Origin of the sequence: Mesorhizobium sp. M0437, from assembly GCF_040321335.1 — a bacterium.
Lineage (GTDB): Bacteria > Pseudomonadota > Alphaproteobacteria > Rhizobiales > Rhizobiaceae > Mesorhizobium.
Map to the genome: position 1 here is coordinate 1 of NZ_JAMYRK010000020.1, position 105,058 is coordinate 105,058.

The 105,058-nt window shown below is 62.7% G+C and carries 94 protein-coding genes, 1 tRNA gene and 2 pseudogenes; 41 read left to right on the top strand and 56 right to left on the bottom strand.

Annotation, left to right across the window (positions count from 1 at the left end; all coding sequences use genetic code 11):
- The 13 genes from NKI72_RS14910 to NKI72_RS14970 form a co-directional block, all read right to left on the bottom strand.
- A partial coding sequence (locus NKI72_RS14910) for a [protein-PII] uridylyltransferase family protein (RefSeq protein WP_502908952.1) occupies nt 1-1,132 on the bottom strand: 1,132 nt, incomplete at its 3' end.
- Nucleotides 1,132-2,601, bottom strand: coding sequence for a sensor histidine kinase (locus NKI72_RS14915; RefSeq protein WP_352501788.1), 1,470 nt, complete (start codon nt 2,599-2,601; stop codon nt 1,132-1,134). The genes NKI72_RS14910 and NKI72_RS14915, both read right to left, overlap by 1 nt.
- A 6-nt stretch (nt 2,602-2,607) precedes the next feature.
- Complete coding sequence (locus NKI72_RS14920; RefSeq protein WP_254819962.1) at nt 2,608-3,282, bottom strand: response regulator transcription factor; 675 nt, start codon at nt 3,280-3,282, stop codon at nt 2,608-2,610.
- A 399-nt stretch (nt 3,283-3,681) separates the two neighbouring features.
- Nucleotides 3,682-5,238, bottom strand: a complete 1,557-nt coding sequence (locus NKI72_RS14925) for a Do family serine endopeptidase (RefSeq protein ID WP_352471015.1) — start codon at nt 5,236-5,238, stop codon at nt 3,682-3,684.
- 116 nt (nt 5,239-5,354) lie between these two features.
- The gene (locus NKI72_RS14930) at nt 5,355-5,819 is read right to left on the bottom strand and encodes a cytochrome c-type biogenesis protein (RefSeq protein WP_084641257.1); all 465 of its coding nucleotides are present in this window, start codon (nt 5,817-5,819) and stop codon (nt 5,355-5,357) included.
- The gene (locus tag NKI72_RS14935) at nt 5,816-7,804 is read right to left on the bottom strand and encodes a heme lyase CcmF/NrfE family subunit (protein WP_352471013.1); all 1,989 of its coding nucleotides are present in this window, start codon (nt 7,802-7,804) and stop codon (nt 5,816-5,818) included. Before NKI72_RS14935 ends, NKI72_RS14930 begins: the two co-directional genes overlap by 4 nt.
- 14 nt (nt 7,805-7,818) lie before the next feature.
- Nucleotides 7,819-8,262, bottom strand: a complete 444-nt coding sequence (ccmE, locus tag NKI72_RS14940) for a cytochrome c maturation protein CcmE (RefSeq protein ID WP_352471012.1) — start codon at nt 8,260-8,262, stop codon at nt 7,819-7,821.
- Between the two features lie 3 nt (nt 8,263-8,265).
- Nucleotides 8,266-9,402, bottom strand: coding sequence for a c-type cytochrome biogenesis protein CcmI (gene ccmI, locus NKI72_RS14945; protein ID WP_352471011.1), 1,137 nt, complete (start codon nt 9,400-9,402; stop codon nt 8,266-8,268).
- A 276-nt stretch (nt 9,403-9,678) separates the two neighbouring features.
- Nucleotides 9,679-10,113: an RT0821/Lpp0805 family surface protein gene (locus NKI72_RS14950; protein ID WP_352471010.1), complete on the bottom strand. Its 435-nt coding sequence runs from the start codon at nt 10,111-10,113 to the stop codon at nt 9,679-9,681.
- 121 nt (nt 10,114-10,234) lie between these two features.
- A complete protein-coding gene (locus tag NKI72_RS14955) occupies nt 10,235-11,662 on the bottom strand; it encodes an ATP-binding protein (RefSeq protein ID WP_352471109.1) in 1,428 nt (475 codons plus the stop codon).
- Nucleotides 11,663-11,672: 10 nt separating this feature from the next.
- Nucleotides 11,673-12,338 (bottom strand): response regulator transcription factor, encoded by a 666-nt coding sequence (locus tag NKI72_RS14960; protein ID WP_023718390.1) that lies wholly within the window; start codon nt 12,336-12,338, stop codon nt 11,673-11,675.
- Between the two features lie 64 nt (nt 12,339-12,402).
- On the bottom strand, nt 12,403-12,702 hold the full coding sequence (locus tag NKI72_RS14965) for a hypothetical protein (protein ID WP_352850245.1): 300 nt from the start codon (nt 12,700-12,702) through the stop codon (nt 12,403-12,405).
- 380 nt (nt 12,703-13,082) lie between these two features.
- Complete coding sequence (locus tag NKI72_RS14970) at nt 13,083-13,493, bottom strand: DUF3168 domain-containing protein (protein ID WP_352471008.1); 411 nt, start codon at nt 13,491-13,493, stop codon at nt 13,083-13,085.
- A 276-nt stretch (nt 13,494-13,769) separates the two neighbouring features.
- On the opposite strand from NKI72_RS14970, the gene NKI72_RS14975 reads away from it, so the two are divergent.
- Nucleotides 13,770-13,985 (top strand): hypothetical protein, encoded by a 216-nt coding sequence (locus NKI72_RS14975; RefSeq protein WP_352471007.1) that lies wholly within the window; start codon nt 13,770-13,772, stop codon nt 13,983-13,985.
- 43 nt (nt 13,986-14,028) lie between these two features.
- Nucleotides 14,029-14,253 (top strand): hypothetical protein, encoded by a 225-nt coding sequence (locus tag NKI72_RS14980; protein ID WP_352850247.1) that lies wholly within the window; start codon nt 14,029-14,031, stop codon nt 14,251-14,253.
- Here NKI72_RS14980 and NKI72_RS14985 read toward each other — a convergent pair.
- Both NKI72_RS14985 and NKI72_RS14990 read right to left on the bottom strand, forming a co-directional pair.
- Nucleotides 14,250-14,516 (bottom strand): DUF1488 family protein, encoded by a 267-nt coding sequence (locus tag NKI72_RS14985; protein ID WP_254819951.1) that lies wholly within the window; start codon nt 14,514-14,516, stop codon nt 14,250-14,252. The two genes, NKI72_RS14980 and NKI72_RS14985, sit on opposite strands and share 4 nt — an antisense overlap.
- Nucleotides 14,513-14,785 (bottom strand): hypothetical protein, encoded by a 273-nt coding sequence (locus NKI72_RS14990; RefSeq protein WP_352471005.1) that lies wholly within the window; start codon nt 14,783-14,785, stop codon nt 14,513-14,515. Before NKI72_RS14990 ends, NKI72_RS14985 begins: the two co-directional genes overlap by 4 nt.
- Nucleotides 14,786-15,027: 242 nt before the next feature.
- Between NKI72_RS14990 and NKI72_RS14995 the strand changes: the two genes are divergently transcribed.
- The 7 genes from NKI72_RS14995 to NKI72_RS15025 all read left to right on the top strand — a co-directional run bounded on the left by NKI72_RS14995 (nt 15,028) and on the right by NKI72_RS15025 (nt 22,265).
- A complete protein-coding gene (locus NKI72_RS14995; protein ID WP_352471004.1) occupies nt 15,028-15,366 on the top strand; it encodes a co-chaperone GroES in 339 nt (112 codons plus the stop codon).
- 101 nt (nt 15,367-15,467) lie between these two features.
- Nucleotides 15,468-17,087, top strand: coding sequence for a chaperonin GroEL (gene groL, locus NKI72_RS15000; protein ID WP_352471003.1), 1,620 nt, complete (start codon nt 15,468-15,470; stop codon nt 17,085-17,087).
- Between the two features lie 82 nt (nt 17,088-17,169).
- Nucleotides 17,170-17,331 carry a hypothetical protein gene (locus NKI72_RS15005; RefSeq protein WP_352501782.1) on the top strand — a complete coding sequence of 54 codons (162 nt, stop codon included), beginning with the start codon at nt 17,170-17,172 and terminating at the stop codon, nt 17,329-17,331.
- A 154-nt stretch (nt 17,332-17,485) separates the two neighbouring features.
- Nucleotides 17,486-19,645, top strand: a complete 2,160-nt coding sequence (locus NKI72_RS15010; protein ID WP_352471002.1) for a transglycosylase domain-containing protein — start codon at nt 17,486-17,488, stop codon at nt 19,643-19,645.
- A gap of 96 nt (nt 19,646-19,741) precedes the next feature.
- A complete protein-coding gene (locus NKI72_RS15015; protein WP_352850249.1) occupies nt 19,742-20,326 on the top strand; it encodes a DUF1214 domain-containing protein in 585 nt (194 codons plus the stop codon).
- Entirely contained in the window at nt 20,319-20,867 is a 549-nt protein-coding gene (locus NKI72_RS15020) for a DUF1254 domain-containing protein (protein ID WP_352471000.1), read from the top strand. Before NKI72_RS15015 ends, NKI72_RS15020 begins: the two co-directional genes overlap by 8 nt.
- Before the next feature lie 387 nt (nt 20,868-21,254).
- A complete protein-coding gene (locus tag NKI72_RS15025; RefSeq protein ID WP_352833150.1) occupies nt 21,255-22,265 on the top strand; it encodes a DUF2336 domain-containing protein in 1,011 nt (336 codons plus the stop codon).
- 11 nt (nt 22,266-22,276) lie between these two features.
- Here the strand turns inward: NKI72_RS15025 and NKI72_RS15030 are convergent, their stop codons facing one another.
- From NKI72_RS15030 to NKI72_RS15045, 4 genes are all read right to left on the bottom strand, one after another.
- The gene (locus NKI72_RS15030) at nt 22,277-22,624 is read right to left on the bottom strand and encodes a DUF1491 family protein (RefSeq protein WP_352833147.1); all 348 of its coding nucleotides are present in this window, start codon (nt 22,622-22,624) and stop codon (nt 22,277-22,279) included.
- Nucleotides 22,625-22,718: 94 nt separating this feature from the next.
- Nucleotides 22,719-23,486, bottom strand: coding sequence for a peptidoglycan-binding domain-containing protein (locus NKI72_RS15035; RefSeq protein ID WP_352850250.1), 768 nt, complete (start codon nt 23,484-23,486; stop codon nt 22,719-22,721).
- The gene (locus tag NKI72_RS15040) at nt 23,461-25,209 is read right to left on the bottom strand and encodes a sensor histidine kinase (RefSeq protein WP_352833247.1); all 1,749 of its coding nucleotides are present in this window, start codon (nt 25,207-25,209) and stop codon (nt 23,461-23,463) included. Before NKI72_RS15040 ends, NKI72_RS15035 begins: the two co-directional genes overlap by 26 nt.
- Nucleotides 25,210-25,273: 64 nt before the next feature.
- A complete protein-coding gene (locus NKI72_RS15045; RefSeq protein ID WP_352833143.1) occupies nt 25,274-25,519 on the bottom strand; it encodes a hypothetical protein in 246 nt (81 codons plus the stop codon).
- Nucleotides 25,520-25,726: 207 nt separating this feature from the next.
- Between NKI72_RS15045 and NKI72_RS15050 the strand changes: the two genes are divergently transcribed.
- Entirely contained in the window at nt 25,727-26,095 is a 369-nt protein-coding gene (locus NKI72_RS15050; RefSeq protein WP_352771680.1) for a DUF5330 domain-containing protein, read from the top strand.
- Nucleotides 26,096-26,208: 113 nt separating this feature from the next.
- The gene (locus tag NKI72_RS15055; RefSeq protein WP_023677843.1) at nt 26,209-26,637 is read left to right on the top strand and encodes a SufE family protein; all 429 of its coding nucleotides are present in this window, start codon (nt 26,209-26,211) and stop codon (nt 26,635-26,637) included.
- 103 nt (nt 26,638-26,740) lie between these two features.
- Here NKI72_RS15055 and NKI72_RS15060 read toward each other — a convergent pair whose 3' ends face one another.
- A complete protein-coding gene (locus NKI72_RS15060; protein ID WP_023677844.1) occupies nt 26,741-27,166 on the bottom strand; it encodes a Ros/MucR family transcriptional regulator in 426 nt (141 codons plus the stop codon).
- A gap of 673 nt (nt 27,167-27,839) precedes the next feature.
- Here NKI72_RS15060 and NKI72_RS15065 point away from each other — a divergent pair.
- From NKI72_RS15065 to NKI72_RS15075, 3 genes are all read left to right on the top strand, one after another.
- Nucleotides 27,840-29,951 (top strand): S9 family peptidase, encoded by a 2,112-nt coding sequence (locus NKI72_RS15065; RefSeq protein ID WP_352850252.1) that lies wholly within the window; start codon nt 27,840-27,842, stop codon nt 29,949-29,951.
- Nucleotides 29,952-30,028: 77 nt separating this feature from the next.
- Nucleotides 30,029-30,655: a LysE family translocator gene (locus NKI72_RS15070; RefSeq protein WP_352614937.1), complete on the top strand. Its 627-nt coding sequence runs from the start codon at nt 30,029-30,031 to the stop codon at nt 30,653-30,655.
- Nucleotides 30,656-30,798: 143 nt separating this feature from the next.
- On the top strand, nt 30,799-31,182 hold the full coding sequence (locus NKI72_RS15075; protein ID WP_352470993.1) for an SET domain-containing protein: 384 nt from the start codon (nt 30,799-30,801) through the stop codon (nt 31,180-31,182).
- 11 nt (nt 31,183-31,193) lie between these two features.
- On the opposite strand, the gene NKI72_RS15080 is transcribed toward NKI72_RS15075, so the two are convergent.
- The 4 genes from NKI72_RS15080 to NKI72_RS15095 form a co-directional block, all read right to left on the bottom strand.
- The gene (locus tag NKI72_RS15080; RefSeq protein WP_352850255.1) at nt 31,194-32,144 is read right to left on the bottom strand and encodes a cytochrome c; all 951 of its coding nucleotides are present in this window, start codon (nt 32,142-32,144) and stop codon (nt 31,194-31,196) included.
- 9 nt (nt 32,145-32,153) lie between these two features.
- Entirely contained in the window at nt 32,154-32,597 is a 444-nt protein-coding gene (locus NKI72_RS15085; protein WP_352850256.1) for a c-type cytochrome, read from the bottom strand.
- Between the two features lie 176 nt (nt 32,598-32,773).
- Nucleotides 32,774-33,370 carry a superoxide dismutase gene (locus NKI72_RS15090; RefSeq protein ID WP_352850257.1) on the bottom strand — a complete coding sequence of 199 codons (597 nt, stop codon included), beginning with the start codon at nt 33,368-33,370 and terminating at the stop codon, nt 32,774-32,776.
- A gap of 107 nt (nt 33,371-33,477) precedes the next feature.
- Entirely contained in the window at nt 33,478-34,356 is an 879-nt protein-coding gene (locus NKI72_RS15095) for a branched-chain amino acid aminotransferase (protein ID WP_352470990.1), read from the bottom strand.
- Nucleotides 34,357-34,507: 151 nt separating this feature from the next.
- On the opposite strand from NKI72_RS15095, the gene NKI72_RS15100 reads away from it, so the two are divergent.
- Both NKI72_RS15100 and NKI72_RS15105 read left to right on the top strand, forming a co-directional pair.
- Nucleotides 34,508-35,170: a haloacid dehalogenase type II gene (locus NKI72_RS15100; RefSeq protein WP_352850258.1), complete on the top strand. Its 663-nt coding sequence runs from the start codon at nt 34,508-34,510 to the stop codon at nt 35,168-35,170.
- Nucleotides 35,171-35,343: 173 nt separating this feature from the next.
- Nucleotides 35,344-36,168, top strand: a complete 825-nt coding sequence (locus NKI72_RS15105) for a L,D-transpeptidase (protein ID WP_352850259.1) — start codon at nt 35,344-35,346, stop codon at nt 36,166-36,168.
- A gap of 355 nt (nt 36,169-36,523) precedes the next feature.
- Here the strand turns inward: NKI72_RS15105 and NKI72_RS15110 are convergent, their stop codons facing one another.
- The 7 genes and pseudogenes from NKI72_RS15110 to NKI72_RS15140 all read right to left on the bottom strand — a co-directional run bounded on the left by NKI72_RS15110 (nt 36,524) and on the right by NKI72_RS15140 (nt 42,511).
- Nucleotides 36,524-36,943 carry an Ohr family peroxiredoxin gene (locus NKI72_RS15110; protein ID WP_352470987.1) on the bottom strand — a complete coding sequence of 140 codons (420 nt, stop codon included), beginning with the start codon at nt 36,941-36,943 and terminating at the stop codon, nt 36,524-36,526.
- A gap of 55 nt (nt 36,944-36,998) precedes the next feature.
- Nucleotides 36,999-38,060, bottom strand: coding sequence for an alpha/beta fold hydrolase (locus NKI72_RS15115; RefSeq protein WP_352470986.1), 1,062 nt, complete (start codon nt 38,058-38,060; stop codon nt 36,999-37,001).
- A 46-nt stretch (nt 38,061-38,106) separates the two neighbouring features.
- Nucleotides 38,107-38,859: an SDR family oxidoreductase gene (locus NKI72_RS15120; protein WP_352470985.1), complete on the bottom strand. Its 753-nt coding sequence runs from the start codon at nt 38,857-38,859 to the stop codon at nt 38,107-38,109.
- 91 nt (nt 38,860-38,950) lie between these two features.
- Nucleotides 38,951-39,607, bottom strand: a complete 657-nt coding sequence (locus NKI72_RS15125) for a VOC family protein (protein WP_502896488.1) — start codon at nt 39,605-39,607, stop codon at nt 38,951-38,953.
- A 222-nt stretch (nt 39,608-39,829) separates the two neighbouring features.
- Complete coding sequence (locus NKI72_RS15130) at nt 39,830-40,477, bottom strand: cysteine hydrolase family protein (protein WP_352501766.1); 648 nt, start codon at nt 40,475-40,477, stop codon at nt 39,830-39,832.
- A gap of 47 nt (nt 40,478-40,524) precedes the next feature.
- Nucleotides 40,525-41,061: a hypothetical protein gene (locus NKI72_RS15135; protein WP_352471106.1), complete on the bottom strand. Its 537-nt coding sequence runs from the start codon at nt 41,059-41,061 to the stop codon at nt 40,525-40,527.
- 131 nt (nt 41,062-41,192) lie between these two features.
- Nucleotides 41,193-42,511 (bottom strand): annotated as a pseudogene (locus tag NKI72_RS15140) (epoxide hydrolase family protein).
- A gap of 207 nt (nt 42,512-42,718) precedes the next feature.
- Between NKI72_RS15140 and NKI72_RS15145 the strand changes: the two are divergent.
- The gene (locus NKI72_RS15145) at nt 42,719-45,580 is read left to right on the top strand and encodes an ATP-binding protein (RefSeq protein WP_352850261.1); all 2,862 of its coding nucleotides are present in this window, start codon (nt 42,719-42,721) and stop codon (nt 45,578-45,580) included.
- A gap of 154 nt (nt 45,581-45,734) precedes the next feature.
- Here NKI72_RS15145 and NKI72_RS15150 read toward each other — a convergent pair whose 3' ends face one another.
- On the bottom strand, nt 45,735-47,267 hold the full coding sequence (locus tag NKI72_RS15150; RefSeq protein WP_352540736.1) for a helicase HerA-like C-terminal domain-containing protein: 1,533 nt from the start codon (nt 47,265-47,267) through the stop codon (nt 45,735-45,737).
- 277 nt (nt 47,268-47,544) lie between these two features.
- Here NKI72_RS15150 and NKI72_RS15155 point away from each other — a divergent pair, with 277 nt between their 5' ends.
- The 4 genes from NKI72_RS15155 to NKI72_RS15170 all read left to right on the top strand — a co-directional run bounded on the left by NKI72_RS15155 (nt 47,545) and on the right by NKI72_RS15170 (nt 51,796).
- Complete coding sequence (locus NKI72_RS15155; protein WP_352614924.1) at nt 47,545-48,987, top strand: methylmalonyl-CoA mutase subunit beta; 1,443 nt, start codon at nt 47,545-47,547, stop codon at nt 48,985-48,987.
- Nucleotides 48,984-51,107 (top strand): methylmalonyl-CoA mutase, encoded by a 2,124-nt coding sequence (gene scpA / locus NKI72_RS15160; RefSeq protein WP_352850262.1) that lies wholly within the window; start codon nt 48,984-48,986, stop codon nt 51,105-51,107. Before NKI72_RS15155 ends, scpA begins: the two co-directional genes overlap by 4 nt.
- A 75-nt stretch (nt 51,108-51,182) precedes the next feature.
- On the top strand, nt 51,183-51,413 hold the full coding sequence (locus tag NKI72_RS15165; RefSeq protein WP_352501761.1) for an AbrB/MazE/SpoVT family DNA-binding domain-containing protein: 231 nt from the start codon (nt 51,183-51,185) through the stop codon (nt 51,411-51,413).
- A complete protein-coding gene (locus NKI72_RS15170) occupies nt 51,410-51,796 on the top strand; it encodes a type II toxin-antitoxin system death-on-curing family toxin (RefSeq protein WP_352501760.1) in 387 nt (128 codons plus the stop codon). Before NKI72_RS15165 ends, NKI72_RS15170 begins: the two co-directional genes overlap by 4 nt.
- Here NKI72_RS15170 and NKI72_RS15175 read toward each other — a convergent pair.
- Nucleotides 51,793-52,266 (bottom strand): GreA/GreB family elongation factor, encoded by a 474-nt coding sequence (locus NKI72_RS15175; protein ID WP_352501759.1) that lies wholly within the window; start codon nt 52,264-52,266, stop codon nt 51,793-51,795. The genes NKI72_RS15170 and NKI72_RS15175 overlap by 4 nt on opposite strands.
- Before the next feature lie 131 nt (nt 52,267-52,397).
- Here NKI72_RS15175 and NKI72_RS15180 point away from each other — a divergent pair, with 131 nt between their 5' ends.
- Nucleotides 52,398-53,774 (top strand): TIGR03808 family TAT-translocated repetitive protein, encoded by a 1,377-nt coding sequence (locus NKI72_RS15180; RefSeq protein WP_352832892.1) that lies wholly within the window; start codon nt 52,398-52,400, stop codon nt 53,772-53,774.
- Here the strand turns inward: NKI72_RS15180 and NKI72_RS15185 are convergent.
- Entirely contained in the window at nt 53,767-54,771 is a 1,005-nt protein-coding gene (locus tag NKI72_RS15185) for an asparaginase (protein WP_352832895.1), read from the bottom strand. The genes NKI72_RS15180 and NKI72_RS15185 overlap by 8 nt on opposite strands.
- Nucleotides 54,772-54,797: 26 nt before the next feature.
- Nucleotides 54,798-55,964 (bottom strand): acetyl-CoA acetyltransferase, encoded by a 1,167-nt coding sequence (locus NKI72_RS15190; protein WP_352850263.1) that lies wholly within the window; start codon nt 55,962-55,964, stop codon nt 54,798-54,800.
- Nucleotides 55,965-56,190: 226 nt separating this feature from the next.
- Between NKI72_RS15190 and betI the strand changes: the two genes are divergently transcribed.
- Genes betI through betB form a run of 5 tightly spaced genes read left to right on the top strand, consistent with a single transcriptional unit; the run spans nt 56,191 to nt 62,493 of the window.
- On the top strand, nt 56,191-56,781 hold the full coding sequence (gene betI / locus NKI72_RS15195; protein ID WP_352454288.1) for a transcriptional regulator BetI: 591 nt from the start codon (nt 56,191-56,193) through the stop codon (nt 56,779-56,781).
- Nucleotides 56,778-58,307 (top strand): choline-sulfatase, encoded by a 1,530-nt coding sequence (betC, locus tag NKI72_RS15200; protein ID WP_352850264.1) that lies wholly within the window; start codon nt 56,778-56,780, stop codon nt 58,305-58,307. The genes betI and betC overlap by 4 nt, the downstream gene beginning before the upstream one ends.
- Nucleotides 58,307-59,314, top strand: a complete 1,008-nt coding sequence (locus tag NKI72_RS15205) for a pyridoxal-phosphate dependent enzyme (protein WP_502908953.1) — start codon at nt 58,307-58,309, stop codon at nt 59,312-59,314. The genes betC and NKI72_RS15205 overlap by 1 nt, the downstream gene beginning before the upstream one ends.
- Before the next feature lie 3 nt (nt 59,315-59,317).
- Nucleotides 59,318-60,970 (top strand): choline dehydrogenase, encoded by a 1,653-nt coding sequence (gene betA / locus NKI72_RS15210; RefSeq protein WP_352832904.1) that lies wholly within the window; start codon nt 59,318-59,320, stop codon nt 60,968-60,970.
- Nucleotides 60,971-61,029: 59 nt separating this feature from the next.
- Nucleotides 61,030-62,493, top strand: coding sequence for a betaine-aldehyde dehydrogenase (gene betB, locus NKI72_RS15215; RefSeq protein WP_352832906.1), 1,464 nt, complete (start codon nt 61,030-61,032; stop codon nt 62,491-62,493).
- Here betB and NKI72_RS15220 read toward each other — a convergent pair.
- Both NKI72_RS15220 and NKI72_RS15225 read right to left on the bottom strand, forming a co-directional pair.
- Complete coding sequence (locus NKI72_RS15220; protein ID WP_352850267.1) at nt 62,457-64,727, bottom strand: AGE family epimerase/isomerase; 2,271 nt, start codon at nt 64,725-64,727, stop codon at nt 62,457-62,459. The genes betB and NKI72_RS15220 overlap by 37 nt on opposite strands.
- Before the next feature lie 17 nt (nt 64,728-64,744).
- Complete coding sequence (locus NKI72_RS15225) at nt 64,745-66,259, bottom strand: phosphomannomutase/phosphoglucomutase (RefSeq protein ID WP_502908954.1); 1,515 nt, start codon at nt 66,257-66,259, stop codon at nt 64,745-64,747.
- Nucleotides 66,260-66,464: 205 nt separating this feature from the next.
- Between NKI72_RS15225 and NKI72_RS15230 the strand changes: the two genes are divergently transcribed.
- Together NKI72_RS15230 and NKI72_RS15235 are read left to right on the top strand one after the other, a co-directional pair.
- Nucleotides 66,465-66,541, top strand: a tRNA-Pro gene (locus NKI72_RS15230).
- Nucleotides 66,542-67,042: 501 nt separating this feature from the next.
- Nucleotides 67,043-68,068, top strand: a complete 1,026-nt coding sequence (locus tag NKI72_RS15235; RefSeq protein ID WP_352850269.1) for a site-specific integrase — start codon at nt 67,043-67,045, stop codon at nt 68,066-68,068.
- Here the strand turns inward: NKI72_RS15235 and NKI72_RS15240 are convergent.
- The 4 genes from NKI72_RS15240 to NKI72_RS15255 all read right to left on the bottom strand — a co-directional run bounded on the left by NKI72_RS15240 (nt 68,043) and on the right by NKI72_RS15255 (nt 73,457).
- A complete protein-coding gene (locus NKI72_RS15240) occupies nt 68,043-69,662 on the bottom strand; it encodes an ABC transporter ATP-binding protein (RefSeq protein ID WP_352850270.1) in 1,620 nt (539 codons plus the stop codon). The genes NKI72_RS15235 and NKI72_RS15240 overlap by 26 nt on opposite strands.
- 1 nt (nt 69,663) lies before the next feature.
- The gene (locus NKI72_RS15245) at nt 69,664-70,782 is read right to left on the bottom strand and encodes an ABC transporter permease (protein ID WP_352449089.1); all 1,119 of its coding nucleotides are present in this window, start codon (nt 70,780-70,782) and stop codon (nt 69,664-69,666) included.
- Nucleotides 70,775-71,698: an ABC transporter permease subunit gene (locus NKI72_RS15250; RefSeq protein WP_352850271.1), complete on the bottom strand. Its 924-nt coding sequence runs from the start codon at nt 71,696-71,698 to the stop codon at nt 70,775-70,777. The genes NKI72_RS15245 and NKI72_RS15250 overlap by 8 nt, the downstream gene beginning before the upstream one ends.
- A gap of 166 nt (nt 71,699-71,864) precedes the next feature.
- Entirely contained in the window at nt 71,865-73,457 is a 1,593-nt protein-coding gene (locus NKI72_RS15255) for a peptide ABC transporter substrate-binding protein (RefSeq protein WP_352614906.1), read from the bottom strand.
- A gap of 381 nt (nt 73,458-73,838) precedes the next feature.
- Between NKI72_RS15255 and NKI72_RS15260 the strand changes: the two genes are divergently transcribed.
- Nucleotides 73,839-74,318 (top strand): TadE family protein, encoded by a 480-nt coding sequence (locus NKI72_RS15260; RefSeq protein WP_084641571.1) that lies wholly within the window; start codon nt 73,839-73,841, stop codon nt 74,316-74,318.
- A 1-nt stretch (nt 74,319) separates the two neighbouring features.
- Nucleotides 74,320-76,104: a pilus assembly protein TadG-related protein gene (locus NKI72_RS15265; protein WP_352850272.1), complete on the top strand. Its 1,785-nt coding sequence runs from the start codon at nt 74,320-74,322 to the stop codon at nt 76,102-76,104.
- A gap of 16 nt (nt 76,105-76,120) precedes the next feature.
- Here the strand turns inward: NKI72_RS15265 and bglA are convergent, their stop codons facing one another.
- From bglA to NKI72_RS15315, 10 genes are all read right to left on the bottom strand, one after another.
- A complete protein-coding gene (bglA, locus tag NKI72_RS15270; protein ID WP_352850273.1) occupies nt 76,121-77,746 on the bottom strand; it encodes a beta-galactosidase BglA in 1,626 nt (541 codons plus the stop codon).
- Nucleotides 77,739-79,772: a glycogen debranching protein GlgX gene (glgX, locus tag NKI72_RS15275; RefSeq protein WP_352850275.1), complete on the bottom strand. Its 2,034-nt coding sequence runs from the start codon at nt 79,770-79,772 to the stop codon at nt 77,739-77,741. The genes bglA and glgX overlap by 8 nt, the downstream gene beginning before the upstream one ends.
- Nucleotides 79,772-81,400: an alpha-D-glucose phosphate-specific phosphoglucomutase gene (locus NKI72_RS15280; protein WP_352850276.1), complete on the bottom strand. Its 1,629-nt coding sequence runs from the start codon at nt 81,398-81,400 to the stop codon at nt 79,772-79,774. Before NKI72_RS15280 ends, glgX begins: the two co-directional genes overlap by 1 nt.
- Nucleotides 81,401-81,403: 3 nt before the next feature.
- Nucleotides 81,404-82,849, bottom strand: coding sequence for a glycogen synthase GlgA (gene glgA / locus NKI72_RS15285; protein ID WP_352470956.1), 1,446 nt, complete (start codon nt 82,847-82,849; stop codon nt 81,404-81,406).
- Between the two features lie 3 nt (nt 82,850-82,852).
- On the bottom strand, nt 82,853-84,118 hold the full coding sequence (glgC, locus tag NKI72_RS15290) for a glucose-1-phosphate adenylyltransferase (protein ID WP_352490794.1): 1,266 nt from the start codon (nt 84,116-84,118) through the stop codon (nt 82,853-82,855).
- 35 nt (nt 84,119-84,153) lie between these two features.
- Nucleotides 84,154-86,367: a 1,4-alpha-glucan branching protein GlgB gene (glgB, locus tag NKI72_RS15295; RefSeq protein WP_352850277.1), complete on the bottom strand. Its 2,214-nt coding sequence runs from the start codon at nt 86,365-86,367 to the stop codon at nt 84,154-84,156.
- Between the two features lie 146 nt (nt 86,368-86,513).
- The gene (locus NKI72_RS15300; RefSeq protein WP_352850278.1) at nt 86,514-88,982 is read right to left on the bottom strand and encodes a glycogen/starch/alpha-glucan phosphorylase; all 2,469 of its coding nucleotides are present in this window, start codon (nt 88,980-88,982) and stop codon (nt 86,514-86,516) included.
- 175 nt (nt 88,983-89,157) lie between these two features.
- Nucleotides 89,158-89,940, bottom strand: coding sequence for an ATP-binding cassette domain-containing protein (locus tag NKI72_RS15305; protein WP_352470952.1), 783 nt, complete (start codon nt 89,938-89,940; stop codon nt 89,158-89,160).
- 2 nt (nt 89,941-89,942) lie between these two features.
- Complete coding sequence (locus tag NKI72_RS15310) at nt 89,943-91,004, bottom strand: ABC transporter permease (RefSeq protein WP_352503463.1); 1,062 nt, start codon at nt 91,002-91,004, stop codon at nt 89,943-89,945.
- Between the two features lie 154 nt (nt 91,005-91,158).
- On the bottom strand, nt 91,159-92,136 hold the full coding sequence (locus NKI72_RS15315; protein WP_502893787.1) for a sugar ABC transporter substrate-binding protein: 978 nt from the start codon (nt 92,134-92,136) through the stop codon (nt 91,159-91,161).
- Nucleotides 92,137-92,403: 267 nt separating this feature from the next.
- Between NKI72_RS15315 and NKI72_RS15320 the strand changes: the two genes are divergently transcribed.
- The 6 genes from NKI72_RS15320 to NKI72_RS15345 all read left to right on the top strand — a co-directional run bounded on the left by NKI72_RS15320 (nt 92,404) and on the right by NKI72_RS15345 (nt 97,805).
- Entirely contained in the window at nt 92,404-93,633 is a 1,230-nt protein-coding gene (locus NKI72_RS15320) for an ROK family transcriptional regulator (RefSeq protein ID WP_352850279.1), read from the top strand.
- Nucleotides 93,634-93,635: 2 nt separating this feature from the next.
- On the top strand, nt 93,636-94,082 hold the full coding sequence (locus NKI72_RS15325; RefSeq protein ID WP_352850280.1) for an RbsD/FucU family protein: 447 nt from the start codon (nt 93,636-93,638) through the stop codon (nt 94,080-94,082).
- Nucleotides 94,079-95,002, top strand: coding sequence for a carbohydrate kinase family protein (locus tag NKI72_RS15330; protein ID WP_352850281.1), 924 nt, complete (start codon nt 94,079-94,081; stop codon nt 95,000-95,002). Before NKI72_RS15325 ends, NKI72_RS15330 begins: the two co-directional genes overlap by 4 nt.
- 253 nt (nt 95,003-95,255) lie before the next feature.
- Nucleotides 95,256-96,398 carry a DegT/DnrJ/EryC1/StrS family aminotransferase gene (locus tag NKI72_RS15335; protein WP_352850282.1) on the top strand — a complete coding sequence of 381 codons (1,143 nt, stop codon included), beginning with the start codon at nt 95,256-95,258 and terminating at the stop codon, nt 96,396-96,398.
- Nucleotides 96,399-96,416: 18 nt separating this feature from the next.
- Nucleotides 96,417-96,623, top strand: coding sequence for a hypothetical protein (locus NKI72_RS15340; RefSeq protein ID WP_352850284.1), 207 nt, complete (start codon nt 96,417-96,419; stop codon nt 96,621-96,623).
- Between the two features lie 162 nt (nt 96,624-96,785).
- A complete protein-coding gene (locus NKI72_RS15345) occupies nt 96,786-97,805 on the top strand; it encodes an LLM class flavin-dependent oxidoreductase (protein ID WP_352850285.1) in 1,020 nt (339 codons plus the stop codon).
- Between the two features lie 38 nt (nt 97,806-97,843).
- Here NKI72_RS15345 and NKI72_RS15350 read toward each other — a convergent pair whose 3' ends face one another.
- The 3 genes and pseudogenes from NKI72_RS15350 to NKI72_RS15360 all read right to left on the bottom strand — a co-directional run bounded on the left by NKI72_RS15350 (nt 97,844) and on the right by NKI72_RS15360 (nt 99,454).
- Nucleotides 97,844-98,326: an RES family NAD+ phosphorylase gene (locus NKI72_RS15350; RefSeq protein ID WP_352503465.1), complete on the bottom strand. Its 483-nt coding sequence runs from the start codon at nt 98,324-98,326 to the stop codon at nt 97,844-97,846.
- Nucleotides 98,323-98,758, bottom strand: a pseudogene (locus NKI72_RS15355) (antitoxin Xre-like helix-turn-helix domain-containing protein). The gene NKI72_RS15350 and the pseudogene NKI72_RS15355 overlap by 4 nt, the downstream one beginning before the upstream one ends.
- 69 nt (nt 98,759-98,827) lie before the next feature.
- Nucleotides 98,828-99,454: a CDP-alcohol phosphatidyltransferase family protein gene (locus tag NKI72_RS15360; protein WP_352470942.1), complete on the bottom strand. Its 627-nt coding sequence runs from the start codon at nt 99,452-99,454 to the stop codon at nt 98,828-98,830.
- Between NKI72_RS15360 and NKI72_RS15365 the strand changes: the two genes are divergently transcribed.
- The 3 genes from NKI72_RS15365 to NKI72_RS15375 all read left to right on the top strand — a co-directional run bounded on the left by NKI72_RS15365 (nt 99,453) and on the right by NKI72_RS15375 (nt 101,433).
- A complete protein-coding gene (locus NKI72_RS15365) occupies nt 99,453-99,713 on the top strand; it encodes a hypothetical protein (RefSeq protein ID WP_352614884.1) in 261 nt (86 codons plus the stop codon). The two genes, NKI72_RS15360 and NKI72_RS15365, sit on opposite strands and share 2 nt — an antisense overlap.
- A 51-nt stretch (nt 99,714-99,764) precedes the next feature.
- Entirely contained in the window at nt 99,765-100,277 is a 513-nt protein-coding gene (locus tag NKI72_RS15370) for a phosphatidylglycerophosphatase A family protein (RefSeq protein ID WP_352470940.1), read from the top strand.
- A gap of 79 nt (nt 100,278-100,356) precedes the next feature.
- Nucleotides 100,357-101,433: a tartrate dehydrogenase gene (locus NKI72_RS15375; RefSeq protein WP_352470939.1), complete on the top strand. Its 1,077-nt coding sequence runs from the start codon at nt 100,357-100,359 to the stop codon at nt 101,431-101,433.
- 96 nt (nt 101,434-101,529) lie between these two features.
- On the opposite strand, the gene NKI72_RS15380 is transcribed toward NKI72_RS15375, so the two are convergent.
- Complete coding sequence (locus NKI72_RS15380; protein ID WP_352850286.1) at nt 101,530-103,131, bottom strand: FAD-dependent monooxygenase; 1,602 nt, start codon at nt 103,129-103,131, stop codon at nt 101,530-101,532.
- Between the two features lie 97 nt (nt 103,132-103,228).
- Here NKI72_RS15380 and NKI72_RS15385 point away from each other — a divergent pair, with 97 nt between their 5' ends.
- A complete protein-coding gene (locus tag NKI72_RS15385) occupies nt 103,229-103,672 on the top strand; it encodes a MarR family winged helix-turn-helix transcriptional regulator (protein WP_352470937.1) in 444 nt (147 codons plus the stop codon).
- 287 nt (nt 103,673-103,959) lie between these two features.
- On the opposite strand, the gene NKI72_RS15390 is transcribed toward NKI72_RS15385, so the two are convergent.
- Nucleotides 103,960-105,058: HipA domain-containing protein (locus NKI72_RS15390; protein ID WP_352850287.1), on the bottom strand; the 1,099-nt coding region annotated here is incomplete at its 5' end.

Genomic DNA, 105,058 nt, shown 5'->3' on the forward strand with positions numbered 1-105,058 from the left:
GTTCGGGAAAGCGGCCGCCGGCGATAAGCTGCTGGGTCTGGACGAAGAACTCGATCTCGCGGATACCGCCGCGACCGAGCTTGACATTGTGGCCTTTGACCGCGACCTCGCCATGGCCTTTGTGGGCGTGGATCTGGCGCTTGATCGAATGGACGTCGGCAATCGCCGCATAGTCCATGTATTTGCGCCAGATATAGGGCTGCAGTTCCTTCAGGAACGCGGCGCCGGCGGCAAAATCGCCGGCCACCGGGCGGGCCTTGATCATGGCGGCGCGCTCCCAGTTCTGGCCGCGCGCCTCATAGTAGCGCAGCGCCGCCTCGACCGGGATCGCCAGCGGCGTCGAGCCGGGGTCGGGACGAAGCCTGAGATCGGTGCGGAAGACGTAACCGTGCTCGGTGCGGTCCTGGAGAATACGGACAAGCCGGCGGGTCAGGCGCGAAAACAGCTCTGTGGCATCGAGCGGATCGACGACGGCAGGCGCATCGGGGTCGAAGAAGACGACGAGGTCGATGTCGGAGGAGAAGTTCAGCTCATGCGCGCCGAGCTTGCCCATGCCGAGCAGGATCCAGCCCGAGTGTCGCGCCGGATTTTTGGCATCCGGCAATCGGAGCTTGCCTTGCTCATGCGCGTCGCGGAGCAGGAAATCGACAGCCGCACGCGTGCAGGCGTCGGCAAGGTCGCTCAGTCGCCGCACCGTCAGCGAGGTCTCGGCCTCGCCGGCGAGATCGGCCAAGGCGATCAGGAAATGCGCCTCCGCCTTACATTGGCGCAGCTCCATCATCAGGCTGCTTTCGGAGACGGCCTCTACGCGTGCTGCCTTGTCGACCGCGGCGCCGATCGATGACAGCCGCGCCTCGACGCTCCCGTCGAAAAGCGCATCGAGTATCCGTGGCCGGCGGCGCGCGGTATCGCGCAGGAACGGCGACAGGTCGAACACGGCGGCGAGGAAATCCTGGACGACCCCCTTGCCGGCGAGAAATTTCGCCAGTCGCGGCAGTTCCTTTTGCCGCGCGGCGTCGGCGATCTCCGACAATTCCTGCCTGGCGCGGCTTGCATCCAGCGGAACGAGCTCTACCGCTGGCTTCAACAGCCAGTCCGTTTCGAGGCGTCGCACTGCCATCCTCGCAACCATCAGCGATCCTCCCGCCCGGGAAAACTCATGACGACCGACAATCCGGGATTGCCGGGCAGAAGCTCAAGCCGTCCATTGTGGAATGTCATGATCGCCTTGGCGAGGCTCAAGCCAAGGCCGGAACCCGGCTGCGAGCGGCTCTTTTCCAGCCGCACGAAACGCTCGGTCACCCTGGCGCGGTCGACATCGTCGGGAATGCCCTGGCCGTTGTCGGAGACGGCGAGTCTGATCTCGCTACCGACACGCTCCAGCGTCACGCGAACCGTAGGCCTGGAGGTCGAGTCGGTCGAATATTTGATCGCGTTGTCGACGATGTTGGACAGCGCCTGGCCAATCAGCTCGCGATTGCCGTTGACGGCGAAGGAACCTTGCACCGAAGTTTCGAGCGTCACGCCCGCCTCCTCCGCTACCGGCTCGTAGAGTTCGACGACGTCGTGCACGGCAGCGGCCAGATCAACCCTGGTGGTGCTTTCCGAGGAATAGCCGGCTTCCAGTCGCGAGATCATCAGGATGGCGTTGAAGGTCTTTATCAGCTGATCGGATTCGGCGATCGTTCCTTCCAGCGCCTGCCGGTAGTCGCTGGTGTTGTGCTTGCCGGAAAGCGTCGCCTCGGCGCGATTGCGCAGCCTGGTGAGCGGCGTTTTCAGGTCGTGGGCGATGTTGTCGGAGACCTGCTTCAGGCCCTCGTTCAGCGTGGCGATCCTGGCCAGCATGGAATTGAGGTTTTCCGACAGCCGGTCGAACTCGTCGCCGGCGCCGGTGACCGGCAGCCGGCCGGAAAGATCGCCGCCCATGATGCGGCGGCTCGCCTCCGACACGCTGTCGATGCGCTTCAGCGCCGCGCGCCCGACGAAGAACCAGATCAGCAGCCCGCCGACGCCCATCATACCGAGCGCCAGCATCAGAGCGCGGCGAATGACGGCGCGGAAGCGCTCCGGCTCGCCGAGGTCGCGGCCGACCAGCATGATCATCTGGTTGGGCAGGCGCAGCACCAGGGCAATGGCGTTATGGCCCTTCTCGCCTTCGGCCTGTACTTCGCTCTGGGCGGGCTCGTTCGGGTCGGAGACCGGGTTGCGCTGCCGCTCGAGCTCGCCCTCGCCGAAGCGGCGGTAGGAGAACGGCTCGGTGGTCCAGCCCTCGGCCTCGATCACGCCCGGCTCCAGACTCTGCACGTTGCCGGTCAGGATCTGGCCGTTGGCATCGGCGATCAGATAGAGATTGGCGCCGGGCTGGCGGGAGCGCTGCTCGACGACGCGGACCAGCAACGGGAGGCCGCCGCGCTGATAGGCGCGGGCGAGGCCGAGCACCTCGTCGTTGATCGTGTCCTGGGTCTGGCCGGTCAGCATGCGCGCCGACAGCGAGGTCATGTAGAACACGAGCAGCACCGCGCAGATGGCGAACAGCAGGAGGTAGAGCGCCGAAAGCCGCGCTGCCGTCGTCTTCATGATGGCCGGCACGGAAAGAGCCATGGGGTTCTAGCCGCTTTTCAGCATATAGCCGGCGCCGCGAACCGTGTGCAGGATCGGCTTGTCGAAGCCCTTCTCGATCTTGCCCCGCAGCCGCGAGATATGAACGTCGATGACATTGGTCTGCGGATCGAAATGGTAATCCCAGACATTCTCGAGCAGCATGGTGCGCGTCACCACCTGGCCGGCATGGCGCATCAGATATTCGAGCAGGCGGAACTCGCGCGGCTGCAGCGTTATCTCGCGCCCGGCGCGGCGCACCGAGTGCGACAGCCGGTCGAGTTCGAGATCACCGACCCGGTAGACGGTTTCGGCTTCCCTGGCGCTGGCGCGGCGGTTCAGCACCTCGACGCGGGCGAGCAGTTCCGAAAAGGCGTAGGGTTTGGTCAGATAGTCGTCGCCGCCGGCGCGCAGACCGGTGACCCGGTCGTCGACTTCGCCGAGCGCCGACAGGATCAGCACGGGTGTCGTATTGCCCCGGGACCTGAGCCCGGCAATGACGGACAGGCCGTCGCGGCGCGGCATCATGCGATCAACGACCATGACGTCATAGTCGCCGGAATCGGCGAGCGCGAAGCCGGTTTCGCCGTCGCCGGCGACATGGGCGGTATGGCCGGCCTCGGCGAACGCCTTCTGCAGGTAGTCGGCTGCCTCGCGATCGTCTTCTATGACGAGAATCTTCATAGAACCGTTATACGCGATTTCGCTGGAAGATTGAGTGGCCGGCATATGCATCGTGGCCTTCTCCATGGCGTATCGCGAACAAATTGATTCAGGGATACGCGGTAAGTCTTTGTTTTAGCATGTCGTAGCCTAAAACCGCTTCACGCCTTGAGCGGCATGTTCGAGCGGCAGCGGGCGATGGGAAGCCCGCTGCCGCTGGGGCGGAACACGATGACTGACGAACGTATTCAGGCCCCGTGCTTTCCCGTGCGGCGGCTCGGGGGTGTTGAAAACCGCCGCACCGGAAAAGTCGACCACTAGAGCGCCGCGCGTCCTCTTGAACGCGCAAAGGGCGCTCTAGCACCTTGAATCGGCGCATGTGCCTTTCCGAAAACGGAATACGTGTTCGGGGTCATGCGCTCAGCCCTTGGCGACAGGCAGTGCGACGAAGCGGTTGCTGTCGTCGCGGGTGATCTGCATCAGCACCGCCTTGCGGCCGGACTTCACCGCGTCGGCCATCGCCTTGTCGACGTCGCCGGCGCCGTTCACTTCCGCCGAATTGACGGAGGTGATGACGTCGCCGGGCTGGATGCCGCGATCGGCGGCATCGCTGTCGGGGTCGACATCGGTCACCACAAGGCCCTTGCCATTGTCAGACTTGGTGACGGTCAGGCCGAGATCGGCGAGCGTGTCGGTCTTCGGCGCTGGGGCAGGCTGCTGGTCGGCCGAGGCCTGCTTGTCGCTCGACGGCAGCTTGCCGAGATCGACCTTGACCGCCTCGCTCTTGCCGTTGCGCCACACCGTGACATCGACAGATTTGCCGGGCGGGTAAGCGCCGATCAGGCGGGCGAGTTCCTTCGGCGAAGCAACGTCCTTGCCGTCCACCTGGGTGATCACGTCACCGGCGGTGATGCCGGCCTTCTTGCCGGGACCGGTGTCCTGCGCGCTGGCAACGAGCGCGCCCTTGCCGGACCCAAGGCCAAGCGACTCGGCGATTTCGGGGGTGACCGGCTGGATCTCGACACCGAGCCAGCCGCGCTGCACGGTGCCGTTCTTCATCAGATCCTGCACGACCTGCTTGGCGGTCGAAGCGGGAATGTCGAAGGCAATGCCGACGCTGCCGCCCGAGGGCGAGAAGATCGCGGTGTTGATGCCGACAACCTGGCCGTTGAGGTTAAAGGTCGGGCCGCCCGAATTGCCGCGGTTCACCGAGGCGTCGATCTGGATGAAGTCGTCATAGGGACCGGCGCCGATATCGCGGCCGCGGGCCGAAACGATGCCTGCGGTAACCGTGCCGCCGAGGCCGAACGGATTGCCGACAGCCACCACCCAGTCGCCGACGCGAACCTTGGAATCGTCGGCGAAGTCGACATAGGTGAACTTGCTGCCGTCATCGACCTTGAGCACGGCAAGATCGGTGCGCGGGTCCGTGCCGATCAGCTTGGCGTCGAGTTCCTTGCCGTCATTGGTCACCACGGTGAAGGCGGTGCCCTCCTCGACGACATGGTTGTTGGTGACGAGATAGCCGTCATCGGAGATGAAGAAACCGGATCCCTGCGCCACCGGCCGCGGCTGGTCGTTGTTGCGGTCACGGTGTCCAAAACGGCGCATTCCGTTCGGGCCTTGATCGCCGCCTTGATCGCCAAAGCCGCGGAATTCGCGGAAGAACCGGCGCAGCTGCGGGTTGTCGGGAAGATTGCCTAAGCCGTCCTCGTCGTCCATCTGGCCGGAACCGTCATCGGCCGTCGACTGGATCTTGGCCTTGACGCGCACGCTGACGACCGCCGGCGAAACGCGCTCGACCACATCGGCGAAGCTCGGGACCTGCGGTGCCTCGACACGCACGGCGTCGGCCAGCACCGGGGCTGTCCCGGTGGCAACAGCACCAAAGCCGATCGCGCCGGCAATGGCCAGGGATGCGGCTGCGGCCAGCAGGCGTTTGCGGGTGCGCAGATATGAATTGGGGGCAACATTCATGGTTCTCGTATCCTCTTTTCAAGGGACGCCCCTTGATTGGCATCCTCGATAAAGGAAATAGAGAGCCGCACATTACGGCGCCATTTCCGGTACATGAAACTTTCGTAATGTATCGATCAATCGCGGCGGAGCATCTTGTCCAGCGCCGCCTGTTCCTCGGCAGTTAATGCAGCGGTCACCGTCGAACGGCGCGAGCGGGCGGCCAGCAGGATGAATGTCCCGCCAACGAGCAGCAGAAGAACTGGCGTCCCCCAGAGCAAAACATTGCGCAGATTGAAGCGTGGCTTCAGCAGCACGAATTCGCCGTAGCGCGAAACGACATAGTCCATCACCTGCCGGTCGGTATCGCCGGCGACGAGGCGCTGGCGCACAAGGATGCGCAGGTCGCGGGCGAGGTCGGCATCGGACTCGTCGATCGACTGGTTCTGGCAGACCATGCAGCGCAGGCCTTCCGACAAAGCGCGCGCCCTCGCCTCGAGTGCCGGGTCGGCGAGCACCTCGTCGGGCTTGACCGCCTGCGCGGCGCCGGCGAACAACAGCGCCAGCAGCAGGACCAGCGAGGCCAGCGTGACCCTTTTCATTGCGGGCTCGCCGATGGCACGCCGGCCGCAGCCTTGCGGCGCGACGGTGCGCCGACGCGCAGGCGGCGGTCGAGCAGCGACATCGCCGCGCCCGCCATCATCACCAGTGCGCCGCCCCAGATCAGCGTCACCAGCGGCTTCCACCACAGACGAACGACCACAGAGCCATCGCTGCCCTCGTCGCCAAGCGAAAGATAGAGCTGGCTGAAGCCGATCGTCCTGATGCCGGATTCGGTTGTGGTCATCTGGCGCACCGGATATGAGCGCTTGGCCGAGGTGATCTCGCCTGCGACGCTACCGTCGGCCCCAAGCAGGGCGAAGCGGCCGCGATCCTCACTGTAGTTCGGCCCCTGGGCCGGGTAGAGCCCCTCGAAGCGCAGCTTGTGGCCGGACAGTTCGACGGTCTCGCCGGCATGCATCGACAGGATTTTTTCGGTCCCGAAGCAAAGCGTGCCGACAATGCCGAGCGTTGTCAGCCCGAGGCCGAGATGCGCAAGCGCTGTGCCGAAGACCGAGCGCGGCAGGCCGGCGAAGCGCCTGAGCATGGTGGCGGGCGCGACGGTGCCGAAGCCGGATTTGACGGCGAGATCGGTGAGCGCGCCGCAGATCAGCCAGAAGGCAAGGCCGACACCGAGTGCCGCCAACACCGAAGCGCCATCGATGAACAGGGCCGTCACCAGCACCGCGAGCAGCGCCGCCGCGAAAGCCGCCATCAGGCGCTGGGCGACCGCGAAAATGTCGCCGCGCTTCCAGGCGAGTAGCGGCCCGAACGGCACGACGACCAAGAGCGGCACCATCAGCGGGCCGAATGTCAGGTTGAAGAACGGCGCGCCGACCGAAATCTTGTCGGCAGATAGGGCTTCGACGACGAGCGGGTAGAGCGTGCCGACCAGCACGGTGGCGGTGGCGGTGGTCAGGAACAGATTGTTCAGGACCAGCGCGCCTTCGCGCGAGATCGGGTGAAACAGGCCGCCGGCCGTCAGCCGGGAGGCGCGCAAGGCAAACAGCGCCAGCGAGCCGCCGATGAACAGCGTCAGGATGCAGAGAATGAACACGCCACGCGTCGGATCGGTGGCGAATGCGTGCACCGAGGTCAGCACGCCGGAACGCACCAGGAAGGTGCCGAGCAGCGACAGCGAGAAGGTCAGGATCGCCAGAAGCAGCGTCCAGATCTTCAGCGCCGAGCGCTTTTCCATGACGATCGCCGAATGCAGCAGCGCCGTGCCCGCCAGCCACGGCATGAAGGATGCGTTCTCGACCGGATCCCAGAACCAGAAGCCGCCCCAGCCGAGCTCGTAATAGGCCCAGTAGGAGCCCATGGCGATGCCGCCGGTGAGGAACATCCAGGCAACCAATGTCCACGGCCTTACCCAGCGCGCCCACGAAGCGTCAATGCGGCCCTCGATGAGGGCAGCGACAGAGAAGGAAAAGCAGATCGAGAAACCGACATAGCCGAGATAAAGCAGCGGCGGATGGATGGCGAGGCCGAGGTCCTGCAGGATCGGGTTGAGATCGCGGCCCTCGATAGGCGCCGGATTGAGCCTGACGAACGGGTTCGACGTCGTCAGGATGAACAGGAAGAAAGTGGCGCCGATCGCTCCCTGCACGGCAAGCACATTGGCCCGGAGCGTCGCCGGAAGATTGCCGCCGAAGACGGCGACGAGCGCGCCGAAGAAGGTCAGGATCAGCACCCAGAGCAGCATCGAACCTTCGTGATTGCCCCAGGTTCCGGTGATCTTGTAGATCAGCGGCTGCAGCGAATGCGAGTTCTCCCAGACGCTCTCAACCGAGAAGTCGGAGCCGGCGTAGGCGGTTGCCAGCGCCACGAAAGACAGCGCCGTCAAGGCAAAGCCGGTCAGCGCGGCCGGTGCGCCGACGGCCATCATCTTGTGGTTGCCGGTGCGCGCACCGAACAGCGGCACCATCGTCTGCACCAGGGCCAGCGCAAACGCCAGGACCAGGGCGAAATGTCCGGTTTCAACCATTGTCACCGCACCCGCTAGTCACTCTTGCTCTCCTGCCATACGCCCTTGGCCTTGAGGCCGTCGGCCACTTCCTTGGGCATATAGGTCTCGTCATGCTTGGCCAGCACGCTGTCGGCGACAAAGATTCCGTCAGGGCCAAACGAGCCTTCGGTGATCACGCCCTGTCCTTCCCGGAAGAGGTCGGGAAGAATGCCGGTATAGGTGACCTTGACGTCCTTCTGGTTGTCGGTCACCGAAAAGGCGACGGTGGCGCCTTGGCCACGCTCGACCGTGCCTTTTTCGACAAGACCGCCGAGCCTTATGCGCTGGCCCGGCTGAAGGCTGGCGGTGGCCAGATCGGCCGGCATGTAGAAATAGGAGGCCTTCTGGCCAAGCGCATAGAAGGTCAGCCCCGTGGCAACACCGAGAAACCCCAGCCCCGCTGCGATCACCGACAGTCGTTTCTGCTTGCGCGTCATCGTCTACTCCGTCGCCGTCACGCCAAGCGAGGCGGCAAAGGCGGTGAATTTCCTGGCCTGGTCACTGTCCGCGCCAAAGACGGCGATACCGCGATTGAGCGCGTCACGCGCCTGATCTGTCTTGCCCAGCACGGCATAGGAACGAACGAGCTGCATCCACCCTTCCTCGTCGCGCGGATTTTGCCGAAGCCTTTCGTCGAGGCCGGCAACCATGGTGCTGATCATGGCTTGCCGGTCCTGCGGCGACATCGAGGAGGCAGCATCGATATCCTCGGCGCTCGGCCCTTTCGCGGGCGCCTCAGAAGCGACGCTGCGGGCGGCGGATTCGGCCAGCGCCTGCTCGACGGCGCCGCGCCACGGCGAGCCCTGCGGCAAGGCGGCAAGCATCTTTTGCCAGGCCGCCGTGGCTTCAGCTATGCGGCCTTCCTGTGCCATGCCCATGGCGAGATAGAACGAGGCCTTCGGATTGGCCGGATCGAGCTTCAACGCCGCCTCGAAAGCCGCCTGCGCTTCGGCGGAGACAATGCCGCCGGCCGCATTGGCGATCGCCTCGCCAAGACCCGCCTGGCGGGCGGCGCTGTCGCCGTCGAGGCGGATGGCGTTGCGATAGGCGGTCACCGCATCGGCGTATCGCTGCATGCGCAGATAGACCGGCGCCAGCACGTCCCAGCCGCGGCCATCGGATGGGTTGGCCGCCAGGTGCGCCTCGGCGCGGGCTATCAGCTCGTCGACCGAGCTGTCGGCGGGGTTCTTGGCCAGGCGTTCGCTGAGCGGCTGCGACGGCAGGTCGGGTGAGCCGAGCTGGCCATAGAGGCCCCAGCTGACCAGCGGAACCAGCAGCACGGCCGCCGTCGCCACCAGCCTTGTCGACCGCGACGGCTGCGTCGCCGTCTCGTCGGCGTGGCCGGCATTGCTCAGGCGAAGGATGCGGCGGGCGATTTCGGCGCGTGCCTCTTCGGCCTCCATTGGCCGGATCAGGCCACGCGCCATATCGCGGTCAAGCTCGGCCAGCTGGTCGCGATAGACTTCAAGGTCGTGATCGCCGGCAGCGGACGCGTTCTTCGATCCGCCGGCCAACGGCAGCAGCACCGCCAAGCTTGCGCCCAGCGTCAGGAGTGCGGCTATGACCCAAAACAGCATGGCTCTTCCAATAGAACGAGACCCTTGCCCTGCCAACACAAGCGTGCTGCGACGCTTTGGCGGGGCCGCTCCGATCGATAATGCATGTCGCGCAAAAGTGTGCAGCGGTTTTGCGATAACGACCATGCATCAAAACAAGAACCTATAGCGCGTCGCATGACGACGGTCGAACGCGACGCGCTTTAGTGCCGGATCGGTATCGGCGGATCGACGGCCGGGCGTCTTTGTTGCGCAATTCCGGACGGAAAACCGTTTCACACTTTTCCTGGAATTGCTCTACGTCAGCGGCGTCCAGCTGCCGTCGGCATTGCGGCAGGCGGTTCCGCGCGCGGTGGCGCCGGCGGTGCCGGTAAACACCGTATGGGTGTATTGCCGGCAGTCCTGCGAGCCGACGCGATAGGGCTGGGCGGCGACCACTTCGCCGCGATGGGCCGAACTGTCGCTCTTCCAAGCCACTTTCTGGCCGCTCGCCGTGTATTCAAGCGCCTTGTATTCCGCCTCGAGCGCGCTGCGCTTCTCGGTCTCGCTCAGGCCGGCGCCGATAGAGCCGCCGACGAGGCCGCCGCCCATGGCGGAGATGATCGTCGTCGCCACCTTGGCGCCGCTGGGGGGCGTCAAGGCCGGCGTCACCGTAACGGCCGGGCCCTTGCCGAGCGTCGTGCAGCCGGAGACGGCGAGCAGGGCGGAAACGAGCGCGACGCGAATCTTCATGCCAATACCGGCTTTCTTGAGCTGGACCGCCGCGCTGTCAGCAGCTGGCGCGGCCATAATGTCGATGTTTGTCGGAAATTTGGCCGCAGCCAGCCACCTGGAAAAGCAATCTGGAAAAGCATTACTGAAGGCTCCGCAATCGAACCATCGCCTTCAATCCACCCATGATGGATCGTTCCAGCGCCAGAGAGCCTCCATACTCGTTGACAAGGTCGGCGACAATGGCAAGTCCGAGCCCGCTGCCCGGTTTTGTCTCGTCGAGCCGCCGGCCGCGCTGCAACACCTCGCGCGCCTTGTCGTCGGGAATGCCGGGGCCGTCATCCTCGATGCTGATCTCGAACAGGTTGGCTGCGCCTTCCGTGCCAGCGCCACCTTTGCTGGAGATTGGCTTGACCGAAACGGCGACCGCGCTCCTTGCCCATTTCATCGCATTGTCGAGCAGATTGCCGAGCAGCTCCTCCAGGTCCTCGCGTTCGCCGGCAAAGACGATGTCGGTGGCCGGCAGCGACAGCGACAGCGCCGTCTGCGGGTTGAGCTTTTGCAGCACCCGAACCATGCGCTGGACCAGCGGCGCCACCGGCGTACGGTAGACGACGCTGTCGCGCTGCGCGGCGACGCGAGCACGTTGCAGATAATGGTCCACTTGCTTTTGCATGGAAGCGGCCTGCTCGGCGATCAGCTGGCCCTTGGCGCCACCCAGCGCCCGTCCCTCGTTGAGCAGCACGGCAAGCGGCGTCTTCAGCGAGTGCGCGAGGTTGCCGACCTGCGTGCGCGACCGCTCGACGATACGCCTGTTGTTCTCGATCAGCGCATTGGTCTCGTTGGCGAGCGGCTCGATCTCGGCCGGGAAACGGCCATCTAGGCGCTGCGCGGTTCCTTCGCGCACCATGGCAAGCGCATTCCTGACCCGGCGCAGCGGCTGCAGGCCGAGCAGGATGGCAATCGCATTGATGGCGATCATGCCGACGCCGAACAGCGACAGATAGGTCAAAAGGCGCCGCTGGAAGGTGGCGATTTCCTGCTCGAGCTCGGTCTGGTTGCCCATGACGCGGAAGCGCGCGGCGCGGTTTTTCGCATCGAGCACGAACTCGCTCTCGAACACCTCCAACTGCTCGCCTTCGATGCCGTCCGCTGAATAGCTGCGCTGGAAGCTGGCATTGAAGGGCACCTCGGCAACGCTTGGCGACGGGATCGCCTTGGTCATCGACGACGAATGGAGATCGCCGTGCACGCCTTCCGAGGCAGGCTCGACCGACCAGTACCAGCCGGAATTCGGTTCCGAGAACCTCAAATCACCAAGGTCGGGGGCGCCGGTCAATTGGCCGCTTTCAGAAACGCCGACCGAGCCGATCAGGTTGAACAGATGCGCCGAAAGCAGGCTGTCGAAACCGCGCTCGCTGGCCTGGCGATAGAGCGTGGTGATCAAGGTGAAGATGACGACCAGAGTGAGGATCGCCCAGACCGTGGAAAAGGCGATGACGCGAAACGCCACCGAACGCGGCCATGACCGCAGCGACGGCGTGTTCGAGACGGCGGGTTTTGTAGGCAGCGGTTCCGCGTTACGCCTCCGGCTTACGCATGCGGTAGCCCATGCCGCGAACAGTTTCGATCATGTCGATGCCCATCTTCTTGCGAAGCCGTCCGACAAAGACCTCGATCGTGTTGGAATCGCGGTCGAAATCCTGGTCGTAGAGATGCTCGACCAGCTCGGTCCGGGACACCACCTCGCCCATGTGGTGCATCAAATAGGCAAGCAAGCGAAATTCGTGCGAGGTCAGCTTCAGCGGCACGCCGTCGACGTCGGCCTTGGAGGCCTTGGTGTCGAGGCGGAGCGGCCCGCAGGTCAGTTCGGACGAAGCGTGCCCGGCAGCACGCCGGATCAAGGCCCGCACCCTGGCCAGGATTTCCTCGATGTGGAAGGGTTTGGTGACGTAGTCGTCGGCGCCGGCGTCGATGCCGGCAACCTTGTCGCTCCAGCGGTCGCGTGCCGTCAGGATCAGCACCGGCATCTTGCGGCCGCCGCGCCGCCATCGCTCGACCACGCTGATGCCGTCCATCTGCGGCAGGCCGATGTCGAGCACCACGGCATCGTAGGGCTCGGTGTCGCCGAGAAAGTGCCCTTCCTCGCCGTCGAAAGCGCGGTCGACGACATAGCCGGCATCGACCAGCGCGTCGCCGATCTGCCGGTTGAGATCCTTGTCATCTTCGACGACGAGTACGCGCATGCGGAAGGCCTGTTGAAGCTGTTCAGATATAGGCCGATTCCGGCAGTCTGGGAAACGGCACGGTTCAGTTCAGCGGAACGACGATCTCCGAGCGACGCGGACGCTGCCCTTCCTTGCCCGGAACCAGCACGACGATGACGCAGACGGGCTGGCCGCCGCGTGTCGACTGCGAGGCCTTGGCCAAGGTGCCGCCATTCTGCTCGGCCACCTGCTGGCCGATCGCATAGCAGTCGGAGGCGGCGAGGACGACCGGTTGGGGCTGCTCGGGCATGACAACGGGGATCGCCATCGCCTGCGACGCAAGCAGACCGGCGGCTGACAGCGCCAGTGCCGCGGTCCGGAAGTGGGAGCGAAGGGTTTTCATGGTCAGCGTTCTAACGCGCCGGTGCTGAACGTGATATGAACGGTGAACGCTCGAATGCATGCCCGCCACACCCCTGAAGCGCGAGATTACCGGATTGCCATTTCGCCGCCCATCCCGCGAAATTGCCAAGTTTAACCTAGCCCTCCGATCCTTCGCCGACAACCGGGCATCGTTTGGCAGTGAAAGGCAATCGCTTCAGGTTTGCCCCGACTTCGATAATCGATCCGGCAACCGAAGGCAGATTCAGGCGAACCGACCGGAAATAAAAACCCGCCTCTGCGGCGGGTCGCTGGCGCCATCAGCACCATAGGCGAATTAGTAGCATAGCTGCCGGCACAAAGCAAGAACAAAATTGCCGGATTGTAAAAAATGCCCGGTGGTCAGCCCTCGTCCTTGATCACGGCGCGGAAGCGCAGCAGCCCGTGATGGGCCGAAAGGTCCTCGTCGTAGCGGGCTTCGGCGAATTCGAGCTTGAGGTAGGCGCGGCGATGTTCGCCGAGCGAGAGAGCCGTATCGCGCAGGCGGGTGCTAACAAGGTCCATGATGTCATTGGTTTCCTTGCTGGCCTCTGATTTCGACCAGACATGCAACGTCAGCAACTGTTCTGCGTCGTTCTCCATTCCCGTTGCCCAATCGTAGACGCTGGTGCGGCCGAAGGTCATGTGGGGGAACGCAACATTTTCCGGCGCACGGTCGAACAATCGTGCGTCGCCCAGTGCCGCCGATAAATCGGGATCGTCATTCACTGCCTCGAATATGGCCTTCTGCAATTCGACGGCCGGCGCGGTCATCGTCTTTCCCTTCGTCCGTCGCGTCGACCTCCCGGCTGCGTAGCTGCGTTGCATGAAGGCATCCCGCCAAAGCGCGAATCAGCGCGTCTCATGCGGATTATGAACCTTCATGATCTCGGCAATAAGCCCTGCTCCTGGAATGCGCGACGCCCCGGCCGTCCGCGCCACGGACCCTTGAGGGTGATGCCAACCTGCGCGAAGTCATTTGGCATGCAGGAGTTCGAAAAAAGGATGCTATGACGATGTCTGGTTTCCAGACATTCGAGGTCGTTTTTCGTGCGCGAGCCGTCGCTGCTGCCTGTCTTCGGAAAGCTTGGGGCCAAGGCGCCGCCGGTCGCGATTGCGGCGTCGACCATGTCGATGACCGTCAAGAGTCTGGTCAACCACACTCGGGAGGTGCTCTCGGCGTACGGTAGCCTGGCCCTGAAGCTGTCCGTCGTTTTGTGGACGGTGCTTGTCGTGGCGGCAGTATTCTTCATCGCCCAGGCCTGATCGAGCGACATTCATTGATTGGGCGGAAACGAAAGGACCCAAGATGGCAAAGCGCTACGCGCTCCGTATGGAACATCCTCACAGCTGGACCGTCTTCGACGTCTTCACCGGCCAGCCGGTCGAGCTCAAGCAGCAACTCACGGCCAGTTTGAACACGCGCGATGCGGACGCGATGGTCGACCGGCTGAACGGTCGCGACGTCAAGCGGCGAGCGAAGGCGGACCGGAAGCCTGACAAAGCGTCTTGTGGACGGATCGCGACGGACTAGCGAAAATCGGCCGCAGTCAGCACATATATGCTCCTGCGGGTGCGGGCATAGGCATTCCTGGCGACATCGTGGATCGAGTTGGAAGCCGTGTCGAAGGCTGCCAGGTAGGTAGCTTCTGAGGCCGCCGTTCCCGGCTGCATCTTGGAGATGGCATCGGTTGCGACAGAGAAGGAAATCTGGAACATCCCGTCATGGCCGACGAAGCGGATGCGTTTGCTTGCCTCGTCGTAGCTGCGGCTGGGATTGGGAAATGTCAGGCTCATGATTTCGCCTCCGTCGATGCAGATACGGCCTTCTTGACTGCCCGTGACGCCCGCTTCTTCTTTGGTGCGACCGGATTCAGAGCTTCCGCCGCGCGGTCCGCCTCTTCCTTGGCCAGTCGCAATTCCCTCAGCCTTGCCGTTTTGATGCTCCTCGCCTTGGCTTCCGAGAGATATTCGGCAGTTGCTTTGTTCCGCTCCGCCGTCTTCTTTTGATTTTCCATGAAGCGGGCCTGAGCTTTTTCCATGATGTTCTGATTGCCTTCGGCCATCGGTAAAATCTCCCTTGCAGCGAAAGTCGTGAATGTGAATTCACCATAAAATAGGTGTTCAAAGATAGAAATTCAATTTCATTAATATTCGGCAAGGCCCGAACACCAGGGGATAACCAGGCAAGATAATACGTTCAATATTTCATGTGCCCTATGAATATTTTTTGGCGCTCCTATCAATCGAGTGCCAGGGCGCCTATAGAGAGGGGCGGCCGCCTAAGCTGGCCCCAGAAAGAGTCCCCATGAAATTCCGGCCACTCCACGATCGCGTCGTCATTCGGCGCGCCGAAAGCGACACCAAATCCAAGGGCGGCATCATCATCCCCGACAATGCCAAAGAAAAACCGCAGGAAGGCGAAGTGATCGCTGTCGGGCCGGGCGCGCGGGACGAAAGCGGCGCGCTGATCCCGCTCGACGTCAAGGCCGGCGACCTCATTCTGTTCGGCAAATGGTCCGGCACCGAGGTCAAGATAGACGGCGAGGACCTTCTGATCATGAAGGAGGCCGATATCATGGGCATCATCGAAAAAAGCGAGACGGGCATCATCGACAAGACCGTGGCTGCCAAGAAGGCCGCCTGATTGGAAGGCCGCGCGCCCTCCCGCGCGCGCGCAAAGGACGCTCCGAGCTTTGATTCAGGCGCTGCAAGCGCCTTGCCACGACAACCGAACTGGAAAAGATCATGTCTGCCAAGGAAATCAAATTCTCCACCGACGCGCGTGACCGCATGCTGCGCGGCGTCGAAATCCTCAACAACGCCGTCAAGGTGACGCTCGGCCCCAAAGGCCGCAACGTCATTATCGACAAGGCCTACGGCGCGCCGCGCGTCACCAAGGACGGGGTGGCCGTGGCAAAGGAAATCGAGCTTTCCGACAAGTTCGAAAACATGGGCGCGCAGATGGTGCGCGAAGTGGCCTCGAAGACCAACGACCTTGCCGGCGACGGCACCACCACCGCCACGGTGCTTGCCGCTTCCATCCTGCGCGAGGGCGCCAAATTCGTTGCCGCCGGCATGAACCCGATGGACCTCAAGCGCGGCATCGATCTTGCCGTCAGCGCCGTCGTCAAGGAAATCCAGGCGCGCGCCAAGAAGGTCAAGTCCTCAGCAGAGATCGCGCAGGTCGGCACCATTGCCGCCAATGGCGACACCAGCGTCGGCGCCATGATCGCCAAGGCGATGGACAAGGTCGGCAATGACGGCGTCATCACCGTCGAGGAGGCCAAGACCGCCGAAACGGAGCTCGACGTCGTCGAAGGCATGCAGTTCGACCGCGGCTATCTCTCGCCCTATTTCGTCACCAATGCCGAGAAGATGCGTGCCGAGCTGGAAGACCCTTACGTCCTCATCCACGAAAAGAAGCTCGGCAATCTGCAGGCACTGCTGCCCATCCTCGAAGCCGTGGTGCAAAGCGGCAGGCCGCTGCTGATCATCTCCGAGGACGTCGAGGGCGAAGCGCTGGCAACGCTGGTCGTCAACAAGCTGCGCGGCGGACTCAAGGTAGCGGCCGTCAAGGCGCCTGGCTTCGGTGACCGCCGCAAGGCGATGCTGGAAGACATCGCCGTGCTCACCGCCGGACAGATGATTTCCGAGGATCTCGGCATCAAGCTGGAGAACATCACCATAGACATGCTCGGCCGCGCCAAGCGCGTGCTGATCGAGAAGGACACCACCACGATCATCGACGGCGCCGGCGAGAAGACCACCATCCAGGCGCGCGTCCAGCAGATCAAGGGGCAGATCGAGGAAACCACGTCCGACTATGACAAGGAGAAGCTGCAGGAACGTCTCGCCAAGCTGGCGGGCGGCGTTGCCGTCATCCGCGTCGGCGGCGCGACCGAATCCGAGGTCAAGGAAAAGAAGGACCGCATCGACGATGCGCTGAACGCCACGCGCGCGGCCGTCGAAGAAGGCATCGTTCCCGGCGGCGGCGTCGCGTTGCTGCGCGCCAAGGCTGTGCTGAAGGGGCTGACCGGAGCCAATGCCGATGTGACGGCAGGCATCTCGATCGTGCTCAGGGCCCTTGAAGCGCCAATCCGGCAGATCGCCGAGAATTCCGGCGTCGAAGGTTCGATCGTCGTCGGCAAGCTCGCCGAGGGCAAGGATCACAATCAGGGCTTCGATGCCCAGAACGAGGTCTATGTCGACATGATCAAGGCCGGCATCGTCGACCCGGCGAAGGTGGTACGGACGGCGCTGCAGGACGCGGGCTCCATTGCGGCGCTTCTGATCACGGCGGAAGCCATGATCACCGACGTTCCGGCGAAGGAAGCCGCTGCTTCGCCCGGCGGCATCGGCTATTGACCAGCCACTGCCGGAAACAAGCCTGAAAGACAGCCGCCGGGGTATCTTCCCCGGCGCGCACCATCGGCAAGGAGATCGATCAATGATCGCATTCGTCCCGAAGCCAAAGGCAGCGGCGAAAATCGAAGTGGCCGAGGAAAGCCGCTTCGATCGCATTCGCAGGCTTGCCGACAAGCACAGGAAAGCCAACGCCGGCATGATAGGCCGCGACCCGAAAAAGATCGCGGACAAGCGTCCCATGTGACGACTGCCAATGCTCGGCACCTCGCGCAAGCGCGGAACCTTCATCGCCCTTGTAGGCAGCGCCAAAATGGACGAATAGTCATAGCGGCGCGCCGCCGTGAAATTGCCGGCATGCGGTTTCTCAGTTGGCGGCATCGCCGCAGCCGGATCCTGGAATGGCCAGTCCTTTGGAACCACGCAAGAGAAGAGGTCCGATCGCCGCAAGGCTGCTGGCGGTGGATGCGTGGATTGATTCCTCGGTCTACGAAATCGGCTTCAGGGCGCGCCAGTTCTGGGAAGCGGCGACCATCTTCTCGCGGCGTTTCCGTGTCGACGGCTGGCGCCGCGGCCTGATCGAACTGTTGAGTGAAGGCTTTACGCTCGGTGCCGGCGGCATCGTCGTCCTTTTGGCGCTGGCCTTGCCGGCCTTCCAGATAACCGCCGGCGACTGGCGCACGCAAGGCGACTTCGCCGTCACCTTCCTCGACCGCTACGGCAACGAGATCGGCCAGCGCGGCATCATCCAGCGCGATTCGGTGCCGGTCGACGAGATGCCCGACCATGTCATCAAGGCGGTGCTGGCGACCGAAGACCGCCGTTTCTTCGACCATTACGGCATCGATGTGCTCGGCCTGTCGCGCGCCATATTCGAGAATGTGCGGGCAAATTCCGTCGTCCAGGGCGGCTCGAGCATCACCCAGCAGCTGGCCAAGAACCTGTTCCTGACCAATGAGCGGACATTCGAGCGCAAGATCAAGGAAGCCTTCCTGTCGCTGTGGCTCGAAGCCAATCTGTCGAAGAAGGAAATCCTGCAGCTTTACCTCGACCGCGCCTATATGGGCGGCGGCACCTTCGGCATCGAGGCGGCAGCCGATTTCTATTTCGGCAAGAGCGTCAAGGACCTGAACCTTGCCGAGGCGGCGATGCTGGCCGGCCTGTTCAAGGCGCCGACCAAATATGCGCCGCACATAAACCTGCCCGCCGCCCGGGCGCGGGCCAATGTGGTGCTGTCCAACCTGGTCGATTCCGGCTTCATGACCGAAGGCCAGGTGCTGCAGGCAAGATTACACCCGGCCGAAATCGTCGACCGCGGCGAGCAGAAGAGCCCCGACTACTACCTCGACTGGGCCTTCGACGAGGTCAAGAAGATCGCCGCCAAAGGCGGCCCGCACTCGCTTGTCGCCCACACCACCTTCGACGCCAACATCCAGAAGGCGGCCGAAGAATCGATGGAGTTCCACCTCCGCCAGTTCGGCAAGGAATACAACGTCACCGAGGGCGCCATCGTCGTCATCGAGACCAATGGCGCGGTCAGGGCGATCGTCGGCGGCCGCGACTACGGCGCCAGCCAGTTCAACCGCGCCACCAAAGCGCTTCGCCAGACCGGCTCCTCGTTCAAGCCCTATGTCTATGCGACGGCGATGGAGCATGGCTTCACGCCGGATTCGGTGGTTTCCGGCGGACCCATCTCCTGGGGCAGCTGGTCGCCCCACAATTACAATGGCGGGTCGGCCGGCAACGTCACGCTGATCACGGCGATGGCCAAATCGATCAACACGGTGCCGGTGCGGCTGGCCAAGGATTATCTCGGCATCAAGCCGATCAAGGCCATGGCCGAGGCGATGGGCGTCGAGTCGCCGCTGGAATCGCACAAGACCATGGTGCTCGGCACGTCGGGCATGACCGTGATGGACCAGGCGACGGGTTACAGCGTATTTGCCCAGAACGGCCTTGCCGGAACCCGGCACGGCGTCAGCCAACTCTTCACCCGTACCGGCGAGGTGGTCTACGACTTCGCCAAGGATGCGCCGCCGCCGCATCGGGTGCTGTCGGAGCAGGCGCTCAAATACATGAACACCATGCTGGCGGCGGTGCCGGTGATCGGCACTGCCCGGCGCGCGGCCCTTCCAAACATCGTCGTCGCCGGCAAGACCGGCACGACCCAGTCCTACCGCGATGCCTGGTTTGTCGGCTTTACCGGCAACTACACGGCCGCCGTCTGGCTCGGCAATGACGACTTCACCGCGACCAACAAGATGACCGGCGGCACGCTGCCGGCCATGGTGTGGCAGCGGCTGATGGTCTATGCGCACCAGAATATCGACCTCAGACCGATTCCCGGCCTCGATCACCCCTTCGTCGATGCCGAAATTGCCGCCAAGGCCGAGGAAGCGGAAAAGAAGAACGCCGAACAGGCAGCTGCCGATGCCGCCGCCGAGCGTCCGCCGGTGCTGTCCAGCCGGACCACCCAGACCCTGAAGGAACTGACCAGGCTGTTCCAGGCGGCACCCGTGCTCGACGCGCCCGCTGCACCGGAAACCCTCTCGGCGCTGTGACGCCCAATTGCGCGGGGCCGCTTGCCACAAGGCCCTGCGCCGCGATATCCCCGAGCGGCAATCTTTCAGTCCCGGCCTTCGGTTCCCTGCCTCCTCATGCTCAAGAACGCCTTCCTGACACTGCTTTCGCTTGCCATCGCCGTCGTCGGCGGTGGCGGCAGCGTCTGGTATGCACTGAAGCTGCAGGATGGCGTCGGCGCCATCAGGATCGGCCAATGGACCGCCTTCCCCGATATCGGCACGCCGACGGCAGATCCCTATTCGAGGGCCCGCGTGGCTCGCGAAGGCGTGCTGGCGCTCGGACAGGCGGAAGGACTGTCCTTCATAGCCGAGCGCGATTCCGGCGGCGAACAGCTCCAGCGGCAATGTGCCTACAAGATCGCGGGCGGCTTTCCCACCGCCCGGTTCTGGACGCTTTATGCCGCCGACCAGTCGCTTGGCGTGGTCGAGACCGGCAAGCCGAGGCCGGCTGCGCTGCAGTCCTATCAAGTGCTGCGCCAGGCCGACAATTCGGTGGTCATTTCCGTCGGCAGCCGCCCTGCGCCCGGCAACTGGCTGCTGACCAGCGGCGCCGGCAAGATGTACTTGGTGCTTACGTTCTACGACACGCCGATCGCCAGCAGCACCGGTCTCTCGGACGTCACGCTGCCGCAGATCCAGAAGGTCGGCTGCAATGCGTAGCCTGCTGCATGCCGTGCTGCTCGGCCTGCTCGGCGCCGGCATCGTGCACATCATCGTGCTGCTGCTCGTCCCCGAGTTCTCCGAACGCGACGCCTGGTCGCGATTGGCCATGGCTTCGGATCTCTACAAGATGACCAGGCTCGACGCGGAAGCCGGCGGCGCGCCGGTGGTGAAATCGGTCGATCCGCTATTTTATGCGGCGGCATGCCGCTTCGACCTTGCCGAGGGGATGGTGCGGGTCAAGGCGCCGGGCAAGGTGCCGTTCTGGTCGATATCGGTCTATGACCGCGGCGGCCACAACATCTACTCGTTCAACGACCACAGCGCGACCGCAGGCATGCTCGACACCGTTGTGCTGACGCCGGCCCAGATGATCGAGGTCCGCAAGGATCTTCCCGAGGAACTGCAAGGGGCCATCTTCGTCGAGGCGCCGATAGAGGAAGGCGTATTTGTCATCCGTTCGTTCGTGCCCGACGACAGCTGGAAGCCGATCGTCTCGCGGTTTCTCGAACAGAGTTCCTGCGAACTGCAGGATTTTTAAGCCGGTTCCGATGCTCAGTGATGCGGTACCGGCAATGTTCCCGAAGGTCCCGGCTTGTCAGGGCCGGCCGGCCGCGTTTCGCCGGTCTGCGGCCGCTGTTCGTAGCGGACCCCGGGAAAGATGATCACTGCCGCCGGCGCGGTTTGTTGTGCTCGATTGGTTGCCGCCGTTCGCGGCACGAAAGACAGTACCATGCCCATGGTTCGCGTATTCCTCTCGGTTGCCCCGGAGCACAACGCAACGCCTCCATAGTCGATTAAGAAGGCAGTAGGTTAACGGAGCGCTAACGGATCGCCGCTAAATTGATCTTTGTTCTTGGGAAACGCGAAACCGGTACAGCCCGGCGGAGCGCTGTCCAGATCGTGTCGAGTGTCGGGCGTATCCTTCGTGTCAGCTTCGGATTTCAGGCAAATCGCAGCAGGAGCTGAATCGGGAAAGGCCGAAAGGCTGTTTCGCGCCGCGGTATCGGCGTTCTGCTCGCTCACCCGGCCTTCGCGCCGGGAAATCGCGCAGCTCGAAGACCTGACGCTGCCGCTGTTCGAGAATGTCTCGGTCGAATCGCGCCGCTACGTCGCGGCAGCCCTTTCCGAATGCGAATATGCACCCGCCGCGCTGGTGCGGCGGCTTTGCCAGGAGCGGGTCGACATCGCCGCTCCGCTGCTCATCCGCTCGCGCGCCCTTAGCGACGTCGACCTGATCGCGCTGATCGGACGTCACGGCCTGCCGCATGCCCGTGCCATTGCCCGCCGCAAGGATCTCAATCAAACGATCGCGGATCTCATCAAAGTGCTCGAAAGGCCGACGCTGGTGCGGTCGCAGCAGCAGCCGGAACCAACCGCCAAAGCCGCGTCCGAAAACGCCGAAGTGGTTGCGGGCGAGGTCAACAGGCAAGAGGCTTCCGATGCCGCTGAAACTGTACGCCGCCGGTTGCGATCCATGATGCGGGCCGAGAGCGGCGCCTCCATCAGTCCGTTCGTCGAGCCACAAACCTATGTCAAGCTGCGCGAGACCGCGCTGACCGGCAATGCGGCATTCTTCCAGACAGCGCTCGCCGATGCGCTCGAAGTCGATTTTTCAACGGCGCGGACGCTCACCGCGAGCCACAATTACACACCGCTGCTGGCCGCCTTGCGGGCGCTCGACCTCAGCGAAGACAAGGCGTTCCTGATCACGGCCGCCATCTATCCGACCGAGTTTCCGCACCCGCAGGCGATCCGCATCTTCCTCGACCGCTACCGCCTGCTGCACCGCGACGCGGCGTTGGACAGGCTCCGCGGCTGGAAGGCCGAGACCGTGTCGAAAATCGTTCGCAAGCCTGGGCGCGTCGCCGCAAATGCCGACCTGCGCAAGCCGAACAGCGCCGATATGACCGCCACCCCAAAGGCGCGTCGCGTCTGAAGGGCTTGCCGTTAAGACGCCTTGACCGAGATAAGCTGCTCGACGGGAATGGCGCCCGCCTCGATCTCGACCACCCAGATATCCGGATCGAATCTCTTCTCGCGCTCCAGCCGCGCGTCGAAGATGGCGGCATCGTCGCCTTCGCCAAGCAGGCTGAAAAAACGGTCGTCCGGCCTGGCTGAATCGTAACTCGTCTGCGGCGCCGGCCCGAACAGCGCCATCTCCCCTTGCCTGCCCCGCGCCAGCACGAAAACCGCGCCGGCTTCCGTCGCGCCGCGCTTGACCACGGCGGCAAAGCCGCCGGCGCTGAAAACCCGGCGCAACAGCGCCGACACCCACAGATCGGTGGTTACCCGCATGGAGTATTCCTGGACATGCGGCGGTCCTTACAGCATTGGCCGGAAAACCGTAACCGGTCTTTGCCGAGCGACCGGCGAGCGGCCGTCACGACCCTCAGTTGGTCAGGCCGATCTCGCGCATCTTGACGTAGACGATCTCGTCGGGCTCGCCGGTCTCCGGCAAGCCGAACAGCGCTTGGAATTCCTTGATCGCGGCCTTGGTGCGGGCGCCTACGACGCCATCCAATTGCATGTCGTCATTGCCGAACGCTTTCAGTCCGGCCTGGATCTTGACGATGCGGGGATCCGGCGCCGTCGCATTTGCCGGTGCGGACACCGGAATGGCGGCCGGAGCAGCGGCCGTTTCGACCGGCCGCGGCACCGGATGCGGCACCACGGCCGCGGTCTTTGGCGCGGCGCCCAGTTGATCCAGCAGGACGCTGTCGATCTCGCCGGAGGCATTCAATCCGACCTTCTGCTGATAGGCCTGGATGGCCTTGCGCGTATTCGGTCCGGGAATGCCGTCGACAGTGCCGGAATAGAAATCGAGATCCTTCAATATGCCCTGGACCTGCTCGACGACCGGGTCGCTCTTGATCGGCGCAGCGGCCGGACGCACGATATTGATGGTGGTTTCGGGCTCGTCGCTGTCCGCCCGGGGAAAGCGCTCGATGCTCCTGGTGGCGAAAAACGCGCCGGCATGCGGAAAGGGCTGGTACCAAAGCGCGTTCGCCGAGACGTAGAACAGCGTCACCAGGAACGCGGTCGAGCCGCCGACCACAATAGGATTGCGCGAGATCAGGCTGCCCAGCGCCATCGCTCCGTGCTCGAAGGCATTGCCGCGGCGTTTGACCGCCTTAGGCTGTTTTGCGGAGCGACCCATTGCTCTCCCCTTTGCCACCGTCCGCTCTGGCTTTGGCTGCGGACATCGGCACCACGCCGGTTTTCTCCGTCGAACGCCCTGTCGGCCCACTCACGGGAAGGCTGATCGTCACCGTGGTGCCCTCGCCCGGCATGCTTTCGATCGACATTGTGCCCTCGTGCAGCGCCACCAGCCCCTTCACCAGCGAAAGCCCGAGGCCTGTACCTTCGAAACGGCGGGTATAGTCGTTCTGGATCTGCATGAACGGCTTGCCGAGATTGACGAAGTCTTCCTCGGCGATGCCGATGCCGGTGTCCCGCACCCAGAAATGCAGCCGCGAGCCGATGCGCTTGGCGCCGATGACGACATTGCCGCCTTCGGGCGTGAACTTGATCGCGTTAGAGACGAGATTGATCAGGATCTGCTGCACGGCGCGACGGTCGGCATTTATTTCGCCTGCGTCCGGCGCGATCTGGGCCTGCAGATCGATGGCCTTTGCCTCGGCTTGCAGCCGCATCATCGATTGGCACATCTCGACCGCTTCGCGGAAGCGGAACGGTTCCGGTTCGGTCGCGTAAGCGCCCGATTCGATCCGTGATACGTCGAGTATCGAGGTGACGACGGCAAGCAGGTGCTGGCCAGAATCCCTGACCAGCCCGACATATTCCTTCTGGCGCGGATCCTTGAAGCTGCCGAACATCTCGTGCAGCAACATGTCGGAAAAGCCGATGATGGCATTGAGCGGGGTGCGCAACTCATGGCTGACGACGGCAAGGAAGCGTCCTTTCGCCACCTCGGCGGAGGCAGCCGCCTCATTGGCAGCGGCAAGCTCCTGGCGCAGTCCGGCCAGTTCGTCGTTCTCGCGCAGAAGAAGCGTGAAGACAGTCTCCTGCCCCGGCGCGCGCATCATCTCGAGCGAGAACGGCCGGTAATTGTCGGCCGTCACGCCGCTGCTCTGCGGCAACCTTACGCGAAGGTCGAGCCGGGTCGACAGGTCGCCATCGCGCATATCGGCCAGCGCACTGAGATACGGGACGCGGTCGGACAGATGGATGCGATCGAAAAGTCCGGTGCCGAAAAGCAGCTCCGGCGGCAGCCGCAGCATAGTGCGTGCCTTAGCCGAGACGTCCAGAACCTCGCCATGCGCCGCGATTCGCAGCACGACGGCGTCGATGAGGTCTTCGAGCCGGTGGCTGCCGGCCGGATCGAGCTGTGCGTTGGCGGCGCCGCGAAGCGGAGCGATACGCGGAATGAGCGTGAGTGCCCAGGCCAGTGGTACCAGCCAGTGCCATGCGGCGATTTCGGTCTGGTGGTCGAGCGGCAAGACGGAACCGGCTAAAGGCTGCAGCAAGACTGCGACAAAGGCCGATATGGCGCCCCAGATCACGGCACGGCGCGACTGGCCGATCCACCACGCTTCAAACGGCAGCGCCACCGCGAGCAAGGCAACCGGCGAGGCCACACCGCCGGCGGCAGCGATAAGGGCACCGAGGGCAACGCTGCCGACGACCAAGGCGAGTCGGCCGGCCAGGGCCATCTTGCCCGATGCAGCCACCAGCAGGGCGGCGAACCAGCAAAGGCCGAACGCCGCAAAGATCGCAGCCACAGTCACGGCCGCGCCCATTCCCGACGTCACCAGCGTCACCGCTGCACCCGCGCTGAAGAAAGGCGCCGCCAGCATGACGCCAATGAACCGGCTGTGGCGGCGACGATCGCTCTGGCCGAGCACGGACGGATGAACCATCCGTTCGCAACCGGCGGCTATCGCGCCCGGCAACTCGGCGTATCTGGCCTTGATCGCACTCAACTCAACGCACCCGGTCGTGAACGGCCCTGCTTTGCAGGCGGCTTTTGTCGATCCGAAACTCGCATCCAGCGTTTAAGGAATGGATAAGGCTGGGCTGATCGTCCCCCGGCAGGCTGCAAATATCGGGATACCGGCGGGGAAAAACCGGGGCAATTGCCGCCATAGTAAACGGAGCGTTATCCGCACGCCCGCGCCTGACGTTGCGGCCGATGGCATCAAACTGTCGCCGATTAAAGAAAATGATCATGAAAAACAATCGGTTGGATGGTTATCATTTGCTGAATGAAATCTGAACCATTCGAGGCAAATGAACTTCAAAACGCTTCGTTTCGAATCTGCCTAAAATTTGAGGAAAACTGTTGCTTTCGGGACAAGCCGTCCTTTGCGCGTCTGTGTCAGTATCGCGGTACAGGTCGTGCGGTTCGGAGGCATGACCGTCATAAAGGACAGACAGATGGGGTTTCTGATAAGAGCTGCTTTCTGGTTTTCGCTGGTGCTTCTGGCGCTACCGCTGGGTGTCGGCGCCGATGATGCGGGCCGCGAAAGCGTCGGACCGCTCCAGGCGCTGTTTGCGGCGCGCGAAGCCGTCGGCGATATCGCCGGCATCTGCGAGCGCAAGCCGGACGTGTGCGAGACCGGCAAATCGGCAATGCACACCATCACCGCCCGGGCCCGGGAGACCGCCAAGATCGCGGCTGCCATGCTGGACGACAAGGCCGCCGAACCCGATACAGTGACGACTACCGGCAGCGTGCCGGGGGAAATCGTCTTGCCGGCGAAAGTCGATCTGCCGGCGAAACTGCACTTGCCGGCGAAGAACTGAGACTGTTTCGGCCGAATTCATCGCCAGACCGCAAGGCTCCCCATGCCCGGCGCCTGCGGCGTTTCTCCTCTTTTTCCGTGACGTGGCAGCGCCGGATGACTATATCCAGGGGCATGACGACGACGATCCAGACCATCCGCGACGACTTTTCCCTGCTCGACGAGTGGGAAGACCGCTATCGCTATGTGATTGAACTGGGTGAAGCGCTGCCGCCGTTTCCCGACGAGCAACGCATACAAGCCAACAAGGTGCCCGGCTGCGTCAGCCAGGTCTGGCTGACCACCGAGCAAGGCGGGGGTGTCGACCCCGTTATCACCTTCAAGGGCGATTCCGACGCCCATATCGTGCGCGGCCTGGTCGCCATCATGCTGGCGCTATTTTCGGGACGGCCGGCCAGCGAAATCCAGAGGACCGACGCAGAGGCCACATTGAAGGCGCTCGGACTTGACGAGCACCTGTCGCCGCAGCGCGCCAATGGTCTTCGCTCGATGGTCAAGCGCATCAAGCGTGACGCCGAGGCAGCGTTGAAGCAGACCGCCTGACCGCACGGCAGTTGCCGGCAGCATGGCGGGTTCGACCTTGACCCCATAATACAAAACGGCGCCTGTAGGCGCCGTTTGAGTATCAAACCGGAAGAGCCGCTTGTCAGCGTCCCTTGCGCTTGCGGCCGAGACCCATCTTCTTGGCGAGCTGCGAACGGGCGGCCGCGTAATTGGGCGCAACCATCGGATAGCTTGGGTCCAGGTTCCACTTTTCACGATACTGGTCGGGCGTCAGATCATAGTGGGTCATCAAGTGACGCTTGAGCGACTTGAACTTCTTGCCGTCTTCGAGACAGATGATGTAGTCGTCATGCACCGACCGCTTCGGATTTACCGCCGGCTTCTGCTTGTCGGCAGGCGGCTGCTCGGCGGCCCCGCCGACACGCCCGAGAGCGGCATGAACATCGGCGATAAGGTTCGGCAGTTCGCCGACCGGTACGGGATTGTTGCTGACATAGGCAGCCACCACATCGGCGGTGAGCTCGATCAGCGCGTCACTGTTTCTGGAAGGTGTTTCGGTAATATCCATGGCGTTCAGGTCCCAACGAGAATTGTTTCTGTCTACGCCCTATTTTTGGCAGGCAGGGCATCGCGCGAACTTGTGCAGGAAAAAGCCTCCGCGATTCGCGTCGCGGCATCTTAATGAGCCTGGGCGTCAAGTAAGTCAATTCGCTTCTTGCGGTCTATTCAGCGATACAAGTCAAATATTCCTCATTCAGCTTCACTCTTTCGTGCAAAGTGTAACTTTGCCGTTTTTTCTGGTCAGACCAGTATCGACTGACGCGGCGGCAAGCAGCCATTACACAAACGGCAGCACGTAAATAGAGTTCGATGCTTGACCCTGCCGGCGGCATTACAGCCAGGGTGATCGGCGGATTCAGTAAAATCATAGGTTGCGAAGCGTTACTGTTGCTCGCGAGCCGTCGCCGGAGCGGTGCGCTGTGTCATTGAAATGGGGTAATGTATTTCCGTAGACCCAGCCATATCGGCCACTTGCCAAGCCGCGAAGGCAGTTGCATGAGATTGACCGGCACTGGCAGGGTCATCGCAGCGACGGCGAGAACCGCGGCAGTCCGAGAAGAAATATTCGTTATCCGCTCCTCCAGCCGTCCTCTCGAGCCACCACGACGATAGATCATAGCCCTTGAACCCGCGCTCGGCGTGTTCATTCGCCATTCAAGTAGCTTCCACAGCGAGACGCAATGACCAGAACCCCAGTGTTTCCGACCGCCACGCCGCCGCAGCCGGAGAGGCGGCCGATCTTCGACACGCATCACGGCATAACACGGACGGACGATTATGCCTGGCTGAGGGCCGCCAATTGGCAAGAGATGTTCAGGGGTCCGTCCCTGCTCGACGGCCAAATCCGCGCCCACCTCGAAGCCGAGAATGCTTACCAGGCGGCGCTGATGGCCGATACGGTCCAACTGCAGAAGCAGCTTTTCGCGGAAATGAAGGGACGCATCAAGGAAGACGATTCTTCCGTGCCGATGAAGGACGGACCTTACGCCTACGGCTCCTCCTTCAAGCTTGGCGGCCAGCAGCCGCGTTATTTCCGCACGGCGCGTGACGGCGGCGACAAGCAGATATTGCTCGACGGCGATGCCGAGGCCGAGGGCAAGCCCTATTTCCGCCTGGGCGGCGTCGATCATTCGCACGACCACAGCAAGCTGCTCTGGGCCTTCGACGACAAGGGTTCCGAATTCTACACGCTGCGCATCCGCGATCTGGCCGGCGGCAACGATCTGGCGGACAGGGTCCCGGACACCGGCGGCGGCGGTGTGTGGGATGCCGGCAATGACGGTTTTTTCTACACCCGCCTCGACCCCAACCACCGTCCTTCCAAAGTGCTGTTCCATGCGCTTGGCGACGGTCCTGAAAACGACCGGCTGATCTACGAGGAGACCGATCCCGGCTTTTTCATGGATGTCGGCGGCACGCGCTCCAACGAGTGGATCATGATCGGCATCAACGATCATGAGACCTCGGAATACCGCATCATGAGCGCCAACGATCCGTTCGCAGAGCCGAAGCTGGTTGCGGCGCGCCAGACGGGCCTGCAGTACGAACTCGAGGAAGGCGGCGACATCTTCTTCATCCTCACCAATGCCGACGGCGCCAAGGACTTCAAGATCATGACGGCGCCGGCCCACGATCCGGTGCGCGCCAACTGGCAGGAACTGGTGCCGCACGAAGCGGGCCGGTTGATCCTTTCGGTGATCGGCTTCAAGGACCACATGGTCCGGCTCGAGCGCAAGGAAGGCCTGCCGCGCATCGTCGTACGCGACCGCAAGAGCGGCGAGGAGCACCTGATCTCCTTCGACGAGGAAGCCTTCTCGCTCGGCCTGTCCGGCTCCTACGAATACGACACCGAGATCATGCGCTTTTCCTATTCGTCGATGACGACCCCGGCGCAGGTCTTCGATTACAACATGCGCACCCGCGAGCGGATGCTGCTCAAGACCCAGGAAGTGCCGTCCGGCCACAACCCGGAGCACTACGTCACGCGCCGGCTGATGGCGCCTGCCGCCGACGGCGAACTGGTGCCGATCTCGCTCCTCCATCACCGCGACACGCCGCTCGACGGGTCCGCACCTTGCCTGCTTTACGGCTACGGCTCCTACGGCATCACCGTCCCGTCCGCGTTCAACACCAATCTGTTTTCGCTGGTCGACCGCGGCTTTGTCTACGCGATAGCCCATGTTCGCGGCGGCAAGGACAAGGGCTATGGCTGGTACGACGACGGCAAGCGGGCGAACAAGATGAATACGTTCACCGATTTCATCGCGGTCGCCCAGCATCTCGTCGCCGAGCGCTATACACAGCATGACCGCATTGTCGCGCAAGGCGGTTCCGCCGGCGGCATGCTGATGGGCACGGTCGCCAACATGGCGCCGCAATGCTTCGGCGCCGTCGTCGCCGAGGTTCCCTTCGTCGACGTGCTCTCCACCATGCTCGACGCCAGCTTGCCGCTGACGCCGCCGGAATGGCCGGAATGGGGCAATCCGATCGCTTCGGCGGAGGATTACCGGACCATCGCCGCCTATTCACCCTACGACAATGTCGCCGCGCTTGACTATCCGCCGATTCTGGCGCTGGCCGGCCTGACCGACCCGCGCGTCACCTATTGGGAGCCGGCCAAATGGGTGGCGCGGTTGCGCGACCGCAAGACAGGTGAGAATCCGGTGCTGTTCAAGATCAACCTGGATTCAGGCCATGCCGGCGCCTCCGGCCGGTTTTCAAGACTGGAGGAAATCGCCTTCACCTACGCCTTCGGGCTCAAGGTGACGGGCAAGGCCGAGCTTGCGGCGTGAACATCGGCGGATGAGCGGTCATTGCCTTCCGTTCCGCGACGTGGCTTCATTGGCGGTGAGAGTTGCGGAGCCCACCGATGATCGATCTCGCCACGTTGATAGCTTATGTCGCGGTTGTGCTTGGCTTTGTCTTCATCCCGGGTCCCGCCACTCTTCTGACGGTGGCGCGGGCAACCAGTTCCGGAACCAGGGTGGGCATTGCGACCGGCGCCGGGATCGCGGCCGGCGACGTGGTTCACACCTTCATGGCGATCGTCGGCATTTCGGCGATCATTGCCACGTCGGCGGCGCTTTTCAGCATAGTGAAGTACATCGGCGCAGCCTACCTCATTTATCTCGGCATTCGCGCGATCATCGAGAAAACGCCGGCCTATCCGGCCGCCGGCGCACTTGCGATCCCCGCTTCCAAAGCATTTCGGCAGGCTGTTTTGACCGAGGTTCTCAATCCCAAGACCGCGCTTTTCTTCCTCGCATTTCTTCCGCAGTTCGTGCGGCCTGAAAACGGATCGGTGATGCTTCAACTGGCGATATTGGGCGTCATCTTTGTTCTGTTGGGCCTCGTCAGCACGGTGGTTTTCGCCGTGGGTGCGGGCGGCCTCGGTGCATTCCTGCGCCGAAACCCGACGGTGCTGAGATGGCAAGGCAAGGCTGTCGGCGGTATCTATTGCGCCTTGGGCATCCGGCTGGCGCTGCAACAGCGCTAGGGTCTCGACAAGCGACGCCGTATGAGGCTTCGGATACTAGGAGGCACAGTTGATTTTCCGCTCGCAATTGCAAAGGCCGCGCGCTACCCAGTGCGCGGCCTTTTCACGGTCGCCGCCAACACTCAATCACCCAGGGATCTGCCATGTTGCTCGTCGATGTCTATCTCGACAAATCGCCCATCCAGGGCATCGGCGTCTTTGCCAAGAACCACATTGCCCGCGGCACGCTGGTCTGGAAGCTCGACCCGAAATACGACCGGCGCATCGAGGTGGAGACCTATGAGCGGGAAACCGGGCCGGTCAAAACCTATCTCGACCGCTACGCCTATCCGGACCGGCGCGACCCGAACTACATCGTCTTCGAGGCCGATGATGCGCGCTACATGAACCATGCCGACGACCCGAATTGCGACGTCTCGCAGCCGGAGGAGACCTATGCCTTGCGCGACATTGCGCCCGGCGAGGAAATGACCTGCGACTACAATCACTTCTTCGAAACCGGCTTCGACTTTCTCGGCGACCGCTGACGCAACAGCTGTCAGCTCGCCGGCTTCTTGCGCGCCGGATAGCCGTTGGGATGCGGCGGCACGGCTTTCAGGTAGGCGGCGATCGCCGAGCGGTCCTCCGGGGTCAGCACGGCCATGTTCCGCTGCACGTCGACCATAGCGCCGCCGACCGTATCGAAATCCGGCGTGAAGCCGGTTTCGAGATAGTTGGCGACGTCGGCCTCGGACCAGTCCGCGATGCCGCCCTCGCCCGACGTGATGTTCGGCACGATGCCGCTGCCTTCGGCGGCGGCCGCACCTGCCAGCCATTGGCTCTTGCTGGTGCCGCCGGCAAGATCCCGCGGCGTGTGGCATTCGCCGCAATGGCCGGGGCCTTCGACCAGATAGCGGCCTGTCAACACCGGATCCGGTGTGCCGTCGGGAAAGGAAACGACCGGCTGGTCACTCAAATAGAGCAGCTTCCACAAGCCAAGACCGCGTCGGACGTTGAAGGGAAATGCCAGCGAATTGGCGGGCGCCTTGCCGGCGACCGCGGGTAACGTCTTCAGGAATGCATAGAGATCGGCAATGTCGGCCGGCTTCATGCGCGCGTAGGAAGCATAGGGAAATGCTGGATAGAGATGCTCGCCCGACGGCGACACGCCCTTCAGCATGGCGTTGGCAAGATCCTCGACCGACCAGGCCCCGATGCCGTCCCTGGTATCCTGCGATATGTTCGGCGGCACGAAGCTGCCGAACGGCGTCTTGAGTTCAAGGCCGCCCGCCAACTGAAGACGGGCGTCGCCTTGCGAGCCAGGCTTGGCATGACAGGATGTGCAGCCGCCGGCGTAGAAGATGCGCTTGCCCCTGGCGGCGTCGCCAGGACCAAGCTCAGCCAGCGTTGCGGCATCGAGCCTGACCGGAGCCGACAGGAACCAGCCGGCAATCGCGGCCGCGCCGCCCCGCGCGCGGGCGGCGCCGACAAGTTTCTTCAGCAAGCGCATTGCCCGCTATCAGCCTTTTTTCACCCTGTAGTTTTGATGACAGTTGCCGCAGCCGCCGCCGATGGTGTTGAACTGCGCCTTCAACGCGTCGGCATCCGCAGGTGCTGCGGCGACCGCTGCCTTGACGTCGGCGAGGTACTTGCCTTCAGCCGTCTTAAAGCCGGCCATGTCCTGCCAGATTTTTGGGGACGCCGTGGTGTCGCCGATGTCGCTGCCGGCCGGGAAAAGCGTGTCGACGCCGGCATGGAATTTCTCGGCATTGACCTGCAGTGCCTGCAACGCCGTCAGCACCGAAGCTGCGTCGTAGGGCGTCTCGCCCTTGACCACTTTCGACAAGCCGGCGGCGATCTTGCCACGTTCCTTCATCAGGGCCTGCCGGTCGGCTACCGGGTCGGCAAATGCCGCCGAACCGGCGAAAGCGAGCATCGAGATGGCGAGGATAAGCTTTCTCATTCACTTGGCTCCATGTTGAAGGCAAATTCAGGATGCGGTCCCACCCCGATGACAAACGGCAAGGATGGCCTAAAAATTCCGACGCTTCGCCTCACGCTTGCGTGAAATTTTTGCAGCTGTCGTTCTGATGCTGAAAAAGAAAAGCCCCGGTTCTGCCGGGGCTTTTCTGGAACGGATCAGGCCTTTTCGTAGAGCTCGAGCACATAGTCCCAGTTGATGAGACTGTCGACGAAGGCTTCGAGATATTTCGGCCGGGCGTTGCGATAGTCGATGTAGTAGGAGTGTTCCCAGACATCGACGCCGAGGATCGGCGTCGCGCCATGGACGAGCGGGTTCTCGCCATTCGGCGTCTTCGAGATAGCCAGCTTGCCGTCCTTGACCGAGACCCAGGCCCAGCCCGAACCGAACTGGGTGGTGCCGGCGGCGATGAAGTCGGCCTTGAACTTGTCGTAGCCGCCAAGGTCGCTGTCGACCGCCTTTTGCAATGCGCCGGGCAGCTTGTTGCCGCCGCCGCCCTTCTTCATCCATTTCCAGAAATGGATGTGATTGTAGTGCTGGGCGGCATTGTTGAAGAGGCCCGCATTCTTGCCGAAGGACTGTTTGACGGCCTCTTCGACCGACAAATCGCCCATGCCCGCCTCGGCGGCCAGCTTGTTGCCGTTGTCGACATAGGCCTTGTGGTGCTTGTCGTGATGATATTCCAGCGTTTCCTCGGACATATAAGGCTGCAAAGCCTCGTAATCATAGGGCAAGGCGGGCAATTCAAAAGCCATCGGTCGTACTCCCTCGTGGAAAAATCCGGTGTCGATACCGGACTAACATAGGACTGGATTGGTCTGGAACAACTCCGGAAACGAAGCGCCGGCCGCTTTTTAGCGGGTCAGCCGGGCGAAGTCGAATGCGCCCATTCCCAATAGAGTTCGCGCGCCTTCTTGGCCACCGGTCCGGGCTGCAGATTGCGATCCTCGATACGGGTGACCGGCACCACTTTCGAGTGGTTTCCGGTCGAGAAGATTTCGTCCGCCTCCAGGAAATCGCGGATCGACAGCGTCTTTTCTGTCGTCGTGAACCCGTATTCGCCAAGCAGGGCCATGGTGCGCGCGCGGGTGATGCCGGAAAGGAAGGTGCCGTTCGGCGCCGGCGTCAGGACATGGCCGTCCTTGACCAGAAAAATATTCGACGTGCCGGTCTCGGCGACATTGCCCAGCATGTCGAGCACGAGCGCATTGTCGAAGCCGCGCATCTTGGCTTCGAGGATGGCCCGGCCGTTGTTGGGATAAAGGCAGCCGGCCTTGGCATTGGTCGGCATGGTTTCGATGGTCGGGCGCCGGAACGGCGACACCGTCACCGAAAACCCCGCCGGCGAGATCATCGGCGATTCATAGAGGCAAAGGCAGAAACGCGTCGAGGCCGGGTCGGCCGGCACGCCCATATAGCCGCCATGCTCGGCCCAATACATCGGCCTGATATAGACCGCCGTCTTGCCGTCGAACTTCTTCAGCCCGTCCCAGGTCAGGCCGACGATCCTGTCGGTGCTCATCGTCGGCTTCAGGCCGAGCGCGATCGCCGAGGCGTTTACCCTTGCCGCATGGCGATCGAGATCGGGAGCGACGCCCTCGAACCAGCGGGCGCCGTCGAACACGCTGGTGCCGAGCCACATGGCGTGACTGCGCGGCCCTAGAATGGCAACATTGCCCTCGTACCAGTCGCCGTCGACGAAGGTCCATGTCGCGGATTGCGCCGCAGTCGCCAGTGTCATTGCCAGGTTCCGTTCGATGCTTGTTGCGGCGCATTGGAAGATGCTTTGGCGGCCGCCGTCAACCGGCTTGGCTGAGATTTGTTGAGGCCAGCGGGCTGGCGGACTGCAATCAGCGCTTGCGCCTTGCCTTACGCGGCCTCAAAACTGTCGAATGCAGTTCGCGGCTTACGTTTTCGACGCCTATGGCACGCTGTTCGACGTGCATGCGGCCGTGCGCCGTCACGCCGACCAGATCGGGCCGGACGGCCAGTTGCTGTCCGATATCTGGCGCGCCAAGCAGCTGGAATATTCCTGGGTCAGGACGCTGATGGGGGCCTATGCCGATTTCTGGCAGCTCACCGAGCAGGCCCTCGACTTCGCCCTGCGCAAGGTTCCATCCGCCGATGCCGGGCTGAGGGCGAAGCTGCTCGAGGCCTATTGGCGGCTGGACTGCTATCCGGAGGTACCGGCCGTGCTCAAGGCGCTCAAGGCATCGGGGGCAAAGCTGGCGATCCTGTCCAACGGTTCGCCTGAGATGCTGGAAGCGGCCGTCAAATCCGCCGCGCTCGACCAGGTCCTGGACGACATCTATTCCGTCGACAGCGTCAAGCGCTTCAAGACCGATCCGTCGGTCTACGACATGGTCACCACGGGCTGGCGCCTCTATCCGGGCGCTGTCTCTTTCCAGTCATCCAACCGCTGGGACGTCGCCGGCGCCACCAAATTCGGCTTCAGGACGGTGTGGATCAACCGCGCCAATCAGCCAGAGGAATACCGGGATTTTCCACCGGCCCTGATCCTGCCGTCCCTTGAAGGTCTGGTCGCCGGGGGGTGACACCGGAATGTTGCGTCGGCGCAACAGTGACGATCCAGTCACAGCTTTGCCTTTGTTTGTCCACCCTGCGGCCAGAATTGGAACCGCCTATCGCGCCGGGCATTGCTCGGGCAACCGCGCGCAACCGGGCGCATTCATGCTTTGTTGCGATTTGAGACTTAAAAAAGGCAATCATGTTCACACCCCTATCGTCCTCTCTGCGCCTGAGCCGTCGCGGTTTCCTCAACGCAGCAGCCCTTGGCGCCGCCTCGGTCGCGGTCTCCAGTTGCACCACGCTGTCGCAACAGCCGGTCGAGCCGCCGCCGCCGACCTATGTCGAGCCGGCGCTTGGCGACTATGTGACGATGTATGGGCCGATGTCGGATGGCGGCTTCGAGCTGCCGGCCATACCGGTCGACAAGATCGACCCGCAGTTCCTGCGCCAGATCGTTGACGATCCGACCGGGCAGCAGCCGGGCACCATCGTCGTCGACACCACCAATCACTTCCTCTATCTGGTGCGCCCGGGCGGCCAGGCGATCCGCTATGGCGTCGGCCTCGGCCGCGCCGGCTTCGAATGGTCGGGCGATGCGGTGGTCCAATGGAAGCAGAAATGGCCGAAATGGACGCCGCCGGACGAAATGATCGCCCGCCAGCCCGAACTAAGACCGTACAGCGCCGACAATGGCGGCATGCCCGGTGGGCTCAAGAACCCGCTTGGCGCGCGGGCGCTCTATCTCTTCCAGGGCAACCAGGACACGCTCTACCGCTTGCACGGTTCGCCGGAATGGCGGTCGATCGGCAAATCGGTGTCGTCGGGCTGTGTTCGCCTGATGAACCAGGACATTATCGATCTCTACGACCGAGTGCCGAACAAGACCCCGGTCGTGGTGACGGCCGATATCGGCCAGCCGATGGTGGCGACAGCAAACCGCAAAGCCATCCCGATCGACGCCGGCGTGCCGGAAGGATCGATCCTGCTCGGCCCGGTCAAGGCGATCACAGACTCGATCTTCTGAGCTGACGGAAGCACAGGCGGGATTGCTCACGGCTCCTGCTGGTTTTGCCGAGCGTCGGCTTGCCCGTGCCGGTGCCCGCCTTTGGATTTGATGCTTACGTTGAGGCGGACTTTGCCGCACCTGTGTGCAGACGCCACCAGTGACAGCTCATGACCCCGGAGCGGACATTTCGCGCTCAGAAGGGATTATCACGGTGATCGGAGGGATACCCCTCCTGTCATCCTGACCGTATTTGTGCTGGATGCGCTCTGACAGGTGCGATGCCGTGGCAGGTTTTTGTAGACCTTGGCGCGAAGGAATGATCCAAAATGTAACCCTGGCCATGCCAATTGCTTCAACGATCGATGCAATCCACTCAGAGCAGGTTGATCGCAATTTGCACGTTGCCGCGCGTCGCTTTCGAGTACGGACAAATGTCGTGCGCCTCGTCGATCAGGGCTCGTGCGGTATTGTACTCCACGCCAGGCAGGCTGACGTTGAGCCGAGTGCTGAGAGAGTAGCCGTCGTCCCCGAGATTTAGATCAACCTCGGCATCGATTCTCACTCCGGCCGGCAGCATAATTTTTTGTTCGTGAGCCACAGACGCAACCGCGCTTGCGAAGCTGGCCGACCAGCCGGCTGCAAGCAGTTGCTCCGGGTTGGTGCCGATGCGCGCCGATCCGGGTATGGAAAGCCTGATGTCCAGAAGGCCATCAGAGCTGCGCGAGGCGCCATTCTCGCGGCCACCTGTGGTTGCGGTCCTGGCCGTGTAAACAACCCTTGCGATCGGGTTCATAGGCATTCTTTTGGTGGTTGTCGTACCTGCCGGAGGGGCGGCGCCGCGAACTCGATCACGCGTCGACCTCGACAACGGCGTCGGCAAAGGCCTGTGGTGCTTCCTGAGGTAGGTTGTGTCCAATGCCGCCCATGACTACCCGGTGGCTATATCTGCCTGAAAACATCTTGGCGTAAGCGCTGGCGTCCGGATGCGGCGCGCCATTGGCGTCGCCCTCGAGCGTCATCGTGGGCACGGAGATGACGGGTGCCTGAGCAAGCCGCTGCTCCAGTGGATCATATTGCACCTCGCCTTCTGCCAGGCCGAGCCGCCAGCGATAATTGTGGATGACGATCGCGACGTGATCCGGATTGTCGAAGGCCGCAGCACTCCGCTCGAACGTGGGCTCATCGAAATTCCATTGCGGCGAGGCGAGCTGCCAAATCAGCCTGGCGAAATCGCGCGTATATTTCTCGTAGCCGACACGGCCGCGATCGGTAGCGAAGTAATATTGGTACCACCATTGCAGCTCGGCCTTCGGCGGCAGCGGCAGTTTGCCGGCTTGCTGGTTGCCGATGAGATAGCCGCTCACCGAGACCATCGCCTTGCAGCGTTCCGGCCACAGGACGGCGATGATGTTCGCCGTCCGAGCGCCCCAGTCGCAGCCGGCAATCGTCGCCTTCTCGATACCCAGCGCATCCATCAGCGCGACGATGTCGGCAGCGATGGCCGACTGCTGACCATTGCGCATCGTCTCGTCCGACAGGAACCGCGTCGTGCCGTATCCGCGCAGGTAGGGCACGATCACGCGGCGGCCTTTCGCCGCCAGAATGGGCGCAACGTCGACATATGTGTGGATGTCGTAAGGCCAGCCATGGAGAAGGATAACGGGCGGACCGTCGGCAGGGCCGGCCTCTGCATAGCCGACATTAAGGACACCGGCATCGATCTGCCTGGGTTCGCCGAACGAGTTCTTTGCCGTGTGCATCGCAGACGCCGTCGTCTGGTCGACTCCAATGGGCGCCGCCTTCGCTGTCGCGGTCATGCCGAGTTCGGCAAGCGTCATGCCCATTGCGGCTGCACCGATCAGGCGACGGCGGCGCTCATCGATTTTGTCGCAAACACTGATCGTGTTCATAGTGATGTCTCTTTGTGATGAGGCAATGTGCTTTGTTCCTGCGTAGTCACGAGACGAGCTGCTGGCCGCCGTCGAGGTCGTATGTCGCGCCCGTCAGCGCCGTGTTGCTCATGATGTGAACGGCGAGCGCGGCGACATCAGCCGGTCCGACGACACGTCGGATTGGCAGCGTCGCGCGCAGTTCATCGCGCCGCTTGTCGAGGTTGTCGCCGAGCAGCGACGCCGACAGTGGCGTGTCGACGAAGCCTGCGGCGATCAGGTTGACGCGTATCGGCGCGAGCTCGAGCGCGAGATTGGCGATGAGCGCGGGGAACGCGACGGTAACCGTCGAGACGATCGCGAGGCCTGGTTTTGGGCGGCGTGCGCCCGTGCCGCCCATGAATATCAGTGAGCCGGCCGACCCGACCTTGCCAGCGGCGCTGCGTGCCACATTGAGCGCGAGCAATAGGTGGTCCGTGAGATCGTGTCGTGCCTCCTCGGGAGGAATTTCGAGGGGAGAGCGATAATGGGGAGCGCCGGCAGTAACCATCACATGGTCGATCAAGTCCGGCAGATCTTGAAAGAACGACTTCAGCTGGGTCGCATCATTGGCGTCGAAGGCGGCGGTGCCCTCAGCGCTAATCTCGCACGCTGCTTGATCGAGGCGGTCGCGATTGCGTCCGGTGAGGATGACGCGGGCGCCTTCGGCGCGGGCACGCCGGGCGGTCTCCAGACCGATGCCGGCGCTACCGCCGATGACGACGACGGTCTGGCCAAGAAGTTCAGGTTCGCGCTGAGTGGGGATGGCTGCGGTACTCATGATTTCCTCCGATAAAGGCCGTCAGGTCGCCACGATCTCCGCAGGCCGCGAACGAATACGGCGCCAGTGTGCCGCCGTCTGGAAGCTCTTCCTACTGCGGCAGTTCCTCGCCAGACTGCTCGGCCACTATGTATTCGGCGTACCAGTCCGGCCAGTTCTCGTCACGCTGGCCGCCGGTCCGCTTCTCGTGCTCTCCGTGGGCGACCGACGCGCGCCGCATTGCGGCGGCCAGGTCGCCCTCGGAGGCGAAGCTCGTCGCCTTCGAGTCGATCCGGCCCGGAAACCGGGTGGTGATCTCCTGGAGCAGCCAGCCGTTCCCGTCGGGATCGCTGAACGTTGCAAAGGAGACGTAGCTGCGTCCCTCCGGGTCCCGACCATTGACAGCAGGCTGTCCCGGACCGGCACGGTGGAACACTTCGCTCACATCTGCACCGTGAGCGATGAGCTCGGCGCGCGCCGCTACGATGTCGGACACGATGAGATAGAGACCCTGTGTCGACCCCGGCGCGGCCGAGGTGACAGCCTTGCCGAAGTGGATCGAGCCAGGCGAGCCCGGAGGCGTGAACTGCACAACCCGGAACATGTCGCCGACCGCGAAGTCGGCATCGAGCCGCCAGCCGAGGCCCTCGTAGAACTGCTTGGAGCGGTCGACGTCTGCGACCGGAATAACGACAACCTCGAACTTCAGGTCGACGGGACGTGCGCTTGCGGTGTCGGAGGTCTTTTCGCCCTGACGGGCCGTTGCGATGTCTGACATGGTCGTTTTCTTTCCAGTTGGGTGGGACCTGGTCCTGCCCGATCGTTGCCACGTAATGACCGAGCCTGTTCTGGATCTCTCTGCTGCATGTCGGCCAGAGCCAAGTTCTCTTCGACGTATTTTGACGCGTCGAGCGCACGGAAACGGTCCGCCGGAGTGCAGAGTGAGATGCGCACGGTTGGCCATTCCCTCGCGTGTGAGATCGATCATCACCTACGCCTCGGCGGCCGAGGTCTGGACGGCAGAAATCGAGTCGATGATTTGGTCTGTCGTGACAATCGCGCTGGCGTAGTTCGGCATGTTGATGTCGAGAGCCGCGTGCATCTCCTCATCCGAGTAGTCTGCCGTCGCGTCCCTCACCATGGTTACGTCGTAGCCGAGCTCGGCGGCGAAGCGAACGGTCGCTTCGACGCAGGTGTGTGCGATCAGTCCGATGACAATGAGTTTCTGGATTCCGTGCCTTTTCAGCTGCAGATCCAGATCCGTATTGGCGAACCCACTGGAACACCAATGTTCGGTCGCGACAGTTTCGCCTGGCTTGGGCTCGAACTCGGACCGAATCTCGCCGCCCCAGGTGCCGTATTCAAAGCTCTTGCTCTTCCATGCTCTCTTCTGGACGGGCGCGACGTAAGTCCATGTCTCATAGTCGCCCGGACGGTATCGATGATGCATTGCATAGAAGACGCGAAGCTTAGCTTGACGCGCGGCATTCAGGACTTGCAGCATGTGAGGCACGCAGCCGTTCGCCTCTGCGACAGCCCGGATGCGGGGCCATATCTTGCCCCCATCGGAAATGAAGTCGTTGTACGGATCGATCACCAAAAGTGCGGTGACCTCCCGGTCATGTGCGTGCCTCGTCATTGTGCCTCCTCCATGGAGCGGCTACATCACAAGAAAGATGCTGCCGCTCAGTTCCTGAGCGCGGCTCGTTCGATGCTGGCCGCAAAAAGCGGCGTCTCGCCCTTGTTGTGAGCGATCGACATGGGCTGGCGCTGTGACCGAAGCACCTCGAACGGGATGCCCTGGCGCTCGAAGAAGGCCATGAATTCCTTCGTGGCCCAGGACCGGACGTGGTTGGTAAACTCACATCGGCGACTGTCGATAGCCTTGACGCTCAGCTCCCAACGCACATGGATCGTGGTGCGGCCCGTAGGCGTGAAGAGGTCTGAAACCGACTCCAGGATGAGGTGATCCTTGCGGCCAAGCGTCTCGACATAGTGTTGCACCATCAGGCTGCCGCCGATGATCTCGACATTGATCGACATGCGCTTGCCATCCGGCGCCGTCGTGAAACCCGCCGCTATGTGGGCAGGCGAACACCCCTGATATTCATGTTCGGACAGCGCGAAGCACCAGTTGGGAATGTCAATCTTCTCGATCGGCGCGTTGATGATAGCCGTAAAGCTTGAATCGACGATTTCATGGTCCTCGACGGGGGCTGCCATCTTCGTGATGGGTTCGTGCGATGCGGAAGAGTGCGCGATTGCTGACATGGCGTTCTCCTTTGTCCCGGGTTCAATCGGGTTGCCTTGGACAGTCGAGCAGGTGTGACTGCAAGCGGAACCCTGTGAGGGGTTCAGATTTGCTGGCGCAGCGGACGAAATGCCGTCCGGAGTTCGGCGGTGAAGGCCGCGGGCTGCTCCCAGGCTGCGAAATGGCCGCCCTTGGGGAGCCGGTTGTAATGGATAAGCTTCGGATACGCCTTTTCAGCCCAGGTCTCCGGCGCCTGGTAGATCTCGTCCGGGAAGGCGCTCACAGCGACCGGGATCTTGATGCCCCTGGGGTCGAAGAAGCCTCCCGTCGGGTGGTGCGCGTTGTCCCAGTAAAGACGCGCCGAGGAGATCGCCGTGTTGGTCAGCCAGTACATCGTGACATTGTCCAGGATATCGTCCTTCGTCAGCCCTTCCGGCTGCCCGTCGAAGACGCGTGCGATCAGCTCGTAGCTGCGGATGTCGTGGTCGAGCATCCAGGCTGCGAGACCAACCGGCGAGTCGACGATGCCGTAGAGCGTCTGCGGGCGATTGTTCATCTCGATCGCGTAGCCCAGCCCGTTCTTGTAGAAATCGTCGAGCTGGTCCCAGGCGCGCTTCTCGTCGGGCGAGAGGCCGGCGGGCGCCCGGCCGCCGGCGGCAAGCGCCTTCGAGATGTCGGCGGGCACGGTGGCAGCCATGTTGGTGTGGATGCCAAGCAAGCCCGGAGGCTCTTGCAGCGCCATCGTCTCCGACACGGCGTTGCCCCAGTCGCCGCCCTGCGCGACGTATCTCGTGTAACCGAGGCGTTGCATCAGCATCGCCCACGCTTTGGCGATGCGGACAGGTGTCCATCCCGGTGCGGTCGGCTTGCCTGAGAAGCCGTAACCAGGCAGCGAGGGGATCACCACATGAAATGCGTCCGCTTCGCTCCCGCCGTTGGCGGTTGGATTGGTGAGCGGCTCGATGACCTTCAACTGCTCGATGATCGAGCCAGGCCAGCCATGCGTGATAATTACCGGCATGCATTCTCATGCCTGGAGCGGACATGGATGAAGTGGATGTCCAGCCCGTCGATCTCGGTGATGAACTGCGGCAGGGCATGGAGCCGGGTCTCCATCTTGCGCCAGTCGTAATCCGTCGCCCAGTACTTCGCGAGCTTCTGCATTGTGGCGAGCTGCACGCCCTGGGTGTCGTCAGCCACATTCTCCTGGTCCGGCCAGCGGGTCGCGGCGACGCGTCGGCTAAGCTCGTCGATTTCCTCCTGAGGAAAGCTGACCTTGAAGGGCCGGATCGCATCGCCCGCGGCTGCGGCGACCGATGGGAGCAGGCTGGCAGTACCTACGGCGGCAATGCCCATTGCGGCCGTGCTCAAAACCAGGCGGCGGTCCTGATCGATTAGTTCGGGAGTCTTGGTCGTATTCATGGGTCTCTCCTGGGGGGTGCTCGGTGCTGCCGAAAACTTACGCCCGCAGGACGAGAATCGCCCGTTATGTGTTGTGAGCCCCCTGTTAGTGGCTGTCAGCGCTGGTGGCTCCGGGCAGCGGGGTCCTGCCACCGTTCGCCTATGGTGCAGGTGTTGTACTTGACTTAGACTATCGGCTTGGTGGCGGGCGGCTCCGAGAGAAGCGCCATGACGATAGTGGCAGGTCAGGCCAAGGACGGACTGTCGTTCGGTCCTTTCCATCTGGTTGCGCGCGAAAGGCTCGTCACAAAAGACGGCGCTCCCTTGGCGCTGGGCTCGCGTGCACTGGACATTCTCATTGCCCTGATCTCCACGCCGAATGAAATCGTCGGCAAAAAGGATCTGATGTCGCGGGTTTGGCCCGATGTCGTAGTCGAGGAAGGCAGCCTGCGGTTTCACATGACCAGGCTCCGCAAGGCGCTGGGTGACGGAAAGGACGGCGCACGATACATCGCGACACTACCAGGGCGGGGTTATTGCTTCATCGCGCCCGTCTCGCAGATCGGCGGTCCGCGCGATGAAGAGCCTGCAGCTGCCGCCAGTTTTCCGCACGCGAATCTTCCGAGCCGCTTGGGCCGAATGGTTGGCCGGGACGACGACGTTCTTCAGCTGTCGGCTCGACTGAATGCGTCGCGCTTCGTCACAATCGTTGGCGCGGGCGGCGTCGGCAAAACCACCGTCGCGATCGCGGTCGGACATCACCTCATTGACGGCTTCGCGGGCGCTGTGCTGTTCGTCGACCTGGGAATGCTCGGCGATCCCGACCTGGTGACGACAGCCGTCGCCTCCATGCTTGGGCTGTCGGTTCAATCGAGTGACGCGACGCCCAGTCTGATCGCCTACCTGCGCAACAAGCGGATGCTTTTGATCCTCGACACCTGCGAGCATCTCGTCGATGCGGTGGCGCCTCTGGCCGCAAGCATCATCGACGCGGCGTCGCAGGTCCACATTCTGGCAACAAGTCGCGAAGCGCTTCGGGTCGAAGGCGAGCATATCTACCGATTGGATGCCCTTGCCTGTCCGCCAGACGACCCAAGGCTTACGGCGGCGGTTGTCCAGACGTTCCCGGCCATTCAACTGTTCGTGGAGCGCGCGGTGGCAAGTGGCGCGCGCTTGGATGTCAGCGATGCGGAGGCCCTGATCGTCGCAAGCATCTGTCGAAAGCTTGGCGGTGTGGCGCTTGCAATCGAGTTGGCGGCCCGGCGGGTCGAGTCTTATGGATTGCAACAAACCGCCGCGCTTCTCGATCAACGTCTGACTTTGCTGTGGCTGGGATCGCGGACCGCGCCACCGCGTCAAAAGACCCTGCAGGCCACGCTGGATTGGAGCTTTGGGCTACTTACCGACCTGGAGCGCGCAGTGCTTCGCAGGCTCGCTGTATTCCTTGGCCATTTCACGCTCGATGCGGTCTTGGAAGTCGTCACAAGCGCTGCCCTCGACAGATCGACGGTTCTTAATGCCATGGATAGTCTTGTTGCCAAGTCGATCATAGCGACGCGCCCGCTCGGAGCGATGATGCGCTATCGGCTCCTGGATACCACGCGCGCCTACGTCCTCGATATCAGCATAGATGACGCCGAGGCCGCCGATCTGGCGGTGCGCCACGCCGCCTACTATCGAAGATGGCTTGAGCAAACAGGTATCGAGTGGCCAGGTCTGGCGACCGGCGAGGAGCGGGCTCCTCACTTCGCCGCCATCAACAATGTGCGGGCCGCTCTGGAATGGTGCTTCGGCGAGGGCGGAAACGTCGATATCGGCATCGGACTTGCCACTGCTGCCGCGCCTGTTTTCCTGGCGATGTCCTTGTTGCCGGAGTGTCATCGCTGGTCAGAACGCGCGATATTCGCTCTCGACGATGCCGCTCTTGGCGGACTTGACGAGATGCATCTCCAGGCAGCCTTGGGTGTGTCCCTGATGTTCATGCGGGGAGGGCGTGATGCGGCGCGCGTCGCCCTGGAGAAAAGCCTGGCGATCGCCGAAGAACGCGGTGATACGTTGGATCAAGTGCGCCTGCTGGGTCCGCTCAACATGTTCCACCTGCGGACAGGCAACTTCGTGACCGCCCTCCAGTTTGCAAAACGCTGTTCAGCCATAGCCGCGACCCTGGAGGATCCGGTCGCGATTGCGTTGGCGCATACCATTCTGGGGATATCGCTTCACCTTCGTGGTGACCTGGCCGAAGCCCGCGCGGAGCTTGAGGCAGCGCTGGATCGTGGGCCACGCTCTCAGCGAACCACAACGGTCTATCTCGGTTTCGAGGGCAAAATCCTGGCCAAGGCTATCCTGGCGAGGAACCTTTGGCTGCAAGGCCATCCGGACCAAGCCATGGAACGTGCTCGACAGGCCGTCGAAGAGGCCGCCGCCATGGACCACTCGCTGACTCTGGCGATCGCCCTGATCTGGGGAATATCGGTGTTCCTGTGGGCCGGGGAACTGGAGAGCGCGGAGGCACACATCGACATGCTGATTTCCCGCGCCGAGTCCCATTCCATGGCCCCTTATCTGCTGGTCGGTCGGGGATTCAAAAGCGAAGTCGCAATCCGGCACGGGGATGCGACAGGTGGGGTCGGGGGCCTCCAGAGTTCTCTCCAAAACCTCCACGCAGCACCTTACGAATTGCTCACGACCGAGCTCAACCTCTCGCTGGTTAGAGGACTATCCGCGATCGGTCGGGTCGACGAAGCAGTCGCGCTGATCGGTGATTCAGTTGGTCAAGTCGAAAAGAACGGTGACCAATTGTACCTTCCGGAGTTGCTGCGGATGAAGGGAGGCCTTCTTCTCCAACAACTGTCGGAACGCAATCGCGACGAGGTCGGCGCATCCCTAATGCAGGCACTGGAGTTGAGCCGGAGTCAAGGCGCGCGGGCATGGGAGCTGCGAACCGCAATTGATATGGCAACGTTGATGGCTGGGCGAGGCGAGATCGACGGCGCTCGCGAGCTCTTGCAATCGGTTGCGGAGCATTTCGTAGAAGGCGCGAGTACGGAAGATTTGAAGGCTGCCGCGCGCCTGTTGGCGACGCTGAACTAGCTACCGCCGATACGCGTTTACACTTTTGCAGACGGTCCGACGGCAGCTATGGGCGCATAGCCGCCGTCCGCTGTCCTTCAGATCTGGCCACCGGCACTTGATGTGCAAGACAGAATTTGCCAACACAGATGCCCGCCCTTCGGTGCGATGCCCCTCACCTGCCCCTGGACAAGCTCCCCAAAATCCCGCGGACGATCGCCCGTCCGACCGACGAGCCGACCGAGCGCACGATGGATTTGATCGCCGCCTCCGCAACGGTCTGACGGTTGGAGGGGCGCGGCGCGCGGCGGCCGCCGGTCGGCTGGGGATCGTCATTGCCGAAGCCGGGAATGGTCCAGCGCGAACGGCCGCTTTCCTGTTGCTGCGCCTGTGCCTCCTGGGCGTCCTTGGCCTTCTTCTGCAGCATCTCGAAGGCCGATTCGCGGTCGATGGTCTGATCGTATTGTCCCGCAACCGGGCTCTCGGTGATCAGCTTGCGGCGCTCGTCGGGCGTGATCGGGCCAAGGCGCGATGACGGCGGGCGGATCAGCGTTCGCTGCACCATGGACGGCACGCCCTTGGCTTCCAGCGTCGAGACAAGCGCCTCGCCGGTGCCGAGCTGCGTGATCACGGTTGCGCAGTCGAAGTCGGGATTAGGCCTGAACGTCTCGGCCGCCGTCCTGACGGCCTTCTGTTCGCGCGGCGTGTAGGCACGGAGTGCGTGCTGCACGCGGTTGCCGAGCTGGGCCAGCACCGTTTCGGGGATATCCAGCGGATTTTGCGTGACGAAATAAACGCCGACGCCCTTCGAGCGGATCAGCCGGACCACCTGCTCGACGCGGTCGACCAACACCTTCGGGGCGTCGTCGAACAGAAGGTGCGCCTCGTCGAAGAAGAAGACCAGCTTCGGCCTGTCCGGGTCGCCGACTTCCGGCAGTTCCTCGAACAGTTCCGACATCAGCCACAGAAGGAACGTCGCATAGAGCCGCGGATTCATCATCAGCTTGTCGGCGGCGAGCACGCTGATGGCGCCGCGTCCATCGCGCGTGGTGCGCATGATGTCGGATATCCGCAATGCCGGCTCGCCGAAGAAATTGGCAGCGCCCTGCTGCTCCAGGACCAGCAGCGTGCGCTGGATCGCGCCGACCGAAGGCTTCGTCACATTGCCGTAGCGGGCGCCGATCTCTTCGGCGCGGTCGGCGATATTGGCCAGCAGTGACTGCAGGTCCTTCAAATCGAGCAGCAGAAGGCCTTCCTCGTCGGCGATGCGGAAGGCGATGTTCATGATGCCTTCCTGCGCCTCGGAAAGGTTCATCAACCGCGACAGAAGCAGCGGCCCCATCTCCGAGATGGTGGCGCGGATCGGGTGGCCCTGCTCGCCGAACAGATCCCAGAAGATGACCGGGAATTCCTGGAATTCATAGGGATCGAGCTTGACCTGCTCGGCCCGCTTGACCAGGAAATCCTGCGCTGTGCCCATCATAGCGATACCCGACAGGTCGCCCTTGATGTCGGCGCAGAATACCGGCACGCCGGCATTTGAGAAACCCTCGGCCAATATCTGCAGGGTCACCGTCTTGCCGGTGCCGGTCGCGCCGGTGACCAGGCCATGACGATTGCCATATTGCAGCAAAAGCTGTTCGGGCCGCTGATAACTGTCGTCCGGCTTGCGGCTGGCCCCTATGAAGATACTGGTATCGTCGGCCATGTGTCCGGTCTCTCCGCAAACCTATAGGGTTGAATGCCCTGATCCCTTGAAGAAAAGGGAGCCCCGCCGCAGGTATAGTGAGGCCATTGCGCAGCGACAATGGGCACCGTCGAAAATGGCTTTTGGAGCTTGCGGAACCTGCCCATGTTTGGCAATCGGTTGACGGTCACCGTCACGGAAGGCGAGTTGCACCGCATGTGTGCTGCATTGTGATATCGGGCCGGGGACCGTAGACTGACATAGTCGGCCGCTGCGGCCGCTAGAACGAGGAGAACCGATGGGCGCCGGTGCCTTGACCCAGGATGCCGAACTTCCGAACGTCGACCGGCAACGATGGCTGGCGCTGGCGGAGAAGGCGCTGGCCGGCGGGTCCTTCGAGGAAAAGCTCGTCTCGCATACGGACGACGCCATCCGCATCGAGCCGCTCTACGAGCGTTCGGTAACCGCCGAGCCTGTCGTGCGCGCCAACCCGGGATCACCGTGGATCGTCAGCCAGCGCATCGACGATCCGGACATAGGCCGCGCCAGTGCGCAGGCGCTGGAAGACGTCGCGCAGGGTGCCACCGGACTGTCGCTTGTCTTCGAGGGTGCGCCGAACGCCTTCGGCTATGGCTTGCCGAGGACGGCGGAGGCGCTGGAGGGCGTGCTCGACGGCGTGCCGCTCAACCGCATCCAGATCCGCATCGACGCCCATCCCTGGAGCCGTGCCGTGGCCGACTGGCTGGTGGCGTTTTTGACCAAGCGCCGCTCCGACCCGGCAAAGCTCAACCTCTCCTTCGGCATCGATCCGGCGGCGATCTTTGCCGGGACCGGCAGGCTGCGCATGTCGATCGAGGCTTTGCAGGCTTCGATGCCGCAATCGCTGGCGCATTTCTTTTCGATGGGTGTGCCCGGCGTGCTGCTGGAGGCCGACGGGCGGGTATTCCACAATGCCGGCGCCACCGAGGCGCAGGAGCTTGGCACCATGCTCGCCTCGGCCGTCTCCTATTTGAGGCTGTTCGAGAAGGCGCGCCAGCCGCTCGTCTACGCGGCGCCGCATATCGGTTTTGCGCTCAGCGTCGACCAGGACCAGTTCGTTTCGACGGCCAAGGTCAGGGCGTTGCGCAGGCTGTGGGCGCGTGTCCAGGAGGCCTGCTCGATACCGCCCTCCACCGCCAGCATCCATGCCGAAACATCCTTCCGGATGATGACGGCGGCCGATCCGGAAACCAACATCCTGCGCACCACCATTGCCGCTTTTGCCGCTGCCGCCGGCGGCGCGGATTCGATCGCCATCCTGCCGCACACGATCGCGCACGGCCTGCCCGCGGGTTTTGCCCGCCGCGTTGCCCGCAACGCGCAACTGATCATGGCCAATGAAAGCAATATCGACCACGTCGCCGATCCGGTTTGCGGTTCGGGGGCCGTCGAAGCGCTGACTGCGGAGCTCTGCGCGGCGGCCTGGCAGGAGTTCCAGCAGATCGAGGCGGAAGGCGGCGTGCTGACCAGCCTTGAGCAAGGCCACATCCAGAGGCGCGTCCAGGCAGCTTCCGCCCGCCGCAACACAGCCTACCAGGCGGGCGAACGGGCGATCGTCGGCACGACGCTGCACCCGTCGAAGACCGAGCGTCCGGTCGAGACGCTGGCGGCGGAGCGGCGGCCTGCCTTCACCGAAGGCGTTGCGGTGTGCGAGCCGCTATTTCCGATCCGCATCGATCAGTCGATCGGAGCCGTGCCATGATCCCGGATTTCAGCCAGATCGCCTGGTCGCCGCCACGGCGGGCGCCGGTCGAGATCAAAGGCCAGCGGATGACGCCGGAAGGAATCGCCGTCAAGCATCTCTACAACCAGGGCGATCTCAAGGGCTTGCCGCACCTCGATACCTATCCAGGCCTGCCGCCTTTCGTGCGCGGCCCCTATCCGACGATGTATGTCCAGCAACCCTGGACGATCCGGCAATATGCCGGCTTCTCGACGGCCGAAGAGTCCAACGCCTTCTACCGACGCAACCTTGCCGCCGGCCAGAAAGGCCTGTCGGTCGCCTTCGATCTCGCCACGCACCGCGGCTACGACAGCGACCATCCGCGCGTCGCCGGCGATGTCGGCATGGCCGGCGTCGCCATCGATTCCATTCTCGACATGCGCCAGCTGTTCGACGGCATCCCGCTTAACGAGATGACGGTATCGATGACGATGAACGGCGCGGTGCTGCCGATCATGGCGCTCTATATCGTCGCGGCGGAGGAACAGGGCGTTGCGCAGAAGGACCTCACCGGGACCATTCAGAACGACATCCTGAAAGAGTTCATGGTGCGCAACACCTACATCTATCCGCCAAAACCTTCGATGCGGATCGTGTCGGACATTTTTTCCTACACGTCGAAGCACATGCCGAAGTTCAATTCGATCTCGATCTCCGGCTATCACATGCAGGAGGCGGGAGCGACGGCGGATCTCGAGCTCGCCTACACGATTGCAGACGGTATCGAATATGCCCGCGCCGGCGTCGCGGCCGGCCTCGACATCGACCGTTTCGCGCCGCGCCTTTCCTTCTTCTGGGCGATCGGCATGAATTTCTTCATGGAAGTCGCCAAGCTGAGAGCAGCGCGCGTATTGTGGGCCAGCCTAATGCTGAAGAACTTTTCGCCGAAGGACGAGCGCTCGCTGTCGCTGCGCACCCACTGCCAGACTTCGGGCTGGTCGCTGACGGCGCAGGACCCCTACAACAACATCATCCGCACCATGATCGAGGCGATGGCGGCGACTCAAGGCCATACGCAGTCGCTGCACACCAATTCCTTCGACGAGGCAATGGCGCTGCCGACCGACCATTCGGCCCGCATCGCCCGCAACACACAGCTCATCCTGCAGAAGGAATCCGGCACGACGCGCATTATCGACCCGTGGGGCGGCTCCGCCTATGTCGAACGGCTGACACATGATCTGGCGGCGCGTGCGCTTGCGCATATCGAGGAGGTCGAGAGCCTCGGCGGCATGGCCGCGGCGATCGAAAAGGGCCTACCGAAGCTGCGCATCGAAGAGGCTGCCGCGCGCACCCAGGCGCGCATCGATTCCGGCGAACAGATCGTGGTCGGTGTCAATGCCCACCGTCCCGGCACGGACATCGAAGTCGACGTGCTGAAGATCGACAATGCCGAGGTCAGGGCACGGCAATTGTCGAAGCTGCAGCGGCTGAAAGGTACGCGCGACGTCGCCGCCGTCGAGAGCGCGCTCGATGCGCTGACCCGTGCTGCCGGGAGTAACGGAAACCTGCTGGAATTCGCCATCCGGGCCGCACGCGCCAACGCCACGGTCGGCGAGATTTCGCTGGCGCTGGAAAAAGTTTTCGGCCGCCATGTCGCCTCGGTGCAGACGATCTCCGGCGTCTATCGCAACGCGCTCGGCGACAATCCGGTGGTCGACCGGCTGCAGGACAAGATCGTCGCGTTCGAGGAAAAGTCCGGCGGCAAGCCGCGCATTCTGGTCGCCAAGATGGGGCAAGACGGCCATGATCGCGGCCAGAAAGTGATCGCCACCGCCTTTGCCGACCTAGGCTTCGACGTCACCGTCGGGCCGATGTTCCAGACTCCGGACGAGATCGCCAGGCTGGCCGTCGAGCATGACGTGCACATCGTCGGCGCCTCGTCGCTGGCTGCGGGCCATTTGACGCTTATTCCCGAACTCAAGCATGCGCTGAAGAAGCTCGGCCGCGACGACATGCTGATCGTCGCCGGCGGCGTCATTCCACCGCAGGATTACGACGCAGTCCGGCAGGCAGGCGCCACTGAAATCTTCCCGCCCGGCACGGTTATCCCCGAAGCGGCGGAGCGGCTGATGGACCGGCTGCTTAAGGTCGGCTGATGCGCTGTTGTTATAATGTCTGTTGCCACAGAAACACGGTTGGTTATAATCAGCGTTGCAACAGGATGTCTCACCATGAACACGACCATTCGCAAGATCGGTAATTCCGAAGGCGTGATCCTGCCGAAGGAAATTCTCGACCGCATGAACCTGAAGGCCGGCGACAGCATCGTCATCGTCCAGGAGGGCGATGAGCTTCGCCTGCGCCGCACCGAGGACACTGCCGAAGAATTCGAGCGCAAGATGAAGATCGCGCGCGAGCGGATGAAGAAGTACGAGGTTGCCTACCGCGCGCTCGCAAAATGACCGAGCATCATTCGAGGGAGTTCGTGGAGGCGCTTCACGCCGAGCAGTTGCGCCTCCACGGCGGCGCAGCGGGAATCCGCGATCAAGGAATGCTGGAGTCGGCGCTTTACAGGCCGCAGCAAAGAGAAATCTATGGCGAGCCCGATCTCTGTGAACTCGCAGCCGCCTATCTTTTCGGCATTGCCAAGAACCATCCATTCGTCGACGGCAACAAGCGCACGGCTTTTGCGGCGGCCGATCTGTTCCTTTATTTCAACGGGCTGAGCATCGAAGCCGAGCAGGCGGACATTATTCAACTGGTCATGATGGTCGCCGCCGGCGAAATCGACGAGGCCGGCGCCTCAGCGTTCTTCCGCGATCATGTCGTCAAGCTCGAAGACTAACTGTCGGAGAGCTTGACGATCTCCCATTCCTTGCCATTGACCACGGCAACTTCGCCGACCTTCTTGCCGAACAAGGCCATCGCCATCGGCGACATATGAGAAATTGTCCCCTTAGCGGGATTGGCTTCGTCCTCGCCGACGATCTTCCAGTGAACCTTCTTGCCGTCGTGGCTTTCCAGCGTGACGCCCATGCCGAAGCGAACCATGTCGCTGCCCGGTTCCGGCACCGAAAGCTCGGCGCTTTCGCGCCGCGCCGTCCAGTAGCGGAGATCACGCGACACCAGCGCGATACGCTCGCGGTCGGCCCTCTTTTCGGCTCTGCCCAGTTCGTCGCGCAGAGCGGCCACCTCCGCATCGATCAGCGTCAGGCCGCGTTCCGTCACCAGATTGCGGTGATGACTGATCGGCCGCTCGCCGATGCCGGCGATGGCGTTTTCGCTGTCTTCCTCGCGGGTGAAAGCCCTGCTCATTTATCGAACTTATGCCTGACGCGACGACTCCACAAGCCGTAGCCGGCGAACCGACGTCGGAGCCGATCCGGGCCGATCCTGTCTGGCACGAATCCTGCGGCGCGACCGTTGAACGCAAGGAATCTGTGCCGATGTTGAACAGACGAACGCTGCTTGCGCAGACCGCCGGCTTTGCCGTCATGGGGCTTTCGCTCGGCAAGGCAGCGGCGAAAAACCTGCCAAGCATCGAGAAAGCCGCGATGCGTGGCGCGATCAACGCGACCGAGCTCGGCGTCCGGCCCGGTGCGCTTGACGATCAGAGCAAGGCTTTCACCAAGCTGCTGCGCGACGCGCACGACCGCGACATGCCGGTGTTCCTGCCGCCGGGGATCTATATCGTTTCCAACCTGTCGCTGCCCGGCCGCGTGCGCCTGTCCGGCGTGCCGGGCGCATCGCGGATCGTCTATGGCGGCAATGGCCATCTCATCATGGCCGAACGGGCCGAGCACATCGAACTCAGTGGGCTGGTGTTCGATGGCCGCAAACGCTGGATGGGCGACTACACGCAAGGCCTGCTCGATCTGCGCCGCATCGCCCATCTGGTCGTCGACAATTGCCAGCTTACCGGCAGCGGCAAGAACGGTCTGGCGCTCGAGCACGCCTCGGGCCGCATCGAGCGCTTGGAGATTTCCGGTGCGGCCGATGCCGGCATCTATTCGGTCGAGGCCGATGGCCTGGAAATATCAGGCAATAGCGTCTCCGACTGCGCCAATGGCGGCATTCTCGTGCACCGCTGGCAGGCGGCTGAAGACGGCACCATCGTCAGCGGCAACCGGATCGAGCGCATCCAGGCGCGCAGCGGCGGAACCGGCCAGAACGGCAACGGCATCAATGCGTTCCGCGCCGGCAACGTCATCATCTCCGGCAATATTGTCTCGGACTGCGCGTTCTCGGCGATCCGCGCCAACACTTCCAGCAATTTGCAGATCACCGGCAACACCTGCTCGCGTTCGGGCGAGACGGCCGTGTATTCCGAATTCTCGTTCGAAGGCGCCGTCATCGGCAACAACATCGTCGATGGCGCCGCGAACGGTATTTCGATCGTCAATTTCAATGAGGGCGGCCGCATGGGCGTGTGCTCCGGCAACATCGTCCGCAATCTGTCGACCAGCGGCCCCTACCCTGCCGACGCGCCCGGCTTCGGCGTCGGCATCAGCGTCGAGGCCGACACCACCGTTTCCGGCAACGTCATCGAGAATGCGCCGCTCTACGGCATGCAGATCGGCTGGGGACCGTTCATGCGCAATGTGGTCGCCACGGGAAACATCGTCCGCAAGGCCGGAACCGGCATCGCCGTCAGCGTGGTTGAAGGTGCCGGAACGGCAATCATCTCCGACAATGTCATCGACGGAGTCCAGAACGGCGCGATCGTCGGCCAACGCTGGGCCGAGCGAGTGACCGGTGACCTCGCCGCATCAGGCAATGCCGGCTACGCGCATTTGACCGTCGAGCGCAACCACGTCAGTTGAAGGTGGCCGTCGGCCGGAGCGCGCCAACCTTGGCGCCGATCCGGCTCTCGATAGGCGGATTTGCCTGTTCGGTCAGTTTCGCTGCGAGCGCCTGGTCGGCTTGCAAAAGCTTAGCCAGCACGGCCGCGACCATCACTTCAGCGGCGCGGCCGGCGCCATCGTCGCACTTCAGCGCGATGCCAAGGCCAAGCTCCGGAAGGGCTGCACAAAAAACACCTTCGGCGCCTCCCTTGACGAAAATCCGGCCCGGTGCGGCGTCCATCATCGCGACATCGGACCTGCCCGTGCCGGCGACGAAAAACGGCTCGGCCATGCAGGCGGAAAGCAGCCGCTTCGCCGCCCGGGCGCGCACCGGCTCGAACCCGGCACCTGTCGCCATGCGGGCAAAGCCAAGGGCAAAGCTGCGCAGGGGCACGGCATAGGTCGGAATCGAGCAGCCGTCGGTGCCGCGGTGATCGGCGTCATGGGCAGCACCGGTCACCGCCTGCATCGCTTCGCGCACCATCTCCTGCGAGGCATGGCCAGCCTTGACGTAACCACGATGGGCGATGCCGCTGTGAACGCAGGTGCAGAGAAAGCCCGAGTGCTTGCCGGAACAATTGTTGTGCAGCGCGTTCGGCACGCTGCCGGCGCGGGCAAGTGCCAGGGTCGCTCCATGGCTCGAAGGCCAATGCGCGCCGCATTCGAGTGCCGTCTCGTCCAAGCCGGCCTTCGCCAGCATGGCGCGCGCCAGCTCGACATGTGACGGCTCGCCGGAATGCGAGGCGCAGGCCAGCGCCAGCTCCCGATCACCGAAGCCGTAGGCATCGGCAGCGCCGCTCTCGACCAGCGGCAGCGCCTGGATCGCCTTGACCGCCGAACGCGGGAACACCGGTTGTGCCGTGTCGCCGATCTCCCAGACAGGCTTGCCGTCGGCGTCGAAGACGGCAACAGCGCCGCGATGAGCACTCTCGACGATTGCGCCGCGCAAGACTTCGACCAGAACCGGATTTGCCATGTCACCTCCCGCGAATGCGGGCGGGTTTATCTGATCCGGTCGAGAATGGAAACGTAGTTGGCGACCGCGGCACCGCCCATGTTGAAGATGCCGCCGAGTTTTGCTCCCGGCACCTGGATGCCGCCCGCCTCGCCGACAAGCTGCATGGCGCTCAGCACATGCATCGATACGCCGGTGGCACCGATCGGGTGGCCCTTGGCCTTCAGTCCACCGGACGGATTGACCGGCAGCCTTCCATTTTTCGCCGTCTCGCCATCCAGGGCCAGCTTGGCGCCCTCGCCCGGCTTTGCCAGGCCCATCGCCTCATACTCGATCAGTTCGGCGATGGTGAAACAGTCATGCGTCTCGACGAAGGACAGGTCGCCGAGCGTCACGCCCGCCTGCTTCAGCGCCTGGTTCCACGCCTGCTCGCAGCCTTCGAAGGCGAGAATGTCGCGCTTCGACATCGGCAGGAAATCCTGCACATGCTCGTTGGCGCGGAAGGCGACGGCGCGGCGCATCTTCAGCGCCGTGGCCGTGTCGGCAAGGACAAGCGCGGCGGCACCGTCCGACACCAGCGAGCAGTCTGTGCGCTTCAGCGGACCGGCGACGAAGAGGTTTTTTTCGCTTTCCTGCCGGCAGAACTCGTAGCCGAAATCCTTGCGCATCTGCGCGTAGGGATTGTCGACGCCGTTCTTGTGGTTTTTGGCGGCGATCATCGCCAGCGCATCCGACTGGTCGCCGTAGCGCTGGAAATAGGCTTGGGCGATCTTGCCGAAGACGCCGGCGAAACCTGCCGGCGTGTTGCCGTCCTCCGGCAGATACGAGGCCTTGAGCAGGTTCTTGCCGATCTCGGGACCGGGCGTCGTCGTCATCTGCTCGGCGCCGACCACCAGCACGATACGGGCGGCATTGGCGTCGATGGCGCGGATGCCTTGCCTGACCGCCGCCGAGCCGGTGGCGCAGGCGTTCTCGACGCGGGTCGCAGGCTTGAAGCGCAGCCGGTCGTCTGCCTGGAGGACCAGGCTCGCGGTGAAATCCTGGGCGGAAAACCCGGCGTTGAAGTGGCCGAGCACGATCTCGTCGACGTCATCCGGACCGATGCCGGCATGATCGAGCGCCTCGACTGCCACCTTGGTGATCAGGCCCTCCAGCGTCTCGCCTTCGAGCTTGCCGAAGCGCGAATGCGCCCAACCGACGATGCATGCTGTCATGGCGATCTCCATCCTGTGGACCCGGGCTACGCGATACTTGCAGCGCGCCTCAGCATTGTTCAAGCATGAACCGTTCCGCCGGCTTCGTGAAGGGGCCAGAACCGCACAATCGCTTGATCTTGATCATCTGGTCATAGTGCCTGGCTTTTGCCAGCAAATCAGGCCGGATTTTTGTTGATTGATGCGTCAATAAAAAATAATCTTGCCCCAACAGGCCGGAGCAAGAATGCCGAAACTCGGAATGGAGCCGTTGCGCCGCAGGGCGCTAATCGATGCAACGATCTCGGCGATCGGCGAGCGCGGTTCGCTTGATGTGACGATGTCGGAAATCGCCGGGCGCGCCGGCGTGTCCTCGGCGCTTGCCCACCATTATTTCGGCGTCAAGGACGAATTGCTGTTGGCGACGATGCGGCACATCCTCAGCGAGCTCACCGCCGATACGCGCCGTGCACTTCGCGCGGCCGGCACGGCGCGCCAGCGCGTCTCGGCGGTGGTCGCGGTCAATTTCTCCGACATCCAGTTCCAGCCCGAAACGATCGCCGCCTGGCTCGCCTTCTATGTCGAGGCGCAGAAATCGGCAGCGCTTCGACGGCTGCTCAAGGTCTATGCGCGGCGGCTGCATTCCAATCTGCTCAGCGGGCTGGCCGGGATCCTGCCGAGAAGCGAGGCCGACCGGGTCGCCGAAGCGACGGCGGCGCTGATCGACGGGCTCTATATCAGGCGCGCGCTGAAAGACGGTGTTCCCGATGCCGCGACCGCGATCGCACTGGTCGAGGACTATCTCGAAACGAAGCTCAGCGGACGGCAGAAGCAGTGACATCCAAGCGACCCAACATCCTGATCGTCATGGTCGATCAGCTCAACGGAACGCTGTTTCCGGATGGGCCGGCGGACTTCCTGCACGCGCCGCATCTGAAGGCGCTCGCCGCGCGTTCGGCGCGTTTTTGCAACAATTACACGGCCTCGCCGCTCTGCGCGCCGGGCCGCGCCGCATTCATGAGCGGCCAGTTGCCGTCACGCACCGGGGTCTATGACAACGCCGCCGAATTCGCGTCTTCGATCCCGACCTTTGCCCATCATCTGCGCGCCGCCGGTTATCACACCTGCCTCTCCGGCAAGATGCATTTCGTCGGGCCGGACCAGTTGCACGGTTTCGAGGAGCGGCTGACCACCGACATCTATCCGGCCGATTTCGGCTGGACGCCCGACTATCGCAAACCCGGCGAGCGCATCGACTGGTGGTATCACAATCTCGGCTCCGTCAGCGGCGCCGGTACTGCTGAGATCACCAACCAGCTGGAATATGACGACGAGGTCGCCTTCCATGCCGTGCAGAAGCTTTATGATTTTGCCCGCGTCTCCGACGATGCCGCACATCGGCCCTGGTGCTTGACGGTTTCTTTCACCCATCCGCACGATCCTTACGTCGCACGGCGGCAATACTGGGACCTCTACGAGGATTGCCCGGCGCTCGAGCCTGAGGTCGGCTTCATTCCTTACGACAGGCAGGACCCGCATTCGCAGCGGCTCTACCGCGCCAGCGACTATGACAGCTTTGACATCACAGCGGAGCAGATCCGCCGCGCGCGCCGTGGCTATTTCGCCAACATCTCATATCTCGACGACAAGCTCGGCGAATTGATGTCGGTGCTCGAGCACACGCACATGCTCGACGACACGATCATCCTGTTCTGCTCGGACCACGGCGACATGCTCGGCGAGCGCGGCCTGTGGTTCAAGATGTGCTTCTTCGAAGGTTCGGCGCGGGTGCCGCTGATGATCGCCGGCAAAGGCATCGCCGCCGGGCTGATCGACACGCCGGTCTCCAACCTCGACGTGACGCCGACGCTTTGCGACCTCGCCGGCATCGACATCAGCGCGATTGCGTCGTGGACCGACGGCCAGTCGCTGCTGCCGCTGCTGAATGGAAAGAAGCGCTCCGCGCCGGTGCTGATGGAATATGCCGCCGAAGGCTCGAACGCGCCGATGGTGGCGCTGCGCGAGGGCCGTTACAAATTCATCCATTGCGAGATCGATCCGCCGCAACTGTTTGATCTTGAATCGGATCCGCTGGAATCGACCAACCTCGCCGCCGATCCGGCCAATGCGGCTTTGGTGACCGCTTTCTCCGACAAGGTGCGGGCGCGCTGGGACATGGCGGCGTTCGATGCAGCGGTGCGTGCCAGCCAGGCACGCCGCTGGGTGGTCTACCCGGCGCTGCGCAACGGCACCCATTATCCCTGGGAATTCCAGCCGCTGCAGAAGGCATCGGAGCGCTACATGCGCAACCACATGAACCTCGACCTGCTCGAAGAGCAGAAGCGCTTTCCGCGAGGCGAATGATGGCAGATAGTCTCGTCCCCTCGCTCGACCATCTCAGGCAGGCCTATGCCGTCACCTCCAAGGCGACGCAGATCACGCCGCTCCTGGAATCGGCGGCACTTGCCCGCGAGACCGGCGCCGCCCGCGTCTTCGTCAAGGCCGAATCGCTGCAATGGGCAGGATCGTTCAAGGTGCGCGGCGCCTACTGGCGGCTGAAGAAGCTCTCGCCTGACGAAACCAAAAAGGGCGTCGTCGCCTACTCCTCCGGCAATTTTGCGCAGGGGCTAGCGGCGGCTGGCCAAGCGCTTGGCATTCCCGTCACCATCGTCATGCCGATCGACGCCCCTGCCGCCAAACGCGATGCCACGTCAGGGTATGGCGCGCGCGTGGTGCTGACTGACCATGGCGAACGCGCGCGTGAGGAAGTCGCCGCCGCCAGAGCGCGTGAGATCGCCGCGAGCGATGGCTTGGCGCTGCTGCACCCGTTCGACGCTCCGGAGATCGTCGCCGGCCAGGCCGGCGCCGGACTGGAGGCACTCGACCAGCTCGCCGCCAGGCAAGTGGAGGCCGATGGCTTGTTCTGTTCGGTCGGCGGTGGCGGGCTGATCGGTGGCGTTTCGCTGGCCTTCCACTATCTGTCGCCCGCCACGGAGATCATCGGCGTCGAGCCGGAAGGTTTTGACGGCATGGGCTCGTCGCTCGCGCATGGCGCCATCGAAACCATGCCGATCGGACCGAAATCGATCTGCGACGGGCTGATGTCGCGGCGGCCCGGCGACGCGCCGTTCGCAGCGGTGAAGGCCGCCGGCGTTCGCGGCGTCACCGTCGACGATGCTTCGGTGCGGCGCGCCATGCGCCTCGCCTTCGAGCGGCTGAAGCTGGTGCTCGAGCCATCCGGCGCTGCCTCGCTGGCGGCGGTGCTCGGCGGCAAGGTCGACATAACCGGCAAGACCGTTCTGGTGATGGCAACCGGCGGCAACGTCTCGCTGGCCGATTTCATTGCGCATATGAACCACGGGCGCGCATGAACCATGCTTGAAGCGGATTTCGTCATCATCGGCTCCGGCTCGGCCGGCTCGGCCATGGCCTACCGGCTGTCGGAGGACGGCAAGCATTCGGTGATCGTCATCGAATATGGCGGCAGCGATATCGGGCCGCTGATCCAGATGCCGTCGGCGCTGTCGATCCCGCTCAATATGAGCCTTTACGACTGGGGCTTCGCCAGCGAGCCGGAGCCGCATCTCGGCGGCCGCGTGCTGGCGACGCCGCGCGGCAAAGTCATCGGAGGCTCATCCTCGATTAACGGCATGGTCTATGTGCGCGGCCATGCCCGCGACTTCGACCATTGGGCCGAACAGGGCGCGACCGGCTGGGGCTTTGCCGATGTGCTCCCGTACTTCAAGCGCATGGAGGACAGCAATGGCGGCGAGAATGGCTGGCGCGGCCACGGCGGCCCGCTGACTGTGCAGCGCGGCTCGAGGACGAACCCACTCTACGGCGCCTTCGTCGAGGCAGGCCGTCAGGCCGGTTTCGAGCTGACCGACGACTATAACGGCGCGAAGCAGGAAGGCTTTGGGCCGATGGAGCAGACCATCCGCGGCGGCCGTCGCTGGTCGGCCGCGAGCGCCTATCTGAGGCCGGCGCTGAGGCGGAAAAATGTCAGCCTGGTCAAGGGTTTCGCCCGGCGGGTAATCATCGAGAATCAACGCGCCACCGGCGTCGAGATCGAAGTGCGCAAACGGATTCAGATGGTCAGAGCGCGGCGCGAGGTGATCGTTGCCGCGTCCTCGATCAACTCGCCCAAGATCCTGATGCTGTCCGGCATCGGCCCCGGCCAGCACCTTAGGGAGAATGGCATCCCGGTGATTGTCGACCGGCCCGGAGTCGGCCGCAATCTGCAGGACCATATGGAACTTTACATCCAGCAGGAATCGACAAAGCCGATCACGCTGAACTCCGTCTTGAACCCGTTCTCGAAGGCGCTGATCGGGGCACAATGGCTGTTCTTCAAGTCCGGCCTCGGCGCCACCAATCATTTCGAGGCGGCCGCCTTCGTACGCTCGCGCGCCGGCGTCGACTATCCCGATATCCAGTATCATTTCATCCCGGCCGCGGTCCGCTATGACGGCAAGGCGGCGGCCAAGGCGCACGGCTTCCAGGCGCATGTCGGGCCGATGCGGTCGAAGTCGCGCGGTTCGGTCACGCTGCGCTCGCCCGATCCCAAATCGAAGCCGGTGATCCGCTTCAACTACATGTCGCATCCGGACGACTGGACGGAGTTCCGCCACTGCATCCGGCTGACCCGCGAGATCTTCGGGCAGGCGGCCTTCGATTCGTACCGCGGCAAGGAACTGTCGCCAGGTTCACATGTGCAATCGGATGAGGAGCTCGACGCCTTCATCCGCGACCACGTCGAAAGCGCCTATCACCCGTGCGGCACCTGCAAGATGGGCCGTGCCGACGATGCGATGAGCGTCGTCGATCCAGAATGCCGCGTCATTGGCGTCGAAGGGCTTCGGGTCGCCGATTCCTCGATCTTCCCGCGCGTCACCAATGGCAATCTCAACGCTCCGTCGATCATGACCGGCGAGAAGGCCGCCGACCACATTCTCGGGCGTACGCCGCTGCCACCTTCCAACCAGGAACCATGGATCAATCCGCGCTGGCAGGTGTCGGACAGATAGGCCATGATCCGGCGGACGCATATTCCGCATGCCGCGACAAGACGATTTGGAGAACAGTCATGCGCGCCCAGCCAACGGCATCGCATTATGTCAACGGCCGCTATATCGACGACGAGCGCGGCGCAGCGCTGCCGGTTATCTATCCGGCAACCGGCGAGACCATCGCCATGCTGCGCTCGGCGACGCCGAACGTGCTGGAGCTCGCGATCGAGGCCGCGCGTGCAGCACAACCGGCCTGGGCGCGGCTGAAGGCGGTCGAACGCGGCCGCATCCTGCGCCGCGCCGCCGACATTTTGCGCGCGCGCAATGCCGATCTGGCGCGCATCGAGACGCTGGACACTGGTAAACCGATCCAGGAGACGCTGGTTGCGGACGCCCCGTCGGCGGCCGACTGCCTGGAATATTTCGGCGGCGCCGTCGCCGCCTTTAATGGCGAGGCCGTGGATCTCGGCGGACCCTTTGCCTATACCAGGCGCGAGGCGCTCGGCGTTTGCGTCGGCATTGGCGCCTGGAACTATCCGATCCAGATCGCCGGCTGGAAATCCGCACCCGCCCTCGCAATGGGCAATGCGATGGTTTTCAAACCATCGGAAAACACGCCGCTATCAGCGCTGGCGCTCGCCGAAATCTACACCGAGGCCGGGCTGCCCGACGGGCTGTTCAACGTGGTCCAGGGTTTTGGCGATGTCGGCGCCGGCCTTGTCGGCCACGATGTCGTCGCCAAGGTCTCGGTGACCGGCTCGGTGCCAACCGGCCGCAAAGTGCTGTCGCTCGCCGGCTCAAAGATGAAGCACGCAACGATGGAGCTCGGCGGCAAGTCGCCGCTGATCGTCTTCGAAGACGCCGACCTCGAAAATGCCATCGGCGGCGCGATGCTCGGCAATTTCTATTCGACCGGCCAGATCTGCTCCAACGGCACGCGGGTCTTCGTGCAGAGCGGCATCCATGACCGTTTCGTCGAGAGGCTGACCGAACGGACGAAGAAAATCCGCATCGGCGATCCGCTCGATCCGGACACGCAGATGGGGCCGCTGGTCTCGAAGGCGCAGCACGACAAGGTCGTCTCATACATAGAGGCCGGCAAGCAGGATGGCGCGGTGCTCGCCTGCGGCGGCAATGTGCCTTCGCTGCAGGGTTTCCAGGATGGCTTCTTCGTCGAGCCGACGGTGTTCACCGGTGTCACCGACACGATGCGCATCGCCCGCGAGGAGATTTTCGGGCCGGTTATGAGCGTGCTGAAGTTTGACAGCGAGGACGAGGTGATCGAGCGCGCCAACGACACCGAATTCGGCCTCGCCGCAGGCGTGTTCACGCGAGACCTGGCGCGCGCCCATCGTGTCATCGCCGAACTGCAGGCCGGCACCTGCTGGATCAACGCCTACAATCTGACGCCGGTCGAAATCCCCTTCGGCGGCTTCAAGCAATCCGGCATCGGCCGCGAGAATTCGCTCGCGGCACTGGCGCTCTATTCGCAGCTGAAGTCGGTCTATGTCGAGACCGGGGATGTCGCCAGCCCGTACTGATCCTTGGGCGCCGTGCCGTCCAGATACTGCGTCAGCGCGCAGACGAGATGATAGAAGATGCTGGCCGGCACCTCGCTCGCCAAGGAGCGGCCACGCTCGTCGATGCGGTCGATCCACAGGCCGAGCGGCGCCGGATTGATGTGCCAGCGGAACAGCCGGCCGACCCGTGCTTCGATCTCCGGCTTCAGGTCGGGACCGCCCGAACCGTCCAGCGCGATCGCCGCCTTGATCGCTTCGGCCTGCGGCCAGCTGCGCGAGACGCGGTCGAGCGGCAGGCCTTGCCGCGAGACGGCGCCGTAGGCGAGGCCCGTGGCGCGGTTCAGGCCATTGGCGATCGCCGACGCGTAGAGCTTCCGCGCAAGGCCGGTCAAGCCGCTCTGGCCGCTGCGGCCGGCGAAGTCGACCAGCAGCGAGGCCCATTCGAAATGATGGCCGGGTTCGGTCCACGTGCCCTTCTCACCAGGGGTCGGCCGCCATTCATGGTCGAAATACTCACCCAGCGTCCAGCTTTCCGGGTCGAAGAAATGGCTGCGAAACAGATCGACGATGCGCGCGGCGCGACGAAGATGGGCGCGCTCGCCGGTCGCCTGATGCCAGGCCAGGAATGCCTCGAGCAGATGCATGTGCGGGTTGGAGCGGCGCTCGCCCTCGCCGCTCGAGGTCTCGCGGAAGCCGGTCAGGCGTTCGTCCTCGAGATGCGCGTCGATGAACGCAAAGGTCTCCTGGCCAAGCCGCAACGCATCGGGATTGCCGCACATATGGGCATGCGCCAGCGCCAGGAGCACGCAGGAATGGTCATAGGCATCCTCGGCGGCGTCGGCGACGGTGCCGTCGACGTTGAGCGTGCGTACCCAGCCGCCATTGTCGGTACGTCCGTGCCTGGCCATGAATTCGAGGCCGTGGCTGATCAGCCGATCGGCCGGGCCGTTCCAGCCGCGCGCCTTGGCGACGGCGAAGGCGTAGATCTGCCTGGCCTGCGTGCGCATGCGCTTGGGTTTCATCAGAGGGGCGGCATCGAAGCCGAGCGCCTCGTGGAACCCGCCGTGGCGCTCATCGACGCCGACCGTCGACCATAAGGGCACCGTCTCCTCGAACAGCCAATGGTGCACGCGGCGCTGCCAGGCGCCGCTTTCGATGACGCGGTCGTCGGCGGGCGTGAACCTGGTCTCAAGGCGGCCGCTTTTTTCGAGCTGCTCGACGATCTTCTTGACGTTCTGGCTGTGACTGACCGGAGCAACGAAAGTGGCGTCGGCGGTCGACACGATGGCGACGTCCTTCAGGCCTATGGCCGACAGCAGGCGGCCGTCGCTGCGGATATAGGAGTTCTCGCAATCGATGGCGACGACATCGCCGACGATGACATTGCCCTGCGTGTCGGAGGGGCCGACGTCGAGCAGCGATTGCCAGGAGCCGAGATCGTTCCAGCGAAAGCCGGCCGGCACCATGGCGATGCCGCTGGCGCGCTCCATGATCGCATAGTCGATCGATGTCGATGGGATGGCGGCATAGAGATCCAGAGGCATGTAGAGGCCGGAAAGATCCGATGTCGCAGCCTGGTAGGCAGCCTCTGTGGCGCTCCAGATGTCGGGCTGGAAGGCCATGAACGCGTCGCGCATGGCACTTGCGCGAAACAGAAAGATGCCGGTGTTCCAGTAGAAGTTGCCAGCCTTGAGATAGCTCTGCGCCGTGGCGAGATCGGGTTTTTCGACGAAACGCGAGACATCGCAGATGCCATCGCGCTCGCCGGCCACCTCGATGTAGCCGTAACCGGTCTCGGGTTGGGCGGGCTTGATGCCGAACACAACCAGCCTGCCTTGGCGCGCGGCCGCCGTGCCGGCCTCGATGCTCCGCCAGAATTGCTGTGGCGTCGCGATCTCATGATCGGACGGCACCACCAGCACCAGGCTGTCGCCGAATTCCGACAGCGTGCGCAGGCTTGCCAAAGCGACGGCCGCCGCGGTGTTGCGTCCGGTCGGCTCGAACAGCGGGCCGCCGCCGGAAAGCTCGTGACCGGCAATGTCGGCATGACCGCGGTCGGCGTGCCTTTCCGAGGCAATCAGGAAAACCGGCGTTTCGCCTTCCGGCCGCGCGGTCAGCCGCCGCAGCGTCTTGGCCAGCATTGAGCCGTCGCCCGAGAAGTCATGGAACTGCTTGGGATTGTCCTCGCGCGACAACGGCCACAGCCGCGAGCCGACGCCGCCGCTCATCACAAAACTGACGATCCGTTCGATCATGAAAACAAGCCCCGCGTTCAAAAAGTCTGATTGTAGGCGCCGACTTCGGGGCTGCGGCGCAGCACCGCATCGACGGCTTCGAACATCTGCCGCCGCCGCTCGGACGATACCGGGCTCTCCACCACCACCACAAGCTCCGGCTTGTTCGATGATGCCCGCACCAACCCCCATGTACCATCCTCCGCCACGACCCTGACGCCGTTGACGGTGATCAGTTCGCCGATCTTCTGGCCGGCGAAGACCGTGCCCTCGTCCTTCATCTTGCGAAAGTCGCCTACGACGCGCTCGACGACGCCGTATTTGAGCTCGTCGGCGCAGTGTGGCGACATGGTCGGCGTGCCAAAGGTCAGCGGCAGATCGCGATAGAGGTCAGCCATGCTGCTTTGCGGGCTGCGATCCAGCATCTGGCAGATGGCGATGGCCGTGACCAGGCCATCGTCATAGCCGCGGCCGATCGGAGGATTGAAGAAGAAGTGGCCCGATTTCTCAAAACCGGCGACAGCGCCGAGTTCGGCCACGCGCCGCTTGATATAGGAGTGACCGGTTTTCCAATAGTCGGTGACCGCGCCATTTTCCCGCAACACCTTGTCAGTCATGAACAATCCGGTCGACTTGACGTCGACGACGAAAGTCGAGCCGGGATAGAGGTGCGAAATGTCGCGCGCCAGCATGACGCCGACCTTGTCGGCGAAGATCTCGTTTCCTTCATTGTCGACCACGCCGCAGCGATCGCCGTCGCCGTCGAAGCCTAGCCCGACATCGGCGCCCGTTTCCAGCACCTTGTCGCGAATGGCGTGCAGCATCTGCATGTCTTCGGGGTTGGGATTGTAATTGGGAAACGTATGATCGAGCTCGACGTCGAGCGGGATGACCTCGCAGCCGATCCTTTCCAGTGCCTCGGGAGCGAAAGCCCCGGCGGTGCCGTTGCCGCAGGCGGCCACCACCTTGAGCTTCCTGGAGATACGCTTTCCCGCGGTCAGATCGTCAAGGTAGGTTTTGCGGAAATCCGCAACGAAGGCGTAGGAGCCACCACCGACAAGGTCGAAATCGCCTGACAGCACGATCGCCTTCAGCGCGCTCATCTCCTCCGGACCGAAGGTCAGCGGACGCGCCGCGCCCATCTTGACGCCGGTCCAGCCATTCTCGTTGTGTGAGGCAGTGACCATGGCAACGGACGGCGTGTCGAGCGCGAACTGGGCGAAATAAGCCATCGGCGACAGGGCAAGCCCGACATCCTTGACCCGTGCGCCGGCCGCCATCAGCCCGGAAACCAGCGCCAGCTTGATGGCAAGCGAATAGGAGCGGAAATCGTGACCGGTGACGATGTCGGGTCCGGCACCCAGGCGACGGATCAGCGTGCCGAGCCCCATGCCGAGCGCCTGGACGCCGATTAGATTGAGTTCCGGCGTTTCGTTCGAGCCGGGATGGCCGAACCACCAGCGCGCATCATATTCGCGAAACCCGGACGGCATGACGAGCGCCGAGGTTTCGAACTCGAATGTGTTTGGTCTGGCATCGCTAACGATCTTCATCGACAAGGCTGCAAACTCCAGGCGGCTGAATCAGGTGCTTCGAGGCAAGTGGACGGTTACCCAGATGCCCTTTAAGCCGTGTTTGTGCGACAGGAAACTGAAACCTGTATGACGTGGCGGCGAAAGCGAAAGAAATGCGACAGAAGCGCTGCCATTGGCGCTTGCAGTAACCAAACTCGGCGGCTATAAGCCCGCGGTCTGGTCACGGAGTGTAGCGCAGCCTGGTAGCGCACATCGTTCGGGACGATGGGGTCGCAGGTTCAAATCCTGCCACTCCGACCAGAAAAAACATTGTCCAACCCGGGAGGCAATGGCTCAGGGCTCGTAGGGGCTCTTCCAAGTTGCGCCTGTACATTCGACAAAAAGAGGTTTGGCCGAGGAGAGGCTACGCGGTGCCCGCAGTGGCATCGGATCGCGGCTATTGCTAACGCATGTTCGTCACCGAAAAAAGCGAGATTTCCAAGGCATCGGAAACCTCCCCCGCTTCGAAATGCCAAATCGTCCCGTGAAGGCCGGCGTGAGATTTACACCTCGGTTGCAACCGGAACATGGGATAGCCCGAGCCACCATTTTGATGCGGCTGTCAGCCGCCCTCCGGGAATGCACCAAGACTCGTCATCCGGCGGGAAAGCCAAGCCGGCGAGATTCTGCGCCGCCTTTCGCAAGTCTTTGCATCTCACGGCACTATCGCCCATTTTGCTTGTTGCAAAGCCGGTCTTGTTGCCTCTTCTAATGATCCCCGTCCGCAGGACGAACAACTTCGGAGCAAAAAAGGGGACCATCGTGACGACCCATCATCATGCCCGCACGGGAGCGGTGTCTAGCGCTTCAGGTATGCTGCGCCCTCAACTCGGGCCTGCCGCCGCCGGCAAATATCAGCCCCCGATCTCCAGGGCCGATGCCCGCCGCCTGACTGTCGGTGACATCCTCGCCGCCTATACCGAAGCACGCCAGGCCAAGATTGCCGGTCGCAAGGAATTTCTCGCCAGGATGCGTTTTCTGAACGAATTCTTCGGCACCGAGCCGGTCGCCAACATCAATGGAGATCGCTGCCGCGCCTATGTCGAGCACCGTTCGCGCGAGCGCAATCGGGTAGAGCGTGAGCGAATCGCCAAGCTCAACGCTGCGGCGATGGAGACCCGCCGTGCGTTACTCCCGGCGTGGCGAGACAAGGACTTTACATCAGGCCCGCGTCGCGATCTTGAGGACCTCCGCTCGGCGATCAACTTTTGGGCCAAGGAATACGGTCTCGATCCGAAGCCGTCCGTCACCTTGCCAGACAAACCAGCAGCGCGCGAGCGCTGGCTGACGCGCGAGGAAGCAGCGGGACTGCTGCGCGCGGCATTGCGGCTGCGCCGGAAGCACGGTCAGTACGCTCATCTCTGCCGCTTTATCATTGTGGGGCTCTACACTGGCTGCCGACATCGTTCAATCCTGCAACTCAATTGGGATGGCGAGGCCGCAGAAGCTTGGCCGGACCTAGGCCGCGGCGTGCTCTATTGCAAAGATCAGCACGCGAAAAAAAGCAAGAAATGGCGTCCGCCGACGCGACTGCCGTCACGGCTGATCGCCCATATGCGCCGCTGGAAGCGTATCGATTGCGACTGCGGGCCGGTCGTCCATGACAGCCTGGGCGAACCGACAAAGCGCATCGAGAAGGCGTTCCGCACCTGCCGCGTGGAAGCCGGGCTCGGCGACGATGTCACCCCGAATGTGCTTCGCTATACCCGCGCCATGTGGCCTGTGCTGTGCGACGTCGACATGTGGCGGATCGCCAGCAAGGCTATGCGCTCAGGCGAAATCGCGTGACATCGATGGCCGCGGCCATCAGTGTCTGTGTGTAGGTTGCCTGCGGATTGCTGAAGATCGCCTCGGCCGGCCCCTCCTCGACGATCTTGCCCTGTTTCATGACGATGATGTAGTCGGCCATGGCGCGCACGACGGCGAGATCGTGGCTGATGAACAGATAGGACAGTTCGTGGTCGGCCTGCAGCTTCCGCAGCAATTCGACGATCTGCTTCTGCACGGAGCGGTCCAGCGCCGAGGTCGGCTCGTCCAGCACCACCACTTTAGGCTTGAGTATCATGGCGCGCGCAATGGCGATGCGCTGCCGCTGACCGCCGGAGAATTCATGCGGATAGCGGTTGCGCGTGTTCGGGTCGAGCCCGACTTCGAGCAAGGCATCGACCGCGCGGAGATCGCGCTGCCTGCCCGACAGATTGGGCTCATGGACCAGGAGCCCCTCGGTGATGATCTGGCCGACGGTCATGCGTGGCGACAGCGAGCCGAACGGATCCTGGAAAACCAGCTGCAATTCGCGCCGCAGCGGCCGCATCGCCTGGCGGTCGGCGTGGGAAATGTCGCGGTCACCAAGCCGGATGATACCGTCGCTGGGCAGGAGCCGCAGCAAGGCGCGGCCGAGCGTCGATTTTCCCGAGCCGGATTCGCCGACGATGCCGATCGTCTGGTTGCGCTTCAGCCGTATCGAAATGTGATCGACGGCGCGCAGCAGCAGCGGCTCGCCGCCAAGAAATCCGCCGCCGATCTTGAAGGTCACCTCGACGTTCCTGCCTTCAAGCAGGACAGGGGCATTCGGAGGCGGCGGCGCCTTGGTGCCGGTCGGCTCGGCGGCAAGTAGCATCTTGGTGTAGCCGTGCTGCGGGTTGGCGAAGATCGCTTCCGCCTCGCCCTCCTCGACCACCTCGCCATAGCGCATCACATAGACCCGATCGGCAAAGCGCCGGACGATGCCGAGATCGTGGGTGATGAAGACGATCGCCATGCCGAGCTTGCGCTGCAATTCGGCGAGCAGCATGAGGATCTGCGCCTGGATGGTGACGTCGAGCGCGGTCGTCGGCTCGTCGGCGATCAGTATGTCGGGGTCGTTGGCCAGCGCCATGGCGATCATGACGCGCTGGCGCTGACCGCCCGACAACTCGTGCGGATAGGATTTCATCCGCCGCTCCGGATCGGGAATATGGACCAGCCGCAGCAGCTTGAGCGCCTCCTCGCGCGCCGCGGCGGCGCCAAGTCCGCGATGCTTGCGGATCGGCTCGATCAGCTGGTTGCCGATCGAATAGAGCGGGTCGAGCGAAGTCATCGGCTCCTGGAAGATCATGCTGATCTTGCGGCCGCGGATCTTGTTGAGCTCGGGCTTGCCCAGCGTCAAAAGATTGCGGCCGCGATAATCGACGGTGCCGGTGGCTTCGCCGTTCGAGGCGAGCAGGCTCATCGCCGCCATCATCGTCTGGCTCTTGCCGGAACCGGATTCGCCGACGACGGCGACGGTTTCGCCTGATTTGACGTGGATATTGATGCCCTTCACCGCCTCCACCACACCGTCGAGGGTGCGGAAGCGGACTCGAAGGTCCTTGACGCTGAGAATGGTATCGGAAGCAGCCATCTCAACGATCCTTCGGGTCGAGCGCATCGCGCAGCCCATCGCCGACGAAGTTCAGCGCGAACAGCGTAGAGACGAGAAAGAAGGCCGGGAAAAGAAGCAGCCAGTTGGCCGAGCCGATGTTCTGGGCGCCAACCGAGATCAGCACGCCCCAGCTGGTCATCGGCTCCTGGACGCCAAGCCCGAGGAACGACAAAAAACTCTCCAGTATAATGACCTGCGGCACCAGCAGCGTCATGTAGATCACCACCGGCCCGAGCAAATTGGGGATCACATGGCGCAGCAGAATGCCTCGCTGGCCGACGCCCATCGCTTCCGCCGCCTGGACATATTCCTGCCGGCGGATCGACAGCGCTTGTCCGCGAACGATGCGCGCCATGTCGAGCCACAGCACCGCGCCGACCGCCAGGAACATCAGCACGAAGTTCCTGCCGAAGAACACCACCAGCATGATGACGAAGAAGATGAACGGCAAAGAATAAAGCACGTCGACGACACGCATCATCACCTCGTCGACCCTGCCGCCGGCAAGGCCGGCGGTGGCGCCATAGAGCACGCCGATGACCACGGCCACAATGCCGGCAAGCAGGCCGATGGCCAGCGATATGCGCCCGGCCATCAGCGTTCTGGACAGGAGATCGCGGCCGGTATTGTCGGTGCCGAACAGGAAATATTGCTGCTTGATCGAGGCACTCATCACCATTTCGAGACCGTCCGGCGATTTGCTCTCGATCTTTGTGTCATCAAAGGTATCGGAACGATCAAGGTAGCGAATGTTGCGGTCGTCGATCGGCTTGGACGATTTGACGGTAACGAACACACGGCTGCCCTCCTGCCGCCACTCCTTGATGTCGACGCGCATACGCCTGATCGCCTCATCGAGAGCGCCTTCGATCATGTCGGCCTTCGGATAGGCGGAGAAGCTCGGCGGCGTACGGACATAGTCGGCATAGATGGTGGTGTATTGGTGCGGCACGAGATAGGGCCCAAACACGCTGATGACGGCGATGAAGGCAAGATAATAGAGGCTGAACATGGCCGCGCGATTGGCCTTGAGGCGCGCCCAGGCGTCACCCCACAGGGACCGGCCGACGACCGGTGCGGCAACTGCGATATCAGTCATAGCGCACCCTCGGATCGACGACCCCATAGAGGACGTCGACGATCAGGTTGAAGACAATGGTGAAGAGCGCGATGACCACCACCGTCCCCATCACCAGCGTGTAGTCGCGGTTGAGTGCAGCAACGACAAAATGGCGGCCGATGCCCGGGATAGAGAAGATGGTCTCGACGATGACCGAGCCGGTGAGAAGGGCTGCGGCTGCCGGACCGGTGAAGGAGACGATCGGCAGGATGGCGCCGCGCAGCGCATGCTTGACGACGACCGACCAGTCGGACAGGCCGAGAGCGCGCGCGGTGCGGATGTGATGCGAGTGCAGCGATTCGATCATCGAGCCGCGCATCAATCGGGCGACGATGGCGATCTGCGGCAGAGCGAGCGTCAGCACCGGGCCGACCTTATTGATGAGGGCTCCGTCGCCCCAGCCGCCGATCGGCAGCAGCTTCCATGTCAATCCGAATGCAAGCTGGATCACCGGGGCGATGACGAAGGTTGGAATGGTGCTGCCGGCGGTCGCCAGCGCGATCACCGAATAGTCGGCAAGCTTGTTCTGGTTGAGCGCGGCAACAGTGCCGAGCACGCTGCCGAGGAGCAGCGCCAGAACGAGCGCCGAAGCGCCGAGTTGGATCGAGATCGGCAGGCCTTCCCTGAACAACTCGCCGACGGTGAAATCCGGCATGTTGTAGCTGGGGCCGAAATTGCCGCGCAGAAGATTGCCTAGATAATGGAGGTACTGCAGCCAGAGCGGGTCGTTGAGGCCGAACTGGGCTTCGAGATTGGCCCTGATCTCGGGGCTCAGGCCCCGCTCCTGGTTGAACGGGCCGCCCGGCGCGACGCGTATCAGGAAGAACGCTATAGTCACGATGACGAACAGCGTCGGGATGGCGGTCAGGAGCCGCCGGAATACGTAACGCAGCATCGATGCCCCGCTTGATCCAGAGCAGCGCGCGTCCGGCTGGACGATTGCGCTCTAGCCTTCAAATCTTCGCACCGACATTGTCGAAAATCGAATCCGGTTCCCGGGCCGATGCGATGGCAAACCAGCGCCGCCGCGCATTGAGTCGCGCGGCGGCCTGGCTAAGGGATCAGTCCTTGCTAATGAAGCGGGACGGATGGATGTCCATCACATTGTCGTCGAAGCCGTGCAGCTTCGAGGAAACGATGTCGTGGTAGCTGTAGTAGAGAAGCGGGATCTCGCCGACGTCGTCGACGAGGATGCGCTCGGCCTCGGCGAGTTCCTTCATGCGCTGTTCGGGCTTGCCGCCGGCGGCGGCGGCCTTGTCCATGGCCGCCTCGAATTTCGGGCTGTTATAGCTCGAATAATTGTTGCCGCTGGCCTTGCGAGATATGCCGAGGAAGGTTTCCGGGTCCTTGTAATCGGCGATCCAGGCGGCACGCGCCACATCGTAGTCGCCCTTCTGCTCGAGGAAGGAGTAGTGGGTCTTGGTGTCGGTGTTGAGCAGCGTGACCTCGACGCCAAGCGGCTTCAACTGTTCCTGGATGGCGACAGCGGTGTTCTTGTGGTTTTCCGAGGTGTTGTAGCGGATCTGCATCTTCAACGGATGCTCGGGTGTATAGCCGAGTTTCTCGAGGATCTTCTTGGCAGCGTCCTCGCGGTCGATCTGCGGCATGTCGGCGTATTTGGCCAGTGCCGGCGTGTAGCCCTGGATACCCGGAGGGACCATCGAATAGCCGGGCAGCATCGAATTCTGCCAGACTTTTTCAGCGAGGAAGTCGCGATCGATCGCCATCGAGATAGCGTTGCGCAGTTCGACGTTGTCCCAAGGCGCCTTGTCGGTCTTGATCGCGTAATAGTAGATGCCGAGATATGGCCCGACACGGACCTGGTCGCCGAATTTGGTCTTGAGATCGGCGAGCTGTTCGGTCGGCAGGTCACCGTAACTGTCGAATTCGCCGGCCTCGAAGCGCTTCATCGCGGACGAGCGATCCTCGGTCGGGATGTAGTTGACCACGTCCAACTTGACGCTGGCGGCGTCCCAGAATTTCGGATTCTTGACCAGCTTTAGATGGTCGTTGGGAATCCACTCTGCCGCTGTAAAGGCCCCGTTCGAGACCAGCTTGCCTGCCTTGATCCAGTCGGCGCCAAGCTTTTCGATAGACGCCTTGTTAACCGGATAGGTCGCCTGATGGGTCAGCATCTCCAGGAAGTAAGGCGTTGGCGCCTTGAGCGTGACTTCGAGGGTATTTGCGTCAATCGCCTTGACGCCCATATCCTCCGGCTTGCCCTTCTTGGTGTTGACTTCCTCGGCACCCTTCACTGGATAGAGCATGGAAGCGTATTCCGCAGCGGTGGCCGGATCTTCCAGCCGACGGAACGAATAAACGAAGTCGTCCGCCGTCACCGGGCTGCCATCCGACCAGAGGCCGTCCTTGCGCAGCTTGAAGGTGTAGACAGTGCCGTCGTCGGACACCGTCCAGCTTTCAGCGGCGCCCGGAATGAGATTCGTCTTCTGGTCATGCATGACGAGGCCCTGGAACAGGTCGCGTATGATATCGGCTTCGTAGACCGTCGAGGTCTTGTGCGGATCGAGCGTCTCCGCTTCGGCGGCGGCTCCGCGGTTGTAGACGGTCTCGGCGAAAGCCGGCGTGTAGAACGTACCGGCAGCCAAGACCATGGTCGTGGCGAGTACCGTCGCCTTCAGCACATGTTTCAGCATGGAGTTCTCCCTAACGACGTCGCCCTTCGGCCACGTCTCTAAGTGTTGACGCCCCGAAACCGATTGGCTGGTTCCTTTCGAGCGCGCAGCCGGTTCCCTTTCCGGCAGCTGGTGGCCAAACAGTAACGTGGAGATTTTTTATTTCAACAGACTCTCGGGGTCACCCAAAGTAAGGGGGCCGGGGCAGTCGTTTTGCGGGCGGCCAATCAATGGTCGAAACCATGAGTTTGACTGGGTTTCCTGGCCAGAACGCCGATCTGGGAAATGATCTGGCCGATCTTTTCAGTTTACCGGAATGTATTAATTGGTTCTTAGGCAACCAAGGGTTACAAATTTCGATGGAATCGGCACATCGACCTTGGGTTCCAACGGGCAAGGGCAATGAACAAGATAGACAGTAATACTGTCGCATTGAAGCGTAAAATATTGCGCCACATACGGACGAATCTACGCAAAATTGGAGAAGAGTCCGGAACTTCCGCGGTCGAGTTCGCCCTGCTTTCCCCAATCTTTATCCTTCTTTTGCTCGGAATGGTTGCATATGGTATCTATTTTGGTGCAAGCAACTCCTTGCAGCAAATCGCCGCCGATGCCGCCCGCACTGCAATTGCCGGATTGAATCAAACCGAGCGCCAGGCGCTGGTGGCGAGTTTCGTCAAAAACAATGCCAGTGGATACCCGTTTGTCGATTCCGGCAAGCTGACCTATCAGGCAACGGACAGCACGGCCGACGGAAATCAGTTCGTCGTGTCGATCCAGTACGATGCCAGCAACCTGCCGATCTGGAACCTATTACCAAGCCTTGCGATGCCGCAAACCACGATGTCGCGCAGATCTACCATCAGGATTGGAGGCATTTGAAATGTCGCAGTTCTTGCTGAGGAGCATCGGGCGGATCGCTCGCTCGATGGTTGGCGACAAGAAGGCGAACTTTGCCGTCATGACGGCGCTGACAGCGCCATTCGCGCTGGGGCTGGCTGCCTTCGCTGTCGACGAAGGTTCGATCTACACGGAGCGCAGGGAAGCCCAGGCGATGACCGATCTGGCGGCGATCACCGCGGCGTCGAACATCAACAATTTGGAAGCCGCGGCGGTAACCACGCTCAGTGACAACCGAATGCCCGGCATCATTGTTCAAAAGGCAGGTCAGACAATCGTTCCCACGGTTGGCAAAACCGTCGTGTCGGTCACCGGCGGCCGATACTCAGCGGCGTCCTCCGTTGGTGTCGACAAGCGCTTCGAAGCCGGCAAAACGCCTTACAACGCCGTTCGCGTCACTCTGCGAAAAATCCCCGCCCGGTATTTCGCCAGTTCGCTCATCCCTACTCCGGTTGTCGGCACCGAAGCCATTGCCAGCGTGACCCCGCAAGCGATGTTCTCGGTCGGGTCCAGGCTCCTCAGCGTCAATGGCGGCATCCTCAACGCGCTTCTCAGCAAGTTGCTGGGCGCTAACATTTCGCTCAGCGTCATGGACTACAACGCGCTGATCTCGGCCGATGTCAACGTGCTTTCGTTCGTCGATGCCCTTGCCATACAGTTGCAACTGACAGGTGTCAGCTATTCCGACGTTCTGGCGTCAAAAGCGACGGTAGGCCAGATCGCGACCGCCATGGCCAATGCGTCCGGATCGGGTAGCGCCAGCAAACTTGTGCTGCAGACGATCGCGTCGAGGGCCACCAACACGGTCAAGATACCCCTCAGTCATCTTATCGATCTTGGCTCGATCGGCAGGCTCGGTCTCGGACAAAAGTCTCCTGGCTTTTCCGTCGACGCAAGCGCGATGGGCATGCTGGGTGCCGCCGCCTCGCTGGCCAATGGCTCAAACCAGGTCCAGGTCGATCTCGGCGCCACTATTCCGGGACTTACCTCCACCACGCTCGCCATCGCCATCGGTGAACCGATGCAATATTCACCCTGGCTGGCCGTCGGGGAAAAAGGCACCGTGGTGCGCACCGCGCAGACACGAATCAAGCTGGTCACCACAGTGGGCATCGGCAATTCCAATCTGGGCGGCGGCATCAGTCTGCTGTCCGTCAACCTGCCTCTGCATGTCGAAGTCGCCTATGCGGAAGCCAAGCTAACCGACATCAGCTGCCCGACCGGCCGGCCGGATAGCATCAAGGTCTCGATCGCCGCGCAGCCTGGCGTGGCGTCGCTGCACCTTGCCGCCAGCGACGCCGACAACAACGCATCGGCCTTCGCCGATTTCAGCAATCCGCAATCGTTCTCCGATGCCACGATTGCCCAGGTAAGCGTGAAGCTTCTGCTGCTTACCCTCAATCTGCTCGATGTGAAGGGTTCGTCATCACTTGCCATCACCAACAACGATCCGACCCCATTGACGTTCGACAGCACCGATATCGCCAACAAGACGATAAAAACTGTCGCCACAAAAAACCTGACGCAATCACTCACGACATCGCTGGTCAGCGGCCTCTCGCTCTCGGTCAATGCACTGGGCCTCGGGCTGGACGTGACGGCCCTGCTCGGAACGGTTAAGCCGGCGGTTGTAACGGTTCTGAACGGCGTGACGGCGCCGGTCGACGAACTGGTCTATAACGTGCTTGCAGCTGTCGGCGTGCATGTCGGCGAGGCCGATGTGCGGGTTGTCGGCGCGACTTGCGGGCGCTCCGTGCTTGTTCAATGAGATGATGAAATAGAGCTCAGCCAATCCGGCCGAGGAAGCAGCCCAGCGGCGGCAGCGACAGCGTTCTTTCCTGCAAGACGCCGGCAGCACCGCCAAGATCTCTCGGCTCTATCGCTTCCAGATCCGTTGGCAATTGCCAGCCGGCCGGCTCGTCGGCGAAATTGAAGACACAGAGCAGCTTTTCGTCACCGCCTTCGCGAATGAAAGCCAGGACGTCGCCTTCGGCATCGAGGAACCGGATCGAGCCTCGAACCAGCGCCGGATGCTGCTTGCGCAAGGCCAGCATCGCCCGGTAGCTCGCCAGGACGGAGGTTTGCTCGCCGTCCTGGACGTCGACCGCCCGGTCACGATGGCTTGCCGGGACCGGAAGCCACGGCTTGCCCGTCGAAAAGCCGGCATTGTCGGCGCCAGCCTCCCAGACCATCGGCGTTCGGCACCCATCCCGCCCCTTGATCCCCGGCCAGAAGCGGATGCCGAAAGGATCACGCAAATCCTCGAACGCCAGTTCGACCTCCTCCAGCCCGAGTTCTTCGCCCTGGTAGAGGCAGATCGATCCGCGCAGGCAGGAAAGCAGCACGATCGAGAATTTCGCCACCCTGTCCGGATCGCCGCCCGGCCTTGTCCATCGACTGACATGGCGCACGACATCGTGGTTGGAGAACGCCCAGCAAACCCAGCCGTCGAACACCTTACTCTCGAAGGCCTCGACACAGCCACGCACATGAGACGCCGAGAATTGCGGGCCGAGCAGGTCGAAGGTGTAGGACATTTGGAGCTTGTCGCCACCGCCGGTATAGGCGGCGAGTGTCTGCAAGGAACGCGTTTCGTCGCCAATCTCGCCGACAGCGACGCGGCCTTCATATTCGTCAAGCAAGGCCCGGAAGCGCCTGAGGAAAGCAAGGTTTTCCGGCTGGCTCTTGTCGAACAGATGCTCCTGATAGAGATAGGGGCTGGTTGCCGTATTGGTGCCGGCGACGCTTTCCGCCAAAGGCGGGTTGCTGCGCAGCCAGCGGTCGTGGACGTAATAGTTGACCGTATCCATCCGGAAACCGTCGACGCCGCGCTCCAGCCAGAACCGCACCGTTTCCAGCAAGGCGTCCTGCACCTGCGGGTTGTGGAAATTCAGGTCCGGCTGCGAGGCGAGGAAATTGTGCAGGTAATATTGCCTGCGCGTTGCGTCCCATTCCCAAGCCGGGCCGCCGAAAAGCGACAGCCAGTTATTGGGGGCGGTGCCGTCGGGCTTCGCATCGGCCCAGACGTACCAGTCGGCCTTGGGGTTGTCGTGGCTCGTGCGGCTTTCGACGAACCATTCGTGCCGATCCGACGAATGCGACAAGACCTGATCGATGATCACCTTCAGGCCGAGCCGGTGCGCCTCTGCAATCAGTGCGTCGAAATCCTCTAATGTGCCGAACATCGGATCGACGGCGCAGTAATCCGAAACGTCATAACCCATATCGGCCATTGGCGACCTGAAAAAAGGCGAGAGCCAGACGGCGTCGACACCCAGCGATGCGACATGGGCCAGCCTCGAGGTGACGCCGCTGAGATCGCCGCTGCCGTCGCCTGTCGTGTCCTGGAAGGAGCGCGGGTAGATCTGGTAGATGACGCAGCCGCGCCACCATTCGGTATTGTCAGCCATCGTGGCTCTCCCCTGCGCCCGCCCGCGCGGGCCTGCGTTCGATCATGAACATGACTGTTCGCCCAGGCACCGGCCGTGAGATGTCGCCAGTATCCGTTTCGATGGCTGGGCGCCAATGAAAACCCGCCCGTTCCGGCAGCGTGAACATGCAGGCCCGGCGATCGCCATTGATGACCACCGCAAGGCGACTGTTCTCACCGCTACCAAGAACCATGACCAGCCGGTGCCGCCTGGCATCGTGCCAGGCTGCCTCGTCGAGCGGCACGCCGGTTTCCGTCAGCCAGGCTACGTCTGGGATTTCCGAACCCGCAGGCTGTTCTCCGGTCAGGAACATCGTGTCCAAGAGCGCCGACACGACACGACGCATCCTGGCGAGCAGAGCCGTATGGTGCTCGAGCGCCAGGTCGCGCCCGGCCCAGTCGAGCCAGGTGATGTCATTGTCCTGCGCGTAGGCGTTGTTGTTGCCGCGCTGCGTGCGGCCGAACTCGTCGCCGGCCGTCAGCATGATCGTGCCGCGCGAGGCAAAGAGCGTCGCCAGCAGCGCGCGCTTGTCATCGAAACGGGCCGTAACAATTGATTGGTCGCCGGTCTCGCCCTCGACGCCATTGTTCCAGGACAGGTTGTCGTCGTGACCATCGCGGTTCTGTTCGCCATTGGCCTCGTTGTGCTTGTGCTCATAGGCGACGATATCGGCCAGCGTCATGCCGTCATGCGCGGCGATGAAATTGACGCTGCGGCTCGTTGTCTGGTCTGCTTTGGTAAAGACGTCGGACGAACCCGCAAGCCGGGTCGCCAGCGCACCGATCATGCCGCCGTCGCCGCGCCAGAAGCGGCGGATATCGTCGCGGTATTTGTCGTTCCATTCGAGGAAGGGCGGCGGAAAATTGCCGAGCTGATAGCCATCCGGTCCGATATCCCACGGCTCGGCGATCAGCACCCGGTCGCCAAGAACAGGGTCGTTGCGAATGGCGTTCAGCAGCGGCGCATCGGCGTCGAAAACGCCGGCGACGCGGCCGAGGATCGGCGCCAGGTCGAAGCGGAATCCGTCGACACCGGCGCGCTGGACAAAGTGGCGAAGCGTGTCGAGGACCATTTCCCGGACGACCGGATGCTCGCAGGCGAGCGTATTGCCGGTTCCGGTGTCATTGACCAGAGCGCCGTCGGCCTCGTGCCGGTAGTAGGCGCGACTGTCGAGGCCGCGCAGCGACAATGTCGGGCCGAGCCGGTCGCTTTCGCCGGTGTGGTTGAACACCAGGTCGAGAATGGTGCCGATGCCGGCCTCGCGCAGCGCGGCGACCGTTCCGCGCAACTCGGCCAGACCGCCGGGCGCCAGCCGCGGATCGAGCGCCATGAAGGTCACGGGATTATAACCCCAGGCGTTGCGCAGATCGAGCGGCGGTAAATGCCGTTCGTCGATCGATGCAGTCACCGGCATCAACTCAATGGCTGCCACGCCGAGTTTTTGCAGATGCTCGACAACGAGGGGGTGAGCAAGCGCTGCAATGGTGCCGCGTTGCTTCTCGGGAATGTCGGGATGCAGCTTTGTGAAGGCGCGTACCGGCACTTCGTAGATAAGGCCGCCGGGCCGAAACAGCGGCGGCAAGGCGGACAAGGGTTCCGGCAAGGCGCCGGCGATGGCTTTCGGCATCAGCGGCGCCGTGTCGGCCCCCTCGCCCCGGCGCGTGGCGAGCCGGCCGTCATAGGCATAGGGCCTGTCGATCTCGACGGCATAGGGATCGGCCAGCAGCTTGTCGGGATCGAACCAGAGACCGTGTTCCGGCGCGTAGTCGCCATCGGCGCGGAACCCGTATCGGGTCCCGGCGGCGAGACCGGCAACAAAAAGTGCATGGACGCCCTCGTCTTCCGACTGGAGTTCCAGCCGGTCGACTTCGCGGTTGCCGTGTTCGTCGAAAATCGAAACCCAGATGCGCCGAGCCGACGAGGACCATGCGGCGAAGCGGATACCGCCCTCCCCGGCAAGCCCGCCAAATCGCGGACGATAGCCGGCGGATAGTCCCGACGACATCAGGTGATGACGCTCGGCTTGGCGCGGCCCGTATGGCTGCGAATCCCGGCAATGTCGTCGGCCGCCGCGATCAGATCGGCAAGCGCCTCCTGGGTGTCGAGATCGTGGCGGTTCTTGTCCGGCTCGTAGCGCTCGACATAAAGCCGCAGCGTCGCGCCCGAGGTACCGGTGCCGGACAGGCGGAAGACGACGCGTGAGCCGCCTTCGAACAGCACCCTGATGCCCTGTTTCCTGCTGACCGAGCCATCGACCGGATCGTGATAGGCGAAATCATCGGCGCTGGCGATCGTCATGCCGCGCACGCGGGTGCCAGGCAGCGAGCCGAGCTTGGCGCGCAACTCGCCGACAAGCGCGTTGGCACGATCGGTCTCGACCTCCTCGTAGTCGTGGCGCGAATAATAGTTACGGCCATAGGCCGTCCAATGCTGGGTGACGATCTGCTTGGCGCTTTCGCCGCGAACGGCAAGGATGTTGAGCCATAAAAGCACAGCCCACAGGCCGTCCTTTTCGCGGACATGGTTGGAGCCGGTCCCCGCACTCTCCTCGCCACAGATCGTTGCCATGCCGGCATCGAGCAGATTGCCGAAAAATTTCCAGCCGGTCGGCGTCTCGTAGATGCCGATGCCGAGCTTTTCGGCGACCCGGTCGGCAGCACCGCTGGTCGGCATCGAGCGGGCGATGCCTTTCAGCCCGGCCTTGTAGCCCGGTGCCAGATGGGCGTTGGCGGCGAGCATCGCCACCGAATCCGACGGGGTGATGAAAATTCCCTTGCCGATAATCAGGTTGCGGTCGCCGTCGCCATCCGAGGCGGCGCCAAAGTCTGGCGCATCCGGCCCCATCATCTCGTCGTAGAGGTGTTTTGCGTGCACCAGATTGGGATCGGGATGATGGCCGCCGAAATCCGGCAGCGGAATGAAATTGCGGGCGGTGCCGTTGGGCGCGCCGAGCCGGTTTTCGAGGATCTCCTTGGCATAGGGGCCGGTCACCGCATGCATGGCGTCGAAGCGCATGCGGAAGCCCGACCTGAACAGCGCCCGCAATGCGTCGAAATCGAACAGGCTTTCCATCAGTTCGGCATAGTCGGCGACAGGATCGATGATTTCGACGGTCATGTCCCCCGTCTTGACCGTGCCGATCGTGTCGATGTCGACCTGCCCGATATCGGCGATCTTGAAGCTTGAAATCGCCTTGGTTTTTTCGAAGATCGCATCGGTCAGCTTTTCCGGCGCCGGGCCGCCATTGCCGGCATTGTACTTGATGCCGAAATCCTCATGCGGGCCACCCGGATTGTGGCTGGCCGACAGGATGATGCCGCCAAAGGTCTTGTATTTGCGGATGACATGCGAAGCGGCCGGCGTCGACAAGATGCCGCCCTGCCCGACCATCACCTTGCCGAAGCCGTTTGCCGCGGCCATGGCGATGGCCTTCTGGATGACCTCGCGGTTATAGAAGCGGCCGTCGCCGCCGATCACCAGGGTTTTGCCCTCGAACCCGTCCAGCGCGTCGAAGATCGACTGGATGAAGTTCTCGGCATAGTGCTCCTGCTGGAACACGGGGACCTTTTTACGCAGCCCGGACGTGCCGGGCTTCTGGTCGGGATAGGGTTTGGTGGCGACGGTGCGGATCATCAGTCAGGCAGCCCTTTTCGAAAGCAGCAAGCGATAGTGTTGGACATATTTTTCGGCGCTTTTGTCCCACGAAACGTCGGCCTTCATGCCTTGCCGCTGCATCGACGTCCACACTGCGGGATTGGCATGCGCCTCGACAAGGCGGCGGACGGCGTGCAGCAAGGCGCCGGCATTGGCGGGCGCAAACTGGAAACCGGTCGCCACGCCGGCAGAGATGGCGGCTTCGTTGGCATCGATGATCGTGTCGGCAAGGCCGCCGGTGCGCGCGACGACCGGCACGCAGCCATAGCGCAGGCCGTAAAGCTGTGTCAGCCCGCAAGGTTCGAAGCGCGATGGGATAATGATTGCGTCGCAGCCGCCCTGCATGGTGTGGGAGAGTCCCTCGTCATAGCCGACGACGACGCCGATGCGGCCGCGATGGCGGGCTGCGGCGGCAAGCAACGCGCCTTCCAGCCCAGCGTCGCCGGAGCCGAGGATCGCCAGCCGTGCACCTCTTGCAACGATGCCGTCGATGGCCGCAGCCAGTATGTCCATGCCCTTTTGCCAGGTCAGCCGGCTGACGACGCAGACGATCGGGCTGTCATCGCGATCGAGGCTGAAACGGTCCTCGACCGCGGCCTTGTTGGGCATTCGCGCCTTGAGCGTCTTTGCGGTGTAGTTGGAGACCAGATGCTTGTCGGTTTCCGGGTTCCAGATCTCGGTATCGATGCCGTTGACGATGCCATGGAGATCGACGGAGCGCATGTTGATCAGGCCGTCGAGGCCCATGCCGAATTCGGGCAAGCGGATTTCCTGCGCATAGGTCGGGCTGACCGTGGTGATCGCCCACGCCGCCTGCAGGCCGGCCTTGAGGAAGCCGACGCCGCCGTAATATTCGACGCCGTCGAGCGCCATCGCCGCCGCCGGCAGGCCAAGCTCGCCAAAAATGCCGGCGCCGAACTGGCCTTGGAAGGCTAGGTTGTGCACGGTGATCATCGACGGCGTGCCGACCGCCTTGCCGTAGCGCATGTAGGCAAGCGTCATTGCCGACTGCCAGTCATGGGCATGGACGATATCGGGCAGGTAGCCCGAGATCGCGCCGCCGGCAATATCACCGCCTACCTGGCTCAAGGCCGCGAACCGCCGCCAATTGTCCGGCCAGTCGGCGCCTGTCGCGTTGCCGTATGGGCCGCCGGGACGGTCGAAAAGATGCGGCGCGTCAAGCACGAACAGGTCGAGCCCGGCGATCTGGGCGGCATACACCGAAGCCTTGCCGCCCTGCAGCAATGGATATTGCTGAACCGGCTTCTTTTTCCTGAAGGCGCCCATCACCTGAGGATAGCCGGGGACGAGCGTGCGCATGGTGACGCCCTTGCCGGCCAATGCCACGGGCAAGGCGCCGGTCACGTCGGCGAGCCCGCCCGTCTTGACCAGCGGAAAGATCTCGGGCGCCACCGACAGAACCTGCATGCACTACGATCCCAGCCTGTTGATCATGTCCTGCGTGACGAGGCAGATGCCTTTTTCCGAAACGCGGAAACGCTTGGCGTCGAGGACGGGATCCTCGCCGACCACCAGACCCTCCGGGATCCTGACGCCGTGATCGATGACCACGCGCTTCAACCTGGCGTTGCGGCCGACATGGACGTCCGGCAGCATGACGACCTCCTCCAGCGTCGAATAGGAATTGATGCGCGCGCCGGTGAAGATCAGGCTTCGCTTCAGCGAAGCGCCCGAAACGATGCAATCGCCCGACACGAGAGACGACACGGCCGACCCGCGGCGGCCATCCTCGTCATGCACGAATTTTGCCGGCGGCTTCAACTCGGCATAGGTCCAGATCGGCCAATCGCGGTCGTAAAGGTCGAGTTCCGGCGTGATGTCGGTCAGGTCGATATTGGCCTCCCAATAGGCGTCGACCGTGCCGACGTCGCGCCAATAGGCCTCGTTCTCGGCGGTCGAGCGCACGCAGGATTTGGCAAAACGATGGGCGATCGCCTTTCCGTGCTCGACGATGTAGGGGATGATGTCCTTGCCGAAGTCCCGGCTCGAGCCGGGCTCCGCCGCATCGCGACGCAATTGCTCCATCAGGAATTTGGTCTTGAACACATAGATGCCCATCGAGGCCAGCGCGAAATCCGGTTTGTCGGGAATGCCCGGCGGATCGGCGGGCTTTTCGATGAAGGAGATGATGGTGTCCTTGGGATCGACATGCATGACGCCGAAGCCGGTGGCTTCCATGCGTGGCACTTCGAGGCAGCCGACGGTGACGTCGGCGCCGGCCTCGACATGCTGGCGCAGCATCATTTCGTAGTCCATCTTGTAGATGTGGTCGCCGGCCAGGATGACCATGTATTCCGGCCCGTAGGCCTCGATGATGTCGATGTTCTGGTAAACGGCGTCGGCGGTGCCCTCATACCATTGCGTTTCCGATACACGCTGGCTGGCAGGCAGGATGTCGAAACTCTCGTTGCGCTCGGGCCGCAGGAAGTTCCAGCCGCGCTGCAGATGGCGGATCAGCGAATGCGCCTTGTACTGGGTGGCGACGCCGAGGCGGCGGATACCGGAATTGAGCGCATTGGACAGCGCGAAATCGATGATGCGGGTCTTGCCGCCAAAATAGACCGCCGGCTTGGCGCGGCGGTCGGTCAGTTCCTTGAGCCGGCTACCACGGCCGCCTGCCAGCACATAAGCCATGGCGTCGCGTGCCAGCGGCTGTGTTCGTTTTATTTCAGCCATTCCTATCCTCCCAGGTTAGATGCTCCAGACATAGCTCAGTCCGGGACGAATTCGAGCATGATCGTCGACAGCGGCGGCAAAAGCATCGTCGCCGAAATCCCTCCCCCTTCCGCCCGAGCCTCGATGACGCCGCTATTGCCCTTGCCGGAACCGCCATAATCCGTGGCATCGGTGTTGATGATCTCGCGCCATTTTCCGGCCTGCGGCAACGGCACGCGGTAATTGTCGCGCGGCACCGGCGTGAAGTTGGAAATGACGGCGACCGGGTTGCCGCCCGGCGCGCTGCGCAGCCAGGCAAAGACCGAGTTCGCGCTGTCGTCGACGATCAGCCAGGAAAAGCCCTCCGGCTCGCAGTCGCGGGCATGCAGCGCGGGGCGCGAGCGGTAGAGATAGTTGAGATCGCGCACCGTCTGCCAGACGCCACGGTGGAACCGGAAATCGAGCAGGTTCCAGTCGAGCGCGCGCGCCTCGCTCCACTCGCGGCGCTGTGCGAACTCCTGGCCCATGAACAACAGCTTCTTGCCAGGATAACCCCACATGAAGGCGTAGTAGGCCCGCAGCGTCGCGAATTTCTGCCAGTCGTCGCCGGCCATCTTGTTGAGCAGCGTGCCTTTGCCGTGCACCACCTCGTCATGGGACAGCGGCAGCACAAAATTCTCGCTGAAAGCGTAGACCAGGCCGAAGGTGATGTCGTTGTGGTGATGCTTGCGGAAGATCGGCTCCTTGGAGAAATACTCCAAAGTGTCATGCATGAAACCCATGTTCCACTTGAAACCGAAGCCCAGTCCGCCTTCATGCACCGGCTGCGAGACTTTCGGCCACGAGGTCGATTCCTCGGCGATGGTCATCACACCTGGATGGTGGCCGTAGACCTCCTTGTTCATCCGCTGCAGGAAGCTGACCGCTTCGAGGTTCTCTCGCCCGCCCTTCTCGTTGGGAATCCATTCACCGGCCTTGCGCGAATAATCGAGATAAAGCATCGAGGCGACCGCATCGACGCGCAGTCCGTCGACGTGATATTTCTCGGCCCAGAACAGCGCATTGTTGACCAGGAACGAAATCACTTCGCGACGGCCGAAATTGTAGATCGCTGTGTTCCAGTCGGGATGGAAGCCCTTGCGCGGATCGGCATGTTCGTAGAGCGCGGTACCGTCGAACTTTGCCAGACCGTGTTCGTCAACCGGGAAATGCGCCGGCACCCAGTCAAGGATGACGCCGATGCCTGCACGGTGGGCGCCGTCGACGAAGCGGGCAAAACCGTCCGGATCGCCAAAGCGGGCAGTCGGCGCATAAAGACCCGTCGTCTGGTAGCCCCAGGACGGGTCATAAGGGTGTTCGGAGATCGGCATGAATTCGATGTGGGTAAAACCGGTCTCGACCACGTAAGGGATCAGCCTGTCGGCGAGCTCATCCCACGACAGGAAGCTGCCGTCGTCGTGAAGCCGCCATGACCCGGCATGGACCTCGTAGATCGATACGGCTTCGCGCCTGTGGTCGGCATTGCGCCAGTAGTTCCGGTGCGCCTCGTCACCCCATTCATGCGCCGGCGGCAGTGCCGTAACCGAGGCGGTGGCCGGGCGCAGTTCGGACTTGAAGGCAAACGGATCGGCTTTGAGCGGCAATCTCACGCCATCCGGCCCGATGATTTCATACTTATACGGGCGGCCAGCGCCGATGTCGGGAATGAACAGCTCCCAGATGCCGGTGTCGCGGCGGACGCGCATGGTATGCCTGCGGCCGTCCCACTCGTTGAAGTCGCCGACCACCGAGACACGCCTTGCATTGGGCGCCCACACCGCAAAATGCACACCCGATGCACCTTCATGGTCGATGAGATGGGCGCCGAGCTTGTCGAACAGCCTGAGATGCGACCCTTCGGCGATGTAATAATCGTCCAGCGGGCCGAGCACGGGACCGAAGGAATATGGATCGGTCAGCCACCAGTCACCGCCGGAATTCCTGGCGTGATAGCGCAGCGGCTGGCGTTTGCGCAGCGACAGTTTGCCTTCGAAGAAACCGCGGTCGTCGTGTCTCGACAGCTCGCCGGCCTTCTTGCCGGTCAGCGTATAGGCGGTGACGAACTCGGCATGAGGGACGAAGCAGCGGGCGACAAAGCCCTTTCCCGCCTCATGCACGCCAAGCACGGCAAACGGATCGCCGTGCGTGCCGGCGACAATCGCCGCGACATCGCCGGCTGGCGCCAGTCCGTCCGGCCCGTTTGTCGCAACGGTCGCGCGCGGCTTGCTCATCAGGCAGTGACCCTCCCCGGGCACCAAGTGTATGTTTCTAGTGGAGTTTTGAATTCGACATTCGCCATGCCGCCTTACCCTCCAAGGGATGCGAGGGTCAAATCACTCCACTAGGGCCACATTGTTCGTAGTCTCATGCAATCACATCAGGCGGGCACGTGCCAGATGTCTTTCGCATATTGGCGGATCGTGCGGTCGGACGAGAACCAGCCGACGCGCGCGACATTGCGGATGGCTCTGGCGTACCAGTCCGGGCTGTTGCGCCAGACGGCATCGACGTCGCGCTGGGTGGCGGCGTAGGCATCGAAATCCGCGGCGACCATGAACCAGTCGCTCTGGTAAAGACCGTTGATCAGGTCGCGATAACGGTCCGGATCATCAGGTGAAAAAACCCCGGATGAAACCGCGGCCAGCGCCTGCGCCAATTCAGGCGATCCCTCGATCACAGCGCGCGGATCGTAACCATTGTTGCGCCGCTCGGCGACCTCATCGGTGGTCAGGCCGAAGATGAAGATATTATCGTCGCCCACGCATTCCTTGATCTCGACATTGGCGCCGTCGAGCGTGCCGATGGTCAGCGCGCCGTTCAGCGCGAACTTCATGTTGCCGGTGCCGGACGCTTCCATGCCGGCGGTCGATATCTGCTCCGACAGATCGGCGGCCGGCATCATGATCTCGGCCAGGCTGACATTGTAGTTCGGCACGAATACCACTTTCAGCAAGCCGCGTACCGCCGGGTCGCGGTTGATGACTCGGGCGACGTCATTGGCAAGTTTGATGATCAGCTTGGCGTTGTGATAGCTGGGCGCCGCCTTGCCGCCAAAGAATTTGACGCGAGGCATCCAGTCGCGCTCCGGATGCGAGCGGATCTGGTCGTAAAGCGCGACCGCTTCGAGAATGTTCAAGAGCTGGCGCTTGTATTCGTGGATGCGCTTGACCTGGATGTCGAACAGCGCCGACGGGTCGACCTTGATGCCGAGCCGGTCTGCAACGAGATTGGCAAGCCTCGTCTTGTTCGCCCGTTTGACGGCGGCGAACTTGTCGCGGAAGGCGGCGTCCTCGGCAAGAGGATCAAGCCGGTTTATCTCGTCGATGTCGTCGAGGAAGCCGTCGCCAATCGCCTCTCGGGTGAGTGCAGTGAGGCCGGGATTGCACTGTATCAGCCAGCGCCGCGGTGTGATCCCGTTGGTCTTGTTGTTGATGCGATCCGGGTAGAGCCTGTGGAGGTCGGCAAACACCGTCTCCTTCATCAATTCCGTATGCAGTGCCGACACGCCGTTGATAGAGTGCGAGCCGACAAAGGCCAGATTGCCCATACGCACGCGGCGATCGCCATTTTCCTGGATCAGCGAGATGCGGCTGATCTGCTCGTCCGAGAACTGGTCGGAGGCGCGCGCCTCGAGCAGCACCTCGGCGTTGATGGCGTAGACGATCTGCATGTGGCGCGGCAACAGCCGCTCGAACAGCGGCACGGGCCAGCTTTCCAGCGCTTCGGGAAGGAGCGTGTGGTTGGTGTAGCCGAAAGTGCGCTTGGTGATGCTCCAGGCCTGGTCGAAATCCATGCCATGGACATCCATCAACAGGCGCATCAACTCGGGGACGGCGATGGCCGGATGGGTGTCGTTAAGATGGATCGCCGCCTTGTCGGGCAGCGATTGCAGGTCGCCATACTGGCTGAGATGACGCTGGACGATGTCCTGCAGCGAGGCGGTGGAGAAGAAATACTCCTGCCTGAGCCGCAACTCCTGGCCGGCCTTGTGGGAATCGGCCGGGTAAAGGACGCGCGACAACGCATCGGCCTTGTTGCTTTCGGCGAGCGCACCGATGTGATCGCCGGCATTGAACTTGTCGAGCAGGATCGGGTCGACCGGCATGCCGGACCACAGACGCAGCGTGTTGACGCGGTTGGCCCGCCAGCCAACCACTGGCGTATCGTAAGCGACGGCCAGAACATGTTCCGTCGGCTTCCAGACGTGGCGCTCGAGCCTGCCGTCCTTCGACGTGACCGATTCCACCGAGCCGCCGAAGCCGACCTCGAAGGAGCGTTCGCGGCGCTCGAACTCCCAGGGATTGCCGTGATCGAGCCACGTCTCGGGCAGCTCCACCTGCCAGCCGTCATGGACCTCCTGCCGGAACATGCCGTTGGCGTAGCGGATGCCGTAGCCATGCGCGGGTATATTGACGGTCGCCATGCTTTCCATGAAGCAGGCGGCGAGCCGGCCAAGCCCGCCATTACCAAGGGCAGCGTCCGGTTCGAGCGCTGCAATGATGTCGAGGTCGACGCCAAGCGACGAAAGCGCCTCGCGCATATTGTCCATCAGGCCGAGATTGGAAAAGGCATCGCGCATCAGGCGGCCGATGAGGAATTCCAGCGACAGGTAATAGACGCGCTTTTCCTGCTGGGCGTAGGCCTCTTGGGTCGCCTGCATCCAGTGATCGACTATGCGGTCGCGTACAACCTTGATCGAGGCGGTGAGCCAATCGTACTGGGTTGCAACGTTGGTGCCCTTGCCGAGCCTGTATTTGAGGGCTTGCAAGACTTCCTCGGCGAGCGTCTTGGGATCCGGGTTTTTGAGCGTGGGCAGAGGAGCTTCGGTTGTCATCGCGCGCGTCATGCTGCCTCTCGTGACGTTGCCAGGATCATGCGGCTTTCACCATCTCTGCCAATGCTAGTGCATCCCACCGGATGTTCAATCGATTCAGGTGATCGCAAGCCGGGTTGCCCTGCGGCAATTTGGCATTTGGAAACAGCGCGTTTGGGACCCTTGGCGATGGGCCTCAAGTTCTTGCTCAAGCCGCCAGCGCCGCTTCCGGCGGCACCTTGGCGCCCGTCATGAAGGCGACCGCGTCGGACATCGTATACTGCTTCGGATCGATGACGCACAGGCGACGGCCGAGCCGGTGAATGTGGATGCGGTCCGCCACCTCGAAGACATGCGGCATGTTGTGTGAAATCAGCACGATCGGCAGGCCTCGCTTCTTCACGTCGAGGATCAGTTCGAGGACGCGGCGGCTCTCTTTGACGCCAAGTGCCGCCGTCGGCTCATCCATGATCACCACCCGGCTGCCAAAGGCGGCGGCGCGCGCCACCGCCACGCCCTGACGCTGGCCGCCGGAAAGCGTTTCCACGGCCTGGCTGATGTTCTGGATGGTCATCAGGCCAAGCTCCGTGAGCTTGTCGCGGGCGCGCTTTTCCATCGCCGGGCGGTCGAGCATGCGCAGCCATTCGCCGAGGAACCCCGGCTTGCGGATCTCCCGGCCGAGGAACATGTTGTCGGCGATGGACAGCGCCGGCGACAGAGCTAGGTTCTGATAGACTGTTTCGATGCCGGCCTCCCGTGCCTCCATCGGCGACTTGAACGCAACGGGCTTGCCTTCAAGTCGTATCTCACCTTCGTCGGGCACGACCGCGCCGGAAATCGCCTTGATAAGCGACGACTTGCCGGCGCCGTTGTCGCCAATGACGGCAAGGATTTCGCCCGGATAGAGGTCGAAATCGGCGTTGTCGAGGGCGGTGACGCGGCCATAGCGCTTGACCAGACCGCGCGCGATGAGGATGGGTTCCTGGGTCATGGCTATGCCGAAACCTTTCTGATCCATTGATCGATCGCCACGGCGCCGATGATCAGCACGCCGGTGAGCAGCACCTTCCACTGCGGATCGGCGCCCAGCATGTTGAGGCCCATCGAGACGACGCCGACGATCATGGCGCCGAACAGCGTGCCGAGGATCGAGCCGCGCCCGCCGAACAGAGAAATACCGCCGATCACCGTCGCGGTGATGGCCTGAAGATTGTAGTCGGTGACAGCGGCGGAAGGAGAGATCGAGCCATTGCGGCCGATGGAGACCCAGGCTGCGAAGGCGGCGATCAGCCCGGCAAGGGCATAGACGGTCATCAGCACCTTCTTCGTCTGGATGCCCGACAGTTTCGCAGCCTCCTGATCGTCGCCGACCGCGTAGACATGGCGGCCCCATGCGGTGTGGTTGAGCACGTACCAGAGGACCAACACGAGAACGACCATGGCAATGACGCCAAGCGTCAGCACCGCCGTGCCGACCTTAAAGCTCAGGGCAAACAGGTGCAGCAGAGGCGCCTGGACGTCGACGTCGGTGTCGCGGATCGTCTCATTGGCCGAATAGATGAAGTTGGTGGCCATGACAATGTTCCAGGTGCCGAGCGTCACGATGAAGGGCGGCAGCTTCATGTAGGCGACCAGCACACCGTTGAGCAGGCCGCACGCGCCACCGGCGAGAAGCCCGATCGCCACCGCGAGCACGGCCGGCATACCGTAGCTGACCGCGCAATTGCCCATGATCACAGCCGAAATCACCATGATCACGCCAATCGACAGGTCGATGCCGGCAGTCAGGATCACCAGCGTCTGTGCGGCGCCCAGAATGCCGACAATGGCGATCTGCTGAAGGATCAGCGTCAGCGTATAGGATGAAAAAAAACGCCCGCCGATGGTGATACCAAAAATAATGATAGCCAGAACCAACACGATAAGCGGCACCGCTGCCGGCGTGGAATGCAGGAAATGCTGGGCACGCTTGACGGCCGATTTATGGTCGTCGAACGCGGCGACGCTTGTGTCGCTGCTCGATAGAACTTTTTCGAATTCTTGTGCTTGAGCCATGTTTCCTCCCCTGGGCTTCGGCCAACCGCCAACGCCATCCACGCCTTCCGGTCTGCCGCCGGCACTATTTGCGTTTAGATCGGCACATCGTCCACCCGGAGCGGCCGGGGATCAAGCCCCGGCCGATCGCGATCTGTTGCCGGTCAGGCCAGGCTCAACCCCAGCACTTGGCGAGGCCTTCCTTGGTGTCGATGGACTTCACACCGTTGGCGGGCTTGTCGGTGACAAGATTGACGCCGGTATCGAAGAAGTTCTTGCCTTCGGTCGGCTTCGGCTTCGTCCCGTCCTTGGCGAAAGTGGCGATCGCCTCGATGCCGAGCGCCGCCATTTGCAGCGGATATTGCTGCGAGGTAGCGCCGATCACGCCTTCGGTCACCGATTTCACGCCGGGGCAGCCACCGTCGACCGAGACGATCAGCACCTGGCTTTCGAGACCGACGGCCTTCAGCGCCTGGTAGGCGCCGACAGCTGCGGGCTCGTTGATGGTGTGGATGACGTTGATGGTGTTATCCTTCTGCAGAAGGTTCTCCATCGCCTTGCGACCACCCTCTTCATTGCCGTTCGTCACGTCGTGGCCAACGATGCGCGGATCGTCCTCGTCGCCGATCTTGTTGGGGTCCTTCACGTCTATGCCGTAGCCCATCATGAAACCCTGGTCGCGCAGCACATCCACCGTGGGCTGCGACGGCGTCAGGTCGAGGAAGCCGATCTTGGCATCCTTGGCCTTATCGCCAAGCGTCGCGGCGGCCCATGCGCCGATCAGCTTGCCGGCTTCCAGATTGTCGGTCGCGAAGGTCGCGTCAGCCGCATCGATCGGATCAAGCGGGGTGTCGAGCGCGATCACCAACAGCCCGGCGTCCCGCGCTTTCTTCACGGTCGGCACGATACCCTTGGTGTCGGACGCGGTGATGAGGATACCCTTGGCCCCGTCGGCGATACAGCTCTCGATTGCAGCCACCTGGCTCTCGCTGTCGCCGTCGATCTTGCCGGCGTAAGTCTTGAGATCGACGCCAAGCTCCTTGGCCTTGGCCGCCGCACCTTCCTTCATCTTGACGAAGAAGGGATTGGTGTCGGTCTTGGTGATCAAGCAGGCGCCGACCCCGGCGGCCGATGCCGTCGACGCAAAGGCCATCAGGCTCAGTCCGGCCGCGGCAAACACGGTGGATTTCAACAGTTTTGACGTGGTCACGATTTTCCTCCCATGGAACCATTTAGGATGCCGGCCAACCGGCATCTGCAGCGCGTCCGACGAAATCTCCCAGTGTCGGCGCCGACCTCAAGAGACACCAGTCCGGCAGCACTGTCAATAATTAAATCACTCTTATTTATTATTGACAACGCAGGATTGTTCACTCACTCTAGACCAAAAGCATTGAGGGGAAACGACGGGAGGAACAGGGTGGAGACCGGCATTACGAGGCACGGCTCGCCCGATGCGGCCGAAAGCCGCCTGCACCGCGGCACCAATCAAAGCGGCATGCGGGACCACAATGAGCGGCTGGTGCTGTCGCTGGTGCGCCAGCACGGCAGCCTGGCCAAATCCGACATCGCACGTATGACCGGCCTTTCGGCGCAGACAGTGTCGGTCATCATGCGCGAGCTGGAGGAGGACGACCTGCTCGTCCGCCAGGCGCCGTTGCGCGGCAAGATCGGCCAGCCCTCGATACCCATGGCGCTCAATCCCGACGGCGCCTATTTCATCGGCCTGAAGATCGGCCGCCGCAGCGCCGAATTGGTGCTGATCGATTTCCTCGGCAGTGTGCGCTCGATGCTGCAGCATTCCTACCGCTATCCGGCGCCGCGCGAAACGGTGGAATTCGTCACAAGCGGCATGAAGAAGATGCGCGGCGAACTCACCCCGGCGCAGGATAAACGCATTGCCGGGCTTGGCATCGCCATGCCGTTCGAATTGTGGAACTGGGCCGACACCGCCGGCGCGCCGCGTGAAATCATGGACGAATGGCGCCATCGCGACATCCGCGCCGATATCCAGGCGCAATGCGAATTTCCAGTCTATCTGCAGAACGACGCCACCTCGGCCTGCGGCGCCGAGCTCGTGTTCGGCCACGCGGCGGGTGCGGCACGCGATTTCGTCTATTTCTATATCGGTGCCTTTGCCGGCGGCGGCATCGTGCTGAACGGCCGGTTGTTTGGTGGCCCAACCGGCAATGCCGGCGCGCTGGGCTCGATGCCGGTGCCAGGGCCGGACGGCAAGCCGACGCAGTTGATCGACGTGGCGTCGATCGCCATGCTGGAAAAGGCGCTCAACGCGCGCGGCATCGAGGCCTCGCATCTGTGGACATCACCGGGGGACTGGGGCGAGATCGGCGCCGAGCTTGACGAGTGGATCGCCAGCGCCTCGCAGGCGCTTGCCTATGCCATCGTTTCGGCCTCCTCCGTCATTGACTTCGATGCCGCGGTGATCGACGGATGGATGCCGCTTGCCGTGCGCAGGCGGCTTGTCGATGCCGTTATCCAGGCCATCGGCCGGATCGACGGCGAAGGCCTGAGGCTGCCGGCCGTTCGCGAGGGAACCGTCGGCATCCATGCGCGGGCGCTGGGTGGCGCCAGCCTGCCGCTGTCGGAGCGCTTCCTCATCGGCTCGACCACGATTTCCCGGAGCTTCTGAGCATGCTGATCGGCATCCCGGCGCTGCTCGGCCCCGAGCTTCTGGCGATATTGCGCGCCATGGGCCATGGCGACGAGATCGCCTTGGTCGACGGCAACTACCCGGCCGAGCAGCAGGCACAGCGGCTGGTCCGCGCCGACGGTCATCATCTCGTCCCCGTGCTCGATGCGGTATTGAGCGTATTGCCGGTCGACGACGCCGTGCCGCAGGCGCTGTTTCGCGCCTCGGCCAAAGGCGATCCCCTGCTCGGCGATCCGGTTCACCATGAGATGGAAGCGATCTGCGCCAGGCGTGCGCCGGGCCGCAAGGTGGTTGCGCTTGCCGGTGCCGACTTCTATGCACGGGTCAAGGCCGCGCACGCGATCGTCGCGACGAGCGAGCCGCGGCTCTACGCCAACATCATCATTCGCAAGGGCGTGATCTATCCGCCGGAAAGCAAGACTTCATGATCCTCTGCTGCGGCGAAGCCCTGATCGACATGCTGCCGCGGACCACGACGGAGGGCGAGCCGGCCTTTGCCCCCTATGTCGGCGGTGCCGTCTTCAACTCGGCCATTGCGCTAGGCCGGCTCGGCGCGCCCGCTGCCTTTTTCTCCGGCCTGTCGTCGGATCTGTTCGGCGGGCAGTTCAGGGAGGCGCTGGGGGCCAGCAAGGTCAGCTCGACCTATGCGCACACTTCGCCGCGGCCGACCACGCTCGCCTTCGTGCGGCTCACCAACGGCCAAGCGACCTACACATTCTATGACGAGAACACCGCCGGGCGCATGCTGACCATCGAGGACCTGCCGGAACTCGGCAGCGAGATCGAGGCCATGCTGTTCGGCGCCATCAGCCTGATCTCGGAGCCGGCCGGATCGGCCTATGAGGAGTTCATGCGGCGCGAACATGAGCGCCGCGTGATGATGCTCGACCCCAACATCCGGCCAAACTTCATTCCCGACAAGGCCAAGCACCTCAGGCGCATCCGCGGCATGATGGCGATGGCCGACATCGTGAAACTGTCGGACGAGGATTTGAACTGGTTCGGCGAAGCCGGCTCGCATGAAGACGTCGTCCGTAACTGGCTGGATCGCGGCCCAAAGCTGATCGTGGTCACCCACGGCAGCGAAGGCGCGGTCGGTTACAGCAGCCAGCACCGGGTCACCGTCGTGCCGGACAAGGTCGAGGTGGTCGATACGGTCGGCGCCGGCGACACATTCAATGCCGGCATTCTTGCCTCCTTGCACGAACAGGGTCTGCTGTCGAAGACGGCAATCGCCAGTTTGCCGGAAGACGCCATCCACAAGGCGCTGACGCTCGGTGCCAAGGCGGCGGCGGTGACGGTATCGCGGGCCGGCGCCAACCCGCCATGGCGGCATGAAATCGCTTGACCGGCTGGTGCGCAGCCCATGGACTGCTCACCGACGATCACTTTATGTTTCGTCCAGCCTGGCGGGCGGGATGCGAAGCCTGTATCAGGCCGGCCGAAGCCCGGATTTCCCCGCGTTTAAGAGGGCAGATCGGAAATCAGAGGTAACAGGCTGCGACACTTGAGCAATTCAGGTTTTTGCCCTGCGGCTTTCTCGGCCGTACCAAGTCTGCTACCAGCGGCCGGTTATCTGACTAAAACCGTTTGAGGCCGACATGCAGTTCATCGATCTTGGCGCGCAGCGCGAACGCATCCGCGACAGGCTGAAAGCGGCAATCGACCGGGTTGTCGACGAAGGCCGCTATATTCTCGGACCGCAGGTCACCGAATTCGAAAACAAGCTCGCCGCCTATATCGGCACCAAACACGTGGTCGCTTGCGCCAACGGCACCGATGCGCTGCTGCTGCCGCTGTTTGCCGCCGGCATCGGCCCGGGCGACGCGGTGTTCGTGCCGAGCTTCACCTTCGCCGCCACGGCCGAAGTGGTGGCGCTGACCAAGGCCGAACCGGTGTTCGTCGATGTCGATGCCGACAACTACAATATCGACATCGCCAGCCTCGAGGCGGCAATTGCCATGATCAAGGCGGAGGGCCGGCTGAGGCCGAAGGCAATCATTCCCGTCGACCTGTTCGGCCTCGCCGCCGATTACGGGGCGATCATGGCCATCGCCAACCGCGAAGGCCTGATGGTAATCGAGGATGCGGCGCAGGCGACCGGCGGCTCGGCTGACGGCAAGATGTGCGGCTCGTTCGGCACCGTCGGCTCGACCAGCTTCTATCCGGCAAAGCCGCTCGGCTGCTATGGCGACGGCGGTGCGATGTTCACCAATGACAATGCGCTGGCCGAACAGCTGCGCTCGTTCGCCTTTCACGGAAAAGGCGAAACGCAATACGACAATGTCCGCGTCGGCATCAATTCACGGCTCGACACGCTTCAGGCGGCGATCCTGATAGAGAAGCTGGCCATCCTCGAGGACGAGATGGTGGCGCGGCAAGCGGTCGCCAATCGCTATGCCGAAGGTCTCGGCGATATCGTCAAGGCGGCGCGCAATCTGGGCGGCGGCCGCTCGGCCTGGGCGCAATACGCCATCGAAACGCCGAAACGGGACGGGCTCAAGGCACATCTCGGTGAAAAGGGCATTCCGTCGGTCATCTACTATGTGAAACCGCTGCACAGCCAGATTGCCTATCGCGATTATCCGCGCACGCCGACCGGCCTTGCCGTTTCGGAAGAGCTGCCGAAGCGCATCCTGTGCCTGCCAATGCATCCCTATCTGAGCGAGGCTGACCAGGACCGGATCATCGAAACGATCCGAAACTATATCGGCTCGAATTCGGCGCATGTAGCGGCGGCATAAATTCGAAAGCTTCGAAGCATGGTCGCGGAATACATCGACGAGTTCATCATGTTCTGCGCCGGGTTGTGGATGGCTGGCGTCGGCTTCGGATTTCTCGCGGACCCGTTCCAAGCTCGCCCCGGCCAGCAGCAAGCATGGTGGACCAACTTTGGGACTCGCTTCAAATGGATAGGACCGCTGTTGATCCTCATCGCGATATTGCTCGCGTTCGCGGCACCTTCCTAGGCTGGCGTCCGACGGCAGCTCGGCACGGTCGGCCATCGTTGATCAACAACCGCCGATTCAAGTTTTGCGCGTCAAGGCAGGCGGTCATCGGCACCGATTTTGCGATGCTTTGCTGCGCGCCGCAGCATAGTCTGCACCTGGCTCCCCTTTAGGCTGGTTCTCATGAAGAAGATTGGTTTCCTCTCGTTCGGGCATTGGACGCCCTCGCCGCAATCGCAGACACGAACGGCAGCCGACGCGCTTTTGCAGTCCATCGACCTGGCCGTCGCGGCCGAGGAGCTGGGTGCGGACGGCGCGTATTTCCGCGTGCATCACTTCGCCCGCCAGCTCGCCTCGCCCTTCCCGCTGCTGGCGGCGGTTGGGGCGAAGACCAGCCGAATCGAGATCGGCACGGCGGTGATCGACATGCGCTATGAGAACCCGCTCTACATGGCCGAGGACGCCGGCGCCGCCGACCTAATCGCCGGAGGGCGTCTGCAGCTGGGCATCAGCCGAGGCTCGCCGGAGCAGGTGATCGAGGGATGGCGCTACTTCGGCTACGCCCCGCAAGAGGGCGAGAGCGATGCCGACATGGCCCGTAGACACACCGGAGTGCTGCTCGAAGTGTTGCTGGGCAAAGGCTTTGCGCAGCCCAACCCGCGGCCGATGTTTCCCAACCCGCCTGGCCTGCTTCGCGTCGAGCCGCACTCGGAGGGCCTGCGCGAGCGCATCTGGTGGGGCGCCGCCACAAACGCCACCGCCGAATGGGCGGCGAAACTGGGGATGAACCTGCAGAGCTCCACGCTCAAATTCGATGAAGGCGGAAAGCCGTTTCACGTCCAGCAGGCCGAACAGATCCGGGCTTTTCGTGAGGCCTGGAAGGCGGCCGGACACACGCGCGAGCCGCGGGTGTCGGTGAGCCGGAGCATTTTTGCGCTGGTCGACGATCGCGACCGAGCCTATTTCGGCGGCAACCAGAGCGGAGATCATTTCGGTTACATCGAGGCAGACAGACGCGCGGTGTTCGGCCGCTCCTATGCCGCCGAACCGGACGTCCTGATCGAGCAGCTAAAGGGCGACGAAGCCATCGCCGAGGCCGATACGCTGCTGCTTACCGTCCCCAACCAGCTCGGCGTCGAGTACAATGTCCATGCCATCGAGGCGATCCTGACCCATGTCGCTCCAGGCTTGAGTTGGCGCTGACGGGTTGTATTAAGTAGGAACCTGCCTCTCTGCCCGGCTCAGGAGCCAAACAGGCGGCTATCCCAGTATACGGGTTGATGCAGGCTGGCCGTGATCAGGGAAAACTCCGGATGTGCCGGATTGATCAACACGTTGTTGTCGGGGCGAGCCACGACGCTTGGCACGATCAGGATCGCGCTGCGGCGCTCGACACACCATGTCTCACCGAATTCCTTGCTCACCGTTGCCGGCATCATATCCCATCCGGGCAACGACGGCTGAGAAAAGATTTCGTAGCTCAGCCCGCGCGGAAGCATGATCTGGACGTAAGGCTGGTTGGGCGGCAGTCTGCCGCTGCCGTGCACCAGCTTTTCCAGCAAGGCCGTTGAATAATGCTCGCTGGTGTAGATCAACGGGCTGCCGGGCGTGTTCCAGCGGCCAGGCGCTATCGTCGAGCCCGTCGCGTCGAAGATCGGATATGTGCCGGCTGGATCGCCGATCCTGAAGCACTGCAGCATGCGATCGAGTATCTGTGCCGTCAAGCAGCGGTGCCGTACTTCAGGCCTGCAAGGATATCGAGCACCAGTTCGGCGCCGATCTCGCTTTGAATGACCACGTCGATCGGGCGTCGGTCTTCCAGCATGGGATGAGACCGAAACAGAAAGTCACGAGCCTCACCTTCGATCTGCCAAACGTCGATGGCCAGGTTCCATAGGCGCGCCACCCGCGCCACCCGCATGCCCTCTTCCGAAGAGAGTCGGAGAGCACCTCTCTTGCGGCGCTCATAAGTTGCCTTTGGGACGAGGCGATATTTGAATTGCGTATCGGCCGGTGCCAGCAATTGTGAGACGCGTTCAAGCGCACCCCAACGGCAATCCGTCTTCGATTCGAGCCATCAGCCCGAATGGCGACCGTGCAGCCGTCTCCTTGGGCGGCAGCCCCAGCACATCGGCTATATTTCCAAATGCCAACATCGCCGCTCTCCATTCATGTGAAGCATTGCATAGCCTCAGGTGAGGCCAAGTGCAAGCATCCCCGTAGTCTCACGGCTGCTTCCCGTCGGCTCGTTTCAGCATCGCAAATGCGCGACTGATCCGTTGCAGGGCTGTGGCGTTGGCCAGCACTGCGTACAGCGCGAACCCGCCCGCCAGAATCCAGGGCGAAGCCGCGCCCATCGCGGTCGCGACTCCGTCGGCGGCGAGCAGCACGCAAATGAACACCAGACGTTCCATCCGCTCGAAGAAATCCGGCCAACCGTGGTTTTTCACAGGGATTTCCAGCGCCGTCCGCGCCTTGGCGTAACTGGTGAGGATCCCGCCCGCGAATGCGAACATTGCGATCGCCCACAGATCGGCAACCCAGCCGATAGCCGCAAAGACGGCCAATTCCTGATAGCGGTCGACGACGGCGTCGAAATAGCCACCGGCCTTGGTGCTCATATTTGTCCGGCGGGCGACCGCACCGTCCAGCGCATCGAAGCTGAAGGCAAACGCCAGGCAAAGGCCAAAGGCAAGACTTGAATGATGAAACGCGTAGGCGGCCGAAGACAAAGCCACGAGCACCAGCCCGCTGGCCGTAACCTGGTTCGGCGTCATGCCGATCCCGATCAGCGGAGAGGCGGCCTGCTCCCATAGCGGGTCGATGCGACTTTTCATGAGACCGGCGATCATGGCGGCTCCTCTGATGATGTCGGTTGACGGAGCTTTACCAGCAATTTGCGGGTTTGTTCCACCGTCGCCACCGTTTCGGTTGGCCAATGCGGGCCGAGACCGGGCTCAGCAACGTTCTCAACTTGCCGCAAAAATGATCTCGTTTGGCGAATGGGGCCGGCGGATTAAGGTACTCGCCGAGCTGGCGGCGAAACAGAACTTCCAGTCGCTGCGACAGCTGCCCGACAGCATTTTCACGGTTTGGGCGATGCCCTTGTGAGGTGGTGCAAATCGAACAGCAGTCTGGCGGCAGCACCCGAACGATGTGACTATGATCGCTTGCGATCCGTGGGAAGCCGGCCGAAAATCGATGCATAAGTTTCCACCCAAGTTCGCCTACCTGCTCGCGACCTCTGTCGGCGCGGGATTATCTCCAATATGGCCGGGCACGGCCGGCGCAATGGTTGGAGTGGCTGTTGCCGCGGCTCTGATACCCGCATCACCTTGGCTGACGGTGCTTGCCTACGTGGCCCTGTTCGCCGTCGGCGTATGGGCGTCATCGTATGTTATCTCCCGTACCGGGACGGAGGATCCGCAGATCGTCGTCATTGATGAGACCTTCGGCGCGGCCCTAACCCTTTCCATGCTGCCCCTCGATCCGCTCTGGTGGGCAGCAGGTTTCCTTGCTTTCCGGTTTTTCGACGTCGTCAAGCCTTGGCCCATCCGTATCGCACATGACAAGGTAAGGGGTGGGGCCGGTATCATGGTGGACGATGCGGCTGCGGCTGTGGCCGCCGGGGTGCTGCTGCTCCTGCTGAACGGATTGATTGACCATTTGCCGTAATGGCGGCATTCGGCCTCACGGCCAAAGGCCAGCACGATGGTCCATGCTAGTTTAGCGCCACAAGGGGAGGACTGGACTAATGCGAAGCTATAGGATCGCGGCCATTCCAGGCGATGGGATCGGCAAGGAAGTCGTAGCGGCCGGCCTTCGTGCGCTGGCCGCCTGCGCCACGCGCGACGGCGGTTTCAGTCTCGAGGTGCAGCATTTCGACTGGGGCTCGGACTACTACAAGTTCAACGGCGTGATGATGCCCAAGGACGGCACCGAGCGGCTGAAGGCCTTCGATGCGATCTATTTCGGCGCTGTCGGCGCGCCAGACGTGCCCGACCATCTGACGCTTTGGGGGTTGCGGCTCGCGATCTGCCAGCCCTTCGACCAGTACGCCAATGTCCGCCCGACCCGCATCCTGCCCGGTATCGAGAGCCCGCTTCGCGGCGTCACGGCAGGGGATCTCGACTGGGTCATCGTTCGGGAGAATTCGGAAGGCGAATACGCCGGCCAGGGCGGGCGCTCGCATCTCGGCCTGCCTGAGGAAATCGCGACCGAGGTCTCGATCTTCACCCGCGCCGGCGTGACGCGCATCATGCGCTTCGCCTTCGAGATGGCGCGGTCGCGGCCGCGAAAGCTGTTGACCGTGGTCACCAAGTCGAACGCCCAGCGTCACGGCATGGTGCTCTGGGACGACATCGCCCGTGAGGTCGCGGCCGATTTTCCTGATGTCGCATGGGACAAAATGCTGGTCGACGCGATGACAGTGCGCATGACGCTCAATCCGCGCTCGCTCGACACAATCGTCGCGACCAATCTTCACGCCGATATCCTGTCGGATCTTGCGGCCGCACTTGCCGGATCGATCGGCATTGCGCCGACTGCGAACCTCAACCCCGCGCGGCGGTTTCCGTCGATGTTCGAGCCGATCCACGGCTCGGCCTTCGACATCACCGGCAAGGGCATCGCCAATCCGGTCGGCACGTTCTGGTCGGCGGTGATGATGCTGGAGCATCTTGGCGAGCCGGCTGCCGCGGCGCGCCTGATGCGCGCCATCGAGCGCGTGACGGCGGACGCCTCACTGCACACGCCCGATCTCGGCGGAAGTGCCACCACCGATAAGGTCACCGAAGCGGTGTGCGCGGCCCTACTCGGCGACAACGAGTAGGAAAGGAGCAAGCGCCTGGCATCGTTGTCATTCCCAGTGATGGCATCGGCAAGGAAGTCATGCCCGAAGGCGGGAGGCATCCGCACTCGCCGCCGCTCACCGATGATGTTCGTGCGCCTCCGTGCGGAAACCGAGCCCATCAAGTGTTTCGATCAGCACCTGTACAGGATCAGGCACACCGTGCGTTGACCGCCACGCGACAAATCCGTCCGGTCTGACCAAGGCGGAACCGCCGCTTTTAACCCCGAGCACGGAAGGCCACCGATGGTCCAAGTCAAGCAGATCCCCATTCGCACCCAACGAGTGGCACGTCAGCGGCATCCCGAGGCGCTGGCTTACGGAGTCAGCGGCCTGACACCATGCTTCGTCGGCGCAGAGGAGAAGAAGATCGCGGTCGCACAAATCGAGACTCGAAATCCGCTGGCCGGCACGCCCGACCGCGAAATGCGGCAAACGCGTGCCGGGGCGGCCCGACAGCTCCGTGGATTTTTGGAATGGGTGATCGTCCGGTGTGGATTCCAGAGCCACGATGCCTGCAGCGTAGCGTTGGCCAAATACCACGTCGTAATCCTCGACGATCGCAACAGGAGGAGGCAACCGCTTCGACGGATCGTCGAACCATTTCTGTAGGCGGGCGAGCGCTTGCGCCAACGTAGCCTCGATGACCGGCCGGCGCTCCATGTCATAGCTATCCAGCAACGAGGGATCGGCATGCCCGCGTGCTACCATCGCAAGCTTCCAGGCAAGGTTATGGGCGTCGTGGACACCTGAATTGCCACCGAAAGCGCCTGTTGGGGGCATCACATGTGCGGCATCCCCCACAAGAAACGCGCGGCCTCGGCGGAATTGGCGCGCTGTGAGGGCGGCCACTTCCCAGGAGCGCGCATCGACAAGCCTCGTCGTGATGTCCGGCCGGCCCGCACCTCGTATGATCAGTTCCCTGCACTTGGCTTCATCAAAATCCTGTGGTTTCTCGCCCTTTTCGGGAAAGTACTGGAGCGCCAGAAGCCATCGTCCACCCTGTCTGGGCGTGAAGGTCCCGTTGAGGTCCGTCACGAAGCACGACGTGAAGCGCTTGCCGCCTATCGTCGGAGGCATGTCCGTGTCAAAGACGACATTCATCCAGTGCTGAAGGCCGCCTGCCCCGCTGCGGCTGATCTCCAGCCTCTCTCGCAGGGAACCGTTCGCACCGTCCGCGACGATCAGATAGTCGGCCGAGATGACCTCCTTTGCGCAGGTCGCGATATCGCGAATTTCCGCGCGGACGACGGTCTCGTCCTGATCGAAAGTCACCAGCTCCGTGCTGAAACGCACGTCTGCACCGTTCCGCTCGGCGTAGCGGCGCAGAATCGGTTCCAGGACGTGCTGATCACACGTCGCTGGTTGCGTGGGGCTGAGGGCACTTGCATCCGGCCACGCCGGTCCGCCCCATTGAATCTGCGGATCGGCGAGATTCCTGGCGCGCGCAATAGCGCCTGCCTGCTGGTCCCCCGTCCGATTTGTACGAATCTCCTCCTCGAGGCCGAGGCTTCGGAATATCTCCATGCTGCGCGGGGAGATGCCGGCAAACTTGTACTGGATTGACGTGTCGGGATGACGCTCGACGAGGACACACGCAATGTCGTTGTGAGCCAAAAGGGCGGCCGCCGTCAGACCGTTCAGGCCGCCTCCGACGACGAGAACCGTGGTATTGGTCATCTCGGATCTCCTCTCATTGCTTTGACCACAAAAACATTTTGATTGATCAAATCATATGATTGGTCCAAGTATGTGTCAAGACACGAAGGAGCGTGGAATGAGACCGAGCCAAGATCGCTTGCAGCACGCCACCGAGGCATGGCGCCTGATGTTTGATTTCCTGATGCGGTCCGCGCCGGACCGGTTGGCGATCCAGCAGAAATTGGGCCTGACGCCCAACGACTCCCGCGCCCTCTTCACGCTCGACAAAGATGCGGGCAAGCCGATCGGCGCATTGGCTGCTCAATGGCAGTGCGATCCATCGACGGCGACCTGGCTGGTCGACCGGCTTGAGCAGGCGGGGCTCGCCGAACGGATTCCGTCGCCAGGCGATCGCCGTGTGAAGCTTGTCAAGCTCACACCCAAAGGTGCCGCAACCATCAAGGAATTGATGAAGGAATATCACAAACCCCCGCCCGAGATACTTGCGCTTCCACGCGCTGATCTGGATCAGTTGATCGGCCTCGTAAGAAAGTTACAGGCTGGCAAATCCGTGAGTTGATCCTATCCCGGAAAGGCACTGGCTAGGATCGGGTAGCGCCGCGTCACACTTTCCATGCTGCCGCTCGAGCTGCTCTGGTGGTCGGCAGGTTCCTTGCTTTCCGGTTTTTTTGACGTGGTCAAACCTTGGCCCATCCTATCGCGCATGAGAAGGTAAGGGGTGGGTTCGGCATCATCTGGACGACGCAGCGGCGGCCGTGGCCGCCTGGATGCTGCTGCTGCTGAAGAAGACCATTTGAGCGTTGTCGCAATGGCGACATCAGTCTCGTTGCGTCTCTACTTTCAGCATCACGCCTCTTCCAGTCTGCGTACACGAGCCCTGACCCCATTGCCGATGGCATCAGCGACTTCCGCAGGAAAATCCTTTGGGAGCGATGCAGAAACCAGTTCGACCGCCGCTAGCGCCTGTTGGCGCAGCTCATCAAAAATCGCCTTGACGGGTTTCGGACCGATCCCTGCTTTGGCGGCGGTCTGGATAAAATGGCGTGGCATGACGCTGTCGACGAGGTAGTGGCGTGTGTCACCAATAGCCATCGCCAGTTTCATTTTGTTGCGCTTGATCTGTCCCGCATCAAGGCTGGGCTGCGCTGAAATCACATCATAGAGCGGCGTTATGCGGAACCGGCCGCCGGGGGAAAGAAAGACGCTAAAATTCTTGGCGTGCCCATCTGTGGCGCCGAGAAGCCAAAAGGCAACCACGGCCTTTAAAACCGCAGCCTGGTCTACCTCCGGTTGGTCGCTTCCCTTCATCAAATTGAGGATAGCCGGAACGCCAGGCCCGCCGTCGGATTCGTATTTCAGTGACGGCGGCACAGAAAGGGCCTGGCAGCAGTCTTCCTGGGGCAAACGCAGGAGACGATTGTCACTAGTCCATCGGCGATCGAACCGCTCGACCGCGAGCACGCGATTGCCTTCGAACTCCTCGATTGCGACGACGGCGCTCGGGAGCCCTAGGGCGGTTGTCAGCTTGAGGCAGAAAAATTCGTTCTCGACGCTGAAGGAAAGATCGATGCCATTTGGCAACCGTCCAATCTGTGGTTTGAGGATGTGCGTCGTGGCAGTCGTCGCCAGCGGCTTGTACCAACGTCCTTTCCAGAACAAGAGCGCAGTCTTTTCCTGAGCGCCAGCGATCGAGATCCGGAAGTCCTCGTCCTCGCCAAGCCCAAGGGGAGCCGATGCCAGATCGAGGAGAAGACGAGCAATCTCGGTATCGTCAACGGGTTTGCCGTTGACAATACCGGCGGGGCCTGGCTCGACACCATCCGGCAGGAATTGCAATGCGCCGACACAATTGCGGATTCCGACGTGAAGCCGGCCGCCATTCCGATCAAAGACCGGCCACCATTCCGATTTGAAGCCGGCCACCATTCCAATCAAAAGTCGGCCA

Excerpts from the sequence above, each read along its gene's own strand:
- NKI72_RS14915 (WP_352501788.1), bottom strand. The coding sequence starts at position 2,601 with ATGGCTCTTTCCGTGCCGGCCATCATGAAGACGACGGCAGCGCGGCTT.
- NKI72_RS14920 (WP_254819962.1), bottom strand. The coding sequence starts at position 3,282 with ATGAAGATTCTCGTCATAGAAGACGATCGCGAGGCAGCCGACTACCTG.
- NKI72_RS14925 (WP_352471015.1), bottom strand. The coding sequence starts at position 5,238 with ATGAATGTTGCCCCCAATTCATATCTGCGCACCCGCAAACGCCTGCTG.
- NKI72_RS14930 (WP_084641257.1), bottom strand. The coding sequence starts at position 5,819 with ATGAAAAGGGTCACGCTGGCCTCGCTGGTCCTGCTGCTGGCGCTGTTG.
- NKI72_RS14935 (WP_352471013.1), bottom strand. The coding sequence starts at position 7,804 with ATGGTTGAAACCGGACATTTCGCCCTGGTCCTGGCGTTTGCGCTGGCC.
- ccmE (WP_352471012.1), bottom strand. The coding sequence starts at position 8,262 with ATGACGCGCAAGCAGAAACGACTGTCGGTGATCGCAGCGGGGCTGGGG.
- ccmI (WP_352471011.1), bottom strand. The coding sequence starts at position 9,402 with ATGCTGTTTTGGGTCATAGCCGCACTCCTGACGCTGGGCGCAAGCTTG.
- NKI72_RS14950 (WP_352471010.1), bottom strand. The coding sequence starts at position 10,113 with ATGAAGATTCGCGTCGCGCTCGTTTCCGCCCTGCTCGCCGTCTCCGGC.
- NKI72_RS14960 (WP_023718390.1), bottom strand. The coding sequence starts at position 12,338 with ATGCGCGTACTCGTCGTCGAAGATGACAAGGATCTCAACCGGCAGATC.
- NKI72_RS14965 (WP_352850245.1), bottom strand. The coding sequence starts at position 12,702 with ATGAAAACCCTTCGCTCCCACTTCCGGACCGCGGCACTGGCGCTGTCA.
- NKI72_RS14970 (WP_352471008.1), bottom strand. The coding sequence starts at position 13,493 with ATGACCGCGCCGGCCGTCGAATTGCAGAAGGCCATATTCGAGGCAGTG.
- NKI72_RS14980 (WP_352850247.1), top strand. The coding sequence starts at position 14,029 with ATGGCAAAGCGCTACGCGCTCCGTATGGAACATCCTCACAGCTGGACC.
- NKI72_RS14985 (WP_254819951.1), bottom strand. The coding sequence starts at position 14,516 with ATGAGCCTGACATTTCCCAATCCCAGCCGCAGCTACGACGAGGCAAGC.
- NKI72_RS14990 (WP_352471005.1), bottom strand. The coding sequence starts at position 14,785 with ATGGCCGAAGGCAATCAGAACATCATGGAAAAAGCTCAGGCCCGCTTC.
- NKI72_RS14995 (WP_352471004.1), top strand. The coding sequence starts at position 15,028 with ATGAAATTCCGGCCACTCCACGATCGCGTCGTCATTCGGCGCGCCGAA.
- groL (WP_352471003.1), top strand. The coding sequence starts at position 15,468 with ATGTCTGCCAAGGAAATCAAATTCTCCACCGACGCGCGTGACCGCATG.
- NKI72_RS15005 (WP_352501782.1), top strand. The coding sequence starts at position 17,170 with ATGATCGCATTCGTCCCGAAGCCAAAGGCAGCGGCGAAAATCGAAGTG.
- NKI72_RS15010 (WP_352471002.1), top strand. The coding sequence starts at position 17,486 with ATGGCCAGTCCTTTGGAACCACGCAAGAGAAGAGGTCCGATCGCCGCA.
- NKI72_RS15015 (WP_352850249.1), top strand. The coding sequence starts at position 19,742 with ATGCTCAAGAACGCCTTCCTGACACTGCTTTCGCTTGCCATCGCCGTC.
- NKI72_RS15020 (WP_352471000.1), top strand. The coding sequence starts at position 20,319 with ATGCGTAGCCTGCTGCATGCCGTGCTGCTCGGCCTGCTCGGCGCCGGC.
- NKI72_RS15030 (WP_352833147.1), bottom strand. The coding sequence starts at position 22,624 with ATGCGGGTAACCACCGATCTGTGGGTGTCGGCGCTGTTGCGCCGGGTT.
- NKI72_RS15035 (WP_352850250.1), bottom strand. The coding sequence starts at position 23,486 with ATGGGTCGCTCCGCAAAACAGCCTAAGGCGGTCAAACGCCGCGGCAAT.
- NKI72_RS15040 (WP_352833247.1), bottom strand. The coding sequence starts at position 25,209 with ATGGTTCATCCGTCCGTGCTCGGCCAGAGCGATCGTCGCCGCCACAGC.
- NKI72_RS15045 (WP_352833143.1), bottom strand. The coding sequence starts at position 25,519 with ATGATCATTTTCTTTAATCGGCGACAGTTTGATGCCATCGGCCGCAAC.
- NKI72_RS15050 (WP_352771680.1), top strand. The coding sequence starts at position 25,727 with ATGGGGTTTCTGATAAGAGCTGCTTTCTGGTTTTCGCTGGTGCTTCTG.
- NKI72_RS15055 (WP_023677843.1), top strand. The coding sequence starts at position 26,209 with ATGACGACGACGATCCAGACCATCCGCGACGACTTTTCCCTGCTCGAC.
- NKI72_RS15060 (WP_023677844.1), bottom strand. The coding sequence starts at position 27,166 with ATGGATATTACCGAAACACCTTCCAGAAACAGTGACGCGCTGATCGAG.
- NKI72_RS15065 (WP_352850252.1), top strand. The coding sequence starts at position 27,840 with ATGACCAGAACCCCAGTGTTTCCGACCGCCACGCCGCCGCAGCCGGAG.
- NKI72_RS15070 (WP_352614937.1), top strand. The coding sequence starts at position 30,029 with ATGATCGATCTCGCCACGTTGATAGCTTATGTCGCGGTTGTGCTTGGC.
- NKI72_RS15075 (WP_352470993.1), top strand. The coding sequence starts at position 30,799 with ATGTTGCTCGTCGATGTCTATCTCGACAAATCGCCCATCCAGGGCATC.
- NKI72_RS15080 (WP_352850255.1), bottom strand. The coding sequence starts at position 32,144 with ATGCGCTTGCTGAAGAAACTTGTCGGCGCCGCCCGCGCGCGGGGCGGC.
- NKI72_RS15085 (WP_352850256.1), bottom strand. The coding sequence starts at position 32,597 with ATGAGAAAGCTTATCCTCGCCATCTCGATGCTCGCTTTCGCCGGTTCG.
- NKI72_RS15090 (WP_352850257.1), bottom strand. The coding sequence starts at position 33,370 with ATGGCTTTTGAATTGCCCGCCTTGCCCTATGATTACGAGGCTTTGCAG.
- NKI72_RS15095 (WP_352470990.1), bottom strand. The coding sequence starts at position 34,356 with ATGACACTGGCGACTGCGGCGCAATCCGCGACATGGACCTTCGTCGAC.
- NKI72_RS15100 (WP_352850258.1), top strand. The coding sequence starts at position 34,508 with ATGCAGTTCGCGGCTTACGTTTTCGACGCCTATGGCACGCTGTTCGAC.
- NKI72_RS15105 (WP_352850259.1), top strand. The coding sequence starts at position 35,344 with ATGTTCACACCCCTATCGTCCTCTCTGCGCCTGAGCCGTCGCGGTTTC.
- NKI72_RS15110 (WP_352470987.1), bottom strand. The coding sequence starts at position 36,943 with ATGAACCCGATCGCAAGGGTTGTTTACACGGCCAGGACCGCAACCACA.
- NKI72_RS15115 (WP_352470986.1), bottom strand. The coding sequence starts at position 38,060 with ATGAACACGATCAGTGTTTGCGACAAAATCGATGAGCGCCGCCGTCGC.
- NKI72_RS15120 (WP_352470985.1), bottom strand. The coding sequence starts at position 38,859 with ATGAGTACCGCAGCCATCCCCACTCAGCGCGAACCTGAACTTCTTGGC.
- NKI72_RS15130 (WP_352501766.1), bottom strand. The coding sequence starts at position 40,477 with ATGACGAGGCACGCACATGACCGGGAGGTCACCGCACTTTTGGTGATC.
- NKI72_RS15135 (WP_352471106.1), bottom strand. The coding sequence starts at position 41,061 with ATGGCAGCCCCCGTCGAGGACCATGAAATCGTCGATTCAAGCTTTACG.
- NKI72_RS15145 (WP_352850261.1), top strand. The coding sequence starts at position 42,719 with ATGACGATAGTGGCAGGTCAGGCCAAGGACGGACTGTCGTTCGGTCCT.
- NKI72_RS15150 (WP_352540736.1), bottom strand. The coding sequence starts at position 47,267 with ATGGCCGACGATACCAGTATCTTCATAGGGGCCAGCCGCAAGCCGGAC.
- NKI72_RS15155 (WP_352614924.1), top strand. The coding sequence starts at position 47,545 with ATGGGCGCCGGTGCCTTGACCCAGGATGCCGAACTTCCGAACGTCGAC.
- scpA (WP_352850262.1), top strand. The coding sequence starts at position 48,984 with ATGATCCCGGATTTCAGCCAGATCGCCTGGTCGCCGCCACGGCGGGCG.
- NKI72_RS15165 (WP_352501761.1), top strand. The coding sequence starts at position 51,183 with ATGAACACGACCATTCGCAAGATCGGTAATTCCGAAGGCGTGATCCTG.
- NKI72_RS15170 (WP_352501760.1), top strand. The coding sequence starts at position 51,410 with ATGACCGAGCATCATTCGAGGGAGTTCGTGGAGGCGCTTCACGCCGAG.
- NKI72_RS15175 (WP_352501759.1), bottom strand. The coding sequence starts at position 52,266 with ATGAGCAGGGCTTTCACCCGCGAGGAAGACAGCGAAAACGCCATCGCC.
- NKI72_RS15180 (WP_352832892.1), top strand. The coding sequence starts at position 52,398 with ATGTTGAACAGACGAACGCTGCTTGCGCAGACCGCCGGCTTTGCCGTC.
- NKI72_RS15185 (WP_352832895.1), bottom strand. The coding sequence starts at position 54,771 with ATGGCAAATCCGGTTCTGGTCGAAGTCTTGCGCGGCGCAATCGTCGAG.
- NKI72_RS15190 (WP_352850263.1), bottom strand. The coding sequence starts at position 55,964 with ATGACAGCATGCATCGTCGGTTGGGCGCATTCGCGCTTCGGCAAGCTC.
- betI (WP_352454288.1), top strand. The coding sequence starts at position 56,191 with ATGCCGAAACTCGGAATGGAGCCGTTGCGCCGCAGGGCGCTAATCGAT.
- NKI72_RS15205 (WP_502908953.1), top strand. The coding sequence starts at position 58,307 with ATGGCAGATAGTCTCGTCCCCTCGCTCGACCATCTCAGGCAGGCCTAT.
- betA (WP_352832904.1), top strand. The coding sequence starts at position 59,318 with ATGCTTGAAGCGGATTTCGTCATCATCGGCTCCGGCTCGGCCGGCTCG.
- betB (WP_352832906.1), top strand. The coding sequence starts at position 61,030 with ATGCGCGCCCAGCCAACGGCATCGCATTATGTCAACGGCCGCTATATC.
- NKI72_RS15220 (WP_352850267.1), bottom strand. The coding sequence starts at position 64,727 with ATGATCGAACGGATCGTCAGTTTTGTGATGAGCGGCGGCGTCGGCTCG.
- NKI72_RS15225 (WP_502908954.1), bottom strand. The coding sequence starts at position 66,259 with ATGAAGATCGTTAGCGATGCCAGACCAAACACATTCGAGTTCGAAACC.
- NKI72_RS15240 (WP_352850270.1), bottom strand. The coding sequence starts at position 69,662 with ATGGCTGCTTCCGATACCATTCTCAGCGTCAAGGACCTTCGAGTCCGC.
- NKI72_RS15245 (WP_352449089.1), bottom strand. The coding sequence starts at position 70,782 with ATGACTGATATCGCAGTTGCCGCACCGGTCGTCGGCCGGTCCCTGTGG.
- NKI72_RS15250 (WP_352850271.1), bottom strand. The coding sequence starts at position 71,698 with ATGCTGCGTTACGTATTCCGGCGGCTCCTGACCGCCATCCCGACGCTG.
- NKI72_RS15255 (WP_352614906.1), bottom strand. The coding sequence starts at position 73,457 with ATGCTGAAACATGTGCTGAAGGCGACGGTACTCGCCACGACCATGGTC.
- NKI72_RS15260 (WP_084641571.1), top strand. The coding sequence starts at position 73,839 with ATGAACAAGATAGACAGTAATACTGTCGCATTGAAGCGTAAAATATTG.
- NKI72_RS15265 (WP_352850272.1), top strand. The coding sequence starts at position 74,320 with ATGTCGCAGTTCTTGCTGAGGAGCATCGGGCGGATCGCTCGCTCGATG.
- bglA (WP_352850273.1), bottom strand. The coding sequence starts at position 77,746 with ATGGCTGACAATACCGAATGGTGGCGCGGCTGCGTCATCTACCAGATC.
- glgX (WP_352850275.1), bottom strand. The coding sequence starts at position 79,772 with ATGTCGTCGGGACTATCCGCCGGCTATCGTCCGCGATTTGGCGGGCTT.
- NKI72_RS15280 (WP_352850276.1), bottom strand. The coding sequence starts at position 81,400 with ATGATCCGCACCGTCGCCACCAAACCCTATCCCGACCAGAAGCCCGGC.
- glgA (WP_352470956.1), bottom strand. The coding sequence starts at position 82,849 with ATGCAGGTTCTGTCGGTGGCGCCCGAGATCTTTCCGCTGGTCAAGACG.
- glgC (WP_352490794.1), bottom strand. The coding sequence starts at position 84,118 with ATGGCTGAAATAAAACGAACACAGCCGCTGGCACGCGACGCCATGGCT.
- glgB (WP_352850277.1), bottom strand. The coding sequence starts at position 86,367 with ATGAGCAAGCCGCGCGCGACCGTTGCGACAAACGGGCCGGACGGACTG.
- NKI72_RS15300 (WP_352850278.1), bottom strand. The coding sequence starts at position 88,982 with ATGACGCGCGCGATGACAACCGAAGCTCCTCTGCCCACGCTCAAAAAC.
- NKI72_RS15305 (WP_352470952.1), bottom strand. The coding sequence starts at position 89,940 with ATGACCCAGGAACCCATCCTCATCGCGCGCGGTCTGGTCAAGCGCTAT.
- NKI72_RS15310 (WP_352503463.1), bottom strand. The coding sequence starts at position 91,004 with ATGGCTCAAGCACAAGAATTCGAAAAAGTTCTATCGAGCAGCGACACA.
- NKI72_RS15315 (WP_502893787.1), bottom strand. The coding sequence starts at position 92,136 with ATGGCCTTTGCGTCGACGGCATCGGCCGCCGGGGTCGGCGCCTGCTTG.
- NKI72_RS15325 (WP_352850280.1), top strand. The coding sequence starts at position 93,636 with ATGCTGATCGGCATCCCGGCGCTGCTCGGCCCCGAGCTTCTGGCGATA.
- NKI72_RS15330 (WP_352850281.1), top strand. The coding sequence starts at position 94,079 with ATGATCCTCTGCTGCGGCGAAGCCCTGATCGACATGCTGCCGCGGACC.
- NKI72_RS15335 (WP_352850282.1), top strand. The coding sequence starts at position 95,256 with ATGCAGTTCATCGATCTTGGCGCGCAGCGCGAACGCATCCGCGACAGG.
- NKI72_RS15340 (WP_352850284.1), top strand. The coding sequence starts at position 96,417 with ATGGTCGCGGAATACATCGACGAGTTCATCATGTTCTGCGCCGGGTTG.
- NKI72_RS15345 (WP_352850285.1), top strand. The coding sequence starts at position 96,786 with ATGAAGAAGATTGGTTTCCTCTCGTTCGGGCATTGGACGCCCTCGCCG.
- NKI72_RS15365 (WP_352614884.1), top strand. The coding sequence starts at position 99,453 with ATGGCGGCTCCTCTGATGATGTCGGTTGACGGAGCTTTACCAGCAATT.
- NKI72_RS15360 (WP_352470942.1), bottom strand. The coding sequence starts at position 99,454 with ATGATCGCCGGTCTCATGAAAAGTCGCATCGACCCGCTATGGGAGCAG.
- NKI72_RS15370 (WP_352470940.1), top strand. The coding sequence starts at position 99,765 with ATGATCGCTTGCGATCCGTGGGAAGCCGGCCGAAAATCGATGCATAAG.
- NKI72_RS15375 (WP_352470939.1), top strand. The coding sequence starts at position 100,357 with ATGCGAAGCTATAGGATCGCGGCCATTCCAGGCGATGGGATCGGCAAG.
- NKI72_RS15380 (WP_352850286.1), bottom strand. The coding sequence starts at position 103,131 with ATGACCAATACCACGGTTCTCGTCGTCGGAGGCGGCCTGAACGGTCTG.
- NKI72_RS15385 (WP_352470937.1), top strand. The coding sequence starts at position 103,229 with ATGAGACCGAGCCAAGATCGCTTGCAGCACGCCACCGAGGCATGGCGC.